The 115,343-nt window shown below is 69.8% G+C and carries 93 protein-coding genes (1 of these 93 running past the window's edge); 48 read left to right on the forward strand and 45 right to left on the reverse strand.

What is annotated here, in order from left to right; all coding sequences use genetic code 11:
* Positions 1-233 precede the first annotated feature (233 nt).
* Complete coding sequence (locus AB0C28_RS42935; RefSeq protein ID WP_357848875.1) at positions 234-1,592, forward strand: hypothetical protein; 1,359 nt, start codon at positions 234-236, stop codon at positions 1,590-1,592.
* A gap of 65 nt (positions 1,593-1,657) precedes the next feature.
* Here AB0C28_RS42935 and AB0C28_RS42940 read toward each other — a convergent pair whose 3' ends face one another.
* From AB0C28_RS42940 to AB0C28_RS42965, 6 genes are all read right to left on the reverse strand, one after another.
* Complete coding sequence (locus tag AB0C28_RS42940) at positions 1,658-3,145, reverse strand: hypothetical protein (protein WP_346110336.1); 1,488 nt, start codon at positions 3,143-3,145, stop codon at positions 1,658-1,660.
* A 176-nt stretch (positions 3,146-3,321) separates the two neighbouring features.
* On the reverse strand, positions 3,322-4,851 hold the full coding sequence (locus AB0C28_RS42945) for a hypothetical protein (protein WP_358081516.1): 1,530 nt from the start codon (positions 4,849-4,851) through the stop codon (positions 3,322-3,324).
* 434 nt (positions 4,852-5,285) lie between these two features.
* On the reverse strand, positions 5,286-6,818 hold the full coding sequence (locus tag AB0C28_RS42950) for a hypothetical protein (RefSeq protein ID WP_357848867.1): 1,533 nt from the start codon (positions 6,816-6,818) through the stop codon (positions 5,286-5,288).
* 497 nt (positions 6,819-7,315) lie between these two features.
* Positions 7,316-8,479: a hypothetical protein gene (locus AB0C28_RS42955; protein ID WP_357848864.1), complete on the reverse strand. Its 1,164-nt coding sequence runs from the start codon at positions 8,477-8,479 to the stop codon at positions 7,316-7,318.
* Positions 8,480-8,676: 197 nt separating this feature from the next.
* On the reverse strand, positions 8,677-9,867 hold the full coding sequence (locus tag AB0C28_RS42960) for a hypothetical protein (RefSeq protein WP_357848862.1): 1,191 nt from the start codon (positions 9,865-9,867) through the stop codon (positions 8,677-8,679).
* Positions 9,868-10,228: 361 nt separating this feature from the next.
* Positions 10,229-11,350, reverse strand: a complete 1,122-nt coding sequence (locus tag AB0C28_RS42965) for a serine protease (protein WP_346110331.1) — start codon at positions 11,348-11,350, stop codon at positions 10,229-10,231.
* A 283-nt stretch (positions 11,351-11,633) separates the two neighbouring features.
* Between AB0C28_RS42965 and AB0C28_RS42970 the strand changes: the two genes are divergently transcribed.
* The 6 genes from AB0C28_RS42970 to AB0C28_RS42995 all read left to right on the forward strand — a co-directional run bounded on the left by AB0C28_RS42970 (position 11,634) and on the right by AB0C28_RS42995 (position 17,501).
* Positions 11,634-13,064 carry an acetyl-CoA synthetase gene (locus AB0C28_RS42970; RefSeq protein ID WP_357848859.1) on the forward strand — a complete coding sequence of 477 codons (1,431 nt, stop codon included), beginning with the start codon at positions 11,634-11,636 and terminating at the stop codon, positions 13,062-13,064.
* Between the two features lie 96 nt (positions 13,065-13,160).
* The gene (locus AB0C28_RS42975) at positions 13,161-13,415 is read left to right on the forward strand and encodes a hypothetical protein (protein ID WP_357848856.1); all 255 of its coding nucleotides are present in this window, start codon (positions 13,161-13,163) and stop codon (positions 13,413-13,415) included.
* The gene (locus tag AB0C28_RS42980) at positions 13,402-13,827 is read left to right on the forward strand and encodes a type II toxin-antitoxin system VapC family toxin (RefSeq protein WP_357848853.1); all 426 of its coding nucleotides are present in this window, start codon (positions 13,402-13,404) and stop codon (positions 13,825-13,827) included. The genes AB0C28_RS42975 and AB0C28_RS42980 overlap by 14 nt, the downstream gene beginning before the upstream one ends.
* Positions 13,828-13,874: 47 nt before the next feature.
* Positions 13,875-14,768, forward strand: a complete 894-nt coding sequence (locus tag AB0C28_RS42985; RefSeq protein ID WP_358081519.1) for a hypothetical protein — start codon at positions 13,875-13,877, stop codon at positions 14,766-14,768.
* 840 nt (positions 14,769-15,608) lie between these two features.
* The gene (locus tag AB0C28_RS42990) at positions 15,609-16,565 is read left to right on the forward strand and encodes a zinc-binding dehydrogenase (protein ID WP_357848847.1); all 957 of its coding nucleotides are present in this window, start codon (positions 15,609-15,611) and stop codon (positions 16,563-16,565) included.
* Positions 16,566-16,637: 72 nt separating this feature from the next.
* Positions 16,638-17,501, forward strand: a complete 864-nt coding sequence (locus AB0C28_RS42995) for an oxygenase MpaB family protein (RefSeq protein WP_357848844.1) — start codon at positions 16,638-16,640, stop codon at positions 17,499-17,501.
* Positions 17,502-17,643: 142 nt separating this feature from the next.
* Here the strand turns inward: AB0C28_RS42995 and AB0C28_RS43000 are convergent, their stop codons facing one another.
* The 5 genes from AB0C28_RS43000 to AB0C28_RS43020 form a co-directional block, all read right to left on the reverse strand.
* A complete protein-coding gene (locus AB0C28_RS43000; RefSeq protein ID WP_358081522.1) occupies positions 17,644-18,396 on the reverse strand; it encodes a PadR family transcriptional regulator in 753 nt (250 codons plus the stop codon).
* Positions 18,393-19,196, reverse strand: coding sequence for a DUF4097 family beta strand repeat-containing protein (locus AB0C28_RS43005; protein ID WP_358081525.1), 804 nt, complete (start codon positions 19,194-19,196; stop codon positions 18,393-18,395). Before AB0C28_RS43005 ends, AB0C28_RS43000 begins: the two co-directional genes overlap by 4 nt.
* Before the next feature lie 196 nt (positions 19,197-19,392).
* A complete protein-coding gene (locus AB0C28_RS43010) occupies positions 19,393-19,572 on the reverse strand; it encodes a DUF6104 family protein (protein ID WP_357848834.1) in 180 nt (59 codons plus the stop codon).
* A 107-nt stretch (positions 19,573-19,679) separates the two neighbouring features.
* Positions 19,680-23,327 (reverse strand): multifunctional oxoglutarate decarboxylase/oxoglutarate dehydrogenase thiamine pyrophosphate-binding subunit/dihydrolipoyllysine-residue succinyltransferase subunit, encoded by a 3,648-nt coding sequence (locus tag AB0C28_RS43015; RefSeq protein ID WP_357848831.1) that lies wholly within the window; start codon positions 23,325-23,327, stop codon positions 19,680-19,682.
* 204 nt (positions 23,328-23,531) lie between these two features.
* On the reverse strand, positions 23,532-24,176 hold the full coding sequence (locus AB0C28_RS43020) for a phenylalanine--tRNA ligase beta subunit-related protein (RefSeq protein WP_358081528.1): 645 nt from the start codon (positions 24,174-24,176) through the stop codon (positions 23,532-23,534).
* 87 nt (positions 24,177-24,263) lie between these two features.
* On the opposite strand from AB0C28_RS43020, the gene AB0C28_RS43025 reads away from it, so the two are divergent.
* Positions 24,264-24,833 carry a helix-turn-helix domain-containing protein gene (locus AB0C28_RS43025; RefSeq protein WP_357848825.1) on the forward strand — a complete coding sequence of 190 codons (570 nt, stop codon included), beginning with the start codon at positions 24,264-24,266 and terminating at the stop codon, positions 24,831-24,833.
* Positions 24,830-26,122 (forward strand): MFS transporter, encoded by a 1,293-nt coding sequence (locus AB0C28_RS43030; protein ID WP_357848822.1) that lies wholly within the window; start codon positions 24,830-24,832, stop codon positions 26,120-26,122. Before AB0C28_RS43025 ends, AB0C28_RS43030 begins: the two co-directional genes overlap by 4 nt.
* On the opposite strand, the gene AB0C28_RS43035 is transcribed toward AB0C28_RS43030, so the two are convergent.
* On the reverse strand, positions 26,070-26,915 hold the full coding sequence (locus AB0C28_RS43035) for a glutathione S-transferase C-terminal domain-containing protein (protein ID WP_358081531.1): 846 nt from the start codon (positions 26,913-26,915) through the stop codon (positions 26,070-26,072). The two genes, AB0C28_RS43030 and AB0C28_RS43035, sit on opposite strands and share 53 nt — an antisense overlap.
* A gap of 45 nt (positions 26,916-26,960) precedes the next feature.
* Between AB0C28_RS43035 and AB0C28_RS43040 the strand changes: the two genes are divergently transcribed.
* From AB0C28_RS43040 to AB0C28_RS43080, 9 genes are all read left to right on the forward strand, one after another.
* Complete coding sequence (locus tag AB0C28_RS43040; protein WP_358081534.1) at positions 26,961-28,019, forward strand: MBL fold metallo-hydrolase; 1,059 nt, start codon at positions 26,961-26,963, stop codon at positions 28,017-28,019.
* 51 nt (positions 28,020-28,070) lie between these two features.
* Positions 28,071-28,943 (forward strand): SDR family NAD(P)-dependent oxidoreductase, encoded by an 873-nt coding sequence (locus AB0C28_RS43045; protein ID WP_357848813.1) that lies wholly within the window; start codon positions 28,071-28,073, stop codon positions 28,941-28,943.
* A gap of 364 nt (positions 28,944-29,307) precedes the next feature.
* A complete protein-coding gene (locus AB0C28_RS43050; protein ID WP_358081536.1) occupies positions 29,308-30,465 on the forward strand; it encodes an ROK family transcriptional regulator in 1,158 nt (385 codons plus the stop codon).
* A gap of 12 nt (positions 30,466-30,477) precedes the next feature.
* On the forward strand, positions 30,478-31,962 hold the full coding sequence (locus tag AB0C28_RS43055) for a sugar ABC transporter ATP-binding protein (RefSeq protein ID WP_357848807.1): 1,485 nt from the start codon (positions 30,478-30,480) through the stop codon (positions 31,960-31,962).
* The gene (locus tag AB0C28_RS43060) at positions 31,962-32,969 is read left to right on the forward strand and encodes an ABC transporter permease (protein WP_357848805.1); all 1,008 of its coding nucleotides are present in this window, start codon (positions 31,962-31,964) and stop codon (positions 32,967-32,969) included. Before AB0C28_RS43055 ends, AB0C28_RS43060 begins: the two co-directional genes overlap by 1 nt.
* Positions 32,966-34,021, forward strand: a complete 1,056-nt coding sequence (locus tag AB0C28_RS43065; RefSeq protein ID WP_357848802.1) for a substrate-binding domain-containing protein — start codon at positions 32,966-32,968, stop codon at positions 34,019-34,021. The genes AB0C28_RS43060 and AB0C28_RS43065 overlap by 4 nt, the downstream gene beginning before the upstream one ends.
* 17 nt (positions 34,022-34,038) lie before the next feature.
* Positions 34,039-35,190 carry a Gfo/Idh/MocA family oxidoreductase gene (locus AB0C28_RS43070; RefSeq protein WP_346111729.1) on the forward strand — a complete coding sequence of 384 codons (1,152 nt, stop codon included), beginning with the start codon at positions 34,039-34,041 and terminating at the stop codon, positions 35,188-35,190.
* Positions 35,187-36,194: a sugar phosphate isomerase/epimerase family protein gene (locus AB0C28_RS43075; RefSeq protein WP_346111742.1), complete on the forward strand. Its 1,008-nt coding sequence runs from the start codon at positions 35,187-35,189 to the stop codon at positions 36,192-36,194. Before AB0C28_RS43070 ends, AB0C28_RS43075 begins: the two co-directional genes overlap by 4 nt.
* Positions 36,195-36,323: 129 nt before the next feature.
* Positions 36,324-37,097: a hypothetical protein gene (locus AB0C28_RS43080; RefSeq protein WP_357848799.1), complete on the forward strand. Its 774-nt coding sequence runs from the start codon at positions 36,324-36,326 to the stop codon at positions 37,095-37,097.
* A gap of 137 nt (positions 37,098-37,234) precedes the next feature.
* On the opposite strand, the gene AB0C28_RS43085 is transcribed toward AB0C28_RS43080, so the two are convergent.
* From AB0C28_RS43085 to AB0C28_RS43095, 3 genes are read right to left on the reverse strand one after another with little or no spacing between them, the layout of a single operon-like run.
* Positions 37,235-38,323 (reverse strand): Zn-dependent alcohol dehydrogenase, encoded by a 1,089-nt coding sequence (locus AB0C28_RS43085; RefSeq protein ID WP_357848796.1) that lies wholly within the window; start codon positions 38,321-38,323, stop codon positions 37,235-37,237.
* A gap of 22 nt (positions 38,324-38,345) precedes the next feature.
* A complete protein-coding gene (locus AB0C28_RS43090) occupies positions 38,346-38,537 on the reverse strand; it encodes a ferredoxin (protein WP_346111726.1) in 192 nt (63 codons plus the stop codon).
* Positions 38,534-38,986: a pyridoxamine 5'-phosphate oxidase family protein gene (locus tag AB0C28_RS43095; RefSeq protein ID WP_346111725.1), complete on the reverse strand. Its 453-nt coding sequence runs from the start codon at positions 38,984-38,986 to the stop codon at positions 38,534-38,536. The genes AB0C28_RS43090 and AB0C28_RS43095 overlap by 4 nt, the downstream gene beginning before the upstream one ends.
* 85 nt (positions 38,987-39,071) lie before the next feature.
* Between AB0C28_RS43095 and AB0C28_RS43100 the strand changes: the two genes are divergently transcribed.
* Positions 39,072-39,701 carry a class I SAM-dependent methyltransferase gene (locus AB0C28_RS43100; protein WP_357848905.1) on the forward strand — a complete coding sequence of 210 codons (630 nt, stop codon included), beginning with the start codon at positions 39,072-39,074 and terminating at the stop codon, positions 39,699-39,701.
* A gap of 15 nt (positions 39,702-39,716) precedes the next feature.
* On the opposite strand, the gene AB0C28_RS43105 is transcribed toward AB0C28_RS43100, so the two are convergent.
* The 4 genes from AB0C28_RS43105 to AB0C28_RS43120 all read right to left on the reverse strand — a co-directional run bounded on the left by AB0C28_RS43105 (position 39,717) and on the right by AB0C28_RS43120 (position 43,862).
* The gene (locus tag AB0C28_RS43105) at positions 39,717-40,697 is read right to left on the reverse strand and encodes a DUF1702 family protein (protein ID WP_357848792.1); all 981 of its coding nucleotides are present in this window, start codon (positions 40,695-40,697) and stop codon (positions 39,717-39,719) included.
* Positions 40,698-40,842: 145 nt separating this feature from the next.
* Positions 40,843-41,904, reverse strand: coding sequence for a prenyltransferase (locus AB0C28_RS43110; protein ID WP_358081539.1), 1,062 nt, complete (start codon positions 41,902-41,904; stop codon positions 40,843-40,845).
* Entirely contained in the window at positions 41,901-42,611 is a 711-nt protein-coding gene (locus tag AB0C28_RS43115) for a methyltransferase domain-containing protein (protein WP_357848786.1), read from the reverse strand. Before AB0C28_RS43115 ends, AB0C28_RS43110 begins: the two co-directional genes overlap by 4 nt.
* A gap of 3 nt (positions 42,612-42,614) precedes the next feature.
* Positions 42,615-43,862, reverse strand: coding sequence for a glycosyltransferase family 4 protein (locus AB0C28_RS43120; RefSeq protein WP_357848783.1), 1,248 nt, complete (start codon positions 43,860-43,862; stop codon positions 42,615-42,617).
* 251 nt (positions 43,863-44,113) lie between these two features.
* On the opposite strand from AB0C28_RS43120, the gene AB0C28_RS43125 reads away from it, so the two are divergent.
* Positions 44,114-45,136, forward strand: a complete 1,023-nt coding sequence (locus AB0C28_RS43125) for a GDP-mannose 4,6-dehydratase (RefSeq protein WP_357848780.1) — start codon at positions 44,114-44,116, stop codon at positions 45,134-45,136.
* Between the two features lie 118 nt (positions 45,137-45,254).
* On the opposite strand, the gene AB0C28_RS43130 is transcribed toward AB0C28_RS43125, so the two are convergent.
* Positions 45,255-46,097 carry an AraC family transcriptional regulator gene (locus AB0C28_RS43130; RefSeq protein ID WP_358081541.1) on the reverse strand — a complete coding sequence of 281 codons (843 nt, stop codon included), beginning with the start codon at positions 46,095-46,097 and terminating at the stop codon, positions 45,255-45,257.
* 53 nt (positions 46,098-46,150) lie between these two features.
* On the opposite strand from AB0C28_RS43130, the gene AB0C28_RS43135 reads away from it, so the two are divergent.
* The 4 genes from AB0C28_RS43135 to AB0C28_RS43150 all read left to right on the forward strand — a co-directional run bounded on the left by AB0C28_RS43135 (position 46,151) and on the right by AB0C28_RS43150 (position 49,637).
* Positions 46,151-46,726 (forward strand): helix-turn-helix domain-containing protein, encoded by a 576-nt coding sequence (locus tag AB0C28_RS43135; RefSeq protein WP_357848774.1) that lies wholly within the window; start codon positions 46,151-46,153, stop codon positions 46,724-46,726.
* Positions 46,719-47,561: an SRPBCC domain-containing protein gene (locus AB0C28_RS43140; protein ID WP_358081544.1), complete on the forward strand. Its 843-nt coding sequence runs from the start codon at positions 46,719-46,721 to the stop codon at positions 47,559-47,561. Before AB0C28_RS43135 ends, AB0C28_RS43140 begins: the two co-directional genes overlap by 8 nt.
* Positions 47,562-47,612: 51 nt before the next feature.
* Positions 47,613-48,023 (forward strand): DUF2000 domain-containing protein, encoded by a 411-nt coding sequence (locus AB0C28_RS43145; RefSeq protein ID WP_357848768.1) that lies wholly within the window; start codon positions 47,613-47,615, stop codon positions 48,021-48,023.
* A 186-nt stretch (positions 48,024-48,209) separates the two neighbouring features.
* Positions 48,210-49,637, forward strand: coding sequence for a DUF559 domain-containing protein (locus tag AB0C28_RS43150; RefSeq protein ID WP_358081546.1), 1,428 nt, complete (start codon positions 48,210-48,212; stop codon positions 49,635-49,637).
* Here the strand turns inward: AB0C28_RS43150 and AB0C28_RS43155 are convergent.
* Positions 49,630-50,814: a cytochrome P450 gene (locus tag AB0C28_RS43155; protein WP_357848763.1), complete on the reverse strand. Its 1,185-nt coding sequence runs from the start codon at positions 50,812-50,814 to the stop codon at positions 49,630-49,632. The genes AB0C28_RS43150 and AB0C28_RS43155 overlap by 8 nt on opposite strands.
* A gap of 572 nt (positions 50,815-51,386) precedes the next feature.
* Here AB0C28_RS43155 and AB0C28_RS43160 point away from each other — a divergent pair.
* From AB0C28_RS43160 to AB0C28_RS43190, 7 genes are read left to right on the forward strand one after another with little or no spacing between them, the layout of a single operon-like run.
* Positions 51,387-52,232, forward strand: coding sequence for a fumarylacetoacetate hydrolase family protein (locus tag AB0C28_RS43160; protein ID WP_357848760.1), 846 nt, complete (start codon positions 51,387-51,389; stop codon positions 52,230-52,232).
* A complete protein-coding gene (locus tag AB0C28_RS43165; protein ID WP_357848757.1) occupies positions 52,229-53,539 on the forward strand; it encodes an L-fuconate dehydratase in 1,311 nt (436 codons plus the stop codon). Before AB0C28_RS43160 ends, AB0C28_RS43165 begins: the two co-directional genes overlap by 4 nt.
* Positions 53,536-54,288: an SDR family oxidoreductase gene (locus AB0C28_RS43170; RefSeq protein ID WP_357848754.1), complete on the forward strand. Its 753-nt coding sequence runs from the start codon at positions 53,536-53,538 to the stop codon at positions 54,286-54,288. Before AB0C28_RS43165 ends, AB0C28_RS43170 begins: the two co-directional genes overlap by 4 nt.
* A gap of 35 nt (positions 54,289-54,323) precedes the next feature.
* Entirely contained in the window at positions 54,324-55,346 is a 1,023-nt protein-coding gene (locus tag AB0C28_RS43175) for a sugar ABC transporter substrate-binding protein (RefSeq protein WP_346111709.1), read from the forward strand.
* Positions 55,346-56,824 carry a sugar ABC transporter ATP-binding protein gene (locus AB0C28_RS43180; protein WP_358081549.1) on the forward strand — a complete coding sequence of 493 codons (1,479 nt, stop codon included), beginning with the start codon at positions 55,346-55,348 and terminating at the stop codon, positions 56,822-56,824. The genes AB0C28_RS43175 and AB0C28_RS43180 overlap by 1 nt, the downstream gene beginning before the upstream one ends.
* Positions 56,821-57,810 carry an ABC transporter permease gene (locus AB0C28_RS43185; RefSeq protein ID WP_358081552.1) on the forward strand — a complete coding sequence of 330 codons (990 nt, stop codon included), beginning with the start codon at positions 56,821-56,823 and terminating at the stop codon, positions 57,808-57,810. Before AB0C28_RS43180 ends, AB0C28_RS43185 begins: the two co-directional genes overlap by 4 nt.
* The gene (locus tag AB0C28_RS43190) at positions 57,810-58,760 is read left to right on the forward strand and encodes an aldo/keto reductase (protein WP_357848748.1); all 951 of its coding nucleotides are present in this window, start codon (positions 57,810-57,812) and stop codon (positions 58,758-58,760) included. Before AB0C28_RS43185 ends, AB0C28_RS43190 begins: the two co-directional genes overlap by 1 nt.
* A 244-nt stretch (positions 58,761-59,004) precedes the next feature.
* Here the strand turns inward: AB0C28_RS43190 and AB0C28_RS43195 are convergent, their stop codons facing one another.
* The 6 genes from AB0C28_RS43195 to AB0C28_RS43220 all read right to left on the reverse strand — a co-directional run bounded on the left by AB0C28_RS43195 (position 59,005) and on the right by AB0C28_RS43220 (position 66,092).
* On the reverse strand, positions 59,005-59,952 hold the full coding sequence (locus tag AB0C28_RS43195) for a DNA polymerase ligase N-terminal domain-containing protein (protein WP_358081555.1): 948 nt from the start codon (positions 59,950-59,952) through the stop codon (positions 59,005-59,007).
* Positions 59,953-60,652: 700 nt separating this feature from the next.
* Positions 60,653-61,351, reverse strand: coding sequence for a FadR/GntR family transcriptional regulator (locus AB0C28_RS43200; RefSeq protein ID WP_358081558.1), 699 nt, complete (start codon positions 61,349-61,351; stop codon positions 60,653-60,655).
* A 7-nt stretch (positions 61,352-61,358) separates the two neighbouring features.
* Positions 61,359-62,381, reverse strand: coding sequence for an MBL fold metallo-hydrolase (locus AB0C28_RS43205; protein ID WP_358081672.1), 1,023 nt, complete (start codon positions 62,379-62,381; stop codon positions 61,359-61,361).
* A gap of 770 nt (positions 62,382-63,151) precedes the next feature.
* Positions 63,152-64,267, reverse strand: coding sequence for a steroid 3-ketoacyl-CoA thiolase (locus AB0C28_RS43210; RefSeq protein WP_358081561.1), 1,116 nt, complete (start codon positions 64,265-64,267; stop codon positions 63,152-63,154).
* A gap of 42 nt (positions 64,268-64,309) precedes the next feature.
* Positions 64,310-65,299, reverse strand: coding sequence for a sigma-70 family RNA polymerase sigma factor (locus tag AB0C28_RS43215; protein ID WP_357848736.1), 990 nt, complete (start codon positions 65,297-65,299; stop codon positions 64,310-64,312).
* 196 nt (positions 65,300-65,495) lie between these two features.
* On the reverse strand, positions 65,496-66,092 hold the full coding sequence (locus AB0C28_RS43220; protein WP_346111739.1) for a TetR family transcriptional regulator: 597 nt from the start codon (positions 66,090-66,092) through the stop codon (positions 65,496-65,498).
* A gap of 241 nt (positions 66,093-66,333) precedes the next feature.
* Here AB0C28_RS43220 and AB0C28_RS43225 point away from each other — a divergent pair, with 241 nt between their 5' ends.
* The 7 genes from AB0C28_RS43225 (at position 66,334) to AB0C28_RS43255 (ending at position 73,826) form a co-directional block, all read left to right on the forward strand.
* Positions 66,334-68,046 (forward strand): AMP-binding protein, encoded by a 1,713-nt coding sequence (locus tag AB0C28_RS43225; protein ID WP_358081564.1) that lies wholly within the window; start codon positions 66,334-66,336, stop codon positions 68,044-68,046.
* Positions 68,046-69,161 carry an acyl-CoA dehydrogenase family protein gene (locus AB0C28_RS43230; protein WP_358081567.1) on the forward strand — a complete coding sequence of 372 codons (1,116 nt, stop codon included), beginning with the start codon at positions 68,046-68,048 and terminating at the stop codon, positions 69,159-69,161. Before AB0C28_RS43225 ends, AB0C28_RS43230 begins: the two co-directional genes overlap by 1 nt.
* Positions 69,161-70,315, forward strand: a complete 1,155-nt coding sequence (locus AB0C28_RS43235; protein ID WP_357848727.1) for an acyl-CoA dehydrogenase family protein — start codon at positions 69,161-69,163, stop codon at positions 70,313-70,315. The genes AB0C28_RS43230 and AB0C28_RS43235 overlap by 1 nt, the downstream gene beginning before the upstream one ends.
* Entirely contained in the window at positions 70,312-71,304 is a 993-nt protein-coding gene (locus AB0C28_RS43240; protein WP_358081570.1) for a bifunctional MaoC family dehydratase N-terminal/OB-fold nucleic acid binding domain-containing protein, read from the forward strand. Before AB0C28_RS43235 ends, AB0C28_RS43240 begins: the two co-directional genes overlap by 4 nt.
* Positions 71,301-71,684, forward strand: coding sequence for a MaoC family dehydratase (locus tag AB0C28_RS43245; protein ID WP_357848720.1), 384 nt, complete (start codon positions 71,301-71,303; stop codon positions 71,682-71,684). Before AB0C28_RS43240 ends, AB0C28_RS43245 begins: the two co-directional genes overlap by 4 nt.
* Positions 71,684-72,847: a lipid-transfer protein gene (locus AB0C28_RS43250; RefSeq protein ID WP_358081573.1), complete on the forward strand. Its 1,164-nt coding sequence runs from the start codon at positions 71,684-71,686 to the stop codon at positions 72,845-72,847. The genes AB0C28_RS43245 and AB0C28_RS43250 overlap by 1 nt, the downstream gene beginning before the upstream one ends.
* 94 nt (positions 72,848-72,941) lie before the next feature.
* Entirely contained in the window at positions 72,942-73,826 is an 885-nt protein-coding gene (locus tag AB0C28_RS43255) for a sigma-70 family RNA polymerase sigma factor (RefSeq protein WP_358081576.1), read from the forward strand.
* A gap of 46 nt (positions 73,827-73,872) precedes the next feature.
* On the opposite strand, the gene AB0C28_RS43260 is transcribed toward AB0C28_RS43255, so the two are convergent.
* Entirely contained in the window at positions 73,873-75,594 is a 1,722-nt protein-coding gene (locus AB0C28_RS43260) for a hypothetical protein (protein ID WP_358081579.1), read from the reverse strand.
* A gap of 300 nt (positions 75,595-75,894) precedes the next feature.
* Between AB0C28_RS43260 and AB0C28_RS43265 the strand changes: the two genes are divergently transcribed.
* From AB0C28_RS43265 to AB0C28_RS43285, 5 genes are all read left to right on the forward strand, one after another.
* Positions 75,895-76,953 carry an ATP-binding cassette domain-containing protein gene (locus AB0C28_RS43265; protein WP_357848708.1) on the forward strand — a complete coding sequence of 353 codons (1,059 nt, stop codon included), beginning with the start codon at positions 75,895-75,897 and terminating at the stop codon, positions 76,951-76,953.
* Positions 76,946-77,626, forward strand: a complete 681-nt coding sequence (locus tag AB0C28_RS43270) for an ABC transporter permease subunit (RefSeq protein WP_358081581.1) — start codon at positions 76,946-76,948, stop codon at positions 77,624-77,626. Before AB0C28_RS43265 ends, AB0C28_RS43270 begins: the two co-directional genes overlap by 8 nt.
* The gene (locus AB0C28_RS43275) at positions 77,623-78,315 is read left to right on the forward strand and encodes an ABC transporter permease (RefSeq protein WP_357848702.1); all 693 of its coding nucleotides are present in this window, start codon (positions 77,623-77,625) and stop codon (positions 78,313-78,315) included. The genes AB0C28_RS43270 and AB0C28_RS43275 overlap by 4 nt, the downstream gene beginning before the upstream one ends.
* 38 nt (positions 78,316-78,353) lie before the next feature.
* Positions 78,354-79,286 (forward strand): ABC transporter substrate-binding protein, encoded by a 933-nt coding sequence (locus tag AB0C28_RS43280; RefSeq protein WP_357848699.1) that lies wholly within the window; start codon positions 78,354-78,356, stop codon positions 79,284-79,286.
* Positions 79,287-79,347: 61 nt separating this feature from the next.
* Entirely contained in the window at positions 79,348-79,848 is a 501-nt protein-coding gene (locus AB0C28_RS43285) for a flavin reductase family protein (protein ID WP_358081584.1), read from the forward strand.
* A gap of 22 nt (positions 79,849-79,870) precedes the next feature.
* Here the strand turns inward: AB0C28_RS43285 and sppA are convergent, their stop codons facing one another.
* A complete protein-coding gene (sppA, locus tag AB0C28_RS43290) occupies positions 79,871-81,571 on the reverse strand; it encodes a signal peptide peptidase SppA (protein WP_357848694.1) in 1,701 nt (566 codons plus the stop codon).
* Between the two features lie 89 nt (positions 81,572-81,660).
* Positions 81,661-82,644 carry an NAD(P)-dependent alcohol dehydrogenase gene (locus AB0C28_RS43295; protein ID WP_358081587.1) on the reverse strand — a complete coding sequence of 328 codons (984 nt, stop codon included), beginning with the start codon at positions 82,642-82,644 and terminating at the stop codon, positions 81,661-81,663.
* 155 nt (positions 82,645-82,799) lie between these two features.
* Here AB0C28_RS43295 and AB0C28_RS43300 point away from each other — a divergent pair, with 155 nt between their 5' ends.
* A complete protein-coding gene (locus tag AB0C28_RS43300) occupies positions 82,800-83,456 on the forward strand; it encodes a DUF2306 domain-containing protein (protein ID WP_358081589.1) in 657 nt (218 codons plus the stop codon).
* Here AB0C28_RS43300 and AB0C28_RS43305 read toward each other — a convergent pair.
* From AB0C28_RS43305 to AB0C28_RS43335, 7 genes are all read right to left on the reverse strand, one after another.
* Positions 83,446-84,129 (reverse strand): response regulator transcription factor, encoded by a 684-nt coding sequence (locus tag AB0C28_RS43305; RefSeq protein WP_358081592.1) that lies wholly within the window; start codon positions 84,127-84,129, stop codon positions 83,446-83,448. The genes AB0C28_RS43300 and AB0C28_RS43305 overlap by 11 nt on opposite strands.
* Before the next feature lie 2 nt (positions 84,130-84,131).
* Positions 84,132-85,328 carry a histidine kinase gene (locus AB0C28_RS43310; RefSeq protein ID WP_358081595.1) on the reverse strand — a complete coding sequence of 399 codons (1,197 nt, stop codon included), beginning with the start codon at positions 85,326-85,328 and terminating at the stop codon, positions 84,132-84,134.
* 66 nt (positions 85,329-85,394) lie between these two features.
* Positions 85,395-86,750 carry a S8 family serine peptidase gene (locus AB0C28_RS43315; RefSeq protein ID WP_358081597.1) on the reverse strand — a complete coding sequence of 452 codons (1,356 nt, stop codon included), beginning with the start codon at positions 86,748-86,750 and terminating at the stop codon, positions 85,395-85,397.
* Between the two features lie 134 nt (positions 86,751-86,884).
* Positions 86,885-88,276: a S8 family serine peptidase gene (locus tag AB0C28_RS43320; RefSeq protein WP_357848676.1), complete on the reverse strand. Its 1,392-nt coding sequence runs from the start codon at positions 88,274-88,276 to the stop codon at positions 86,885-86,887.
* A gap of 195 nt (positions 88,277-88,471) precedes the next feature.
* On the reverse strand, positions 88,472-90,451 hold the full coding sequence (locus tag AB0C28_RS43325; RefSeq protein ID WP_358081599.1) for a S8 family serine peptidase: 1,980 nt from the start codon (positions 90,449-90,451) through the stop codon (positions 88,472-88,474).
* A gap of 187 nt (positions 90,452-90,638) precedes the next feature.
* On the reverse strand, positions 90,639-92,792 hold the full coding sequence (glgB, locus tag AB0C28_RS43330; protein ID WP_358081600.1) for a 1,4-alpha-glucan branching protein GlgB: 2,154 nt from the start codon (positions 92,790-92,792) through the stop codon (positions 90,639-90,641).
* 119 nt (positions 92,793-92,911) lie between these two features.
* Entirely contained in the window at positions 92,912-96,214 is a 3,303-nt protein-coding gene (locus AB0C28_RS43335; RefSeq protein ID WP_358081603.1) for a BTAD domain-containing putative transcriptional regulator, read from the reverse strand.
* A gap of 125 nt (positions 96,215-96,339) precedes the next feature.
* Between AB0C28_RS43335 and AB0C28_RS43340 the strand changes: the two genes are divergently transcribed.
* The gene (locus AB0C28_RS43340; RefSeq protein WP_358081606.1) at positions 96,340-97,191 is read left to right on the forward strand and encodes an NAD(P)-binding domain-containing protein; all 852 of its coding nucleotides are present in this window, start codon (positions 96,340-96,342) and stop codon (positions 97,189-97,191) included.
* A 99-nt stretch (positions 97,192-97,290) separates the two neighbouring features.
* On the opposite strand, the gene AB0C28_RS43345 is transcribed toward AB0C28_RS43340, so the two are convergent.
* From AB0C28_RS43345 to AB0C28_RS43355, 3 genes are all read right to left on the reverse strand, one after another.
* Positions 97,291-98,622, reverse strand: a complete 1,332-nt coding sequence (locus tag AB0C28_RS43345) for a phosphotransferase (protein ID WP_358081609.1) — start codon at positions 98,620-98,622, stop codon at positions 97,291-97,293.
* Between the two features lie 3 nt (positions 98,623-98,625).
* Positions 98,626-100,326, reverse strand: coding sequence for a maltose alpha-D-glucosyltransferase (treS, locus tag AB0C28_RS43350; protein WP_106249444.1), 1,701 nt, complete (start codon positions 100,324-100,326; stop codon positions 98,626-98,628).
* A 72-nt stretch (positions 100,327-100,398) separates the two neighbouring features.
* The gene (locus AB0C28_RS43355) at positions 100,399-102,489 is read right to left on the reverse strand and encodes an alpha-1,4-glucan--maltose-1-phosphate maltosyltransferase (protein ID WP_358081612.1); all 2,091 of its coding nucleotides are present in this window, start codon (positions 102,487-102,489) and stop codon (positions 100,399-100,401) included.
* A 244-nt stretch (positions 102,490-102,733) separates the two neighbouring features.
* On the opposite strand from AB0C28_RS43355, the gene glgP reads away from it, so the two are divergent.
* On the forward strand, positions 102,734-105,316 hold the full coding sequence (glgP, locus tag AB0C28_RS43360; protein ID WP_357848657.1) for an alpha-glucan family phosphorylase: 2,583 nt from the start codon (positions 102,734-102,736) through the stop codon (positions 105,314-105,316).
* A gap of 19 nt (positions 105,317-105,335) precedes the next feature.
* Positions 105,336-106,232 (forward strand): MurR/RpiR family transcriptional regulator, encoded by an 897-nt coding sequence (locus AB0C28_RS43365; protein WP_106249441.1) that lies wholly within the window; start codon positions 105,336-105,338, stop codon positions 106,230-106,232.
* Here AB0C28_RS43365 and AB0C28_RS43370 read toward each other — a convergent pair.
* The 5 genes from AB0C28_RS43370 to AB0C28_RS43390 all read right to left on the reverse strand — a co-directional run bounded on the left by AB0C28_RS43370 (position 106,195) and on the right by AB0C28_RS43390 (position 114,393).
* Complete coding sequence (locus AB0C28_RS43370; RefSeq protein WP_358081615.1) at positions 106,195-108,114, reverse strand: N-acetylmuramoyl-L-alanine amidase; 1,920 nt, start codon at positions 108,112-108,114, stop codon at positions 106,195-106,197. The two genes, AB0C28_RS43365 and AB0C28_RS43370, sit on opposite strands and share 38 nt — an antisense overlap.
* 141 nt (positions 108,115-108,255) lie before the next feature.
* Entirely contained in the window at positions 108,256-110,082 is a 1,827-nt protein-coding gene (locus tag AB0C28_RS43375) for an ABC transporter ATP-binding protein (protein ID WP_358081617.1), read from the reverse strand.
* Positions 110,083-110,270: 188 nt separating this feature from the next.
* On the reverse strand, positions 110,271-112,538 hold the full coding sequence (locus AB0C28_RS43380; RefSeq protein ID WP_358081620.1) for an ABC transporter transmembrane domain-containing protein: 2,268 nt from the start codon (positions 112,536-112,538) through the stop codon (positions 110,271-110,273).
* A gap of 43 nt (positions 112,539-112,581) precedes the next feature.
* Complete coding sequence (locus AB0C28_RS43385) at positions 112,582-113,568, reverse strand: zinc-binding dehydrogenase (protein WP_358081623.1); 987 nt, start codon at positions 113,566-113,568, stop codon at positions 112,582-112,584.
* An 87-nt stretch (positions 113,569-113,655) separates the two neighbouring features.
* On the reverse strand, positions 113,656-114,393 hold the full coding sequence (locus AB0C28_RS43390; RefSeq protein ID WP_358081626.1) for a helix-turn-helix domain-containing protein: 738 nt from the start codon (positions 114,391-114,393) through the stop codon (positions 113,656-113,658).
* Between the two features lie 218 nt (positions 114,394-114,611).
* Between AB0C28_RS43390 and AB0C28_RS43395 the strand changes: the two genes are divergently transcribed.
* A protein-coding gene (locus tag AB0C28_RS43395; RefSeq protein ID WP_358081629.1) for a serine hydrolase domain-containing protein crosses the window boundary here: on the forward strand, positions 114,612-115,343 show its 5' portion. The gene runs 363 nt beyond the window's last position; 732 of the gene's 1,095 nt are visible here — the first part of the coding sequence; the start codon lies at positions 114,612-114,614; its stop codon lies beyond the right edge, outside the window.

Raw genomic sequence — 115,343 nt, forward strand, 5'->3', positions numbered from 1 at the left:
GCGGCAAAGAGGATCGGCGCAAGCAGGAGCAGGGTAGATTGCAAGATAAAAGGGAGCAACTCTCCCGTGCTATCGTAGGCAAGGGCGCGGCGCACGTACGTGCGCCGCGCGGCGGGCGGCTTGGGATGGAGTTGGGGTGGACTTTGAGAACGGGCACAAATCCTTTACGCAAGGTGCTATAACTGTAGCTCTCTGTAATGATGTGGGCGCCGACTCCTGTGCCGAGGAGAGCGATGGAACGCGAGCCGAATCGACTGCTGCAGCACCTCATCGCGGAGGCGAGTTTCTCTCACAAGGGATTGGCCAGGCGCCTCAACGAGCTGGGTGTCGCACGCGGCGCACCAGGCCTCAAATACGACCACAGCTCCGTCCTGCGCTGGATCGGGGGTCAGAGGCCACGCGATCCGGTGCCATGCCTGCTCACCGAGATCTTCGCACTACGGCTCGGCAGGCCGGTCTCCGCCGAGGACCTCGGCATGCCGGCCGTCATCACCCCCCTCGATCTCGGGCAGGAGTTCACGCACACGTGGCAGGAGGGGATCGCGACCGTGACGGCGCTGTGGCGGGCCGATGTAGAGAGACGCAGATTCCTGATCGACTCGACGTTCGCGATAGGAGCAGGCTCCGTCGGAGCCGTACGCTGGCTGACATCGCCCGCTGAAGGGCGCCCGAACGGCATGGGGACACGGCGGGTGGGCCGTGCCGACATCGCCGCCATCCATGAGGTCACCCGATCCTTCGGTGAGCTCGACAATCGTTTCGGCAGCGGGCGCGTCAGGTCGTCCGTCGTCAAATACCTCGACACCGCCGTCTCCCCGCTGCTCAAGAACGGCTCGTACGGGCAGAGCACCGGCAGGCAGCTCGCCTCCGCGGCCGCGGAGCTGACCCGCCTGGCCGGCTGGATGGCCTACGACATGGAGCAGCACGGCCTCGCCCAGCGCTATCTGATCCAGGCCCTGCGCCTGGCCAGGGGCGCCGACGACCAGACCCTGGGCGGCGAGATCCTCGCCGGGATGGCGCACCAGGCCATCTACATCGGCCAGCCGGCCCATGCCCTCGACCTGGCCAGGGCCGCGCAGATGGCGGCCCGCAAGGCGGGGGTACGCACCCTGCTCGCCTCCGCGCACGTCCTGGAGGCCCACGCGCACGCCGGCCTGGGCGACGCCCGCTCCTGCGGGGGGAGCCTGCACGAGGCCGAGCGCGCCTTCGACGTCCGCAGGCCCGACGACGAGCCCAAGTGGCTCAGCTACTTCGACGAGGCCTACCTGTCGGCGAAGTTCGCCCACTGCTTCCGCGACCTGGGGGAGGGCGAGCGGGTGGTGCGCCAGGCGCGGCGCTCGCTCGACATGGACTCCCGTTATGTCCGGGGCCGGATGTTCAACCTGTCGCTGCTGGCCGCCGGGCTGCTGCAGTGCGGGGAGCTGGAGGAGGCGTGCTCGGCCGCGGCCGGTGCGCTGGCTCTGGGGGGTGAGCTGCAGTCGGCCAGGTCGCGGTCCTACGCGGCCGATCTGCGGCGGCGGCTGGAGCCGTACAAGCAGGAGAAGCCCGTGATGGCGCTGCGCGAGCGCGCTCGCCAGCTCAGCCTCGTGTAGCTCGTGCAGGGAACGGAAAGGCCCGGGCCGTCATGGCCCGGGCCTGCCCGCCGATCACGTGGTGCTTACTTGAGCAGCTCGCCGTTCGGGCCCACGACGGACTTGGTCGCCGCGTAGTTGGCCTTGTTGTAGACGTCGGCGGTCTCGCCGTCGAAGATGGCCGAGCTGATGTAGTCGATCCGGCCGTTCTCGTCGTTGTCGTAGTACATGCTGGTCACGCCGTTGACGTAGCCGGTGCGCTTGGCGTTGTTGTACTTGAGCAGCCACGGGCCGCCGTCGGCGCCCGGGGTCATCGAGCACTTGAGCACCTGGTGCGTCTCGACCCTGAACGTGTTGACCTGCCAGCTCTTCGTGCCGGTCTTGCCCGCGCACCACTTCGGCGTGACGCCGCTGAAGGGACGGTCGCCGTCGGGGTGCGAGGCGCTCGGGTAACCGAAGACCGTGACCGGCTGGTTGAGCGGCTGGTTCCAGGAGAAGCCCTGACCGCCGACGACGTCGCCGAGCCGGCCCATGTCCTTGGCGATGCCGAGGATGTAGCGAGCCTCGTAGTACTTACGCTCGGTGCCCGGCTTCACCCACTTCTGGGTGTAGTAGTGGATGACCGTGTAGTTGCCGCGCTTGTCGGGGCCGGTGCCCTTGTCGCCCGGGCCCTTGTAGGCCTGCCACTGCGTCTTGGTGAGGTGCTCCACGACCGGCTCGCCGAACTTGAAGCCCTGGCCTCGTCCGGTCCTGGCGGCGGCGTAGGCCTGCTTGGAGACCTCGACCTTCTCCACGACGGCGTCCGGGTGGTCGGGGCCGGCCAGCTGGGCGTCCTTGGCGCCCACGGACCAGCAGTGGCCCAGGTTGAGCTGGCACTTGCGGAACTCCTCCGCGCTGACCTCGCGCGGCTTGACCCACTTGTCGCCGGCGAACTCCTTGAACTCCTTCCAGGAGACCTCCTTCTCGGCGCCCAGCATGAAGCCGTTGTGCACCGCGACGAAGGCGTAGTCGCCGTCGTAGTCGTCGTAGGTGTCGAGGTCGTACGCGGTGAAGGCGTAGGCACCGACGTAGACGCCCCAGGGGGCCCGGCCCTGGTAGTAGCCGGGGATGAAGATCCACTTCTGGTAGACGTCGTCGCCGTGCTCGTACACGCAGTGGCCGGCGGTGGCCACCAGGTTGCGGTTACGGGACTGGATGGAGGTGGCCGAGCACCAGCGGTACTGGCCCTTGGAGTCGAGGAAGAAGACCTTGCCGATGGTCTTGGGCAGGTTGACGTTCTTCGAGGCGCCGGCCTTGGCGGTGGTGGTGGGGCCGGTCATGCCGGGCTTGCCGTCGGGGGCGCCCTTGCTGCCCGTGCTGACGAGCTTGGGAACCTGCTTGGAGTCCAGGTTGTACTGAGTGGCCTTCTTGAGCGCGGCCCCGTTGGAGTCGAGCCAGAAGGCGGCAGCTCCGTAAGCGTCGGCCGGCTTCGGGAGGAGGTTGTCGGTCGCCCAGTTGGGCGCGGCGTTGGCGGGCGGGGCGAGGACGGCGGCGCTCAGGCCGACAGCGGCGAGGGGGACGAGCAGGCGCTTCACGGAAGGACTCCACAGTTGTCAAAAAGGGTGTAAAAACCCTATCGACCCATTGGTCACTCTAGTAAGGGGTTTCGCGCAATTTCCAGCAGAAAGGCCGAAGGGCCCGGCTGGCAGCCGAGCCCTTCGGGTGAAGCATGCGAACGATGACTAGGTCGTCGTTCTTGTCCTGCTGGGAACTACTTGACGAGCTTGCCGGACCACGACTTGGACGCGGCGCTGTAGATCGCGGCCGTCTCACCGTCGAAGTACGGCGAGGTGATCGTGTCGTAGCGCTTGTTCTTGTCGCTGTCCATGACCAGGCTCGTGACACCGTTGACGTAGCCGAGGCGCTTGGCGTTGCTGTACTTGAGCAGCCACGGGCCACCCGCGTAGCCACCGGTCACGGCGCACTTCAGGGAGATGTGCTCCTCGACCTTGAACTCGGGGGCCTTGGTGACGTTCTTGCCAGTCTTGCCGTAGCACCACTTCGGCGTGACACCGGTGTAGGGCTTGTTGCCGTCCGGGTGCGCACCCTGCGGGTAACCGAAGGTGCGGACGTACTTGCCGGTCGGCTGGTTCCACGCGAAGCCCTGGCCACCGACGTTGTCGCCGAGACGGCCACCGCTCTTCAGCTCGCGACCAACGATGTTGGGCTCGAGGCGGACGAAGCGGGCGACCTTGCCGGGCTTGAACCACTTCTGCACGTAGTAGTGCGTGATGGTCCAGTTGCCACGGGCGTCCTTGCCGACCGTCGCCGGGTACTTGAACCCGTTCTTCTCCTGGGCCTTCTTGTACGCGAGGGCCTCGTTGAAGGTCACGTTCTCGACGACGGGCTCGCCGAACTTCTTGCCGTTACCCTGGCCGACACCAGCGGCGTCGTAGAAGCTCTTGCGGACCTCGAAACGGTCGACCACAGCGCCGGGGTAGTCCGGGCCGGTGGCCTCGTCGGCCTTGCCCGGGTCCACGTCGTAGTAGTCGGTGGTCGCGGGGTCGAGCTTGCCCTTCTTGTACTCGGCCTCGCTGACCTCGACGTCCTTGACGAACTTCTCGCCCTGGTACGCGTCGTAGGTCTTCCAGTCCACAACCTTCGAGGACTTCTCGACACCCGCGAGGGCGTCGTAGACGGTCACGAAGGCGTAGTCGCGGTCGAAGTCCTCGTAGACCTCGAAGTCGTAGTGGGTGAAGGCCTGCTTGCCCACGTAGATGCCGAACGGGGTCTTGCCCTGGTAGTAGCCGGGCACGAAGACCCAGCGGGACACGACTTCCTTGTTCGCCGCGATGTCGTAGACGCAGTGGCCGGCGGTGGCGACCAGGTTGCGGTACTGCGACTGGATCGAGGTGCCGGAGCACCAGTACAGCTTGCCGTCACGGCCCTCGAAGAAGACCTTACCGATGGACTTCGGCAGGTTCACGTTCTGGGTCTTGGCGACGGTCTTCTTCTCCTCGCCGATGGGCGCGGTGACCCCCGGCTTGGTGTCCGCGCTATAGCCACCACCGCGGACGATCTTGTCGACCTCGAGAACGTCGGGGCTGAAAGCCACGGCGCCCTTGAGGGCGGCGTTGTTGGACTTGGTCCAGAACTCCACGACCTCTTCGGCCTGGGCCTGCGTCTTGGCGAGATCGGCGTTCTCGATGACGTTGTCAGCCTGCGCCGTGCCGGCGAGACCGGCAGCGAGGAGACCAGTGGCCAGAATGGCGCCACCGGCCGGGAGGAGGATGCGCTTCAAGGTAACTCCTTGCGCTGTCGTGGAACGCCTCTTGCGTCCCATGCGTCAGTAAAGGGATAGCCAGGAACATACAGTGTCGATCTTGAGCTCGGGTAGCCGATCTGAAAGGAAAAGTCGCGACAAGCCGGGCGTGATCGTTCTGTGATGTTTAAAAGGCTGATGCGCAGGAGCTGTGTGAAGCTTCGGATGTCACCATTTGGCCTGATCAACATAAGGATGTTGTCAAAGTGGCCATGGGTACGGAGACGTCCTCTTGATCCGGTCTTGCGAAGCGATGTGACGCAGATCACATCGACTTGATGGCACCGTCTGGGCGTCTCATGCGTCCAACCGCCTTCACTTCGCCGGAGAAAAGCAGAGGGGCCCGGCAATATGCCGGGCCCCACGCTCGCAACAGTTAGACGTACGGTCAGGGACCGGTCGCTAGCTGCTACTTAGACGATCTTGCCGGACCACGAAGCGGCCGCGGCCTTGTAGACGGTGTTGGTCTCGCCGTCGAAGTACGGCGACGAGATGTAGTCCACGCGGCCATTGTTGTCCTGGTCGTTGAAGGTGCTGGTGACACCGTTCACGTAGCCGAGACGCTTGGCGTTGCTGTACTTGAACAGCCACGGGCCACCGTCGGCGCCCTCGGTCATGGCGCACTTGAGAGCGACGTGCTCCTCGATCTTCTTGGCGGCGGAGCCGACAAGCTTCTTCGAGGTCTTGCCGTAGCACCACTTGGGCGTGATGCCGGTGTAGTTCTTGTTGCCGTCGGGGTGCGCGCCGGCCGGGTAGCCGAACACGCGGACGTCCTTGCCGGTCGGCTGGTTGTACGCGAAGCCCTGGCCGCCGACGTTGTCGCCGAGGCGACCAGCGTCGAGGGTGGAGCCGTCGACGATGAAGAAGACGGTCTTGTAGAACTTCGTGTCCGTGCCGGGCTTGTACCACTGCTGGACGAAGAAGTGCGTGATCGTCCAGTTGCCGCGACGGTCCTGCTGGACCTTCGCCGGGTACTTCTCCGCGTCCTGCGCCTGCTTGGCCTTGTAGGCGGCGGCCTCGTTGTCGGTCACGATCTCGGTGATGGGCTCACCGAACTTGCGGCCGTTGCCCTGACCCACGCGAGCCGTGCGGTAACGGGCCTCGGAGACCTCGACCTTGCCGACGACGGCGCCGGGGTAGTCGGGGCCGGTCGCCTCAGGCGCCGAGCCACGCTTCGCCCAGTAGGCCTCGGTCCGGGTGGGGTCGAGCTTGCCCGCGCGGAACTCCTCGCGGCTGATCTCGACGTCCTTGGCGTCCTTGATGCCCTGGTACTTGTCCCACTCGGCCTTGGAGACCTGCTTGGCCGTGCCACCCTCGACCTTGACGCCGTTGTAGACGGTGACGAACGCGTAGTCGCGGTCGTAGTCCTCGTAGACGTCGAAGTCGTAGTGGGTGAAGGCCTGCTTGCCGACGTAGATGCCCCAAGGAGCACGGCCCTGGTAGTAACCGGGGACGAAGACCCACTTGGACATGACGTCCGAGTTGGTGGCGGTGTCGTAGACGCAGTGCCCGGCCGTGGCGACCAGGTTGCGGTACTGCGACTGGATGGAGGTGGCGGAGCACCAGCGCTTCTCGCCCTTGCTGTTGACGAAGAACACCTTGCCGATGGTCTTCGGCAGGTTGACGTTCTGCGTCTTGGCGGTGCTCTTCTTCTCCTCGCCGATCGGCGCGGTCACGCCGGGCTTGGTGTCGGCGCTGTAGCCGCCCTTGCTCTGCAGGCGGGCGACGTCGGTCTTGCTGTCCCAGACGTTGGACTCCTTGGCGGCCTTGAGGGCAGCGCCGTTGTTCTCCGCCCAGAAGTCCGCGATGGCCTTCGCGTTGGCAGCGGACGTCGCCATGTTGTCCTTGGCGACGTCGGTGTCAGCCGAGGCCGTACCGGCGAGGCCGGCGGCCAGAAGGCCGGTGGCCAGAAGGGCGCCACCGGCGGGGATGAGGATGCGCTTCAAGGGAACTGCTCCTTGCTCTGTCGTGGGTCGCAACATGCGTCCCATGCGTCAGTAAAGGGATAGCAAGGAACATAGCGTGGTGATCTCCGCAGGTGGAACCCGGTTTGGCGGATCGGGTAGACGCCCTTACCGCCGTGACCTTTCCGTTACCAGTCAGAGATCTTCGCGCGCCGTGATGTGAAAGTTACGTTTGCGCAGGGTGTGAGTGGGTTATCGCTTACGGCACGAAAGTTCCGTTAGCAGTCGTCGCAGAGCGTAGTCGGTTATATGTGACTCAGATCACAGGAACCAGATTTGGGCCTGCCCCGTCTAAGTTCGCCCGATCCTCACAGGTGATCTTCAGGATCGGGCCGGAAGCGTTCAGATCCGGGCTCCTGCGGGCGCTTCTCGTCGGCCCGCACGGGCTTCCCAGGGCCTCTGAGATCCCTTGCGCGGGGCCTGGAAACGCGAACGAGGGCCTCGGTGAGAACCGAGACCCTCGTCTGCTCGCGCGTGACTTACTTGTACAGCTCCCCGTTCGGGCCGACGATCTTGCCCGACCAGACGTTCTTGGCCGCGTTGTAGACGCCGGCCGTCTCACCGTCGAAGTACGGCGAGGTGATGTAGTCGATCCGGTCGTTGCCGTCCTGGTCGGCGAACGTGCTGGTGACGCCGTTCACGTAACCGAGGCGCTTGCCGTTGCTGTAGTTGAGCAGCCAGGGCCCACCGTCGAAGCCGGGCGTCACGGCGCACTTGAGGCCGATGTGCTCCTCGATCTTCAGCCAGGACGCGCCCACCGCCTTGGAGGTGGTCTTGCCGTAGCAGTGCTTCGGCGTCACGCCGCTGTACGGCCGGTTGCCGTCAGGGTGCGGCGCCGACGGGTAGCCGAACGCGCGCACCGCCTTGCCCGTGGCCTGGTTCCAGGCGAAGCCCTGACCGCCGACGTTGTCGCCCAGCCGCCCCGCGTCCTTGGACAGCAGGATGTAGTGGTGGCCGCCCCACGACCGCTTCGGGCCGGTGAAACGCTGGTAGTCCTTGCGGTTGACCTGCTTGACACCGTTGAACTGGATGCCGTTGTAGACGGTGACGAACGCGTAGTCGCGGTCGTAGTCCTCGTAGGTGTCGAAGTCGTAGTGGGTGAAGGCCTGCTTGCCGACGTAGATGCCCCACGGCGTCTTGCCCTGGTAGTAGCCGGGGACGAAGACCCACTTGTCCAGCGTGGAGGAGTTGCTGTCGGTGTCGTACACGCAGTGGCCGGCCGTGGCGACCAGGTTGCGGTAGTTCGACTGGATGGAGGTGGCCGAGCACCAGCGGAACTTGCCGTGGGTGTCGACGAAGAAGACCTTGCCGACGGTCTTGGGCAGGTTCACGTTCTGGGACGAGCCGGTGGATCTGGACTCGCCGGTCGGCGCCGTGAGGCCGGGCTTGCCGTCGGGGGTGTAGCCGCCCTTGGAGACGACCTTCCGCACTTCCTTCGAGTCCCACGTGTACTGCGTCGCGGACCGGAGCGCCTTGCCGTTCGAGGCCAGCCAGAAGGAGGCGACGGAGACGGCGTCGGCGGAGTTGCGGGCCATCGGGTCGTGGGCGATGTCGTTGTCGGCCTGCGCCGTGCCGGACAGGCCGGCGGCGAGCAGACCGGTCGCCAGGAGGGCGCCGCCGGCGGGGAGGAGGGTTCGCTTCAAGGTAACTCCAGGTTGCGCTGACATGAGGCGCCTCGTGCACCTCCGAAATTCAGCTAATGGACAGCCCGGAACCTACAGCTTTGACCGTGTTCGTGTGACGCACGGGAAGATCGTGTCAGCGGTGGGAGCGTGGCCCGTGATCTCGCCGGGATGAAGAAGCCGCTGATCACGCCAAGTGACCAGCCGGTAACTATGACTTACGTCACATTTGACACGGTGGACTGTGCCGCCGCCCGGCGGTAGACCTCTCCGGTCGTGGTGTCGAAGTAAGGCGACGACACCGCGTCGTAGCGGTCTCTGGCGTCCCTGTTCCAGGTCAGGCTGTTGACGCCGTTGAGGCTACCGAGCTTGCGGTTCTTGTCGTAGCCGATCACCCAGGGGCCGCCGCTGGCGCCGTGGCTGAAGTCGCACGGCTGAAGCTCGACGCCCTTCTGCAGGTCGAGGCCGGGGGCCACGGTGTAGCGGGTGCTGCGCTCGGGGCACTCCAACAGCGTCTTGCCGTCGAACGGGCGCGAGCCGTCGGGCTGCGCGCCCGCCGGGTAGCCGAAGGGCCTGGCGGTGTACGAGCCGGGCTTCTTGTTCAGCTCGATCCCCAGGCCGCCCACGTTGTCCTGGAGCCGGCCGACGTCCTGCATGACGTAGTCGCCGTTCTTGGCGACCCAGGTGAACCCGCGGTTCACCGTGACGAAGGCGTAGTCGTAGTCGTAGTCGACCTTGCCCATCCAGTCCTCGTGCAGGCTGATCGAGGCGCCCACGTAGATGCCGTCAGGCGTCTCGCCGTTGGTGCCCGGGTTGGGGACGAAGATCCAGTAGTCGGCGGGCTTGGCCTGGCGCGAGTCGTACGCGCAGTGCGCGGCCGTGGCGACGACGCTGCGGTTCTTGGCGGCGATCGAGCTGGCGGAGCACCAGTACTCCTTGTCGCCGAAGCGGAAGAAGACCTTCCCCATGGTCATCGCGGAGCCCTTGCGCGGCAGCGCGGGCGCGACGCTCTGAGCGGCGATCGATCGCCGCACCCCGGCCACGGGGTTGGCGGGGGCGGCCGCGGCGGCGGTCGAGCTCGCCGGGGCGGCGGCGCCGGGGGTGGCCGGGCTGTAGCTGTCGCTCTTCTTCAGGCGGTCGGGCTTCCAGTAGTTCGCGACCCGCTTGACGTCCGCGACCGTCCTGGCCAGCGGGACGGCGTACACCTTGCTGATGGGAGCGGCGGCGGTGCTGCTCGTGACGGCGCTCGTTGTGACGGTGCTCGTGGTGATGGCGCTTCCCGCTGCGGTGTATCCCGTGGCGCTGTGAGCGTTCCACGCGGCGGCGGTGGCGGTCCCCGTGAGGGCGGGCAGCATCAGCAGCGAGCTGCTCAGCGCAGCCGCCGCTAGGTGCCGGGCCCGGGGGATCATGAAATGCGCCTTTCTTGGGGTTGTAAGGGTGGATTTTTCCAGATGTACAGACTGTATTGCAGCTTGGATAGAGATTCGTTACCTGATCAAGGGTGCATCGTGAACTATAAGGACACTGTCAGCCGAACACTCCCGATACACGTTAATGATCATTAGCGAGTTGGCATAGTCGCAGGTCAGGCGGGGTTCGGTTGCGTATGTCCGTGCGCGCTAATGCGCGCATTCCCGGCCATGATCAGGATCGTTCCAGTGGCGCACGCCACGTCGCCGCGGCCCCATTCCCGGCCCAGGGGAAGGCCCCGGATCCACTGGGGAACCGGGGCCCGGGTGCAGGCTCGCTCAGTGCTAGCTCGCTGCTCGATCAGCGCCAGTTGCCGGTCCAGCGGTTGGCGGCGGCCTTGTAGACCTTGTAGGTGTCGGTGTTGAAGTACGGCGACGAGATGTGGTCGTACCGGTCGTTGCCGTCGGTGTCCCACGCGACGCTGTTGACGCCGACGAGGTAGCCGGTGCGCGACGCGCTCTTGTAGTTGTAGATGAACGGCCCGCCGCTCGCGCCGGCGGTGAAGGAGCACTTGAAGCCGATGTGCTCCTGGAGGTTGTACTTCCTGGCCTCGGGCATCGGCTTGGTCTTGCCGTAGCAGTACTTCATGGTGCGGCCGGTGAACGGCTTGTCGCCGTCGGGGTGCTCGCCCGCCGGGTAGCCGAAGGAGAACACGTTCAGCTTGGTGCTCCGGTTCCAGGTGAAGCCCTGGCCACCGACGTTGTCACCGAGCCGGCCGACGTTCTTGACCGTCCACTTCCACTTGCCGCCGACCTTCTCCCACTTGACCTTGATGCCGTTGAAGACGTTGACGAACGCGTAGTCGTAGTCGTAGTCCTCCTTCACCACGAAGTCGTCGTGCGCGTTGAACGTCTTGGCGGCGTAGATGCCGTAGGGCGCCTTGCCCTCCCAGACCTTGTCGCCGTCCCAGTAGGACGGGATGAAGATCCAGTTGTCGTAGAAGGTGTTCTTCTTGGTGTCGTACACGCAGTGGGCGGAGGTCGCCACGAGGTTGCGGTACTTGCTCTGCACCGAGCTGGCCGAGCAGTAGCGCCAGTTCTTCGGGTTGCGCGGGTCGGCCTTGGGCAGCGTGAAGAAGACGCGGCCGACCGTGTTGGGCAGGTTGACGTGCTTGCTCTTCTTGGACTTCGTCTTCTCCGCGCCGATCGGCGGAACGGAGCCTGCGGGACCGTCGGGGGAGTCGTTCCTGCCCTTGACGCCCTTGGTGGACAGGTCGACGCCGTCGTCGTAGTCGGTGGCCAGCTTGATGCGGTCCGGCGTCCAGAACTGGACCGCCTGCTCAGCAGGGGTGGCCGAGTTCCTGGACACGACGTCCGAGGGTGCGGTCGCGCTCGCCGCGCCGCCGCTGACCATTCCCGCCGCCAGCCCGATGGCCACGAGGCCGGCGAGGGGGATCGCGATGCGCCTTGCTCGGGAATTCATGGAGCTCCTCTCAGCTTTCGGCGGCCCAGAGCGGGGTACTGCGCCCCGGTGGGCCAGGAAAACGTTGGGAACGTTAATGAACGGCCCGATCCGGCCGCCAGGAAACGACGCGAAAAAGCATGAGCCGGTTCCATTCCGTTATAGAAATAGCGAGTTCGCATGTATTCTGAATTAGCATTTCCGCAGGTCAACGGCCTGATTTATTTTCTCTGACCACAGCGGTAACGCCAATTATCAAGCGCCACTCCTTATCAACCGAACCTTGTTCTGGTTAGATGGCGGCATGGACCCTCGCACGCCCTGTCTCATTGGCATCGCCCAACTCACCATTCGCGAACAGCCGGGCCCTGAACCGCTGGATCTGTGGGAGTCGGTCGCCCGCGCCGCCGCGGATGACGCGCGGCTGCCCGTCGGGCGGCTCGACTCGATCCAGATCGTCCACACCGACTCGTGGCAGTACGACTCGCCGGTCGGCCGCCTCGCCGAGCGCCTCGGCGCCACTCTGCGCCACCAGGTCTACTCCAAGGTCAGCGGTACGGCTCCGCAGTTGCTCATCGGCGCCGCCGCAGCCGGGATCGCGGCGGGCGAGCTGGAGTCCGCGCTGGTCACGGGGGCCGAGGCGCTGGCCACGCGGCGGGCGTACCGGAAGGCGGGCGAGCACGCGCCGTGGAGTCACCCCGCCGACCCGCGGCCTCCGTACGGGTGGGAGCGGCCGCCGCATCCCTCGGCGCTCGCGCACGGGCTGTTCTTGCCGGTGCACACCTATCCGATCATGGAGACGGCGCGGCGGGCGGCGATCGGGCTCACCATCGAGGAGGAGATGCGCGAACGGGCCCGGATCATGGCCCCGATGACCGAGGTGGCGGCGGCGAACCCGCACGCCTGGCGCCGGGTCGCGCGCTCCCCTGACGAGCTGCTCGACCGCTTCGTCGGCTGGCCGTACACCAGGAGCACCGTGGCCGTGCTGGAGGTGGACCAGGCGGCGGCCGTCGTCCTGGCCAGCTCGCGACTGGCCGACCGGCTCGGGGTGCCCCAGGATCGGCGGGTCTACCTGCGTGGATGGGCGTACGCGGAGGACACCTGGGAGGTGGCGGCGCGGCCCGAGCTCGGCTCCTCGCCAGCCATCGCCGCCGCCGCGCGGGCCGCGTTCGAGCGCGCCGGGCTCGGGCTGGACGACATGCACGCACTCGACCTCTACAGCTGTTTCGCGATCGCGCTGCGGCAGGCGTGCGACGCGATCGGGCTCGACCCGCTGGACCCGCGCGGGCTCACGGTCACCGGCGGGCTGCCGTACGCGGGCGGGCCGGCCAGCGACTACGTGCTGCACTCCACGGCGACGATGGCGGGGCTGCTGCGGGCCCAGTCGGGGCATGGGCTGGTCACCGGGGTGGGGATGCACCTGACCAAGCACACGTACGCGGTGTGGTCGAGCTCGCCGGGCGGGCGGCTGGGCCGTGCCTCGCCGGTGCACACGTCCGAGGAGGTGCCCATCGTGGCGGCGTACGAGGGGGCGGGGAAGGTGGCCGGCTACTCGGTGGCGCACGGGCCAGGGGGTGCGGCCGAGAAGGGGTTCCTGGTGGTGGAGGTGCCAGGAGGGCGGGCTTACGCGGTGGTGGAGGAGGCGGACCTGCTCGCGGAGGCGGAGGGGCGGGAGCTTGTGGGGCAGGAGGTGCGGGTGGCGACCGATGGGAAGGTCAATGTGGCCTCCTGGTGACTTAAACTTGGCATCAAATCTGTGACCGAGTGACTACTATCCGGTGTTGACATTTTTATGTCAGCGGCGGACGCTGGAGTCATGCGGAGGACAACGGTGCGCATCGACGAAACGCTCCTCAACGAGGCGAAGGCGTACGCGGCGAAAAACGGACGAAGTCTCACCTCAGTCATGGAGGATGCCTTGCGACAACTCATCAACCGTTCCACGGAAGTGGCGGAGCGACCCCGCGTCGAGCTCCCGCTCTCCGGACCCGACTCCGGGCCCACACTGGCCTGGGCCGAGGTCAAGGAGCTTCTCGGCCAGGACGACATCCAGAAGGTGCTGGGGGCCGGCCATGCGCATGCTTGACACCAACGTGCTCTTCAACGCGCAACGACGCGACGCACAGCACCATGAGCAGTGCCACGCCGTCCTCCTCGACCTCCTCAACGGTGACGAGGCCTACGCGGTCAGTGACTTCGCGCTCAGTGGCTTCATCCGTACGGTGACGGATCGCCGCATTCCAGGTCACACCTCGTTCGAGGTCGCGCGCGAGTTCGCCGACATCGTTCGCCATCAACCGCATGCGGTCGTCGTGCACGCCGGCCCGCGGCACTGGGAGATCTTCGTCAAGCTCTGCCGCGGCGCCGGTGCGCAAGGCCGCCTCATCCCAGACGCCTACCTCGCCGCACTCGCCATCGAGCACGGTTGTGAATTCGTGACCTGCGATCAGGATTTCGCCAAGTTCGAGGGCTTGCGCTGGAGGTCGCCCCTGAACTGAACTGGAGTTCAAGGGCGCAAGCCGGCACCGACTCGGCTAGGAACGTCGTGGCGGAACAGTTCGACGTCATCGAAGCAGGCGAGCGCGGCCGCCGCCGGTGGACAGGGCTGCTGGTCGTGCTGGCGCTCCTGCTCATCCCCGTTATCGGCCTGCTCGTGAGCCGGGACCCCGAGCCCGAAGCCGAGTCCGAGCCCCCTGCCGCGACCGCGACCCCAGAGCCCATCAGATCCCTGACCCGGCTGGACAACGCACCCAACATCGTCAACCCGCCCGCCGTGCGCAAGCAGGGGGACGAGGTCATCCAGGTGGTGTTCCCGCACGGCGTGCGGGCCGAGGTGCGTTATCCGGCCGATCTGGATCTCGACGACATGGGGTCGCGGCCGTTCCACGGAGCGTGGGTCGAGGGCCGCTTCCGCCAGTTCGTCGCCCCGTACGGCGGTCAGTTGGAGGTCACCCGCGGCGGGCAGCCGATCAGAAACTACGCCTCCAACGTGACCCTCTGGCCACGCCAGGCCGGCAGTGGCTTCTACGGTCAGGTGCTGCTGTTCGAGTTCGGTCCGTGGCGGCTGGCGATGTACGACCGGGGAGAGGGGCTGACGTTCGACCAACGGCTGTCGCTGGCCCGCAACCTGCGCGGGCGGGTGACCAAGGACGGCTTCCTCGTCCTGTCGGCGCGGCGCGACATCCGGCTGACCAGACCGGGGGAGCAGGTCCAGGGCCATCCGGTCGGACCGCAGCTGTGGTTCGGCGGCGGGGCGGGGCAGATGGTGGCCCTCGTACCGACACCCGACTGCGCCGACAACCGCGCCCTACCGGACGTCATCGAAGGCCGGGGCCGCCCGAGCGAGACGGTGTGCCGCGGCGACATGCTGATCGCCGTTACCGGCTCGACGGAGTTCAGGAAGCAGGCGATCGAAGAGATCCGGGTCATGGTCAAGTGACCCTACGCACTGGTCGGGGGCGTCGGGGACCTGCCGGATGCTTACCGGGTAGCGCTGGGGGAGCATCGGGCGGTTGCTGGGTAGTGCCGAGAGCTTGCCGGGCAGTACCAGGCGCGTCGGTCGGGCAGCGCTGCGGGTCTGTCGGGTGTCCGTCGGGTGGTGCTGCGGATTTGGTGGGTGCCCGCTGTCGGGTGGCGTTGGGCGGGGACGGGCTCGGTCGGGTGTTTGGTGGGCAGCGCTGGGTCTGCCGGGTGGCGTTGGGTGGAGCCGGGCTCGGGAGTTGGGGTGTCGGGGCAGTGCCGGGCAGTTGTCGGGTGGCGTTGTGGGGCGTCCGCCGAGCAGTGCAGCGGATTTGGTATCGCGTGGGGTGTGGTGGTGTGCGTGCTGCCTGCGCTGCTGCCGCTTGCTGTTGGCCTGCTGCCCGGGGAGGTGTCGTGCAGTGCCAAGATTTGTCGCCAACCTCAACACCACCCCCCGCCCCCAAAAGCCCCCACTCAACAGTCCCCCAACCGACCCCCACCCCATCAACGCCACCCGCCAAACGCCCGACAGATTCTGCGTCACCCGGCCGCCGCTCTACGATCCCCAGCATCGCCGACCAAGACCCCACGCTGCGCGGCCTCGCCCAGCGGGCACCAAATCCGCACACCATCCGGCGGACACCCAACAGACCCAACTTCGCTCGACAGGAACCCGGCGTAGCACCGCCCGACGAATGCCCACCAGTCAGCGACACCGCCCGACACACCCGGCACTGGTCAGCGAAAAACTGGCCGCCACCCAGCAAGCGCTCTGGGAGGGTGACGGGGTGGGGTGATCGGGTTGAAGTAGGGTGCGGCCATGTTCGCCGTAACCGCCACACAGACCGATCCCGACAACCCGCTCGCCGGCCTGACGCTGGGCGAGCGTCCCGAGCCGAAGGCGCCGGACGGGTGGACGACCGTCTCGGTGCGGGCCGCCGCGCTCAACCACCACGACGTGTGGACGCTCAAGGGCGTCGGCATCCGGCAGGACCGGCTGCCGATCGTGCTCGGCTGCGACGCCGCCGGCGTGGACGAGGACGGCAACGAGGTGATCGTGCACTCCGTGATCGGCACCGGTGCCGATGAGACGCTCGATCCCAAGCGCACGCTGCTGTCCGAGCAGCACGACGGTACGTTCGCCGAGCGTGTGGCGGTGCCGCGCCGCAATCTGGTGCCCAAGCCGGCCTCGCTCAGCTTCGAGCACGCGGCCTGCCTGCCGACGGCGTGGCTGACCGCGTACCGGATGTTGTTCGACAAGGCTGGGCTGGAGCCCGGCTCCACCGTGCTGGTGCAGGGGGCCGGCGGGGGCGTCGCGACCGCGGTGATCGCGCTCGGACGGGCCGCCGGCTACCGGATCTGGGCCACCAGCCGTTCGGAGAGCAAGCGGGAACGGGCTCTGCAACTGGGCGCCGACCAGGTCTTCGAGCCGGGTGCGCGGCTGCCGGAACGGGTGGACGCGGTCATGGAGACCGTCGGCCAGGCCACCTGGGATCACTCGCTCAAGTCGCTCAAGCCCGGCGGGCGCATCGTCGTCTCCGGCGCCACCAGCGGCGCGGTTCCGCCCGCCGACCTGAACCGGGTCTTCTTCCTGCAGTTGTCCGTGATCGGTTCCACGATGGGGACGCGGGAGCAGCTCGGGCGGCTGGCGGTGTTCCTGGAGCAGACGGGGCTGCGGCCGGAGATCGACCGGGTGCTGCCGCTGACCGAAGCGCGCGACGGGTTCGCCGCCATGGCGTCGGGGGAGATCTTCGGAAAGATCGTCTTTACCGTCTGAATAAGTGATGGGTTACTTCTGGCGCTTCCGGGTGATACAAGAGGTAGTGGTTGTGTCACCCGGGAGGTTGTCATGATGCACATCGAGCCCTTCGGCCCAGGTTCGATGCACTGGGACACGACCGGCGAATATCGCAACCTGCTCGTGGCCGGCAGCGCGCTGGTGCTCCAGACCATGCATCCGGCGGTCGGCGCGGCGGTGGCCGAGCACTCCACGTACAAGGACGACCCGTGGGGGCGGCTGGAGCGCACGCTCGTGTCCGTGCAGAAGTGGGTGTACGGCGGCGCCGACGGCCCGGCCGAGGGGCGGCGGCTCAGGGAGCTGCACAAGCCGATCAGCGGAGTGGACGAGAGCGGCCGGCCCTACCACGCGCTGAACGGCGAGGCGTGGGCATGGGTGCATCTGTCGCTGTTCGAGCGGTTCATCGTGCTCAACCGCTATTTCGGCACCCCGTTCACGCGCGACCAGGAGCGGCGCTTCTACGCCGAGTCGCGGCAGCTCGGCGCGATCCTGCGGGTGCCCGAGCGGGAGCTGCCCGAGGACCTGGACGCGTTCTGGCGCTACTTCGACCGGATGGTGGCCGAGCGGCTGGAGGCGCATCCGACCGCGCTCGACGTGCTCTCGGTCATGCGCGGCACCCCGGCGCCACCCGGGCTGCCCGCTCCGCTGCGCCGGTTGTGGACGCCAGTGGGTGCCGGGGCGGGTGAGTTCAACTATTTCCTCACGGTCGGCACCCTGCCGTCCGCCGTACGACGGAAGCTCGGCCTGCGCTGGACGGGCCGCGAGGAGCGGCGGCTGCGGCATCTCGGGCACGCGGTGGCCATGCTGACCCCGCGCCTGCCTGAGCGTCTGCGCTACATGCCCATCGCCTACCACGCCCGCAAGGCGGCCCGCGCCTCCCGCCGCCCCGACCGAAACCACCTCCGCTCCGCGTAAAGGTTGTTTTGAAGGGATTCTCTGCGGGTTGCGGCTTGCCGGACGGGCCTGGGGAACGCCGACTCCCTTTCGTTTCGTCGCCCGTGGGGAGCAATCGGATCCGCGCCCGGTTCGCCTGGACGTGGATGAGGCTTGGGCGGGGTCAGCGGTCGAGGATGTCGTGGATGGTGCGGCTGGTCTCGTGCAGTGTCGTACGCAGTTCGTCCAGCTGCTCCGGGGTGAGCCGGGCCTGTGACGCCTCCTCGCGGACCTGGGCGACGAAGTCGGCCAGCAGTTCGCCCAGCTCGGCGTCCAACGCGGCCCTGTTGGCCGGTGCGCCGGACGGCTGGCCGCCGAGTGTGGCCCAGACCTCCGACCAGATCCGGCGCCACTCCCCGCTGAGCCGCTCGCCCTCGTCCTGCCAGTGGGTGGCGTGTTCCATCCACTGGCGCTTCTGCTGCTCCCTGAGGCGCCTGATGTCCTCTTTCTGCTTCTGGCGCAGTCGCCTGGTGTCCTCGGCAGCGCCCGTACGGACGTCCTTGGCCATCCGGGTCAGCTCGTCGCGCAGCGACTTGACCGTGTCGCGGACGTCCTCCTTGACCTCGCGGGCGATGTCGCGCACCGAGGCGGAGATCTCCTGCTCCAGGTCGTCGAGCTCGTCGAGCCGGGCGTTCAGCTCCTCGCGCCCCTTGTCGGTGATCGAGAACACCTTTTTGCCCTCGACCACCTCGTGCGTCACCAGGCCCTCCTCCTCCAGGCGGGCCAGACGCGGATAGATCGTGCCGGGAGAGGGCGAATAGACGCCGAGGAAGCGGTCCTGGAGCAGCCGGATGACCTCGTAGCCGTGGCGCGGGCTCTCTTCCAGCAGCTTGAGCAGGTACAGCCGGAGCCGGCCGTGACCGAAGACAGGGCTCATTCCTTCTCTCCCTTGAGCAGCGTGACCTCGCCGGAGACCGTGATCGCCGACAGCGAGGCCATGCCGCCACCCAGCCGTCCCGACATCGTCTTGGAGCCGGGGTTGTTCGTGTTGGACAGTCCGTCGAAGGTGCTGACCAGCCGGCCGGAGGTGGATCTGAAGCTGACGTCCGCCTCCACGTTCTTGGGCAGCCTGACCAGGATGTCACCAGAAACACTGTTGAGTGTCACGTGACCCGTGGGACGCAGGAGGAGATCGGCGGTGATGCGGCCGGAGACGCTGTTGGCCTTCAGCCGGCGCGGCGTGCCGTGGGCCACGGTCAGGTCGCCCGAGACGCTGACGAACGACAGGTCGCCGCCCAGCGCCCGGCTCTCCACGGCGCCCGAGACGGTGTTGGCGGCCACGTCGCCGCTGACGCCGTCGAGCACGATGTCGCCGGAGACGCTCTTGATGTTCGTGACCTTCTCGAACCCGGCCACCAGCGCGGGCGCGGTCACCACGCCCGCCTTGACCCGGCAGCGCTTGGGCACGGTGATGGACAGGACCGTTCTGCGCTTGTCCCGGCGCAGCCAGCCGAGCAGGCCGTCCCAGGTGAGGTCGCGATAGGCGATGGTGAGCTCTTTGTTCGCCTCGTCGTAGGTGACCAGGAGCGGGGAGGCGGAGTCGAACTCGGCCACCTCCAGGGTGGGTGGGCCGTCGCTGGCCAGCACGTCGAGGCGGCCGGCGACGATGCGCACGTCGAGTGAGTCCACGTCGCCGAAGGTCAGTTGCCCCGGCTCTTCGATCGTCCACTGCTGCATGCTCCGCCGGCCCTCTCTTGTGGGTACGTTCCTACATAAATCACGATATGTCGCGTTGGCGGCAAACTCAAGATGTATCGCGTTATGGAGTGCGGGTGAGGGCAGCCGACATCGCAGGACCAACCGGTGCGACCCTGTCGGGTGACGGTGGCCGTGCTGTGGCAAAGGCCGTGCTATTTACGGACAAGGGCGGGAATCAGTCGTCGTCCTCGTCGTCCAGGCGGGCCAGCCACGTGGCCAAGCGCTCGATCGGAGTCTCGAACTCCGGGTTGAGGTCGACGAACTCGCGCAGCCGCTCCCCGAGCCACAGCAGGCTGACCTCTTCCTCGCCCCGCCGCTCGACCAGCTCCTCGATCCCCCGATCGGTGAAGTACATCGTTCTCCCCTTTCCAACCGCCGGGCCCGACAAGGGGCCTGGATGTGACGTGACCGGACAAAGCAGCGAGCCCCCGGCGAGTACCGGGGGCTCGCTGGTAAGACGGCTCAGCCGAAGATCTGGTGCTGGATCTCTTCGAGCTCGGTGTCGTGCGAGTTGTGCGAACCCGTCGCCGGCGAGCTGTTGGGCCTGCGCGACACGCGCCGCACGGACCGTCCGCCCAGTGTCCCCGGGTCCTCGGCCAGCTTGAGGGTCAGGTACGGCCACGGCCCCATGTTGGCCGGCTCGTCCTGGGCCCACACCAGCTCGACCTGGTCGCCGTAGCGCCCCAGCTCGGCCGCCAGCTCGTCCGACGGGAACGGGTAGAGCCGCTCCAGCCGCACGAGGGCGACGTCGTCACGGCCCGACTTGTCGCGCGCCGCGGCCAGCTCGTAGTAGAGCTTGCCGGAGGTGAGCACGACCTTGGTCACCTTGCCGGGGTCGACGGTGGTGTCGCCGAGGACCGGCTGGAAGGTGCCCGACGTGAAGTCGGCCGCCTTCGAGGTGGCCGCCTTGTGGCGCAGCAGCCACTTGGGCGTGAAGACCACCATCGGCTTGTGCCGCTCCGACTCCACCTGCCAGCGCAGCAGGTGGAAGTAGTTGGCCGGAGTGGTGGGCTGCGCGACCGTCATGTTGTCGAGCGCGCAGACCTGGAGGAAGCGCTCGATGCGGGCGGAGGAGTGGTCGGGGCCCTGGCCCTCGAAACCGTGCGGCAGCAGCAGCACGACCGAGGACTTCTGACCCCACTTCTGCTCGCCCGACGAGATGAACTCGTCGATGATCGTCTGGGCGCCGTTGACGAAGTCGCCGAACTGCGCCTCCCAGAGGACCAGCGCGTCGGGACGGACCACGCTGTAGCCGTATTCGAAGCCCAGCGCCGCGAACTCGCTGAGCAGCGAGTCGTAGACGTAGAACTTCGTGGTGCCGTGGTTGAACGTCTTGAGCGGCGTGTGGTCGGCGCCGGTCATCCGGTCCACCAGGACGGCGTGGCGCTGGGTGAACGTGCCGCGCCGGGAGTCCTGGCCGACCAGGCGCACCGGGTGGCCGTCGATCAGCAGCGAGCCGAACGCCAGCGTCTCGCCCATCGCCCAGTCGATCGCGTCCTGCTCGACGCTCTGACCGCGGCGCTGCAGCACCGGCGCGAGGCGCGGGTGCGGCGTGAAGCCCTCGGGCAGGTTGAGCTGGGTGTCGACGATGCGCTTGAGCGTCTCGTCGCTGATCGCGGTCGGCGTGTCCTCGTGGGACCACTTGACGACCTCGGTCGGCGGCACCCGCATCGCGCCCGCCTCCAGCGGCTTCTTCGCCGCCTCGCGGGTCTCGGTGAACGCCTGCTCCAGCTTGGCCTGGTAGTCGCGCAGCGCCTGCTCGGCCTCTTCGACCGTGATGTCGCCGCGGCCGATCAGGGCCTCGGTGTAGAGCTTGCGGGTCGAGCGCTTGGCGTCGATGAGGTCGTACATCAGCGGCTGGGTGAAGGCGGGGTTGTCGCCCTCGTTGTGGCCGCGGCGGCGGTAGCAGATGAGGTCGATGACGACGTCCTTGCGGAACGCCTGGCGGTATTCGTAGGCCAGCTCGCCCACGCGTACCACGGCCTCGGGGTCGTCGCCGTTGACGTGGAAGATCGGCGCCTGGATCATCCGCGCCACGTCGGTCGCGTAGACCGAGGAGCGGGAGGAGGCGGGCGAGGTCGTGAAGCCGACCTGGTTGTTGACCACCACGTGCACGGTTCCGCCGGTGCGGTAGCCGCGCAGCTGCGACAGGTTGAGCGTCTCGGCCACGACGCCCTGGCCGGCGAAGGCCGCGTCGCCGTGGATGAGGACCGGCAGGACCGTGAAGCCCTCCTCGCCGCGCTCCAGCAGGTCCTGCTTGGCGCGGACCACGCCTTCGAGCACCGGGTCGACGGCCTCCAGGTGGGAGGGGTTGGCGACCACGGACGCGGTGATGGTCTTGCCGCTCGGCGCGGTGAACTCGCCGCTCGCGCCCAGGTGGTACTTCACGTCGCCCGAGCCGTGCGCGGTGCGCGGGTCGATGTTGCCCTCGAACTCGCCGAAGATCTGGGCGTAGGACTTGCCCACGATGTTGGCCAGCACGTTGAGCCGGCCGCGGTGGGCCATGCCGATGACGACCTCGTCGAGGTCCTCGTCGGCGGCGTCGCTGATCACCGAGTCGAGCAGCGGGATCAGGGACTCGCCGCCCTCCAGCGAGAAGCGCTTCTGGCCGACGAACTTCGTCTGCAGGAACGTCTCGAACGCCTCGGCGGTGTTGAGCCGCGACAGGATGTTGAGCTGCTCGTCGCGCTCGGGCGACTTGTGCGGCTTCTCCACCCGCGCTTGGATCCAGGCACGCTCCTCGGGGTTCTGGATGTGCATGTACTCGATGCCGACGGTGCGGCAGTAGGAGTCACGCAGCACGCCCAGGATCTCGCGCAGCTTCATCAGCGGCCGGCCGCCGAAGCCGCCGGTGGCGAACTCGCGCTCCAGGTCCCACAGCGTCAGGCCGTGTGACTGGATGTCGAGGTCGGGGTGCTTGCGCTGCTTGTATTCGAGCGGGTCGGTCTCGGCCATGAGGTGCCCGCGCACGCGGTAGGCGTGGATGAGCTCGATGACGCGCGCGGACTTGGCCACGTCGTCGTCGTGGGAGGCCGAGATGTCCTGGACCCAGCGGACCGGCTCGTACGGGATCCGCAGCGCCTCGAAGATCTCGTCGTAGAAGCCGTCCTCGCCGAGCAGCAGCCGGTGGATCTGCCGCAGGAAGTCGCCCGACTGGGCGCCCTGGATGATCCGGTGGTCGTAGGTGCTGGTCAGCGTCATGACCTTGGAGACGGCCAGACGCGAGAGCGTGTCGGGGGAGGCCCCCTGGTATTCGGCCGGGTATTCCATCGCGCCGACGCCGATGATCGTGCCCTGGCCGGGCATGAGGCGCGGAACGGAGTGGACCGTGCCGATGGTGCCGGGGTTGGTCAGCGAGATCGTGGTGCCGGCGAAGTCGTCGACGCCCAGCTTGCCGGAGCGAGCCTTGCGGACGACGTCTTCGTAGGCGACCCAGAACTGCCGGAAGTCCATCTCCTCCGCGCCCTTGATGGAGGGCACGAGGAGCTGGCGGTCACCGTTGCTCTTCTGCACGTCGATGGCCAGGCCGAAGCCGACGTGCTCGGGCTTGACCAGGGTCGGCTTGCCGTCGATCTCCGCGTAGGAGTAGTTCATCTCCGGCATGGCGCGCAGCGCCTTGACGATCGCGAAGCCGATCAGATGGGTGAAGGAGATCTTGCCGCCACGGCCCCGCTTCAGGTGATTGTTGATCACGATGCGGTTGTCGATGAGCAGCTTGGCCGGGATGGCCCGCACACTGGTCGCCGTCGGAACCGTCAGTGACAGGTCCATGTTGGCGGCCGTGCGTGCGGCGGCGCCGCGCAGCTTGACCTCTTCGGCGCCCTTGGGCACCGCGGCGGCCGGCTGCTTCGGCTTCTCGGCCACGGGCTGCGCCTTGGGCGCCACCTTGGCCGGTGCCGTTGGAGGCGGCGCGGTGACAGTGCCGTTCGCCGCCTCCCTGACCGGGGTTCGGCCCGGTCCGTAATCAGGGTTGTAGTCAGCGAAGAAGTTCCACCAGGCCTTGTCGACAGACTCGGGATCTTGGAGGTACTTCTGGTACAGCTCGTCGACAAGCCACTCGTTCTGACCAAAGCTTGCCAGCGGGTTTGTCCGCGACGACTCAGACGACACGGCGGAAATCGCCCTCTTCCGCAGATCGGCGTTGATGTTAGAGAACCTGTCCAAGGCTACTCGCCCGGACTGGCAACGCGCGCCGAAGAGCCCGCGCCGCCTCGAACGATCCTCTCAGGACGGCGCGGAGAGGTCACGCTCGCCTAGTCAATCCGGGTAGTGCGCCATTTATTACTCTTTGGTATCAACGTCGATGCCTGAGGTTTATTTCCCGCCAGAAAGCAGCCTGGTGGTGATCCGTACCTCTGGGGACAACTCGGACAGGAGGTCCGCCAGCTCCTCGCCGGCCTGCTTGAGCTCCTCCAGTGACATGGGTTCCAGGCGTTCGAGCAGGAAGATCGCGTTGGTGGTCTCCTCGGTGAGGCGCGTGCGCACCACCTGGCGCCAGTTCCACCGGCGGCAGGTGACGCCGGCGTCGTCGCGCCAGATCACCTCGCCGGGCTCGGGCTGCCCGAGCGCCTCCTCCGACGGCTCGTCGCCGGCGGCCCTGACCAGCCGGGCCGGGCCGACGTAGCGGTCGAGGTCCTCGCCGCCGATGGGCAGCGCGTGCTTGACGCTGATCGAGTTGTACGCGTCGACCGCGCGGTTGATCTCCGGCAGCGGCATGCGGCGGGTGAGCGCGTCGACCGAGGGCCGGGTGCGCTGCGGCTTGGCGCCGAAGGCGCGGTAGGCGCCCTTCCAGGCGTCGATCTTGTCCGTCTGCACCTCCACCTCGGACGCCTCGGCCAGCCAGGCCCGGGTGCGGTCGTCGGTGGGCCCGTTGTTCAGGCCGTGCGCGGTCATGACCAGCACCGCGAAGTCGGGTCGCAGGGCGAGGACGGAGTCGTCCACCCAGATGTCGTCGAGCATCCACACAGTTTAGAAGCCGGGGAACCCGGGAGCGGAAACCGCAAAATTCACTTTGCAAAATTCGCTTTGCGGTTTATCGTCGGTCGTATGCAGGAGTCGTACAAGATCACCGACCCGCAGGTGCTCAGGGCGGTCACCCATCCGCTGCGGGCCCGCCTGCTCGGTCTGCTGCGCGCCGACGGCCCGGCCACCGCGAGCGAGCTCGGCCGCAAGATGGGCGAGAGCTCCGGCTCGACCAGCTACCACCTCCGCGAGCTGTTCAAGTTCGGCTTCATCGAGGAGGACGACGACCGGCGCGACGGCCGCGAGCGCCGCTGGCGGGCCCGCCACCGCTACACCTCGTGGAACAGCAGGGAGATGTCCGACACCCCTGAGGGGCGCGAGGTGATCAAGGTCATGCGGCTGTGGCAGGCCGAGGCGCTCGGGCAGGTCGTGCAGGAGTTCGACGAGGCCGAGTGGTCTCCCGAGTGGGTGGAGACGGCCGGCATGAGCGACCACATCGCCGAGCTGCCGCCGGCCGGGCTGGCGGAGTTCATGGCGCGCACGGAGGAGATCCTGCGCGAGCTGACCGCCCGCCACGCGGGGGCTCCTGACATCGAGCAGGTACGGATCTGGGTGGGGGGCTTCCCCAGAGCCCGGGAGGAGAGATCATCATGACCGCGCGATCGGCGTACCGGCGTTACCTGCTCGTCAGCTTCCTGACCTGGCTGCCCGTGGGGCTCATGGCGGCCGGCATGGTGCTGCTGATGAGCGAGAGGGGGCTCGGCCTGGCCCAGATCGGCCTGGTGATCACCGTCTACTCGCTCGTGGCCGTCTGCCTGGAGCTGCCCACGGGCGGCTTCGCCGACGTCGTGGGGCGGCGCGTGGTGCTGGCCGCCTCGGCCGCGGTCACGGTGGCGGCGCTCGCGCTGATCAGCGTGTCCACGACGTTCTGGATGTTCGTGGCGAGCGGCGTGCTGAAGGGCGTGGCCAGGGCGCTGTCCAGCGGCCCGGCCACCTCCTGGTACGTCGACACGCTGCACGGCATCGAGGGCCGGGACGCCGACCTCAAACCGGGCCTGGCCGGGGGCAGCGCGATGGAGTCCGTGGCCCTGTGCGTGGGCGTGCTGGCGGGTGGCGCCCTGCCGCTCCTGGTGCCGCCCTCGCTGATCTTCCCGCTGGCCGCGCCGTCCATGGTGGGCGCGGTGGCGGCGCTGGTGCTGCTGGTGGTGGTGCTCATCGCGATGCCCGAGCCGGCCCACGAGCGCCGCTCGTTCGGCGGCGTCCTGCGCGAGGTTCCCGCCACGGTGGCGGGTGGCGTCAGGCTCGCGCTGCGGGGCGCGGTGCTGCGCCGGCTCATGCTCGCCGCCGTCGTCTCCGGCGTCGTCCTGACCGGCATCGAGCTGCTCACGCCCGGCCGGCTGGCCGAGCTGGCGGGCACGGCCGAGCGCGGCAGCCTGGCCTACGCGGTGGTGGCGGCGCTCGGGTTCGCCGGCAGCGCGGCGGGCAGTTCGCTCGCGCCCCGCGCGGCGCGGCTGGCGGGCGGCTCCGCGCGGGGCGCCATCGCGGGGACGGTGCTGATGGCGCTCTCGGTCGCCGCGCTGGCCGCCACGGCGGACCTCCGCGGCGCCGCGGGGCTGGTGAGCGCCGGGCTGGCCTACGTCGCGCTCTTCGTGGGCCTCGCGGTGGCGGGCGTGCTGTGCCTGGAGATGACCCACAAAGCGGTCACCGCCGCCGAGCGCACCACGGTCACCTCGACCAGTTCGCTGTCCCTTCAGGGCGGCGGGGCCGCGGCCAACCTCGCGCTCGGCGCCCTGGCCGCCCAGGCCGGCCTGCCGGTGGCGTGGGGGATCACGGCGGCGGTGGCGCTGGTCTCGGTGCTGGTGTTCGTCCGGATGCCCCTGGTCGGGGTGGTCACAAGCTCCAGTCCAGATCAGGTCCTACCGGCACGATCCGGCTCGGGTTGATGCCGGGCTGGGTGAGGTAGTAATGACGCTTGATCTGGTCGAAGTCGGTGGTTTCGCCGAAGGCCGGGATGGCATGCAGCCGGCGCGCGTACGCCCAGAGTGCCGGATAGTCCACCAGCCGGCGGACCGAGCACTTGAAGTGCGTGTGATAGACCGCGTCGAACCTGGCCAGAGTCGTGTAGAGGCGCACATCGCTGTCGGTGAGCGTGTCGAAGAGGTGCTCCGACCCGGCCAGGCGCACCTCCAGGAAGTCGAGGGTGGTGAACACCCGCGCGACCGCCTCCTCGTACACCTGCTGGTCACGGGAGAAGCCGGCCTCGTAGACCGCGTTGTTGAGGCCGTGGTAGAGGCGGTCGTTCATGATGTCGATGTCGGGGCGCAGGCGTTCCGGATAGAGGTCGGGGGAGGTCCCCCATGACGTCTCCAGGTCGAGGGTGATCTGGGGGAAGTCGTTGGTGACGATCCGCTTGTCCTGGGTGTCCCAGATGCAGGGGACGGTGTAGCGGCCCGTGTAGTCGGGGTCGGTGGCGAGGTAGAGCTCCGACAGGTATTCCGGGTCGCCGCCAGGGACGCGCCAGCCCTTCTCGTCCCTGATGGGGTCCACGATCGTGACGTCCAGCAGGTCCTCCAGGCCGAGGAGCGCGCGGACGATCAGCACCCGCTGGGCCCATGGGCAGGCGTAGGAGGCGTAGAGCCGGTAGCGGCCGGGCGCGGGCGGGCCCAGGCGATCGGTGAAACGGTTGGGCTGCCGGACGAAGCGGCCATCGGCGTCGAACTCGCGGCTCGGCTTCATGACCCCAGTAGAACACGATTCGGGCGCAGAACTATATTCGGGCGTGTGGCGAAATTTGTGGTGACACCCTCGAACGCGGCGCAGCGGGAGGCGTGGGTAGGCGGGACGATCCCGGACGTCGAGCGGGTACGGCCGGGAGTGTGGTCGGTCCCGGTGCCGATCCCGATCAACCCCCTCCGGTACGTGCTGGTCTACGTCCTCGAACTGCCCGACGGCGTGGCGATCATCGACGCCGGCTGGAACACCGATGAGGCGTACGACGCGCTCGTCGCGGGCCTGGGCGTGGCCGGGTACGCGATCACCGACGTCAAGGGCGTGCTCGTCACCCACATCCACCCCGACCACTACGGCCTGGCCGGACGGGTCCGCGAGATGTCCGGCGCCTGGATCGCGCTGCATCCCGCGGACGCCCGCCTGGTGCGCGAACGCTACGACGACGCGGCCATCGACTCCCTCGTCCAGCGCGAGCGGGCGCTGCTGCAGCGCTGCGGCGTCCCCGAGCTGACCCTGGACGAGCTGGCGGGGGCGTCCATGATGATCAGGCACATGGTCTCGATGGCCAGGCCCGACCGGCTGGTCGAGGACGGCGAGGAACTCGGCCTGCCCGGCTGGGACCTGCGGGCCGTCTGGACGCCAGGACACTCGCCCGGCCACCTGTGCTTCGTCTCTCCCGAGCGCAAGGTGCTGTTCTCGGGTGACCACGTGCTGGCGAAGATCACGCCCATCGTGGCCGTGCACCCCCAGTCGGGGCCCAACCCGCTGGCCGACTACCTCGACTCACTGGCCGCCGTACGCAAGCTGGACGTGGACGAGGTGCTGCCCGCGCACGAGTTCCGCTTCCTCGAACTGGCCGAACGGGTGGACACCGTGATGGCGCACCACGACGAGCGGCTGGCCGAGATCGAACGGGTGCTCGGCGCGGCGGGGGCGTCGTCGTGCTGGGAGGTGGCCACCCGGTTGACCTGGTCGCGGCCGTGGGAGACGATCCCGCCGTTCATGCGGCGCTCGGCCAACAACGAGACGCTGGCTCACCTGGCGTGGTTGGAGGCGAAGGGACGGGTAGTGCGGCAGGCGGGTGAGCCGGACCTGTGGCTGAAGCCCTGAGGCGGTTATCGTACTCATACTAGAATGTTGTTCTCCTGCGCGGGAGGTTCGATGCTTCGGTTCGATGACAGGGTCGCGATCATCACGGGGGCCGGGCACGGCCTCGGCAAGTCACACGCCCTCCTGCTGGCCGAGCGGGGCGCCAAGGTCGTCGTCAACGACCTCGGCGGCGCGCTCGACGGCACGGGCGCCTCGACGGGGCCGGCCGCCGAGGTCGCCGACCTCATCACGAAGAACGGCGGCCAGGCGGTGGCCAACGCCGACGACATCTCCACGCCCGAAGGGGCCAGGGCCGTCGTCCAGGCGGCGGTGGACGCGTTCGGCAAGGTCGACATCGTCGTCAACAACGCGGGCATCCTGCGCGACAAGTCGTTCGGGAAGATGACGGTCGAGGAGTTCGACGCGGTGCTGGCCGTGCACGTACGCGGCTCGTACCTGGTCAGCCAGGCCGCCTACCCGCTCATGAAGGCGGCCGGTTACGGGCGCGTCGTCAACACCTCCAGCCCGGCAGGGCTCTTCGGCAACTTCGGGCAGGCCAACTACTCCACCGCCAAGATGGGCCTGGTCGGCCTGACCAAGACGATCGGCATCGAGGGCGCGCGCAACGGCATCAAGGCCAACGCGATCGCCCCCGTCGCCTGGACCCGGATGACGGAGGCGCTGCTGCCGGCCGAGTTCGAGGCCAAGTTCACGCCCGAGCGGGTCAGCGCGCTGGTCGCCTATCTCGTGCACGAGTCGTGCGAGGCCAGCGGTGAGGTCTTCACCGTCGGTGGGGGCCGGGTGGCGCGGGTGTTCGTGGCCGAGGGGCCCGGCTGGAAGACCGACGACGTCACGCCCGAGGCGATCGAGGCCAACTGGGGGGCGGTCATGGCCGAGCAGCCGTACGTGCTGACGGCCGGCGACTCGATGAAGGCGATGCTCTGACGACGGTGCTCTGACGGTGCTCTGACGGGGCTAGGGCGGTGTCGTGGCTGTTAACGAGGCGGTAACGGTATCGCGGCCGGTCGCGGCGCTCTGACCGGGCCGTCGCCGTCCGCGACGATCTGACTGCGCCGCGGTCGCGGACCACCTCCACGTGCCGCCGCGTCGGGCTCCGCCCCAGGTGAAGCCGTGTTTTCCGGGCGCCGGTCCCCTGACAGGGGCCGGCGCTTCGCACGTCCGCCCGATGTCGGAAATGTCGATACGAACGGGTTGGAACCCCGCCTTTGTTCGATCTCCGGCGGAAGTTGGGGGAGTTTGGTCGATTATCACTCTTGATTTGCCGCATCGGTGATCTTATTGTCGCGGCATGACCCCCCTGCCGGGCTCCGCCGGCGACGTGCTGACTCTGATCAGTGCGGGCTCCGCGACGACCCGTTCCGATCTGGCGAAGCTGACCGGCCTGGCCAGATCCACGATCTCCCAGCGCGTCGACGCGCTGATCGAACGCGGACTCGTCGAGGAGACCGAGAGCGGCGAGTCCACCGGCGGCCGGCCGCCGCGCCAGCTGCGCCTGCACACCGAGGAGCACGCCTTCGCCGGCGTGGACCTCGGTGCCACGCACTGCCGGGTGGCGCTGATGGACATCTCGGGCGAGGTGCTGGCCGAGTGCGAGGACGGGCTGCTGATCGGGGAGGGCCCTGAGACGGTGCTCGCCCACGTGGACCAGCGGCTCGACCACCTGCTCGACCGGGTCGGACGGCCCCGTTCCGCGCTGCGGGCCATCGGCATCGGCGTGCCGGGGCCGGTGGAGTTCGCCACCGGACGGCCGAACAACCCGCCGATCATGCCGGGCTGGAACGACTACCCCGTCCCCGAGTACTTCGACGGCGTCGAGGTCCTGGTGGACAACGACGTCAACGTGATGGCGCTGGGCGAGCACCGCAACGCCTTCCCCGGCGCCGGCCACCTGCTGTTCGTCAAGGTCGGCACCGGCATCGGCTGCGGCATCATCGCCGAGGGCACGCTCCACCGGGGCGCCCAGGGCTCGGCCGGCGACATCGGGCACATCCGGGTCAGCGGCCACGACGACGCCGGCTGCCGGTGCGGCAACAGCGCCTGCCTCGAAGCCGTGGCCGGTGGGGCCGCGATCGCGCGGAGGCTGAGCGAGCTGGGCCTGTCGGCCGAGTCGGGAGGCGACGTGGTGGCGCTCGTGCAGGCGGGTGACACGCAGGCGCTGCGCCTGGTCAGGGAGGCCGGCCGGCTGATCGGCGAGGTGCTGGCCAGCCTGGTCAACTTCTTCAACCCCGAGGTCATCGTCATCGGCGGCGCGCTGTCGCGGGTGCACGAGCATCTGCTGGCCGGGATCAGGGAGACGGTCTACCGCAGATCGCTGCCGCTGGCCACGCACCATCTGTCCATCACGCCGAGCCGTACCGGCATCAACGCCGCCGCGCTCGGCGCCGGAATCCTAGCGATCGAGCACTATCTGTCACCCGACAACATCAACCGCATCGTCAACGCCTGAAAGGGACTTCCGATGCTGGTCATGCAGGGCATCGTCAAGCAGTTCCCCGGCGTGCGCGCGCTGGACGGGGTCGATCTGGACGTACGCGCGGGCGAGGTGCACTGCCTGCTCGGCCAGAACGGCGCCGGAAAATCCACCCTGATCAAAGTGCTCGCCGGAGTGCACCAGCCGGACGAGGGCACCATTTTGTTCAACGGGAGCGAAGTACGTCCCGGGAGCCCCATCGACGCCATCAAACTCGGCTTCGCCACCATCTACCAGGAACTCGACCTGGTCGACGGGCTCAGCGTGGCCGAGAACATCTTCCTCGGCCACGAGCACGCCCGCCTGGGCTTCGTCAACAGAGGCGAGGGCAGGCGCGCCGCGCGCGAGGTGCTCGAACGCCTGGGCCATCCGGAGATCCGCCCATCGGCCGAGGTCGGCCGGCTGTCGCCGGCGGCCAAGCAGGTCGTCTCGATGGCCCGCGCGCTCTCGCACGACGCGCGCCTGATCATCATGGACGAGCCGTCCGCCGCCCTCGCCCACGACGAGGTGGCCAACCTCTTCCGCATCATCCGCGAGCTCACCGCCCAGGGTGTGGCCGTGGTCTACATCTCCCACCGCCTGGAGGAGATCCGCGAGATCGGCGACCGGGTCACGGTGCTGAAGGACGGCCGTACGGTCGCCGTCGGCCTGTCCGCGAGCGAGACCCCGACCACGCAGATCGTCTCTCTGATGACGGGCAGGAACGTCGAGTACGTCTTCCCGCCCAGGGGCGGCCGCGAGCCGGGCGAGGAGGTGCTGCGCGTGGAGAACCTCACCTCGCCCGGCGTCTTCTCCGACGTCTCGTTCTCGGTGCGGGCGGGCGAGATCGTGGGCCTGGCCGGGCTCGTCGGCTCGGGCCGCTCGGAGATCCTCGAAGCCGTGTACGGCGCCCGCCCCGCCTCGGGCCGCGTCCTGCTCGAAGGCCGCCCGGTGCGCCGCGGCGTCGTCGGCACGGTCAAGCGCGGCATGGGCCTGGCCCCCGAGGAACGCAAGGCCCAGGCCCTGCTCCTCGACCAGAGCGTGACCGCCAACATCACGCTGGGCACCCTGCCGGGCTTCTCCAAGTTCGGCTGGATCGACCGCAAACGTGAGCTGGACGAGGCCAAGCGCCTTTCCGAAATGCTCGACATCCGGCCACCCGACCCGGAACGCCCGATCCGCACCCTGTCGGGCGGCAACCAGCAGAAGGCCGTGCTCGCCCGCTGGCTGCTCGGCGGCACCAAGCTGCTCCTGCTCGACGAACCGACCAGAGGCGTGGACGTGGGCGCCAGGGCCGAGCTGTACGCGGTCATCCACGACCTGGCCGAGCAGGGCATCGGCGTGCTCCTGGTCTCCAGCGAGGTGCCCGAGGTGCTCGGCCTGGCGGACCGGGTGCTGGTGCTGCGCGAAGGGGCCGTCATCCACGAGGGCGAGGCCGAAGGGCTGGACGAGCACCGTGTACTGGACATGATCATGAATGGGAGGGCGGCGTGATGAGCGAGCCCACGACGGACCGGCCCCCGGGGAAGACGGCCGCCCTGTCACTGCCGTCGATCCGCGGCGTCGGAGAGATGCGCCACCTCGGCCTGTTCGGCGCGCTGGCGCTGCTGGTCGTGGTCGGCCTGGTCACCCGGCCGGACAACTTCGCGACCGCCTCCAACCTGATCAGCATCCTGTCGCTGGCGGCCACCATCGGCGTGATCACGGTCGGGGCCACGTTCGTCATCATCGGCGGCGGCATCGACCTGTCGGTGGGCGCGATCATGGCTCTGGCCTCGGTCTGGGCGACGACGCTTGCCACGCAGTCGTACGGGCCGGTGGTGATGTCGATCTGCGCGATCCTCGTCGGCACCGGGGCGGGGCTGGTCAACGGGTGGCTGATCGCCTACGGGCGGCTGGTGCCGTTCATCGCCACGCTGGCCATGCTGGTGGCCGCGCGCGGCCTGGCTCAGCGCATGTCCGACCGCAAGACGCAGCTGATCTCGTCCGACAACGCGGCCATCGTGGATCTGTCGACCACCCGCGTGGCCGGCATCCCGCTGCTCGTCTACGTCTTCGCCCTCGTCGTGATACTCGGGTGGGTGCTGCTCAACCGCACGACGTTCGGGCGGCGTACGTACGCGGTCGGCGGCAACCCCGAGGCGGCCCGCCTGGCCGGCATCGACGTGCGCAGGCACACGATGCTGCTCTACGCCCTGTCCGGGCTGTGCTGCGGCATCGCGGCCATCCTGATCATGGCGCGCACCACCACCGGCTCGTCCACCCACGGCGACCTGTACGAGCTCGACGCGATCGCCGCGGTGATCATCGGCGGCACGCTGCTCACCGGAGGGCGAGGCACGATCATGGGCTCCATCCTGGGCCTGCTGATCTTCACCCTCATCACCAACCTGTTCATCCTCAACGGCCTCAACACCAGCGACCAGCTGATCGCCAAGGGCCTGATCATCGTCGTCGCCGTCCTTCTCCAGCGGCGGAACCTGAAGGAGAGAGCACCATGAGTGACAACGTCGCGCGCAGGGGATTCCTCGTCGGCGGTCTCGGCGGAGCCGTTCTCTTAGCGACCGGCTGCACCAGCAACGAGCCGGCGGCCGCTCCGTCGAGCGCGGCCCCGGCTCCGGCCCAGGCGACCGGTGGCAACGACCAGCCGGGCACCAAGGTCGTGATCGGATTCTCGGCCCCGGCCGCCGACCACGGCTGGATCGCGGCCATCGCCAAGAACGCCGAGAGCGCCGCCAAGCAGTATTCCGACATCGAGTTCAAGCCCGTCGAGCCCACCAACGACATCAACCAGCAGATCTCCGCGGTCGAGTCGCTGATCGCGGCCAAGGTGAACGCGCTGGTGATCCTGCCCAACGACGGCCAGCAGCTCAACCAGGTCGCGCTGCAGGCCACCGAGGCGGGTATCCCGGTGATCAACCTCGACCGCATCTTCCCCGACAAGCTCGCCTACCGGACCTGGATCGGCGGCGACAACTACGGCATGGGCGTGGCCGCCGGCCACTACATCGGCAAGGAGCTCAAGAGCAAGAACGTGACGAACCCCGTGATCGTCGAGATCCAGGGCATCGCCACGCTCCCCCTGACCCAGGACCGCAGCAAGGGCTTCGCCGACGCGCTCAAGACGTACGGGTTCAAGGTCACGGCCCAGCAGGACGCCCAGTTCACCGTCGAGACCGGCAACGAGGTGGCCACCTCGCTGCTCCAGGCGCACAAGAAGATCGACGCGCTCTGGAACCACGACGACGACCAGGGCGTGGGCGTGCTCGCCGCCATCAAGGAGGCGAACCGCAACGAGTTCATCATGGTCGGCGGCGCCGGATCGCTGAACGCGATGAAGGAGATCCAGACGGGCACGTCCGTGCTCAAGGCGACGGTCACCTACAGCCCGACCATGGCCTCCTCGGCGATCAAGCTGGCGCGTCTGATAGCACAGGGGAAGGGCATGAGTGATCTGGTGGAGAACCAGGTTCCCCAGTCGATCACACTCGCGTCCGAGACCATCACCAAGGACAACGTCGAGAAGTACCTGGCGCTCGGCTTCGAGTCCTGATCCTGATCGGGGGTTGCATGTCAGACAGAACCACCATCGGCGTGGGCATGGTCGGCTACGCCTTCATGGGCCGTGTCCACTCCCAAGCCTGGCGAAGCGTGGGCGCCTTCTTCGACCTGCCGCTGGCACCGCGCATGGCGGTGCTCTCCGGCAGGTCCAAGGAGCGCACCGAGGCGGCCGCCGCGCAGCTCGGCTGGGACGCCGTCGAGACGGACTGGAGAGAGCTGGTCAAGCGCGACGACGTGCAGATCGTCGACATCTGCACGCCGGGCGACTCCCACGCCGAGATCGCCATCGCCGCGTTGCAGGCCGGCAAGCACGTACTCTGCGAGAAGCCGCTGGCCAACACCGTGGCCGAGGCCGAGGCCATGGTGGCGGCCGCCGCCGTGGCGCCGGGCAAGAGCATGGTGGCCTTCAACTACCGGCGGGTGCCCGCGATCGCGCTCGCCCGCCGGTACGTCGAGGAGGGCCGGATCGGCGAGATCAGGCACGTACGCGCCGCGTACCTGCAGGATTGGATCGTCGATCCGGAGTTCCCGCTGGTCTGGCGGCTGCAGAAGGACAAGGCGGGCGCCGGCGCGCTGGGTGACATCGGCTCGCACATCGTCGACGCCGCCCAGTTCATCACCGGCCAGAACGTGGTGGGCGTGTCCGCGCTGACGGAGACGTTCATCAAGGAGCGGCCGCTGGCGGCGGAGTCGGCGGGGCTGGGCGCCACCGGCTCCTCCGCCCGCGGCACCGTCACCGTCGACGACGCCGCGCTGTTCATCGGCCGGCTGTCGGGCGGCGCGGTGGCCTCCTTCGAGGCCACCCGCTTCGCCAACGGGCGCAAGAACGCGATGCGCATCGAGATCAACGGCTCGCGCGGCAGCCTGGCCTTCGACTTCGAGGCGATGAACGAGCTCTGGTACAGCGCCGACGGCGGCGGCTTCGAGCGCATCCTGGTCACCGAGCCCGACCACCCGTACGTCGGAGCCTGGTGGCCGCCCGGCCACGGACTCGGCTACGAGCACACCTTCACCCACGAGATCAAGGACTTCCTGGAAGCGGTCGCCACCGGAGCCGACCCGACGCCCTCGTTCGCCGACGGGCTGCGGGTGCAGCGGGTGCTGGAGGCGGTCGAGCGCAGCGCGGCTGAGGGTAGCCGCTACACGGACGTGGAGGACTGATGAGACCAGTCACGCTGTTCACGGGACAGTGGGCCGACCTGCCCTTCGAGGAGGTGTGCAGGCTGGCGGCCGAATGGGGCTACGACGGCCTGGAGATCGCCTGCTCGGGTGACCACTTCGACGTGGCCCAGGCCGTGTCGGACCCGTCGTACGTGGAGCAGAAGCGCGCGCAACTGGACAAGCACGGCCTGAAGGTATGGACGATCTCCAACCACCTCGTGGGCCAGGCCGTGTGCGACCATCCCATCGACGAGCGGCACAAGGCCATCCTCCCGGCGCGCATCTGGGGCTCGGGTGACCCCGAGTCCGTGCGCCAGGCGGCGGCCGAGGACCTGAAGAACACCGCCCGCGCCGCCGCGCTGCTCGGCGTGGACACCGTGGTGGGCTTCACGGGCTCGTCGATCTGGCACACGGTCGCGATGTTCCCGCCGGTGCCCGCCTCCATGGTGGACGCCGGCTACCAGGACTTCGCCGACCGCTGGAACCCGATCCTCGACGTCTTCGACGAGGTCGGGGTGCGTTTCGCGCACGAGGTGCACCCGAGCGAGATCGCCTACGACTACCACACCACCGTGCGCACCCTGGAGGCCATCGGCCACCGGCCCGCGTTCGGCCTCAACTGGGACCCCTCCCACATGGTGTGGCAGGACATCGACCCGGTCGGCTTCATCCTCGACTTCAAGGACCGCATCTACCACGTGGACTGCAAGGACACGCGGGTCCGGGTCGGCGACGGCCGCAAGGGCCGCCTGTCGTCGCACCTGCCGTGGGCGGACATGCGCCGAGGCTGGGACTTCGTCTCGACCGGCCGCGGCGACGTGCCGTGGGAGGACTGCTTCAGGGCGCTGAACTCGATCGGGTACGAAGGTCCGATCTCGATCGAGTGGGAGGACGCGGGGATGGACCGGCTGGACGGGGCCAAGGAGGCACTGTCCTACATCCGCACCCTCAACTCCATCACCCCGCCGACCACGGCCTTCGACGCGGCCTTCTCGACCACGTAACAGCCGCTTTTGAGCGCCCCCCGGCCCTCTGGGCCGGGGGGCGCACGGCTCTCTCCATCGGTAGAGAAGCTCTCAGAGGTGAGCGCCTCTGCTATGCATGTCATGGAGCAATTACCTGGGGAGACAGTGATGGCTGCAGGGTTGACGGATGCGCTGGGATTCCGATGGGACAGAGAGTCGATCAGACAGGACGTCGGCGTTCATTCGGTTGAGCGGGCGGTTTGGAGGTACCAGCGCGCGCTTCCCGAGTTCGTATGGGACGCGGCCGCTCTGGAAGGAAATCCGTTCACCTATCCAGAGGTGCAGACCCTCATGGAGGGCATCACCGTGGGCGGTCGGAAGCTCAGCGATGAACGGCAGGTGATCAATCTAGCCGAGTCGGCCAGAGAACTTGTGCGCGTCGTGAAGGCGGAAAAGTTCAGACTCGACAAGCCCACGTCGGATCACTTCCAGAAGTTGATCGCCGAAGGTGAGGCCCTTGAGGTCGGGCATTTCAGAGGAGAGGGTCCCCTCACCCTGACGCCCGGGGTCAGCCTAGGCTCACACGGCAGGTACATGCCGCCTCCGACGGTGCCAGGGGGCGCGAATCTGCGGCAGATCTTCTCGGACGGGGTGCAGGCCATCTACGCCGAGATACAGTCGCCGTTCGAGCAGGCCATCGCGTACTTCCTGTTCGCGGCCCTGCAGCGGTTCTATTTCGACGGCAACAAGCGAACCGGCCGCACCATGATGAACGGTCACCTCATGTCGAACGGGATGGACGCCATCAGCGTGCCCGCTGTCCGGAGAGCCGAGTTCAACACCACAATGGTCGACTTCTACCGGACCAAGGACGCGACGGCCACGTTCGCCTTCCTCACCTCGTGCCACCCGGACTTCGAGGAGCCTCCGGGAGTCCTGTGACGCGTATCCTTTCACCCCGCTACGGCAATGAAAGGATAGTCGTTATCCTTTCACGCTCGGGGGCGGCGTGAAAGGATAACGACCAGCATTTGGGGGATTCGCCCGGTTTGCTTCGGTTGGGGTTCGGCTTCCTGGCGTCAGTCCATGATGACGATCTGGCGGAGGACCTCGCCGCCGCGCAGGGCCGCTACGGCGTCGTTGAGGTCGGCGAGGCGGATTCTGGCGCTGATCATGGACTCCAGGTCGAGCAGGCCCGTCTTGTGCAGCTTGGCGAAGTACGGGAAGTCGTGGCGGACGTCGGCCTCGCCGTACAGGCTGGACAGCAGGTTCTTGCCTTCGAAGAGGAGGCTGAAGGCGGAGATGGACACCATGTCGTCCATCGCCCCGGCCCCGACCACGATGACGTCGCCGCCCGCACGGGTGAGTTGCCAGGCGCTCTGGATCGTGGCGGCCTTGCCGACCACCTCGAAGCCGTAGTCGAAGCCGCCGCCGCCCGTGAGCTCGTTCAGGGCCTCGGGGACCTGCTCGGGAGTCACCGCGTGCGTCGCCCCGACCTTCTTGGCGAGTGCGTGCTTGGACTCCAGCGGGTCCACCGCGAGGATCGTCCTGGCGCCGGAGACGCGGGCGCCCTGGATGACGGACAGGCCGACGCCGCCGCAGCCGATCACCACGACCGTGGAGCCCGGCCGCACCTTCGCGGTGTTGATCGCGGCGCCCACGCCGGTCGTGATGCCGCAGCCGATCAGGGCCGCGGCCTCCCAGGAGACGTCCTCGTCGATCTTGATCGCGCCCTGCCAGGGCACGATGATCTCCTCCGCCCAAGTGCCGCACCCGGCCATCCCGAAGACCGTCGCGTCGTCGCCGCCGAGGCGGAAGTTGCCCTTGGAGAAGGACTCGATGACGTACTTCATGCACAGGTACGGCTGCCCGCCCACGCACAGCTCGCACTCCTGGCAGGCGGGGCGCCAGGAGATGACCACGTGGTCGCCGGGTTTGACCGAGCTGACGTGCTCGCCCACCTCGACCACCTCGCCGGCGCCCTCGTGGCCCGGGATGAGCGGCACGGGTTGCGGCAGCACGCCGGTCATGGCCGACAGGTCCGAGTGGCAGACACCCGTGGCTCTGATCCGCACGCGTACGTCGGTCGGCCCGACGGGGGCCAGGGTGACGTCGTCCCGGATGTCGAGCTTGTCGTTGCCTACGGCGTGCAGGATCGCGGCGCGCATGGGGTTCCTCCTCGTGCCTGGGCTATTCCTCGAGGGACAGAGCGGCTTTCGGGCAGGACCTGACCGCGTGGCGGACGCGGTCCTGCGTCTCGGGGGGTGGTTGCGGGAGCAGGATGTGCAGCTGGTCGTCGTCGTCCAGCTCGAACACCTCCGGCGCGAGCCCCGTGCACACGGCGTTGGCTTCGCAGACCAGCTCGTCCACCTTGACCTTCATGTGAGCCTCCTGTGATCCCATGAGACCACTTTGGTGCGCTCGACGACGTACGCAACCCGTTTGAGGCCGGTTTTCTCCACGTACGGACGCAGCAGCTCGTCCGGTACGCCGGGCGTCATCCTGCGGGCGATGGTCATGCCGATGTCCATGACGCGGTCGCGGTCGTCGACCCTGCGGGCGGTGCCGTACACCAGGACGCCGCGCAGCTGGTCGTAGTCGTCGCCGGTCTCGACCAGGCAGCTCACCCGGGGGTCGCGGGACAGGTTGCGGGCCTTCTGCGCCTTCGCGTAGGTCCAGAAGGCGATCTCCCCGCCCGCGAGGCCGTAGAACATGGTCACCAGGTGCGGGGTGCCGTCGGCGTTGATGGTGGCCAGCTGCACCTTGCGCGAGCTCTCCAGGAAGGCGGTGACGTCGTCGTCCGACATGGCGATGCGTGCGCGCTGATTCACGTGCCAAGTAGAACAGGTTGCAGAACGGCCCGGCAAGAGCCCGCCGGAATGTTATTCGGTTCGGCTAGGGTGCATGCCTATGTCGATGCCGTCAGAGCTGCTGTACGCGGCCAAGCACGCCAAGGGATTCATGCCGCAGGACGAGGGCCTGGCCTTGTTCGAGGCGGCCTGCCGGTACGGCAAGCTCGGCCCCATCTGCGAGATCGGCACCTACTGCGGCAAGTCGGCGATCTACCTCGGTGCGGGGGCCAGGAAGTCCGGCTCGGTGGTCGTCACCGTCGACCACCACCGCGGCTCCGAGGAGATCCAGCCGGGCTGGGCGCACCACGACCCGACGCTGGTGGACCCGCGCTTCGGCAAGATGGACTCACTGCCGACCTTCAGGACCACGATCGCCGCCGCCGGCCTGGAGGAGGAGGTGATCGCCGTCGTCGGCAGGTCCGAGCGGGTGGCCGCGCTCTGGAGCACGCCGCTGGCCATGCTGTTCATCGACGGCGGCCACTCCGAGGAGCCGGTGACCCGCGACTACGAGGGCTGGGCGCCGCACGTCATGACGGGCGGGGCGCTGGTCTTCCACGACATCTATCCCGATCCGGCCGACGGCGGGCAGGCGCCGTTCCAGGTCTATCGGCGGGCGCTGGCGTCTGGGGCGTTCGAGGAGGTGTCGGTGACGGGGTCGCTGCGGGTGCTGGAGCGGGTAGGCCCGGGAATCTGAGCCTTCACAAGGCGGTCAGCAGCGGTGGCGGCGGTTCCAGGAGCGGCGGATCTGCGACTGCCAGCGCTGGAAGTCCTCGTGCGTGTGCGCCTCGTGCCCGAGCGCGATGAGCGCCTGGTCCGTCCACGAGGCCGCCTCCTCCGGGTCGGTCCCGGCCAGGATCGGCACGGCCCGCGCGACGTGCGCGGGCAGCTCTCCCGAACGCAGCCGCGCGGCGACCGCGAAGGCGCACCCCTGGGCCAGGTACGCGCGGAACCCGTCGGCCCCCGCGTGCTCGGTCAGCCACCACAGCTCGTCGGCCTCGGCCCCGCCCGTGTACGTGGCCGCGAACCCGACCCCGCTCCACAGGTCGGCCCGCCGCGGCGCGGGAAAACCGCCGATCCGCGTGGCCGCGTCGTCGGGGGAGGCGCCGTCGTGGTACCACAGCAGCCGCCCGAGCCCCTGGTCGAAGACCGCGCAGTGCGCCCTGGTGAGCAGGTCGGGCATGGTCCGCTCGCCCACCAGGCGATCGGTCCTGGTCAGCCCCATCTGGAAGCCGAACCCGTCCACCGCCAGCCAGCGCAGCAGCGGATGGGCCCGGCGCGCGCCCCACACCGGGCGCAGCCGTACGAGTGCGTACCCGCGGCCGGCGCCCAGGTAGGCGGCGTGGCGGTGATGCTGGGCGGGGCCGGCCAGTAGCTCGTGAAGGCGCCGGCCCCGGGTCAGGGTGAGCAGGTCGAGTACGGTGCAGGCGGCGGCCGCTCCCTCGTAGCCGAAGGGCCGCTGCTCGTGCGGGATCTCCTCGATCTTCTCTGTCTCGCGTGACATCACCGCGTTGTAGCCGAAGACGTACGAACTCTCGGCCTTCGTGAAGACCATCCGCGAAGGCCCGCCCCTGGACCGGAATCTCCGCCGGCCCAGATCGGACTCCAGCGGATCCTTGGCCAGGAATCTGCGCAACCCTCTGGCCCGCGACACCTGCGGCTCAGCCGCCGGATGGGTCCTGACCTGGTCCAAGAACGATGTTGTGCCCGTGTCGCCCACGCTTCCCCCGAAGACGCCTCGTACGGCCAGACACGAAGCTAGTAACCCCATTGCGCCGTTCGACGGCGGCGCACCGGTTGTCCTCGGCAAAGAACCGGCAAAAGCCCTTGTGCGCGGCTCAGAGACCTTCTTCGGCCGCCTGGGGAGGCACGCGTACGCCGGCGCACCCGCACACGTCAGGATCGAACACGGAGGTCCCCGCGATGTCGCGGAACAGCCCGGCCCCCGCCGAATACCCGGCCAGCGCGTCGGCCGCGAGGACGGTCGCGGCGGCGGTGTAGCCGGAGCGCTCGTGCGGGAAGTGCTTGCGGTTGACGAACTGCCAGCCGGTCCAGTACGAGCCGTCCTCGTGCCGCAGGTGCTGCATGTCCTGGAACAGCGCCAGCGCCCGTTCCCTGTCGCCCAGCGCGTCGAGCGCCAGCACCAGCTCGCAGGTCTCGGCCCCCGTGACCCACGGCTGGTCGGAGACGCACCGGATGCCGAGCCCCGGCACCACGAACGTGGCCCACTCGCGCTCCAGCAGCTGCACCGCCTGCCGCCCGCGTACCGCGCCGCCGAGGACGGGGTAGTACCAGTCCATGGAGAAGCGGCTCTTGTCGGCGAACGCCTCGGGGTGGGCGGCGAGCACGTGCGCCAGCCGGTCGGCGGCCAGCTCCCAGTGCGGCTGCGGGTCGCCCAGGTGGTCGGCGAGCAGCACGCCGCAGCGCAGCCCCTGGTGGATGGAGGAGCAGCCGGTGAGCAGCGCGTACGTCGAGGGCCTGCCGTGCGCGTCACGTTCCCAGACGATCTCGCCGCGCTCGGTCTGCAGCCCCGCCACGTAGTCGAGCGCGGCCTTGACCATCGGCCAGCTCTCCTCTGTGAGGCGCTGGTCGCCGGTGACGAGGTGATGGTGCCACACTCCGGCGGCGACGTAGGCGGCGTGGTTGGTCTCGCCGCCCAGCTCCGTGGGCACGCCGCCGACCAGCTTCATCGGCCACGAGCCGTCGGCGCGCTGGTGGCGGGCCAGCCAGGCGTAGCCGCGGCGTACTGGCTCATCCAGCCCCGCCACGGTCATCGCCATCAGGCACTCGACGTGGTTCCAGGCGTCGACGTGGCCCTCGGGCCACGGCACGCCGCCGTCCTCCTGCTGGATCGCCGCGATGCTGGCCGCGGTCCTGACGACCTCTTCGCGGGAGATCATGGCTTGCGGACGTAGAGGACCACGCTCTTGCCGATGAGCGGGTTGAGCAGGCTCTCGGCGATCCTGGTCGCGGCCGGGCGCTTCATGATGTCCCAGACCAGCAGCTCGTGGTACGCCTTCGCGAGGGGGTGGTCGTCGTTGTTGACGCCCACCGCGCACTTGATCCACCAGTAGGGGGCGTGCAGGCCGTGGGCGTGGTGGTGGGGGCCGATCGTGAACCCGACGGACTTCAGCTTGGCCGACAGCTCGGCCAGCGTGTAGATGCGTACGTGGCCACCGGGGGCGGTGTGGTAGTCCTCGTCCAGCGCCCAGCAGATCCGCTCGGGCAGGAAGCTCGGCACGGTGATCGCGGCCGTGCCGCCCGGCTTGAGCACGCGGAGGATCTCCCGCATGGCCGCCATGTCGTCGGGGATGTGCTCCAGCACCTCGGCCGCGATGACCCGGTCGAAGGAGCCGTCCTCGAACGGCATGTCCAGGGCGGTGCCCTGGACGATCTCGCCGGTGGCGCCCGCGGGCACCTCGCCCGCCTTGTCCATCGCCGCGAACATGGCCGACACGCCGTCCAGCTCTGACTGGTCCATGTCGAACGCGATCACGTCCGCGCCCCTGCGCAGCACCTCGAACGCGTGCCGGCCGCCGCCGCAGCCGAGATCGAGCACGCGAACGCCGGGGCCCACGGGCAGCCGGGCGAAGTCCACGGTCAGCACTGGTCAGCCTCTCCTTTTGTGGTTCTCGATGGCCTCGTGGTACGCCTCGACGGTCTTCTTGGCCACGACATGCCAGGTGTAGCGCTCCATGACCCGGTCGTATCCGGCCTTGCCCACCCGCTCGCGCTCCTCGGGCGAGTCGAGGAGGCGGCGCAGGGCCGCGGCCAGCTCCTCGGGGTCGCCGGGCGGCACCTGGACGGCCGCGTCGCCGACGACCTCGGGCAGCGCGCCCGTACGGCTGGCGACCAGGGGCGTGCCGCAGGCCATGTGCTCGACGGCCGGCAGCGAGAAGCCCTCGTAGAGCGAGGGCACGACCGAGATCTCGGAGGTGGCGATCAGCTCGCCTAGCTCGTCGTCGGAGATGCCGTGCACGAAGCGGACCCGTTCCTGCAGCGACAGCTCCTGCACGAGCTGCTCGGTCGGGCCGCCGGGGGTCGGCCTGCTGACGACGGTGAGGTGCACCTCGCGCTCGGTGGCCAGCTTGGCCATGGCCCGCAGCAGCGTCGCGACGCCCTTCATGGGCGAGTCCGCGCTGGCCACGGCCACGATCGAGCCCTTGCGCTTCGGCTTGTCCGCGCGCGGGTGGAAGTAGCGGGTGTCCACGCCCAGCGGGATCAGGCGCATGTTGGCCTGGGGGACGTTGAAGTCGCGGTGGATGTCGGCCAGCGACGACTCGCTGACGGTCAGGATGGGGCTCAGCCGGGGCGCGACGCGGGACTGCATCTTCACGAAGCCGTACCAGCGGCGCATGGTCAGCTTCTTCGCGCCCTTGGCGGCTTCGAGTTCGATCCGCCGGTCCACGCTGATGGGGTGGTGGATGGTGCCGACCACGGGGAAGAGCTTCTGGATGCCGAGCAGGCCGTAACCGAGGGTCTGGTTGTCCTGGACGACGTCGAAGTCGCCGACCCGCTTCTTCAGCTCGCGGTGGGCGCGCAGGGTGAAGGTCAGTGGCTCGGGGAAGCCGGCCGTCCACATGGTGCCGACTTCCAGCCAGTCGATCCAGTCGCGGTATTCGTGCAGCTTGGGCGTTCTGAACGGGTCTTCGTCGCGGTAGAGGTCGAGACTGGGGACCTCCCGCAGGATGACGCCCTCGTCCAGCTCGGGGTAGGGCTGGCCGGAGAACACCTCGACGTGGTGGCCGAGCGCGACCAGCTCCCTGCTGAGGTGGCGGAGATAAACGCCCTGGCCGCCGCAGGTGGGCTTGCTGCGGTAGGACAGAAGCGCGATCCGCAGCCTTCGCTCCACGGACACCCCTTTCGCCGCCGGTAAGGCCCTGAGGCGGGCGTGTACCGTGAAAGATGACCTTAGTCCGAGAAGGCTACCATTCGGTAGATCGGGTGGAATTGTTCACAACGGCCGCCACAGGCCGTGCGAACTGCGACGTTACTGTAACCGAGCGTGGTTCGGTGGAACGTGTTCTATGTCGGTGGATGTGCTATCTAGGCGCTTAGCTGTACATTCCCGTCCCAAAGGGATGGGGTAGGCGAAAGTTGGAGGACCCCTTGGCCAGGCGCGCTCTGATCACCGGCATCACCGGCCAGGACGGTTCCTATCTGGCGGAGCACCTACTGGAGCAGGGGTATGAGGTGTGGGGCCTGGTCAGAGGCCAGGCGAACCCGCGCGTGTCGCGGATGCGCAAGCTGCTCACCGAGGTGCGGGTGGTGCGTGGTGACCTGCTGGACCAGGGGTCGCTGATCTCGGCCGTCGAGCGGGTGCAGCCCGACGAGGTCTACAACCTCGGCGCTATCTCGTTCGTGCCCATGTCGTGGGAGCAGGCCGAGCTCACGGCCGAGGTGACCGGGATGGGCGTGCTGCGGATGCTCGAAGCCATCCGGGTGTGCTCGGGCGTGTCGCGGGGCGGGAGCACATCCGAACAGATCCGCTTTTATCAGGCTTCGTCCTCTGAGATGTTCGGCCAGGTCAGCGAGACCCCGCAGACCGAGGCCACCGCCTTTCACCCGCGCTCGCCGTACGGGGTGGCCAAGGCGTACGGGCACTTCCTGACGCAGAACTACCGCGAGTCGTACGGGATGTACGCCGTGTCCGGGATCCTGTTCAACCACGAGTCGCCGCGGCGCGGGGCCGAGTTCGTCACCAGGAAGGTCTCGCTCGGGGTGGCCCGCATCAAGCTGGGACTGGCCACCGAGCTGCGCCTGGGGAACCTGGAGGCGCGGCGCGACTGGGGGTACGCCGGCGACTACGTCAAGGCCATGCACCTCATGCTGCGGGCCGGCAAGCCCGAGGACTACGTGATCGGCACCGGGCGGATGAAGTCGGTCAGGGAGCTGGTGGAGGCGGCCTTCACCGCCGCCGGGCTGGACTGGGAGCGGTACGTGGTGACCGACCAGGCGCTGCACCGGCCGGCCGAGGTGGACCTGCTGTGCGCCGACCCCAAGAAGGCGCGGACGCAGCTGGGGTGGGAGCCGCAGGTGCCGTTCGACGAGCTGGTGGCGACGATGGTCGAGTCCGATCTGCGGCTGCTCGCCGACGGCGGCGACCCGCACGACGAAGGCTCCTGGCCCTGATCGCCATGTCGCGTCGGCAGCGCTACGCCTGGGCAGCGCTACGCCTGGGCAGCGCTACGCCTGGGCAGCGCTACGCCTGGGCGGTGCTGCTTCTGGGCGGTGCTGCTTCTGGGCGGTGCTACGCCTGGGCGGCGCGGCGGTAGGCGCCAGGGGTCAGGCCGAAGCAACGGGTGAACCAGCGCGTCAGGTGGCTCTGGTCGGCGAAGCCCGTGGCCGCCGCCACCTCGCCGATCGGTTCGCCCGCGGCGATCAGCGCGCGGGCCCTCCTGAGGCGGAGCTGGCGCTGGTAGTCGCTGGGCGGCAGGTCGTACTCGGCGTGGAAGGCGCGGTAGACGGCGTAACGGCTGGCGCCGCTCTCGCGCGCCAGGTCGTCGATCGTCAGGTCGTCCATCGGACGGTCGTGCAGGACCTGCCTGGCCCGCCCGGCCACCTTCGACGCGGCCCGCTTCCCGGCGTCTCCGGCGTTCTTGCCGGTTTTTCCGCTGGCCGCTCGTCTGGCGATGCCCGCGACCGCAGCCGTTAGCAGCTCCTCGCGACGCAGTGCCGTCGCCGTCGTGCCGCCGTCGAGCAGGGCCGCGTGCAGGGCGCGTAGTGCGTACGCCGGCGCCGGATCGTCCACCACGGGGGAGTCGAAGAGCGGCAGGCCCGTACGGCGGCCGGTCGCGTCCGCCAGCGCGTCGGCCACCAGCTCCGGACCGAGGTGGACGATCCGGTAGGTGAAGCCGAGCGCGTCGGCGGCGTGGCCGTCGTGGGGATCGTCCGGGTTGAAGGCCATGACCATGCCCGCCGCGCTCGTGTGCGCGGCGCCCCGGCAGCTGAACGACTGCGCGCCGGTCTCGGTCAGCCCGAAGGAGTAGGTCTCGTGGCTGTGCCGGTGGTAGACGTGCCGCTCGAAGTGGGCGTGCATGGCCTCGATCGGCCGGTCGGGCGACCGCCAGTAGCGGGACCAGTCGTGCGTCATGCCTCCATTCTCTATTGACAAGCAGAATTTTTACGTAAAAGATTGTTTTTGCGATGAGAGATGTCCTGTATCTGGAAGAGATCGAGCAGGCCGAGGCGCTGCTCAAGCCGCAGCGCGTGGAGGTGCTGCGGCAGCTGGCCGAGCCGCGCACCTGCTCCGAGGTCGCCGAGCGGCTCGGCCAGACGCCGCAGCGGGTCTACTACCACGTCAAACGGCTGGTCGAGGCCGGGCTGGTGGACCAGGTGTCCGAGCGCAGGGTGCGCGGCATCCACGAGGGCATCTACCAGGCGGGCGCGCGGTCGTACTGGCTGTCGCCGCGCCTGGTCGGCCGGATCGGGCTGCGCAAGGTTCGCGACGAGCTGAGCCTCGGCTACCTGCTCGACCTCATGGAGGAGGTCCAGGCCGACATCGCGGCCCTGGACAGGACCGCGCCCGAGCTGCCGTCCATCGGACTGTCCGGAGAGATCCGCGTACGTCCGGACCAGCGGCAGGACTTCCTGAACGACCTGCAGAACACGTTGCGGGACCTTTTCACCCGGTACGGCGGCGCCGAGGGCGACGCCTTCAAACTGGCCGTCGCCTGCTACCCCCAGGCCGAGCCCACACAAGGAGAGCGAGACGATGACTGAGCCCCTGATCGTGCGTGCCAACATCCCGGCGCCTGTCGAAGAGGTGCGCCGGGCGCTGACCGACCCCGACGTCCTGCGGATCTGGCTGGCCGAGCACGTGGAGGTGGAGCTGCCCGAGCGGTTCGCGTTCTGGGGGCGTACGACGCCGGAGGGCGACGCGCCGCACCAGCGGCTGCTGCACGCCGACGAGAACACGCTGCGCTTCGCGTGGCTGCTCGACGGCGAGGAGACCACCTCGGAGATCACGCTGGCGCCGGACGAGACGGACGAACGGCGCACGGTGCTGACCCTGTCGCAGACGCACTTCGACTTCCAGGACGTCATCACCGGCAAGAGCATCCGGGGCGTGCTGCAGACGTACTGGTGCCAGGTGCTGACCATCCTCGGCGAGCACCTGGAGGGCCGCGAGCCCACGCCCATGCAGGACTTCACCTCGCCGGAGATGCGGGTCGAGGTCTCGATCGACGCCTCGCCCGAGGCGGTGTTCGAGTCGATCACCTCGTCGGAGGTGGTGACGAAGTGGTTCGGCTATCCCATCGAGATCGAGCCGTTCGTGGGCGGGCGGTACGCCATGGGCGGCCTGGAGAACAACCCCGACCCCGCGAAGGTGCTGGAGCTCGAACCCGGCCGCAAGCTCTCCGTCGACTGGGGCGAGACCGGGGTCGGCACGTGGGAGCTGGAGGGGTCGGCGGGGAAGACGCGGCTGACGCTGGTGCAGAGCGGGTTCGACCAGTCGAATCCGCCGTACGCGGCGTGGGGCGGGTTCCTGTCGGGCCTCGCCGAGCTGCGGCGCTACCACGAGGTGGCCGACTGGCGGCCGATCCTCCAGGCGTAGGCGCACGAGCGTTCAAGACCCGGTCGGGGGAGGTGGGGGAGGGTGGTGGCCATGCGTTTCGATACCAAGATCGCCATCGTGGTGCGCGAGGACCTGGCCCCCTGGCAGCGCCTCAACGTCACCGCCTTCCTCGCCGGCGGCCTGGCCGGCGGCGTCCCCGGGGCCATCGGCGAGCCTTACCAGGACGCGTCGGGGAACGCGTACCTGGCGCTGTTCCGGCAGCCTGTGCTCGTGTACGAGGGGGGCCTGGGGGCGTTGCGCGGGGTCAGGGAGAAGGCGGTGGGGCGGGGGATGGACGTGGCCGTGTACATCGAGGAGATGTTCAAGACCGGTCATGATGCGGACAATCGGGCGGTTGTGGCGGGGGTGCGGGGTGAGGAGCTGGATCTGGTGGGGGTGGCGGTGCATGGGGGGAAGAACGGGGTGGACAAGGCCCTGAAGGGCCTCCGCCTACATCCCTGACCGACCCGTCCCAACCAATGGGCCGCCCAGCCCCGCAACCAACTCCCCAAACCCCCAGACTGACCCAACCCCCAGAAAAGCGCAGAACACCCTCACCCTCAACCCCTGATCTCGAACAAGCCTTCGTTATCCACAGAATCCCGTTCGGCTCCACCACACCCACCCCCGCCAACGCATCCTTGCGCCATGAACCAGCCGCCAAGCCCCGGGCACCCGCACGAGACCCCACCTTCGAGCACCGGCCCCAGACCACCGTCCCTGACCCAACGCGCCGGCCGCATCACCCGCGCCGTACCCCAGGTCGTAGCCTGCCGCCAGACGGCGGCGCACATCTGGGGCTTGCAAGTTCTTCCCGCCCCGGAGGCCGACTGGCCAGTCGAGCTCACCGCCCCCGGCCACCTCGTGATCCCCGGTTGCGTCACCTACCTGGCGTCCCTCCCCGACGAAGACATCACCGAGCACAACGGCGTGCGGATCACCACCATGGAACGCACCGCCCTCGACTGCGCCCGCTGCCTGCCCCGCATGGAGGCCGTCGCCATCGTCGACCAGTTCGCCCGCAAGGGTGTCGATCTGGAAGCCCTGTGGCATCGCCCGCTCAACAGCTGGCGCCTGCGCGACACGCTCAGTCTCGCCGACCGGGGAGCCGCCTCGCCGAGGGAGAGCTGGCTCAGGGTCCTCCTCGTCGACGGGGGCCTCCCCAGACCCACCACACAGATCCGGGTAGCCCTGGCCGAAGACCGGTTCGCCTACCTCGACATGGGCTGGGAGGAGTTCAAGGTCGCCGTGGAATACGACGGCCGGCAACACCACACCTCGGCCGCCGACCAGCAACGCGACACGGACCGCCGGGAGGGGCTGCGCCGGCGGGGCTGGCGGGTGATCGCCGTCCGGCGCGACGTCATCCCCGGCCAGATCGCCGACCTGCTGCACCACGTGGCCGACGCCCTGATCGAACGCGGCTGGCGCCCGGGCCCACACGGCACCAACCGCATCCTGAGCCGCATCCGCGCAGCCCGCCGCAGCTCCCGCTTCCGCTTACCCACCCATCCCACCCCGGGGCACGCCACCTTCCAACCCACCAACCCCCAACCCCACCACCGAGCGCCCATGACCACCGCCCCGACCCCCATCTCGACCGAACACCGCCAGGGAGGGCAGCAGGACGACACTGACCCCGTGTGCAGCCCCGCATCCAGTACGTCGGGCACTTGGCTCGTGTCCGGCAAAACCGGCGCGGGGCCTGCATCGAGCATGACAAGCGCGGCGTCGGCGTCCGATACGACCGTGTGGTTCCCGCATCCCTTATGCCCGGTGCGCGGCCCGCGTCCGGTACAGCGGTGTGGAAACCGCGCCCGCTACGACCGGTGCGCGGCCCGCGCCGAGCACGACCGGTGCGATCCCACGTCCGGCATGACGAGCACAATGCCCGCCACCGGTGCGGGGGCCGGTGCGCTGGGGACGTCCGGCATCACGGGCGCAATGCCCGCCCCCAACGCAACGGATGCGACGCCGGCGTCCGGTCGGCGGGTGCGGAGTCCGCGCCCGAGCAGCAATCGTGGCGTGAGGAGATCAGCGTCGCCGTGTTGCCGTGTCGCCGTGACCATCAGCTGATGGTCACGGGGAGCTCCTTGATGCCGTTGATGAAGTTCGAGCGCAGTCGCCGTGCCTCGCCCGTCTGCCGCAGGCGGGGGCGGCGGCGGGCCAGTTGCTCGAACAGGATGCGGAGTTCCAGCTTGGCCAGGTGGTTGCCCAGGCAGAAGTGGGCGCCGCCACCACCGAAGCCGATGTGGGGGTTGGGGTCGCGGCCGATGTCGAAGGTCTCCCCGTCGGGGAAGACGGAGGCGTCGCGGTTGGCGGAGGCGTAGAAGACGACGACCTTGTCGTTCTCCTTGATCTCCTGCCCGCCCAGCACCTGGTCGGCCGTGGAGGTACGGCGGAAGAGGTTCACGGGGGAGACCCAGCGGACGATCTCGTCGGCGGCGGTCTTCGCGAGCGTGGGATCGGCGAGGAGGCGGTCCCACTGGTCGGGGTGCTCGAAGAGGGCGAGCATGCCGCCGGAGGCCGCGTTGCGGGTGGTCTCGTTGCCGGCGACCACCAGAAGGAGGATGAAAAGGTCGAACTCGTCCTCGCCGAGGGTCTCGCCGTTCTCGTTGGGCTGGAGGAGCTTGGTGACGATGTCGTTCTTCGGGTTGGCTCTGCGCTGCGCGGCCAGCTGGTTGGCGTACGCGTAGACCTCCATGGCGGCCCCCGACCCCTCCTCGGGGTTGGCGGCGTAGTCGGGGTCCTGGGCGCCGATCATGCGGTTCGACCAGTTGAACAGCTTGTCGCGGTCCGCCACGGGAGCGCCGAGGAGCTCGCAGATCACGTAGAGGGGCAGGGGCGCGGCGACTTCGGTGACGAAGTCGATCTCGCCGGTCAGCTTGTCGAGGAGGTCGTCACAGATGTCGCGGATGTGCTGTTCGAGCGCGCCGATCGTACGCGGAGTGAAGCCCCGGTTGACCAGGGAGCGCCGCCTCGTGTGCTCGGGCGGGTCCTGGTTGAGCATCATGAGGCGCTGCAGTGCGATCTGGTCCTCTTCCAGGTCGTCGAAGAGGGCGAGCTTACGGTGGGAGGAGAAGAGTTCGGAGTGCCGCGACACGTGTACGACGTCGTCGTAGCGGGTCACGGCCCAGAACCCCGGCTCGCCCTCGTGCCAGTGGACGGGGGAGTTCGCGCGAAGCCAGGCCAGCTGGGCGTGGGGCGGTCCTGAAGTCGCGTAAAGGTCCCTGTCGACGAGGTCTATGTGCACGCGGGTTCACCTCTTGATCAAGCGCTTGGTTTCGCGGTACTGAAACGTGTTCTATTACGGGACTATAAGTGCGTCAAGGAGTGCCATGGATCGTTCCTGGTCACCGCTGGTGCAGAGCACTCTCGGCAACCCATCCACCCATCCGCGCCATCCCATCCGCGCCATCGCCTTCACTCGCCCCACACCGCACCCCGCCGCTACGTCCCTACGCCTCAACCCGTGCCTAACTCAATGCCGAATTTCTCCGCCGCCCGCCGCCCGCCACGCCCCGCTTCCGGTTTCGGCTGGTCGTCATCGGTGGGCTCGGTCCTGGGTGGGGCCCGTCCGCTGTCGGTCCAGGTGTTGCCTGTGGCTGTTCTAGCTGTCGTCCGATGTATTCGAGGGTCACGTTTCGAGTCTGTGAAGTCAGCGATCGGAGCGGTTAAGTGGGTTCACAGGGAACCAATCCCCCGAAGGGGTGTATTTCGAGGTCACGGATCGGAGGTATCCAGCTTGACGCCCTTGACATGCTCCACCCCATCGCAGCAGCATCAGGAAACAAGACATCCGATGTATATGCGAAGGAACGCGGTGTGAAGCTGCTGCGAGTGGGACCCGTCGGCCAGGAGCGGCCGGTGGTCATGGACGGTGCCGGGAAACTGCGCGACATCGGGGAGCCCGAGATCGACGGGGCTTTCTTCGCCTCAGGCGGAGTGGCCCGGGTTCGTGCGGCCCTTGAGCGTGGTGACCTGCCCGTGGTCGAGGAGGAAGGGGTGAGGGTCGGTGCGCCGGTCGCCCGGCCGGGGAAGATCGTCTGCATCGGGCTCAACTACAGCGACCACGCGGCCGAGTCGGGCGCGGCGGTGCCGGAGGAGCCGGTCGTGTTCATGAAGGCGAGCAACACCATGGTGGGCCCGTACGACGAGGTGCTCGTGCCCCGGGCCAGCGTCAAGACCGACTGGGAGGTGGAGCTGGCCGTCGTCATCGGGCGGGAGGCGCGATATCTGCGCAGCCGCGAGGAGGCGCTCGATGTGATCGCCGGCTACGCGATCTCCAACGACGTCTCCGAGCGCGAGTTCCAGCTGGAGCGCGGCGGCCAGTGGGACAAGGGCAAGTCGTGCGAGACGTTCAACCCGCTCGGCCCCTGGCTGGTGACGGCCGACGAGGTGAGCGACCCGCAGCGGCTGGGCATGCGCCTGTGGGTGAACGGCGAGCTGCGGCAGGACGGCGACACCAAGAACATGATCTTCGACGTGGCGGAGGTCGTGCGGTATCTGAGCCAGTTCATGGTGCTGGAGCCGGGCGACGTGATCAACACGGGTACGCCGGCGGGTGTCGCCATGGGGATGCCGGGGCAGCCGTACCTGCGGGCCGGTGACGTGATGGAGCTGGAGATCGAGGGATTGGGCCGGCAGCGGCAGACGGTGGGGCAGGCATGACGGTGACGGCGGGCGGGAGCTCGTACCGGATCGTGGCGATGGAGACGCACGACGTGCGGTTTCCGACGTCCCGCGAGCTCGACGGCTCCGACGCGATGAATCCCGACCCCGACTACTCGGCCGCCTACGTGGTGCTGAAGACCGACGACGGCTACGAGGGGCACGGGTTCGCGTTCACGATCGGGCGCGGCAACGACATCCAGACCACGGCGATCGGCGCGCTGGAGCCGTACGTGGTGGGCAAGGACGCCGAAGACCTCGGCACGCTCTACAAGGACATGATCAACGACTCGCAGCTGCGCTGGCTGGGTCCGGAGAAGGGCGTCATGCACATGGCGATCTCCGCTGTGGTCAACGCCCTGTGGGACCTCAAGGCGAAGCGGGAGGGCAAGCCGCTGTGGCGGTTGTTGTCCGAGATGTCGCCCGAGGAGATTGTCGAGCTCATCGACTTCCGCTACCTGAGCGACGCGCTGACCGGGGACGAGGCGCTGGAAATCCTGAAAAAGCAGGAGAAGGGGAAGGCGGAGCGCATACAGCGGCTCGTCGAGACCGGATATCCCGCCTACACGACCTCCCCCGGCTGGCTCGGCTACGGCGACGAGAAGTTGCGCCGGCTCTGCAAGGAGGCGATCGAGCAGGGGTTCGGGCAGATCAAGCTCAAGGTCGGCGCCGACCTCGAGGACGACCGGCGGCGGTTCAGGGTGGCCCGCGAGGTGTGCGGCGACGGCTTCCCGATCGCGATCGACGCCAACCAGCGCTGGGACGTCGGCTCGGCGATCGAGTGGGTCAACGCGCTGGGCGAGTTCGACCCGCACTGGGTCGAGGAGCCGACCAGCCCCGACGACGTGCTCGGCCACGCCGCCATCGCCAGGGGCATCGCGCCCATCAGGGTGGCCACCGGCGAGCACGTCCAGAACCGCATCGTCTTCAAGCAGCTGCTGCAGGCCGAGGCCATCTCGTTCCTGCAGATCGACTCCGCCCGCGTCGGCGGGGTCAACGAGAACCTGGCGATCCTGCTGCTGGCGGCCAAGTTCGGCGTGCCGGTCTGCCCGCACGCGGGCGGGGTCGGGCTGTGCGAGCTGGTGCAGCACCTGTCGATGTTCGACTACGTGGCGGTCACGGGCACCATGGATGGCCGCGTCATCGAATACGTCGACCACCTGCACGAGCACTTCGTGGACCCCGTGGTGATCCGTGACGGTCGCTACGTGGCCCCGTCCAGGCCGGGGTTCAGCGCGGAGATGCGTCAGGAGTCGATCGCCGCCCACACCTTCCCCGGCGGCGAGGTTTGGAGGGACGAAGCGTGAGCCGTACGACGAGTGAGGGCCTGAAAGCGGTCGTGACCGGCGGCGGGTCCGGGATCGGGCTGGCCGCGGCCACCGCGCTGGCCGAGCGCGGGATGAAGGTCGCCTGCCTCGACCTCAACCCGCCCGGTGAGCCGTTCATCGGGATCAAGGCCGACGTCACCGACGACGCGGGCGTGCGGGCCGCGGTGGCAGAGGCCGCCGAACGGCTCGGCGGGATCGACGTGCTCGTCAACAACGCGGGCATCGGGGCACAGGGCACGATCGAGGACAACCCCGACAGCGAGTGGCACAAGGTGTTCGACGTCAACGTGCTCGGCATGGTCCGCGTGGCGCGGGCCGCGTTGCCGTACCTGAGGAGGTCGGAGCACGCGTCGATCGTGAACACGTGCTCGATCGCGGCCACCGCCGGGCTGCCGCAGCGCGCGCTCTACAGCGCCACCAAGGGCGCGGTGCTGTCGCTGACGCTGGCCATGGCCGCGGACCACATCAGAGAGGGCATCCGGGTCAACTGCGTCAACCCGGGCACAGCTGACACGCCGTGGGTCGCCAGGCTGCTGGACGCGGCCGGCGATCCGGAGGCGGAGCGGGTCGCGCTCAACGCCAGGCAGCCGATGGGCCGCCTGGTCACCGCCGAGGAGGTCGCCTCGGCGATCGCCTACCTGGCCGGCCCCGAGGCCGGCGCCACCACCGGCACCACGCTCGCGGTCGACGGTGGCATGCAGGGGTTGCGACTGAGGCCGGCCAACTAGGCCAACGCCAACCAACAAGGAAGGTACCCCCCAAAATGAAGCTCGGTCGGGTGGTCGCGGGAGCGGCCCTCTTGGCGGTCGTGACCGCGTGTGGCGCAGGCACGACGACGGAAGCAGGAGGCGGCGGCGGGAAGGTCGGCATCGACCACCCCCGGGCCGACTCCGACTTCTGGAACTCCTACATCAAGTACGTCCCCCAGATGGCCGGCGAGCTCAAGGTGGACCTGATGCCCGCCACGAACTCGCAGAACGACGTGGCCAAGCTGGTCAACAACGTGCAGGCGCTGATCGGTCAGGGCGCCAAGGTCATCGTCATGGCCCCGCAGGACACGGGCGCCATCGCCAACACGCTCCAGCAGCTGGAGAACAAGAAGATCCCCGTCGTGACCGTCGACACCCGGCCGGACAAGGGCAACGTCTTCATGGTCGTACGCGCCGACAACCGCGCGTACGGCACGAAGGCGTGCGAGTTCCTCGGCGAGAAGCTCGGCGGCAAGGGCAAGGTCGTGCAGCTCCAGGGCGCGCTCAGCTCGATCAACGGCCGTGACAGGTCGGAGGCGTTCCTGGAGTGCATGAAGAGCAAGTTCCCCGGGATCACGGTGTTCAGCGAGCCGACCGAGTGGGAGGGCAGCAAGGCGGCCTCCATGCTGCAGACCCGCCTGGAGCAGAACCCGGATATCAAGGGCATCTACATGCACGCCGGGGGCGTTCACCTGGCCCCCACGCTGCAGGTGCTCAAGCAGAAGGGCCTGCTGGTCCCGCCGAGCGACCCCAAGCACGTCTTCGTGATCTCCAACGACGGGATCCCGCAGGAGTTCGAGTCGATCAGGAAGGGTGACATCGACGCCACGGTGTCGCAGCCGGCCGACCTGTACGCCAAATACGCCCTCTTCTACGCCAAGGCGGCGGCGGACGGCAAGACGTTCAAACCCGGCCCGACCGACCACGGCAGCACGATCATCCAGCTCCCCAACGGCCTGGAGGACCAGCTTCCCGCGCCGCTGGTGACCAAGGAGAACGTGGACGACCAGGCCCTCTGGGGCAACCAGGTCAAGTGATGAACGTCCACGTCGAAGCCCGGGACGTCGTCAAACGCTTCGGACCGACCACGGCCCTGGCCGGCGCGCGGATCGCGATCGCGGAGGGCGAGACGCACGCGCTCGTCGGCAGGAACGGCGCGGGGAAGTCCACCCTCGTGTCGATCCTCACCGGGCTTCAGCGGCCGGACGAGGGCGAGGTGCTGTTCTCGGGACAGCCGGCGCCCGCTCTCGCCGACCGCGACGCCTGGCGCCGGCGGGTGGCCTGCGTGTACCAGAAGTCCACGATCATCCCGGCGCTGACGGTCGCCGAGAACCTGTTCCTCAACCGCCAGTCCGACAAGGGACTGATCAACTGGCGGGCGCTGGCGGCCAGGGCGCGCGAGGTGCTCGACACGTACGAGGTGGACGTGGACGCGCAGGCGCTGGCCGGCGACCTGAGCGTCGAGCAGCGCCAGCTCGTCGAGATCGCCCGCGCGCTCTCGTTCGGGGCCAGGTTCATCATCCTCGACGAGCCGACCGCCCGGCTCGACGGCCCGGCCATCGAGCGGCTGTTCACCCGCATGAGGTCGCTGCGCGAGCAGGGCGTCACGATGATGTACATCTCCCACCACCTCGACGAGGTCTACGAGATCTGCCAGAGCGTCACCGTCTTCCGCGACGCCCGGCACGTCACGACCAGGCCGGTCGCCGACCTGCCGCACGACGAGCTGGTCGCCGCGATGACGGGGGAGGCCACGGCGGTGTACGAGGCCCGCTCCCGCACCCCCGGCGAGACCGTGGTGCTCTCGGGCGAGAACCTCGGCCTGGTCGGCCGCTACTCCGGCATCGACATCTCCGTACGGTCCGGCGAGGTCGTCGGCCTGGCCGGCTCCGCGAGCAGCGGCAAGGTCGGCCTGGCCGAGACACTGGTAGGGCTGCGCAGGGCCGACACCGGCACGGTCACGATCAACGGCACCAAGGTCAGGCCGGGCGACGTGCCCGCAGCCATGAAGGCGGGGCTCGGGTTCGTCCCCGAGGACCGTCACCACGAGGGGTTCGTCCCGCTGCTGTCGGTCGGGGAGAACGCCACCTTCCCGATCGCCCGCAAGCTGGGGCGTTACGGACTGATCAGTCCCTCCAGGCGGCGTGACACGGCGGAGCGGATGATCGGGGCCCTCGACATCAAGACCGAGGGCCCCGATCAGCCCGTCGCCGACCTGTCCGGAGGAAACGCGCAGAAGGTCGTGTTCGCCCGCGCGCTCGTGGACGACCCGACCGTCCTCGTCGTGATCAACCCGACCGCCGGCGTCGACGTCAAGGCCAAGCAGGCCCTGCTCGGCGCCGTCGAGGACGCGGTCGAGCGGGGAGCGGGGGCCGTCCTGGTCTCCGACGAGCTCGACGACCTGCGGATCTGCGACAGGGTGCTGGTGATGTTCCACGGCAGGGTCGTCAAGGACGTGCCACGTGGCTGGACCGACCACGAGCTAGTGGCCGTGATGGAAGGCATGGAAGAGTGACCACTTTGACTGCACCGGCCCCCCGGGTGCGGCTGGCCAGGTTCCGCGACCTGACTCTCGTACCGGTGATCGTGATCCTGCTGGTCGTGGGCGCGGTCCTGGACCCGACGTTCCTGACGGCGGGCAATCTGACGAACGTGCTGCAGCAGCAGGCGGCGATCTCGCTGCTCGTGCTGGCCGAGGCGATGATCCTGATCGCCGGCAAGTTCGACCTCTCGCTGGAGTCCACGGTGGGCACCGCGCCGGCCATCGCGGTGATGCTGGTCGTCCCCGTGGCGGCGGGCGGATTCGGCATCGGCCTGCCAGGCGCGCTGGTCATCCCGCTGGCGCTGCTCATCGGGGCGGCGATCGGGGCGTTCAACGGGTTTCTGATCATCAGGTTCCAGCTGTCGGCGTTCATCGTCACGCTGGCCATGCTGATCATCGTGCACGGCTTCCTCCAGGGGCCGAGCGAGGGCAAGACCCTCTTCCAGTTGCCCGACTCGATCCTCTACCTGGGCAGCGCGCTGTGGCTCGGCCTGCCGGCGGCCATCTGGATCGCCGGCGCGTTGTTCGCGGCGGGCATCTTCGGGCTCGGCTACCTCCGGCTCGGCCGTTCCCTCTACGCGATCGGCGGCAACGTCGACGCGGCCCGCGCGGCCGGCATCCGCGTGGACAGGGTGCTGTACGGCGTCTTCATCCTGGGCGGCACACTCGCCGCCCTGGCCGGCATCCTGGAGACCGGACGACTCGGGGCGATCGGTAACAACCAGGGCGTCGGCTGGATCTTCATGGTGTTCGCCGCGGCCGTCATCGGCGGTGTCAGCATGGACGGAGGCAAGGGCACGATCCTCGGCGCGCTCACCGGCGTCCTGGTGATCGGCCTCGTCCAGAACATCCTCACCCTCATCGGCGTCTCGGGCTTCTGGCAGCCGGTCATCTACGGTGCGATCATCCTGATCGCCCTGATGATCAGCCGGATCGCGGGAGGAAAGGCACAAGATTGATGGAACGCGGGATCGACCTGCCCCGCCACGGCTTCGGCGGCGCTCCGATCGGCAACCTGTACGACGCGGTCGCCGGCGAGACGGCCCGCGCCACGATCGACGCGGCGTGGGAGAGCGGGGTACGTCTGTACGACACCGCGCCCCACTACGGCCTGGGCCTGTCGGAACAGCGGGTGGGCGCGGCACTGGCCGGCCGCTCCGGCTACCTCCTGTCCACGAAGGTCGGCCGCCTCCTCCGGACGTCCGGCGGGCGTGCGGGGGGCCCGGATCGGGACGAACAGGGCTTCGACGTGCCGGCCGAGCTGGAACGGGTGTGGGACTTCAGCCGGGACGGGGTGCGTACGTCGCTGGCGGAGTCCCTGGCCCGGCTCCAGCTCCCGGCCGTGGACATCGCCCTCATCCACGACCCCGACGACCACGTGGACCAGGCCCTCGCCGAGGCGTACCCTGCGCTGGCCGAACTGCGGGCGGAGGGGCGGATCCGGGCGATCGGCGTCGGGATGAACCAGTGGCAGGCGCCGCTGCGCTTCGTCCAGGAGACCGACGTCGACGTCGTCATGCTCGCCGGCCGCTACACCCTGCTCGACCAGTCGGGCCTGCCACTGCTGGAGGAGTGCGTACGGAGGGGCGTCAAGGTGCTCGCGGCCGGGGTGTTCAACAGCGGCATCCTGGCTACCGACGAGCCGTCGGGAACCTACGACTACGTACCCGCGCCGGCGGAACTGCTGGACAAGGCGAAGCGCATCGCCCACATCTGCCACCGCCACGGGGTCTCCCTGCCTCAGGCGGCCATGGCCTTCCCGCTGCGGCATCCGGCGGTGGCGACGATCGTCGTGGGGGCGCGGGCGCCGGAGGAGGTCGTACGGAACGCCGAGTTGTGGTCACGGCCGGTGCCTGAGGAACTGTGGGAGGACCTGCGAGCTGAAGGTCTCCTGACCGTCGACGGCTGAAGGAGGAACGACCAGGCTCGGCGACCGGCGGTCGCATCGATCGGAACGAGCTCAGTGTCGAGCAAACGCATGCTCGGTTTGCCGAAGAGAAGCCGCCGGACATGCGCTGACCGTTTCCCCAGGTCGACGCGGGTTGATGGTTGATTGGTCGCTACGTGCGTGGGCGATTGGTCGCTGGGTTCGTGGGTGATTGGTCGCTGGGTGCATGGTGAGTGGTGGGTGGTCGCTGGGTGCTGGTGGGCGGTCAGGGTGGGAGGAGGAGCCAGGATTTTGAGGGGCCCGGCTCGTACGGTGAGTCGAGGCGCTTGGCGACCACCCCCGGCAGGCCCTGCTCCCGCGCCGCCTGCCGTACCGGCTCCGCCTCCCCTGGCCATGCCGGTGCGGTCTGCCAGTGGGCGCCTGTCAGGTTCAGCGCCTCCAGGGCCGCCCGTCGTTCCGTGTACGGGCGTGCCGTGAGGGAGTGGCCGTCGTCGTACAGGAGGTCGTAGAAGACGAGCAGTTCCGCGCCGCCCAGCGTGGCGAGCTCGCCGTCCAGCACCGCGGTGCGGCTGCCGAACGACTCGGCCAGGCCGCGCAGCCACGGGTGTTCCCTGGCGGCGTCCGTGCGGCCCCCGTCGATGGGCACCAGGAGGCGCCGGCCGCCCCAGGCGAACTCGAAGGCGTAGGCCTCGGCGTCCTTCGGAAGTCTGGTGCGGGGCGTGGGCAGCATGGGCTCCAGTGGCGGGAACGGGTCGCGGACGGGGGCGTCCATGCGGTGGATCATCCAGTTCTTGCCCCGCGTCTGGAACAGCACGAACCGGCCCGACGCCCGCTTTCCGTGCAGGACGAACTTGACCTCGCGATCCGACCACTTCTCCACGTCGTACGTGCCGGTGTCCCAGACGGTCATGGTGCCGCCGCCGTACTCGCCCTGCGGGATCTCGCCGTGGAAGGTGAGGTACTCCATCGGATGGTCCTCGGTGTGCACCGCCAGGTGGTTGGTGCCGGGGTCGGCGGGCAGGCCCTTGGGGACGGCCCAGGAGACCAGCACGCCGTCACGCTCCAGGCGCAGGTCCCAGTGCAGGGATCGGGCGTGGTGCTCCTGGATGACGAAGGCGTTCCCGCCAGGGGCGGGAGAGGGGGCTTCGGGGACGGGCTCGGGGGTGCGGGCTGGGTCGCGTTTGCTCCGGTATCGCTCCAGTTTGTCGGCCACAGAAGCGGTACTACCCGTTGTCATTGCCGCCGATCGGGGTTCCAACACGGGTCCAGTACGGGGTATGCACGGGTCCGCCACAGGTCCGGCACGAGGGCGTCCCGCTCGCCCAGCGTCCACATCGATCGCGGCGGTAGATTCCTCCGATGTGTGACTCAAGGCTGAGGTCTGCGAGGCGCGCTCGAGCCTGCGGGCTTGTCGGTCGTGGTCAAGGCTTCGGTGTCCGGCACGCGCTCAGGACCTTGGGTGAGTGCTGTGGCTGTGGATCTCGCGTCCCGATGACCTATGCCAGGGTGCTGGGGACGTTGGGCGCGCTTGCGGGGGATTGGGGTGAGAAGCGGCGGAGGGGTGCCGTGCGGGAGTGGGCGACCGTGTCGAGTGCGCGGCCGGACGGGTGGTACCTGTCGATCTGATCAGCCGCCTAAGCGGGCTGAGTGCCGACGAGGGCGGTCAGTGAGCCGATGGTCACCTTGCCGGACGCGCCCGCAGGGACTTTCCTCGACGAAACGGACGGGTCCTGCTCTGGTGACCGGATGCCTGGCGATGGCGTTTCCGACGATCATGGAGCGAGCTCGCATCGCTTCTTGCCACGATCGTGGGGTGAGCCCGTACCGCCTCCCGCCGGTCATCGGATGGGCCCCTACGGCGTTCTGCCGCAGGAGCCAGTTGAGCGACCTCGTACGGCGTACTGTCGCAGGAGTCAGTCGAGTTCGAGGGCTCGGCGTAGCCATGACTCCACGCCGGCCACGTGGACGGTCGCCCACGAGCGGGCCACGTCGGCTTGGCGGGCGGCGATGGCGTCGTAGATGGCGGTGTGCTGCTCGCGCGTCTTCTCCATCGCGCCCCCCTGCGTGAGACCCCGCCAGATGCGCGCCCGGGTGGTCGGGCCCGACAGGCTCTCGATGAACGAGCAGAGCACGCTGTTGCCCGAACCCTGCGCGATCCGCAGGTGGAACTGCAGGTCGTTGGCGACCAGTTCCTCGATCGTGGGCCGGGCGGGCAGGGATTCGAGGATCACGCGCAGCTCCTCGATGTCGGTCTCGGTCATCTGCTCCGTCGCCATCGCCGTGGCGGCCGGTTCGAGGATGCGCCGGACCTCGAAGAACTGCAGCACCGTGTCGTCCCGGTGCAGGTCGAGCACGAACGACATCGTGTCCAGCAGCAGGCGGGGCTCCAGGCTGGTGACGTACGTGCCGTCGCCCTGGCGTACGTCCAGGACGTTGATGAGCGACAGCGCGCGGACCGCCTCGCGCAGCGAGTTGCGTGACAGGCCGAGCCGCTCGGCGAGGTCGGCCTCCTTCGGCAGCCGGTCGCCGGGGGCCAGCTCCCCTGAGAGGATCATCTGCTTGATCTTGTCGATGGCCGCGTCGGTGACCGCCACGCTCTTCTCCCTAGACATCGGATGTCTAGGAGTCTAGAGCGTGGAAGCGGACAGGTTCGACACCGGTGACGCGCGAAATCAGGCCCCGGGCCTCCAATGTGCGCAAGTGGGCGGCTGCCTCGCCGGCCGCCATGCCTTTCAGCACAGGGGCCAGATCCTCCCACGGCCTGTTCCACGTCATCATCGAGGCGACCTCCCAGATGGTCAGCGGTTGCGGCCGCTGAGCCAGGAGGGCGCGCAGCCGTTCGAGCTTCTCCTCGTGATGGTGTCGGATCTGGACGGCTCGTGCGGCCACATCGGGAAATATCCACTCATGGGCGGGGAGGGCGTCGAGTGGGCCGAGATCGCCCACACGGTCGAGCGAGTCCAGGAAGTCGCCCAGTGGGTCGATGTCATCACGATCGTACGGATAAATCCCGACGTGGGGTGTGATGTCGGGTAGGACGTGGTCGCCGGTGAACAGGCGGTCGGCGTCCTCAAGGTGCAGGCAGATGTGGCCCGGTGTGTGGCCGGGGGTGTGCAGGGCGCGCAGCTTGCGGCCCGGCAGGTCGACCAGGTCGCCGTCACACAGGACGCGGTCGGGCTGGGCCGGCGGCGCGGGACGCTCGCCCACGGCCTGCGCGGCCTCGGCGGGGTCGGCGCCGGCCCGCCTGAGCATGTCGGCCTGCATCTCGGCCTGCGCGCCGGCCTCGTACTCGTTGATGAGCCGGACGAGTGCGGCGTCGGCCTCGTGCATGGCGATCCACGCGCCGGACACCTGCCTGACCTGTCCGGCCAGGCCCGCGTGGTCGGGGTGGAAATGGGTGACGACTACTCCGCTGACCGCGCTCACGTCCAGCCCCAGCGCCGCGAGCCCGCCGCTGAGCGCCTCCCAGGCGTCGGGGTGGTTCCAGCCCGCGTCGATCAGTACGGGGCCCTTGGGCGACTCGACGGCGTAGACGAGGGTGTAGCCGAGCGGATTGCCGGGAATCGGCACCGGCACGCTCCACACCCCGCCACCGAGATCCTGCGGCCGCTGCTCGGCGTACGGCCTGCGCCTGGTCTTCATAAATCCCCCGATGTCGGTACGTGCTCCGGCGAGTATGCGCGCCACCGGCCCCGATTGTGAAATGGGTGGTAAGTCGGATGGTTCGCGGTCGTGAGTGGGTCAGTGGGTCGGGTGGGTGGTCTGTCGGTCCGCGGTCGGTCGTCACTGGGCCGTGAGTGGGTCGTGATGGGCTGAGCGGGTGGTTAGCCGGTCCGCGGTCGGTTGTGAGTGGGGCGGGCGTGTGGTCAGCCGGTCTGCGGTGAATGGGCTGGGTGGGTAGTCCGTCGGTCTGTGGTCGAAGGTGAATGGGCTGGGCATGTGGGGGGTTGGGTGGTGTTGATCGTGGCATGGGTCGGTGCGCGGTCATTCGGCGGTGGTCGGTGGTGGAAGGGGGCGCGCACGTGGTCGCCCGGCCGTGATCGTGAATCGGCCTGACCCGTGGTTGCCTGGCCGTGAGCGGTTGTAGGAGGGGCCGGGCACGTGGCAGGCCGGGCGTGATGAAACGTGGAAGGGGCGAGCGGTCGGGCGTGCGGTCGGCGGGGCATGGTCGATCGTGGGAGGGGCCGCGCATGTGGTCGGCTTGGAGGCGATGGAACGTGGCAGGCGCTGAGCGGTCGATCCGGCGTGCGGTCGGCCGGGCATGCACGATCGTGAATGGGGCCGGCCGGGCGTGATCGGGCAGGCAAGGGGTCAGGTACGCCGTTGGTCGGGTGTGGGCCGTCGTGAAGAGGACCGGTCGGGCGCGGGGCGTCGCGGAAAGGGTGGGGCGGTGGGGCGGGGTGGGCACGTGGTCAGCCGACTCGTTCCAGGATGGTGGCCGTGGCCAGGGCTCCGCCCGCGCACATCGTGACCAGCGCCGTCGCCGAGTCCGATCGTTCCAGCTCGTGCAACGCCGTCGTGATCAGGCGCGCCCCCGTGGCGCCCACCGGGTGGCCGAGGGCGATGGCGCCGCCGTTGACGTTGACGCGGTCGAGGTCGGGTTCGTGCACGCCGGCCCAGGACAGTACGACCGCGGCGAACGCCTCGTTCACCTCGAACAGGTCGAGGTCGCCCATCGTCATGCCGGCCGAGGAAAGCACCTTGGCCGTGGCGTCGACGGGGCCGTCGAGGTGGTAGTACGGCTCGGCCCCGACCAGGGCCTGCGCCAGGATGCGGGCGCGGGGGCGCAGGCCGTGGCGGCGGGCTGCCTGCTCGCTCATGACCAGCACGGCCGACGCGCCGTCGGAGATCTGGGAGGAGGTGCCGGCCGTGTGCAGGCCGTCCTCGATCACCGGCTTCAGCCCGGCCAGGCTCTCGACGGTGGTCTCACGCAGGCCCTGGTCCCTGCGAACGTCGCCGATCGGGACGATCTCGCGCTCGAACCGCCCGTCGGCCCACGCCTTGGCGGCCAGGCGCTGGGAACGCGCGCCGAACCAGTCGAGCCGCTCCCGGGTGAGCCCCCGCCGCTTGGCGATGCGTTCGGCGGCGGTGAACTGGTCGGGCAGGTCGATGGCCCAGTCGTCGGGCCTGGGGCGCGCGGGCCGGACGTTGCTGCCCAGCGGCGCCCGGCTCATGACCTCGATGCCGCACCCGATGCCCGCCTCGATCACGCCCGCGCGGATCAGCGCCGCCACCAGGTGCACGGCCTGCTGCGACGAGCCGCACTGGGCGTCGACGGTGGTGACACCGGTCTGGTACGGCAGCCCCGCGTAGAGCCACGCGTGCCGGCCGACATGACCGCCCTGCTCGCCGGCCTGGGTGACGCAGCCGGTGAACACCTGGTCCACGATCGCGGGGTCGATGCCCGAGCGCTGGACGAGCCCGTTGAGCGTCCCGGCCAGAACCTGTTGCGGTTTGAGCTCGGAGAGCCAGCCGGCCCGCCTGCCGATCGGGGAACGTACGGCCTCGACGATCACAGGGGTGCTCATAGCCGCCTCCAGAACGATACTCTGGCGCGACTGTAACGCGTTCTACTTTGTTTCGGAACCCTCCCACTTGGCCGGCATCCCGAACGTCTCGAACAGCGACTCCTCGAAGAACATGCCGACATGCCCGACCCGGTCGCCCCTGAACGTGATCACCATGATCGCGAACTGGCCGTAGACGCCGTCGGCGCGGTGGTAGACGGCGAAGGCCGGCTGCCCGTTGGCCTCGATCGGCACCAGCTTGAGATCGCCGGGACCCTGCGCGGGGCAGTGGATCCTGGTGAGCTCGGCGATCGCCTCCGGCCCCTGATACCACCCGACGAACGGCGGCATCTCCCAGATCGCGTCTTCGGTGAACAGGTGGACGAGCCCGTCGACGTCGTAGTTTTCGAACGCGGCGACATAGCGCTCCAGATGGGCCCGCTGCTCCGCCGTGAGCGGCCCCACCGGATCGTCGAGGCTGGGCGAGGCTTCGCTGAGCTGGGCGCGGGCCCGCTGGAGGATGCTGTTGACGGCCGCGGTCGAGATGCCGACCGCCTCGGCCACCTCGGCGGCCTTCCACCTGAGCACGTCACGCAGGACCAGCACCGCCCGCTGTCGCGGCGGCAGGTGCTGCAGCGCCGCGACCAGGGCAAGCCTGACGCTCTCGCGCGAGGTCACGACGGCGGCCGGATCGTCGGCGCCGACGCCCGTCATGGCGTCGGGCGCGGGCTCCAGCCACGGCACCTCGCCGTCCTGCGCCAGCGGAGCGACGGCGTCGGCGCTCGGCGCGCCCAGGCCCGTCGGCAGCGGGCGCCGGGAGCGGTTGTCGAGCGCGGTCAGACACGTGGTGGTGGCGATGCGGTAGAGCCACGTGCGCAGCGAGGAACGCCCCTCGAAGCCCTCGTACGCCCGCCACGCGCGCAGATAGGTCTCCTGCACCTGGTCTTCCGCGTCGTGCACCGAGCCCATCATGCGGTAACAGTGGGCCAGCAGCTCGCGCCGCATCGGGTCGGCCAGCCGGAGGAAGTCCTCGTTCGTCGGCTTGTCGGTCATGCAACCCTGTATAGACGGTGGCACCGACAGAAAGGCTTCATTTCGTCCTCGCCCGCGAAAACCGGCGCGTGGACTTTCCGGTCCGGCCGGCTGCCGATGCCGGCGGGTGCTCCCGTTCGCGGGGTTGTCCGGTGTCGGTGGGTGCTCCCGTTCGCGGGGTTGTCCGATGCCGGTGGGTGCTCCCGTGCGCAGGGTGTCAGATGTCCGCGAGCAGGCGGCCGGCGGCGGTCTCGATGCGGCGCTGGATCTGGTCGTACGTGCGCCGCCCCCGCAACATCTCCAGCAGCTCCTGCACCCACACGCTGGCCAGCGACCCGGCGAGGTCGGTCTGCTCCTCGCTGGCCTCCTCCAGCGACAGCCCGTCGGCCGAGACGCGCAGCAGCAGCCCGGTCATGCGGTCGCCGAACGGGGTCTGCACCTCGGCCATGATCAGCGACCGGATGAGCGCGTCGGCCAGCTCGGGCTCGCGCATCAGCCCCCGCGTGGCCCGCATGAGCACGTCGACCGCCCGGCTCGACGGCGTGGCCGCTCCCGGCGGGCGGCGCTCGATGCTGCTCTCCAGCAGGTCGAGCTCCTCGCCCACCACGGCGACGACGAGGTCCATCTTGGAGGGAAAGTATCGATAGAGCGTGCCAAGCGCCACGCCCGCGCGCTCGGCGACCGTGCGCATCTGCATGGCCTCGACGCCGCCCCTCGACGCCAGCGCCGCGGCGGCCTGCACGATGCGCTTGCGGCGTTGGTGCTGGCTGCGCGTACGGACGCTGTGCCCGCCCGGTGCTGGGTGGCTCTCCATGGTCCCCTCGGTGTCGCTGGCGGGCGGCGGCACGGGCACGTGCGTGGTACGCATGAGAACACGTTATCTGATTTCTCGATAACGCGGCTTGTTACTCGCGGGTCACAAACGAGCCCTATTGCCCCATGTCTACGGCGTTACACGGATATATCCCCACCTATCGACACGTACTCGTGCTGGACAGCTTTTAGAATCTGTTCTAGTTTGCGGGGTGGCTTACCAAGCGCTTGCTGGAGGAGCGATGACCGCGGACACGCTCGCCTCCCTGCTGCTCGCGCGGGCCGGGGACGACAGGCCCGGGCTCGTGTTCGAAGAGCGGGTGTGGTCGTGGCGCGAGCACGTCGCCGCCTGCCGGGCGGCCGGCGCCCGGCTGTCCGGGCACGGGCCCGGCACGCACGTGGGGGTGCTCAGCGAGAACGTTCCCGGCATGGTGGTCCTCATCGGGGGCGCGGCGCTGGCCGGGCACGTGGTGGTCGCGCTCAACCCCACGCGGTCGGACGCCGAGCTGGCCCGCGACGCCCGCGCGACGGACGTGACCCTGCTGCTCGCCGACGACCCCTACCGCGACGTGGCGCGGCGGCTGTCGCACGAGCTGGGCGTTCCCGAGTTGCCCCTCACCACGCTCGCCGACGCCGACGCCGACGCCGACCCGGACGCCGAGCCGGTCGGCCAGGGCCCGGGAACGACCGCATTGGACGCCCGGCCGGCCGCCCGGACCTCAGGCACCGCAGGCCAGGACGCCGAGCCCGCGGGTCCGGGCAGTGGGGTGCCGGAGGCGGGGGAGCTGGTGATGCTGATCTTCACCTCGGGGACCTCGGGCCGGCCCCGCGCCGTCCGCATCACCCAGCGCAAGCTCGCCGTCCCCGGGGTCAGCCTGGCGGCGATGCTCACGCCGGCGGACGTCGTCTACTGCTCGATGCCGCTGTTCCACTCGGGAGCCCTCATGGCCGCCTACGCCCCGGCGGTCGCCTCGGGGGCCTCGCTGGTGCTGCGGCGGCGCTTCTCGGCCTCAGGGCTGCTGCCCGACCTGCGGCGGTACGGCGGCACGTACCTCCACTACGTCGGCAAGGCGCTCTCGTACGTGCTGGCGACCCCCGAGCGCCCCGACGACGCGGACAACCCGCTCAAGATCGCCTTCGGGAACGAGGGCAGCGCGGTGGCGATCAGGAGGTTCGGGCAGCGGTTCGGCTGCCTGGTCATCGACGCCTTCGGCTCCACGGAGACCGCCATCTCGCTCACCCCCGACCCGTCGGGGCCGCCGGGCTGCCTCGGCCGCCTGCCCGACGGCGTACGGATCCTCGACCCCTTCACCGGCCGTCCCTGCCCGCCGGGACGGATCGAGGACGGCCGCCTGCTCAACCCGGAGGAGGCCGTCGGCGAGCTGGTCAACACGGCGGGGCTCGGGCTGTTCGACGGCTACTACAACGATCCTGCGGCGGACGCGGAGCGGATCAGGGACGGCGCGTTCTGGTCCGGCGACCTGGCCTACCAGGACGCCGACGGCTACGTGTTCTTCGCGGGCCGGGGCACCGAGCGGCTGCGCGTGGACGGCGAGAACCTGGCCGTGGCCCCCATCGAGGCCGCGCTGCGGGAGTTCGCCGGGGTGGTGGAGGCGGCGGTGTACCCGGTGCCCGACGCGGCGGCCGGCGATCAGGTCATGGCGGCGCTCGTGCTGGAGGAGGGTTTCGACCCCGGCGCCTTCGCCGCGTTCCTGGCCGCCCGCCGCGACCTGGGCGCCAAGTCGATGCCCCGGTACGTCCGCGTCTGCGGGGAGTTGCCGCAGACGGCCTCGCACAAGGTCGTCAAGCGCCGGCTCGCCCGCGAGGCGTGGCGCACGGACGACCCCGTCTGGTGGCGCGGCCCCGGAGGCTTCCAGCCGCTGGGCGGCGCGGACGTGAAGGCGATCGAGGAGGAGTTCGTACGGCACGGCAGGCAACACCTCTTGGAGACGTAGTGGATTTCAACCTGGACGAAACCCAGCAGGATCTGAAGAAACTGGCCATCGAGGTCCTTGCTAAGGAGGGGGCCAAGGGAGGAGCCAAGGAAGGGGACGGCGAAGGGCGCGAGGAACGGCTCCGCCAGGCCGGGCTGATGGGCGTGTGCGTGCCGGAGGAGGCGGGCGGCGCGGGGCTCGGGCCGGTGGAGATGGGTGTGGTGCTGCGTGAGGTGGGGGCGCGGGCGGTCGCCGTGCCCGCGCTGGCGACGCTGGCCGGCACGTTGACCCTGGCCCGTCATGGCAGCATTGACCAGCAGCGGCGCTGCGCCGACCAGATCACGCTGGCCCTGCGCGAACCCGGCCGCGCCCTGTCCGACCCGCCTCCGCCAGGCTCACCCCCGCAGGGCCCGTCCGCGCAGGGCCCGTCCGCGCAGAGCCCGTCCGCGCAGGGCCCGTCCTCGCAAGGCCCGCCCCTGGCTGGCTCGCCCCGGACCACCGCGACTCCCGACGGCGACGGGTGGCGGCTGACCGGGCGGAAGGTGTCGGTGCCGTACCCAGGATCGGCGGTCCTGGTCTCCGCCGACCAGGGACTCTTCCTGCTGGACTCCCCGCCCACGACCCCCGAGTTCACCTCCACGGGCGAGCCCGCAGGCACGATCGTGCTGGACGGCGCCCCGGCCGAGCGGGTGGCGGGGCCCGAGGCGGTGCGCGATGCCCGGCTGATCCTCACCGGCGCGGTGGCGGCCCAGGCCAGCGGCGTGCTGGCCGGGGCGCTGGAGCTGACCACGTCCTACATCAGGACCCGCAAGCAGTTCGGGCGGGCGCTGGCCGAGTTCCAGGCCGTCACGATGCAGATCGCCGACGTCTACATCGCCGGCCGGGCCCTGGACGTGGCCATGTGGTCGGGGCTGTGGCGGCTGGGGGAGGGGCTGCCGGCCGAGCAGGACCTGGCGCTGGCCGCGTACCACGTGAGCGAGGCCGTCACGGCCCTGCACACCTGTCAGCACCTGCACGGCGGGCTCGGGCTCGACGTGACCTACCCGCTGCACCGCTACTTCGCCCAGGCCAAGCACCTGTCCCACCTGCTCGGCGGCGCCGACGCCCAGCTCGACCTGATCGGAGCGCTCGTCTGATGCTCATCGACCTGACCCCCGAGCAGCGAGCGCTCCGCGACGAGCTGCGCGAGTACTTCCAGAACTGCCTCACCGCCGACGACCGCGCGAAGATCGCCACTGACCCGTTCGGCGAGGCGTACATGGAGCACTGCCGCCGCCTCGGCCGGGACGGCAAGCTGGGCCTGGGCTGGCCCAAGGAGTACGGCGGAGGCGGCCACGGCCCCCTGGAGCAGCAGATCTTCGCCAACGAGATCGCCCGCGCCGGGGTGCCGTACCCGATCATCACGGTGCAGACCGTCGGCCCCACGATCATGCAGTACGGGACGCCGGCGCAGAAGGAGTTCTTCCTGCCGCGCATCCTGGCCGGCGAGTGCCACTTCGCGATCGGCTACAGCGAGCCGGAGGCCGGCACCGACCTGGCCTCGCTGCGGACGACGGCGGTGCTGGACGGCGACCACTACGTCGTCAACGGCCAGAAGATCTTCACCAGCGGCGCCCACTACGCCCAGTACATCTGGCTCGCCGCCCGCACCGATCCGGCCGCCAAGAAGCACAAGGGCATCACCATGATGATCGCCTCCACGGACGATCCCGGCTACTCGTGGACCCCGATCGTGACCATGGACGGCCGCCACCACACCAACGCGACCTACTACTCCGACGTCCGCGTCCCGGTGGACATGGTGGTCGGGGAGGTCAACAGGGGCTGGGACCTGATCGTCAACCAGCTCAACCACGAACGCGTGACGCTCGGCCCGGCCGGCAACCTGGCCCAGACCTACGACCGCTTCCGCGCCTGGGCCCGCCGCACGGGGCTGGACGCCGAGCCGGACGTACGCAGGGCGCTGGCCAGGGTGTGGAGCGCCTTCCGGACGAACGAGCTGCTCAACTGGCAGGTGGCGGCCAACATGGACCTCGGCTGGCTGGGCGCGCCCGACGCGTCGGCCACCAAGATCTACGGCTCGGAGCGCATGCAGGAGGCCGGCCGGATCGTCGGGGACATCCTGGCCAGGTACGCCGACCCGTCCGACCCCGAGACCGCCGAGCTGCTCGACCGGGTGGACCACGGCGCGAAGGGCGCGGTGGTGCTGACGTTCGGCGGCGGCGTGAACGAGGTGCAGCGGGAGCTGATCGCCATGCTCGGCCTGAACCTCCCGAGGCCGCCCAGATGACGGGCCCGCAGACCGGCCCGCAGACCGGCGCGAAGAGCGGCCAGAAGGCCGGCCCGGTGATCGGCCCGATGACGGACGAGGAGCTGCACGAGCTGGCGGGCAAGCAGGTGGCGCTGGGCGAGATGCGCGGTGCCCCCGCCCCCGACCCGGTGAACATCCCCATGATCAGGCACTGGCTGACCGCCATGGGCGACACCAACCCGGCCTACTTCGACCAGGGCCTCGCCCCGCCCGCGATGGCCCAGGTGTGGACCATGCAGGCCGCCGGGCATGGCCGTTCGCCGGTGGACGACCTGCTGGCCGCGCTCGACGCCAACGGTTACACGGGCGTGGTGGCGACGAACTGCGAGCAGACCTACCACCGCTACGCCCGCGTCGGCGAGCGGCTGACCCCGGCCACCCGCCTCAGCGGCCTGGCCGGCCCGAAGCGCACCGCGCTCGGCGTCGGCTTCTTCGCCACCTGGAACGTCACCTGGTACGGCGACGGCGACGAGCCGGTTGCCGAGATGATGTTCCGCGTCCTGAAGTTCCGCCCCCGCGAACGAGAGCCGAAGCAGGCGGAGACACAACCTGAGCCCGAGCGGCTGCGGCCGTATCCGCTCCAGCCCGCCGTCAACCAGGACACGGCGTTCTTCTGGGAGGGCGCCAAGCAGGGGGAGCTGCGCATCCAGCGCTGCGCCGACTGCGGCGAGCTGCGCCACCCGCCGGGCCCGATGTGCCCGCGCTGCCGCTCGGCCAACCGCTCGCACACGCTCGCGAGCGGCACGGGAACCCTCTACAGCTACGTCGTGCACCACCATCCGCCCGTGCCGGGACGCGAGACGCCGTTCGTGGTGGGCGTGGTGGAGCTGCCGGAGGGCGTACGGATCGTGGGCAACGTCGTGGACTGCCCCATCGGGGAAGTGGAGATCGGGATGCGGCTGAAGGTGACGTACCGTGCCATGGACGACCGGCTCGTCCTGCCCGTGTGGGCGCCGGAGGAGTCATGATCGGCGCCGCGCTGCCCGAGCTGTCGATCGAGCTCACGCCCACCGTGGTCATCTCCACCGCCCTGGCCACCAGGGACTTCACGCCGGTGCACCACGACACGGCGATCGCCCGCGCCCAGGGCTCGAAGGACATCTTCCTCAACATCCTGACCACCATGGGGCTGGTCGAGCGTTACGTCACCGACTGGGCCGGCCCCCGGGCCGTGATCAGGAGCATCGACGTCAAGCTCGGCGTCCCGGCGTACGCGGGCGACCGGCTCACCTTCACCGGGACGGTCGTGGCGGGCGCGGACGACCGGCTCACGGTCGAGGTGCGCGGCCGGGTGAGCCTCGGCGACCACGCCACCGCAACTGTCACCTTGACGTCCGAGGAGGTCTAGTGCGGGCAAGCACCGCCATCGCGGGCATCGGCGCCACCGAGTTCAGCAAGGAGTCAGGACGTACGGAGCTGCGCCTCGCCGCGGAGGCCGTGCTCGCCGCGCTGGACGACGCGGGCCTGTCGCCCGGCGACGTGGACGGCCTGGTCACCTACAGCCAGGACGCCAACCAGGAGATCGCCGTGGCCAGGGAGACGGGCATCGGCGACCTGACCTTCTTCTCCCGGGTCGAGTACGGCGGCGGCGCGGCCTGCGGCACCGTCGCGCACGCGGCCATGGCCGTGGCCACCGGCATGGCGGAGACGGTGGTCTGCTACCGGGCCTTCAACGAGCGCTCGGGCCGCCGCTTCGGCCAGCCGAACGCCGGGCTGACCGGCCAGCCGACCTCGCAGGGGCTGGAGATGAGCTGGCACGTGCCGTACGGGCTGATGACCCCCGCGGCCTGGGTGGCCATGTTCGCACGCCGATACATGCATACCTACGACGCCACCTCCGAGGACTTCGGCCGGGTCGCCGTGGCCATGCGCAGGCACGCCGCCACCAATCCCGCGGCCTGGTTCCACGGGCGGCCCATCACGCTGGCGGAGCACCAGGAGTCGCGGTGGATCGCCGAGCCGCTGCACCTGCTCGACTGCTGCCAGGAGAGCGACGGGGCGGTGGCCCTGGTCGTGACCTCGACCGAACGCGCCCGCGACCTGCGCAGGTCCCCGGCCGTGATCACGGCCGCGGCGCAGGGGGCGGGCGCGGGGCAGATGATGATGACCAGCTACTACCGCGATGACATGAGCGGGTTGCCGGAGATGTCCGTGGTCGGCCGGCGCCTGTGGGAGACGTCGGGGCTGTCGCCCGCCGACATCCGCACTGCCATCCTGTACGACCACTTCACCCCGTTCGTCCTGACCCAGCTGGAGGAGCTCGGCTTCTGCGGGCGCGGCGAGGCGGCGGGCTTCGTCAAGGACGGCGGCATCGAGCTGGACGGTCCCCTGCCGGTCAACCCGCACGGAGGGCAGCTCGGGGAGGCGTACATCCACGGCATGAACGGCATCGCCGAGGCCGTCCGCCAGATCAGGGGCACCGCCGCCAACCAGCTGCAGAACGTCACGAACGTCCTCGTGACGGCCGGTACCGGCGTCCCGACGAGCGGCCTGATCCTGTCCTCCGACTGAGCTCGGGAGCCCGCCCCCCGGGTGAGCCGATGTCACATCGGTCCGGTTTCATGGGTCGAAGCGATGAGACCGGGCCGACCGAGGAATGTGACAGATGCACGACAACGAATCCCTGACCGGCGTCTTCGAGGCGCACCGCGGTCAGCTGCGGGCCGTCGCGTACCGGATGCTCGGCTCGGTGAGCGAGGCCGACGACGCCGTGCAGGAGGCGTGGATCAGGCTCAACCGGGCCGACACCGCCGACGTCCAGAACATGGGCGGCTGGCTCACCACGGTCGTGGCCCGCATCTGCCTCAATCTGCTGCGCTCCCGCGAGACCCGCCGCGAGGAGCCGCTGGCGGAGCGCCTGCCGGATCCGGTGGTGAGCCGGGCCGACGGCATGGACCCGGAGCAGGAGGCGCTGCTGGCCGACTCGGTGGGACTCGCGCTGCTCGTCGTGCTGCAGCGGCTGGAGCCGACCGAGCGGCTGGCGTTCGTGCTGCACGACATGTTCGCGGTGCCGTTCGACGAGATCGCCGCCGTCATCGGCCGCAGCTCCGCCGCCACCCGGCAACTGGCCAGCCGGGCCCGCCGCCGCGTGCGCGGGGCCGCCGCCGGGCGGCCCGACCCGGACCTGGCGCGGCAGCGGGCGGCGGTGGACGCGTTCCTGGCGGCGGCGCGGGACGGCGACTTCGAGGCGCTTGTCGCGGTGCTGCATCCCGACGTGGAGCTGCGCGCCGACTCCGGCCCGGCGGCGGCGATGCCGTGGAGCGAGCTGCGCGGTGCGATCACCGTGGCCGAGCAGGCCGTCATGTTCAGCAATATGTCCGACTACGCGTTCCCCGTGCTGGTGAACGGGGCCGCGGGCGTGCTGCTCGCCAGGAACGGCACGGCGTTCACCGTCGGGGTGCTCACGGTCGTGGACGGCCGGATCAGGTCCATCGACATCCTGGCCGACCCGGCCCGGGTGGGCCGGCTCGACGTGGCCGCCCTGACATGACCGTGCTGACGTGAGCAGTGCCGGGCCCCTGGCCCCCGCGAGGGGGTCAGGGGCTGGTGAAGATCGGCATGGAGAAGAAGACGATCATCGCGATGGCGACGCAGAGCAGGAAGCCGACGGCCTCCCAGATCCAGTCGTGGTGGTGATCCTTCTTGCGGCGGACCATCTTCGGCGGGCGGCCGTTGTCGGGTCGCCGCTTGGGGACGGGACGGGCCCGCACCGGGCGCGGGGCCAGCAGCGAATCCGGCCGCTTGGGGGTCTCGCGCCTGGGCTCGTCCCGCCGGCCGGGCAGCCGGTAGACGGGCTCGTCCGCGGGCCTGGTACCGGGTTTGCCGCCGGACGTGGCACCAGATCTGGTGGCGGGCTTGGCAGCGGGGCGGGCGTCAGGCTTGGCGACGGGCCTGAGGCCGGGTCCGGCGGCAGAACGTGCGGCGGGCCCGTCGGCAGACCTGGAGGCGGGCTTATCGGCGGGCTTGGCGGCAGGCCCCCGGGCGAACCCCAGAGGGGGCTCGTCGGAGAGCACGTCGCCGGGCCACTCGGCGGGTCCGGAAGCAGGCCGGATGGCGGGTCCGGTGGCCGGCTTCGGCCGTGGCTGGAACAGCGGCGCCGCCTCATCGGGCGGTGACGTCCGCTGGAGCACCGGCGCCGGCGGCTGCCGGAACTCCGCCGGCTGAGGCGCGAGCCGCTCGCTGTGCACGAGGACGTCGCCGGTCATGTACGGATCGGGCGCGTCCTTGGGCAGGATCACGTCCCCGGTCGCGAACGGATCGGCCGCCGACGCCTCCGGCGGCGCCATGAAGAACGGCCGCTCCGGCACAGGAGTCCCGGCACCCGGTGCCGACGGCCGGTTCCCCGACGCCCGATTTCCCGGCGGCCGGTTCTCCGACAGGGCGTCCCCGAAGATGCCGGGCGAGTCCAGCACGTCCCGGAAGGGCCGGGTGGAGCCCAGCGGGTCGCGCAGCGTCAGGTCGCCGCCAGGCGTGCGCCGCCCGTAGAGCTTGGGCATCGGGGTCGTGGTCTCTTCGAGCGGCGAGACCCGCGACGAGGCGGGAGGCGTCAGCAGCTCCTGGGGGAAGATCACCGTGCTGGTCGCCGGGTCCGCCTCGGCCAGCGGCTGCGGCCAGACGGGCGGGCTGGGCCAGCGCGGCTTGACGAACATGGGTCCTGGCGCCGCCGTACGCGAGCCGGCGAAGTGGATGCGTACGGCGCCGGGCGGCTGCGGCCAGGGGAGCCGGCCGAGCACGTCGTTGAGCGGCGCGACCTTCAGCGCGCCGAAGACGTCGGCCACCGGCTTGGGCAGCCGGGCCCCGGCCGAGGCGAGCGCCGCTCCCAGCGCCCGCCTGAACCGGTGCCCCGCGCCCACGGCCAGTTCCTCGGCGGTGTCGGGGGCCACGTCCAGCACCCAGGCCAGCTCGGACTTGCTCAGCCCGCACACGGCGCACAGGACGAGCACCTCGCGGTGGTGGGGGCGCAGCTCGCGCAGGGATCGCTCGACGAGCGCGGTGGCCGGGTCGATGAGCGGATCGACGGCGGGCGGGGAGTAGGTGATGTTGCGCCGGTGGATCTCGCGGCGGGCGAAGGCGTAGATGGCGGCACGGGGAGGCACGGTGGCCGGAACGCTGGTGAGCACGGTGACCAGGACGTCGGACGCAGAGCCGAGGTCGCCGAGCTGGTCCGCGCAGTACGCGAACAGCCCGGCGGCGTAGCGGTCGTAGAGCTCTGCGATCAACTCTGCGCGCTGGCGCTGATCGGTGAGCGGCTGAGACACGGGGCCGGTCCTCTTGCAGTGTGCGGACTCTGGGGGTGAGGGGGCGCGTCAGCGTCTTGTGGACTGATGCGTCAGGAATGGTCAGGGTAATCATGCCAACCCTCGTGGTCCGGCGCACTACCAGATCCGGATTTAGTGTGAATATCCCAGGTCATTGGCAGCCCCAAGTGAAGCGTTTAAGGAATACCCGGGGGGACAGAGGCCTGCATATCGCCGTAGGGTGTGGGGTCAAGAGATCATGCGGCGGTCGTGGCAGGGGGCTGCGGCCCTGCCACCGAAGCCCGAAGCGAGAGTTCGCGCGTGATCACATTCGACTCTGTCACCAAACGTTATCCGGACGGAACGGTCGCCGTGGACCACCTCAGCCTTGAGGCGCCCACTGGCGAGATCACCGTGTTCGTCGGCCCGTCCGGGTGCGGCAAGACCACGTCCCTGCGGATGATCAACCGCATGATCGACGCCACCGAGGGCCGGATCCTCCTCGACGGCGAGCCGGTCCAGAGCATCGACCCGCCGACGCTGCGGCGCGGCATCGGCTACGTCATCCAGCAGGCCGGCCTCTTCCCCCACCGGAAGATCGTCGACAACGTCGCCACCGTCCCCTACCTGCTCGGCTGGGACCGCAAGAAGGCCCGCGCAAGGGCCATGGAGCTGCTGGAGCGCGTCGGGCTCGACCCGGCCTTCGCCGGCCGTTACCCGTTCCAGCTCTCGGGCGGCCAGCAGCAGCGCGTGGGCGTGGCCAGGGCCCTGGCCGCCGACCCGCCCGTGCTGCTCATGGACGAGCCGTTCAGCGCGGTCGACCCCATCGTGCGCACGAGCCTCCAGGACGAGCTGCTGCGGCTGCAGAGCGAGCTGAACAAGACGATCGTCTTCGTCACCCACGACATCGACGAGGCGATCAAGCTCGGTGACCGCGTGGCGGTGCTGCGGGTGGGCGGCAAGCTGGCGCAGCTGGCCGATCCCAAGACGCTGCTGTCCGAGCCGGCCGACGACTTCGTCCGCGAGTTCCTGGGGCACGACCGGGGGATCAGGCGGCTGCAGTTCGTCTCCACCGAGGGGCTGCGGATCCGTACCGACCTGACCGTGACGGAGGGTTCAAACGATGGCGCCGGCGAGCCCTGGCTGCTGGTCGTGACCGGCGACGGGCGGCCGGTGGGCTGGCGGTCCGGCGCGCGGCCGTCCGAGCTGGAGCCGTACGGGACCTATGTGCACGGCCGCGACAGCATGCGCGCGGCTCTCGACGCCGCGCTGCTGTCGCCGTCCGGCTGCGCCGTCGCCGTGAACGGCGACGGCAAGGTCGTCGGCGTGGCCACCAGAGAGGCGCTGGACGCGGCGCTGGCGGAGGCCGCAGATGGGTGACGGCCCTCCTTCCATCTGGGAGTGGATCGGGCGCAACTGGGACACCGGGCGGGTCGACAGCATCAGCAACCTGCTGACCGACCACCTCACGATGTCACTCGTGCCGATCGTGCTCGCGCTCGTCCTGGCGCTGCCGCTGGGCCTGGCCTGCGTGCGCTGGCGCTGGCTCTACCAGCCCACCTCGGGCTTCATGAACATCGTGTACGCGCTCCCGTCGCTGCCCGTCTTCATGCTGCTGATCTCGGTGACCGGGCTCTCGCAGACCACGGTGATCATCCCGCTGACCTTCTACGGCATGGCGGTGCTGATCCCCGCCGTGGTGGACGGGCTCAACTCGGTGCCCGACCACGTCCGCCAGTCGGCCGCGGCCATGGGCTTCACGCCGCTGCGCCGGCTGCTCCAGGTCGAGTTGCCGATCGCGGTGCCGGTGGTGCTGGCCGGGATGCGGGTGGTCGCGGTCTCCAGCATCAGCCTGGTCAGCGTGGGGGCGCTGATCGGGCAGGGCGGGCTCGGCGGGCTGTTCACCCGGGCCTACCAGAATCCGTTCATGCCGCCGGTGATCGTCGGCATCGTGCTCATCGTGGCGCTGGCGCTGGTCGCGGACGGGCTGCTGGTCCTGGCCCAGCGGCTGCTCACGCCCTGGGTGCGGGCCAGGAAGGGAACGGCGTCATGAACTGGCTGACCTCCTTCTTCGCCTGGCTCGTCGAGTTCTTCGGCAACGGGGACAACTGGGCGGGCCCGGGCGGCATCCCCGCGCGGCTGCTTGAGCACCTGGAGTTCTCGGCCCTGGCGCTGCTGCTGGCCGTGCTGATCGCCGTGCCGCTGGGCCTGGTGATCGGGCACACGGGCCGGGGCGAGGTGCTCGTGGTCGTCTCTGCGAACCTGGCCAGGGCGCTGCCCACGCTGGGGCTGCTGGTGATGTTCGTGCTGCTGCTGGGCACGGCCTCGATCTGGCCGGTGATCATTCCGCTGGTGCTGCTGTCGGTGCCGCCGATCCTGGTCAACACCTATGAGGGCGTCAAGGGGGTCGATCCCGAGCTGCGTGACGCCGCGTACGGGATGGGGCTGCGCGGCGGCCAGGTCCTCGGCCGGGTGCTGGTGCCGGTGGCGCTGCCGCTGATCCTGCTCGGCTGCCGCCTGTCGGCGATCCAGGTCGTGGCCACCACCACCGTCGCCTCCTACACGGGCCTGGGCGGTCTCGGCCGGTATGTCATCGACGGTTTCGCGACCAAGGATTACGCGAGCGTCGTCGGGGGTTCAGTACTGATTGTGCTGTTCGCACTGGTGGTGCAGCTCTTGTTCGCGCTCGCGCAGAGGGTGGCGGTCTCACCGGGGGTGAGCCAGCGGCTGAAGGTCCGATAATCTCCCGTATTACCTCCCGCTTAGAAGGGAAATGCAACATGAGACGCAAGTACGGCATCGCGGGGGTGCTCCTCTCGGCGATGCTCGCGCTGTCCGCCTGTGGTGGCGGCAGCGGCGGCAGCACCGGGGGCAATCCGCTCGACACGACGAGCGCGGCCCCCACCGGCTCGGCTTCGGGCGCTGGAGGTAAGGCCGTCATCGGCTCCTTCGACTTCGACGAGAGCGTGCTGCTGGCCTCGATCTACGCCCAGGCGCTGGAGGCCAAGGGCGTGCAGGTGGAGGAGAAGCCGCGCATCGGCAGCCGCGAGGTCGTCTACGACCAGGTCAAGGGCGGCGGCTTGACCGTGGTGCCGGAGTACAACGGCAACCTGCTCGCCTTCGTGGACCAGAAGGACACCGCCGTGACCACCGACGAGGTGAACGCGGCGCTGAAGTCGAAGCTGCCGGCCGAGCTGGAGGTGCTCGACTCCTCGCCCGCCGAGGACAAGGACAGCCTCACGATCACCAAGGACACCCAGACCAAGCAGTCGCTGAACACCATCGAGGACCTGGCCAAGGTCTCGAAGGACATGATCGTCGGCGCTCCGCCCGAGTTCAAGAAGCGCTGGGAGGCCCGCTTCAAGGACGTCTACGGCCTGGAGTTCAAGGAGTGGAAGCCCACCGGGCCGACCACGGCCGACGCCCTCAAGGACGGCTCCATCCAGGTCGGCAACATCTTCACCACCGACCCCAAGATGACGGCGAACAACCTGGTCCCCCTCCAGGACACCAAGAACATCTTCGCCGCCCAGAACGTGACCCCGCTGCTGCACAAGGCCTCCGCCGACGACACGATCAGGACGACCCTGAACGGTATCTCGGCCAAGCTGACGACCGAGTCCCTGCTGGAGATGATGCAGAAGATCTCCGTCAACAAGGACGAGCCCGCGACCGTGGCCAAGGAATGGCTGACCTCCAACGGCCTGGGCTGACCCCCGCCGCGCGCGTGAGGGCCCGCACGGGCCCTCACGCCCCGTCGCCGGGAGCCGTCCGATGAGTTCCGCCGAGAACTTCACCGGGAGCTTCACCGAGGCGATGGCGCAGCTCGCCGCCGGGGTGGCGGTCGTGACCGCGCGCGACGGGCGCGACGACATCGGCACCACCGTGACCGCGCTGATGTCGGTCTCGCTGGAGCCTCCCCTGGTGCTGGTCAGCCTGGCCTCCGCGGGCTACCTCACCGAGGTCCTGCTCAGGCAGGACCGCTGGGTCGCCTCCCTGCTGTCGTCGGGGCAGGCGGCCGTGGCCAGCCGTTTCGCCACCGCCGGACGGCCCAGCGCCCGGCTGCTGGTGGCCGGCACGCCGCACCATCGGGGGGAGTACACGGAGGCGCTGGTGATCGAGGGCGGAGTGGCCGCGATCGAGGCCGAGACCACCAGGGTGGTCCCGGCCGGGGATCACACGGTCTTCGTCGCCGCCGTCCTGGACGTCGCCTACGTCGATCCGTCACTTCAGCCGCTGGTACGCGTACGCGGCCGCTACCGCTCGACCACCTGACGCCCACCGGGCTCAGCGGATGTCAGCGGATGACGTACCAGGACGGCAGGAGCAGCGGGCCGCCGGCGGCGGGCAGGCCCAGCTCGGCCGACAGGCGGGCCAGCGGCCCCCAGGCGTCCAGCCGGATCCTGGCCAGCGCGGCCGACTTGTCCTCGCTGGAGTCGGGCCCGCGCAGCCGCTCGATCACGTTGAGCCTGGGGTAGGAGCGCACGGGGGCGTCGTCGGCCAGCCCGGCCCGCTTGCGCGCCAGGGCCAGCGCGTCCTCCAGCCCGCCCAGCTCGTCCACCAGGCCGTTGGCCCGCGCGTCCGCGCCTGTCCACACCCGGCCCCTGGCCAGCTCGTGGGTGCGCTCGCGGCTCAGGTTGCGGCTCGTGGCCACCTTGCCGGTGAAGTCGTCGTAGATGCGGTCGAGCCAGGCGTTGATCCGTTCCCACTGCTCGGTGGAGAAGCCGCGCGTGGTGGAGAACATGCCGGCGTTGGCGCCCTCTGCCACCATCTCCGAGGTGACGCCCAGCTTCTCCAGCAGCTCCGACAGGACGGGCTTGCCGCCGTAGACGCCGATCGAGCCGGTCAGCGTGCCCGGCTGGGCGATGATCACGTCGGCGGCCATCGAGATGAAGTAGCCGCCGGAGGCCGCCAGGTCGCCCATCGACACGATGACCGGTTTGACCTCGCGCAGCAGCGTGACCTCGCGCCAGACCGTGTCGCTGGCCACGTAGGAGCCGCCGGGGCTGTCGACCCGGAACACCACGGCCTTGACGTGCTCGTCGCGCCTGGCGGCGCGCAGCGCGGCGCTGATCGTGTCGGAACCCATGGCCCCGCCCCCGCCGAGCGGGCTGCGCCCGCTGCGACCGGTCCTGATCATGCCGGTGGCGTGCACGAGCGCGACCCCGTCGGCCGTCGGGTTGGGCAGCTTGCGTACGGCCGCGCCACGGGCGTAGCGGGCGACGTACAGCAGGTGGGCCTCGTCGCCCGCGGCCCGCTTGACCTCGTCGTAGACCTCGTCCCGGTAGGCCAGCCCGTCGACCAGCCCGGCCTCGTGCGCCTCGGTGGCCGTGAACGGGCCCCGGTCGATCAGCTCGCGCACCTTGCCAGGGTCGAGCCTGCGGCTGTCGGCGATGCCCGCGACGAGGCTCTCGGTGATCGACTCCACGATGCGGCCCATGGACTCGCGGTGCGGCTCGGTCATGCGGTCCTGGGTGAAGGTGTTGGCGGCGGTCTTGTACTCGTGCCGCTGGCCGACCTCGTAGCCGATGCCCAGCTTGCCCAGCGCGCCCTTGACGAAGCGCTGCTCCACGGCCACGCCGGTCAGCCCGACGTCGCCGCTGGGCTGCAGGTAGAGGCGCTCGAAGGCGCTGGCCAGGTAGTAGGGGACGGTGCCGCCGCCGAACTCGCCGAACGTCTCGCCGAAGGCGACGGTCAGCTTGCCCGAGGCGCGGAAGTGGATCACGGCCTGGCGCAGCTCCTGCACCATGGCCAGGCCCAGCGGGTTGCCGCCGATCTTCACCACGAGCGCCTTGACGCGTGGGTCCTGCCTGGCCCGGCGCAGGCCCGACAGGACGTCGGCCAGGCGGGGCTTGCGCATGGACAGCAACGCGGCGACCGGGTCCGCCGGCGGGCCTTCCGTGAGGCCCTCTGTGAGGTCGAGTTCCAGCACCAGCGGGGCCGTGCGCCGCTGGCGAAGCTTGCCGACGGTTTCGAAGATCGCCTTGCCTGCGTCCATAAAAGCCACCCTAAGCGACACATTTCGAAAACGGTCCGCCCGACGAACCGAGGTCGTCCGGCGGGCGGGAAGTCCCCCGCCCGCACCTGTCATATCGTGATGACGACCTTCCCGGAGGCATGTCCCTCCTCCTGGTACCTGACCGCCTCCACGGTGTCCGCGAACGCGTACGCGCGATCGACGACCGGCGTGACCTGCCCGCTCTCGATGAGCTCGGTCAGCTCGCGCAGGTTCCGCCGGTTCTCGGCGTTGCCGATCACTTGGGTCACCATCGCCTTCTGCGAGGCGAACATCGACGCCGCGACCATCGTGAACATGCGCCCGGCCGGCTGCACCCACCGGCCCGCCGCCGCGCCCAGCATGACGCAGACGCCCTTGCGCTTGAGCACCCGCCGGCACTCGGCGAACGAGCGGTTGCCCGCCACGTAGAGGATCGCGTCGTAGGGCGGCCCCATCCGGGTGAAGTCCTCCTTGGTGTAGTCGATCACCTCGTCCGCCCCGATCGACCTGACCAGGTCCACGTGGCGGGTGCTGCACACGCCGGTGACGTGCGCCCCGTACGCCTTGGCGAGCTGCACCGCGAACGTGCCGACGCCGCCCGAGGCCCCGTTGACCAGGACGCGGTGGCCCGGCCCGACCTTGGCGTCGTCGCGCACGGCGAGCAGGGCCGTGCAGGCGGCCAGGGGCACCGCCGCGGCCTGCTCGAACGACAGGTTCCGCGGCTTGGGCGCCACCTGGCGCTCAGGGACGCTGACGTACTCGGCGAACCCGCCGCCCTCGGGCAGGGCGAACACCTCGTCGCCGGGGACGTACTCGGTCACCCGCTCGCCGACCGCCTCCACCACCCCGGCCACGTCCGCACCCAGGATGGGCTTCTTCGGCCGCAGCCCGAGGCCGCCGGGCATGACGCGGGCGACGTACGGCTCGCCGCGCATGCCGTGCCAGTCCCAGGGCTGCACCGAGGTGGCGCGGATCCGGATCAGGACCTCGTGCGGGCCGGGGGCGGGGGTGTCGACGTCGGTGAGCCGGAGGACGTCGGGGGAGCCGTATGAGCGGAGAACGAACGCCTTCATGATGCCTTCCCTTCGTTGGCGGGCCCTCAGTGTGTGCGCCGGTCGCGGGCCGGCGGAACGGCCGAAAGTACGAGCTCTCGACCGGCTGATCGGCCCATGGGGAAGGGGTCTCAGGGCCGATGAGCGGGGGCGGGTCCGGCGGTCACCATCGAGGCATGCACAGGAAACGGAGAGCCGGATGGCTCGCGCCCACGGGGTTGATCGCACTCAGCGCCGTCCCCGTGCTGGCCGGCGCCGTCCGCATGAACGAGATCGTGAGCGGCGCCCCGATCACCCCGGCCAACGCCCGCTTTCTCACCTTTCCCGCCCCCGTGACCGTGCACATCGTGGCCGTCACCCTCTACACCGTGCTCGGCGCCTTCCAGTTCGTCCCCGGCCTGCGGGCGCGCAGGCCCCGCCGGCACCGCGCGGCGGGGCGGCTCCTGGTGGTGGCCGGGCTGCTGGCGGCGCTGTCGGGGCTGTGGATGACGCTGTTCTCCGAGGTGCCGCCGGCGGACGAAGGACTGCTCGCCTGGTTCCGGCTGGTGTTCGGCTCGGGCATGCTCGCCGCCCTCGTGCTCGGCTTCCGCGCCATCCGGCGGCGCGACGTGCGCCGCCACCGCGCCTGGATGACCCGCGCGTACGCGATCGGCCTCGGCGCCGGCACGCAGGCGCTGACCCAGGGCCTGTGGCTGGGCTTCGCCGGCCCGCCGGACGACGTCACCAGGGCGCTGCTCCTCGGGGCGAGCTGGGTGATCAACCTCGCGGTGGCCGAGTGGATCATCCGCCGCCGCCGTGGATCCAGGCGGCTCCCGTCGCCGGTCAGCCCTTGACGCGGTCGGTCTCGTACGCCCACATGGCGATCTCGACCCGGTTGCGCACCCCGAGCTTGGTCATCAGGCTCGCGACGTGGCTCTTGACCGTGCTCAGCGAGATGTGCAGCTCTTCGGCGATCTCGCTGTTGGTCCGCCCGCGCGCCACCGTCACCAGGATCTGCTCCTCCCGGTCGGTGAGCGGCTCGATCGGCTGCACGCGCGGCCCGGAGGGAGCGGCGCCGGCGAAGGCCGACAGCAGCCGGGCGGTGATGCTCGGGGCGATGAGCGCGTCACCCCTGGCGGCGGCGCGGATCGCCTGGCCGAGCAGGTCGGGGCCGGCGTCCTTGAGCAGGAACCCGCGGGCGCCCGCCTGGAGCGCCGCGTAGACGTACTCGTCCAGGTCGAACGTGGTGATGACGACGACGGCCATCGGGTTGGCCACGTCGGGCCCGGCCAGGAGGCGGGTGGCCTCGATGCCGTCGCAGCGGGGCATGCGGATGTCGAACAGGCACACGTCAGGACGTAGCCGCCTGGCCAGCTCGACGGCCCGGCGGCCGTCGCCCGCCTCGGCGACGACCTCGATGTCCGGCTGGGCGTCCAGGATCATCCTGAGCCCGGTGCGGGCGATCTCCTGGTCGTCGGCGACGATCACCCGGATGGGGGCGTCCGCGGGGTCGCCGGTCGCGCTCATGCTCATGTGCTCCTCGGGGAGACGTCGTGCTTGGGGGTCCTGGGCAGGACGGCGGTGACGGTCCAGCCGCGCCCCGGGTTGGGACCGGCCTCGCAGGTGCCGCCGAGCAGGTCGGCGCGTTCGATCATGCCGAGCAGCCCGTACCCGGGCGAGGGCGTGGGCCTGGTGGCGGTGCTGTCGCCGTCGTCGCTCACCCGCAGCCGTACGGAGGCGTCGTCGGCGGCGACCCTGACCTCGATCCTCGTGGCGTGCCGGGCATGGCGGCGGGCGTTGGTGACCGACTCCTGGGCGATGCGGTAGACGGCGGCGCCCACCGAAGGGGGCACGCCGTCGAGGTCGCCGTCGATCAGCACCTCCACGGCGGGACCGACCTTGGGCCGCCCGGCCAGCTGCTGGAGGTCGGCGAGGTGGGGGTTGGGGGCCAGCTCGGGCATGTCCCCGCCTCCCGGCGCCCGGTCGTGGCGCAGGACGCGCACCATGGCCCGCATCTCGGCGAGCGTGCGCGACGCCTCGGCCTCGATCACGCGCAGCGCGTCAACGGCGGCGTCCGGATGGGTGGCGGCGGTCGCGATGCCGGCCTGGGCGCGGATGGCCATGGCCGAGACGTGATGGGCGACGGTGTCGTGCAGGTCGCGGGCCAGTTGCTCGCGTTCGAGCAGTTTGACCTGGTCGAGCTCGCGCGCCCTGGCCCTGGCGCGATAACGGAAGGCGCCGCCCAGGGCGAACGCGGCGAACACGACGGTGAAGGCGCCGATGATGTCGGAGGCGGCGAGCTGCCCGGGGACCGTGGCGACCTGCCCGGTGAGCGTGGACGTGGTCACCGCGGCGGTGATCAGCCCCAGCCCGAGCGTCATCTCCCGGCCGGACCCCCACCGGGCCAGCGCGTAGAGCAGGATCACCATGTACGCCACCGAGCTCATCTCGGCCGGGTCGGCGCCGGTGACGTTCTGGATCAGGCCCGTGACGACGACGGGGATCGCCAGGCAGGCCAGCGGGTGGGTGCGCCGCCATAACAGGGTCGGCAGCATGACCAGCGGATAGACGATCGAGAGCGGCCGCCACAGCAGGTCCGTCCGCAGGATGCCTTCGAGCACGATGGCCAGCGCGAACAGCCCGACGAGCGCCCAGTCGCGCCACACCCTGCGCGGGGCGCCGGGCGGACGGGGCTCGTCCCACACGGAGCGGAGGAGGCCGTGCACGCCCTCATCGTACGAGAGCGGGCCCCGGCCCGGCGCGGGGGAGCGCCCGCGCCGGGCCGGCGGTGACTACCTGTCGCGCAGTGCCGCCCAGACGTCGATCCGCGGCGTGGTGACCTCCGTGCCGGCGCTGGTGTAGGCGATCGGCTTGCCCGTGCGCCGCAGCGCGGACACGAGCTGGTCCACCGAGGCGGTGCGCCGCTTCTGGCGCAGCACCGCCAGCGCGCCCGTGACGTGCGGGGTGGCCATCGAGGTGCCGTTCAGCGACGCGTACGTGTTCCCGGCGATGGCCGCGGTGATCGCGACGCCCGGCGCGAACACGTCCAGCAGCGCGCCCCTGTTGGAGAAGGCCGCCACCGCGTCCTGCTTGTCCGTGGCGCCCACCGCGACCGTGTTCGAGACGCACGCGGGCCACGACACCGAGTCGTCGAAGCCGTCGTTGCCCGAGGCCACGACCGTCGCGGCGCCCTTGGCCATGAGCTTGTCCACCTCGGCCTTGAAGTCGGCCCCGTCGCCCTCGTCGCAGGCCACGTCGTACTTGCCGCCGCCCAGGCTCAGGTTGACCGCGGCGATCTTGTACTGGTCGGCCAGCAGGTCGGCGTAGGCCATGCCGGTCAGGATGGAGGAGTCGTAGGCCAGGATGCAGACGGGGCGTCCGGCGCAGTAGGGGGAGCTGTCGAAGCGGCTGAACACCTGGACCGGCACGATCCTGGCCTTGGGGGCGACGCCGTCGGCGGCGAACTCGGCCGTCCGCTGACCGGCCGCGATGCCGGCCACGTGGGTGCCGTGGTAGCACAGGCCGTACTGCGGCTGCGGGGCGCCCGTCGTGCACGCGGTGCTCTCCGCGTCGGCCGCGCCGTCGCCGATCTGGAACTGGCTGCCGTTCGGGCACAGCGGGGTGGAGCCGTCGACGGGGTCGGCGGCCGAGAAGCACGCCTGGGCCACGATGCGGTCGCCGAAGGCGGGGTGGTCGTTGTCGATGCCGGAGTCCAGGATGGCCACGGCGGTGCCCTTGCCGGTGAAACCGGAGCGCCGCGCCCGGTCCGCGCCGATCAGCGGGATGCTCTGCACCAGCGTGGGCTCGTTGAGCTTGTCCCTGCGGATCGAGACGACGTCCGACTGCCCGGCGATCTGCTCCAGCTCGGCGCGGGTGCCGCGGTAGACGAAGAAGTCGAGCTTGGCGGCGATCTCGGAGGGTGGCTGGGCCTCCACGTTCTTCCTGTCCCGCTTGACCGCCTCGGCGCTGGACTGCACCGCCTGCACCTGGGCGGCCCGGTTCACGTGCACGATGGCGCGGTGCTCGCCGCTCGCGGTGATCGCGGGGTCGATCTTGGACTCGGGGTCGGCCAGGGCGGGCGTCGCGATGAGCGTCGCCGAGGTGGCGGCCAGCGCGATGGCGCCGGCCAGCAGAGACGAGAGTCTCAACCGTTCCTCCGGAGGGGGTTCGGGGGGAGTTGTCGGGAGAAGTGTAGTAATTCGACTTGTGGGGTCAGAGGGAAAGGTGGGTTTTCACGCGAAAGGCCGGACGGTCGTCCCGCCCGGCCCAGGAAGGCGCGTGATCAGGCCTGCGGGTTGGTGGCGGGGGTGGCGCCGGCGGTGGCCCGCTCCACGTCGATGCGCGCCGTGGTCACCTGGGTGCCCGCGGCGTTGAACCGGATCTGGGCGCCGGTGTCGCGCAGCCGCTGCAGGCTCTGCTCGACCGTGTTGTTCGGGAACGCCTGCCGCATCAGCGCGAACGCCCCCGCCACGTGCGGCGCGGCCATCGAGGTGCCGTTCTTGTCGCCGTACGCGTCGTCGGGCACCGAGGAGCGGATGGCCACCCCGGGCGCGAACAGGTCGAGCAGCGGCCCCCGGTTGGTGAACGAGGCGAGCGCGTCGGAGTCGTCCGTGGCGCCGACCGTGATCGCGGTCGAGACGCAGGCGGGCGCGGAGACGCCGTTCTCCCAGCCGCTGTTGCCCGCCGCCACCACCGGGGCCACGCCCAGGCCCACCAGCGCGTCGAACTCCGGCTTGACCGCCCCCGCGCTCGGATCGGTGTCGCACGCCTCCGCGTACGCCCGCCCGCCCCCGAGGCTCATGTTCACCGCCGCGACGTTGTGCGTCCGCGCCACCCTGGCCACGTATTCGAGCGCCAGCTTCTGGTCCGAGGTGTAGCTGAGGAAGCACGGCGTGGGGCCGCCGCCGACGCCGCAGGTCAGCGGGTCGTCCACGCGGCTGAAGACCTGGATGGGCAGCAGGCGGGCCTCGGGGGCGACGCCGTTGGCCGGCGCTCCCGTGGTCAGCCGGCCGGCCGCGATGCCCGCCACGTGCGTCCCGTGCGAGCAGACGTTCGCGCCGTCCACGGTGCACTGCGGCGTCTCGACGTCGGCCGCGCCAGGCCCGGTCTGGCTGGGCTGGTTGTTCGGGCAGAGCGAGACCGTGCCGTCACTCGCGTCGGAGGAGGAGAAGCACGCCTCGTCCGCGATCCGGCCGGCGAAGAACGGGTGGTCGCGGTCGATCCCGGTGTCGAGCACCGCGACCGTGGTGCCGGTGCCGTTCCAGCCGGCCTGGTTGGCCCGGTCCGAGCGGATCACGGTGGTGCTCACGTCGAGGTTGGGCGCGCTCAGCTCGTCCTTGTAGACGGCCTTGACCCGGTTGTCCTTCTTCAGCTTGGCCAGCGTCCTGTCGTCCACCTCGGCCACGAAGAAGTGCGGCGACTGCGCCGCCTCCAGCACCCGGCCGCCCTCGGAGGCCATCTCCAGGTCATTGGCCACAGCCTGGACGCTCTGGCCTGGTTTGAGCTGGATGATGGAGCGGACCTTGTTCTTCTTCTGGATCTCCGAGACGAGCGCAGGGCTGATGATCGGGTCGCCGGTGTCGGCGGAGTCGGCTTGCAGGGCCGGAGCGGTCCAGAGCACGGCTGATGTCACGGACAGCGTCAGGACGCCAGTGAGCAGAGACCGTAGCCTCACTTTTTCCTCCCGGGGCTGGAGCCGTGAAGCATTTTTCCGGCTTCCGGCTGCGTACAGCCGTTTACATCCCCCCGTGTGACAAGTGTGATGTCAGTGACGTATGTAGCCCAGAGAAACGTTGGAGGCTTTTTTGCCTTAAAGAGCGAGACGAGAGAGGGCCGGTCAGATTCGACCGGCCCTCTCCGGAGTTATCGCTTATTTCACTGATTTGAGGACGTTCTTCGTCGCCTTCTTCAGCGCCGCCGCGGACGGCTTGGCGCTGAGCCGCACCTTCTCGCCGGCCGTCAGCGACGTGGTGCCGTTCGTGCCGTGTGCCCAGTTCAGCCAGGCTGTCAGCAGCGCGCCGTCGAGCTTGGCCTTGCCGGTCTTGCCGCTCTTCAGTACGCGGTACGCCTTGCCCAGCGACGACGCCTTCGTCAGCTCGGGGAAGACCTTGCTGGACTTGGCGATCAGCTTCAGGTAGCAGGTGAGCGTGGCGTCGGGGATGGAGCCGGTGCTGCGGTGCAGTTCGATCGCCCATTTCTGGGCCGTCAGCTTCTTGGCCGCCGTGCCGCGCGTGCACACCGCGGACACCGGTGACGCCGTGTGGGTGACGGTCACCGTGACCGTGACCGTCGGCAGCGGGACCGGGCTGACCGACGACGTGGGCTCGGGCTCAGGCTCGGTGCCCGGGTCGGGGTTCGACGAGTCATCCGGCTCGGGGCTGGGGCCGCTGGTGTCGCCGGGGCCCGGTTGCGTCGGGGACTGCGTGATGGGCGGCTGCTGCGCCGTCCCGGCCAGGGCCGCCGCCAGGTCCAGGCGCGGCGTGGTGACCTGGGCGCCGTTGGAGTCGTACACGTACGGGCGGCCCGTGCTCTTCAGCTTCTCGATCAGCTCGGCCATCGGGACGTCCGGCGTGGCCGCCTTCATCAGCGCCAGCGCGCCGGCCACGTGCGGGGTCGCCATCGAGGTGCCGCTGTAGACGGTCGTGGCGTTGTCCGGCACCGACGACTCGATGTCCACGCCGGGCGCGAACAGGTCGAGCAGCGGGCCCCGGTTGGAGAAGTCGGCGACGGCGTCGGAGTTGTCGTTGGCGCCGACGGCCACCGCCGAGGAGACGCAGGCCGGGTGGGAGACGCCGTCGAAGAACTCGTTGCCCGCGGCCACCACGGTCGCGATGTTCTTGGCCAGCAGCGCGTCGATCTTCTCCTTGAAGACCGCGCCCTCCTCGGTCCCGTCGCAGTTCGACTCGTACAGCATGCCGCCCAGGCTGAGGTTGACCGCGGCGATCGGCCGGTTCAGCGTCCCGACGTAGTCCAGCGCCTCGCGCAGCGACGACTCGTACGCCATCAGGCACGACGGCTCGCCGCAGAGCTCCTCGTCGTTGATCCGGCTGAACACCTGCACCGCCACGATGTTCGCGCCGGGCGCCACGCCGCCGGTGCCGGCCGCGATGCCCGCCACGTGGGAGCCGTGGTCGCACATGTTCACCGTTCCGGCCAGGCACTTCGGCGTGGTGGCGTCGGCCGCCGCGCCGTCGGTCTGCTTGTTCTGCCCGTTCGGACAGAGCGACTCGACACCGGCCTCCTCGGTGGCGGAGAAACACGCCTGCGCCACGATGCGGCCGGCGAACCACGGGTGGTCCGGGTCGATGCCGGTGTCCAGCACGGCCACCGCCTGGCCGGCGCCGGTGAAGCTCTTCGCGTGCGCCTGGTCGGCGCCGATCAGCGACAGGTTGGGAGTGACGTCGGCCGGCAGGTACGTACGGTCGCGGTGGATGGAGGAGACCCGGGGGTCCTCGGCCAGCTTGGCCAGCTCCTCCGCCGTGCCCTCGACGACCATGAACGACTGGCTCAGCGGCTGCAGCACCACGTCCACGTTCTCGGCCGCGGCCTGGGTGGCGACGGGGGCGTTCTCGGCGGGGTCGGTGAGCTCGACGATGGCCCGTTCGGTGCCGCCGTCCACGCCTAAGCCCGCCTCCACCTTGCTCTCGGGACCGGACGGCTCCTCGGTCGGCGTCGTCTCGGCCGGCGGCTCCTCGGCCGGTGGGGTCTCCGCCGGCGTCGTCTCGGCCGGAGGGGGCTCCTCGGCCGGTGGCGTCGGCGTCTGGGACGTGCCCGGCGTGGGGATGAGCGTCGGGTCCTCCGCGTAGGCCGGAGCCGACAGCGGCAGCAGGGCCAGGACGATCGAACTCACGATCAAGGGGCGGAATCGCACGCGTCCTCCGAGGGGGATGATCTCGGAGTTTAGGGCGATTTGCCCGACACGCACAGGCCCCTAGGCCGGTTTCTCACGGAACTTTCAGCCGCCGCACCTCAAACGTTCAGCCCGAAACCGCCCAGCCCGAAACCGCCCAGCCCGCAGACGTTCAGCCCGCAAACGCTCAGCCCGGCCCCTCGTGGGTGAGCCACACCGCGCCCAGCGGAGGCACCCGCAGCGTGGCGGAGCAGGGCAGGCCGTGCCACGGCTCCTCCGTGGCCTCGACCGTCCCCATGTTGCCGACGCCGCTGCCCCAGTAGTCGTAGGCGTCGGTATTGACCGCCTCCGACCACCGCCCGCCGTACGGGAGCCCGAGCTTGTAGTTCTCGTGCGGCCCGCCGCTGAAGTTCACCACGCACGCCACCGCCGAGCCGTCGTTCGCATAACGGACGAATGAGAACGTGTTGCCCGAGGCGTCGTCGGCGTCGATCCACCGGAACCCCTCAGGCCTGGAGTCCTGCTCCCACAGGGCGGGCGTCTCGCGGTAGAGCCGGTTGAGGTCGCGGACCAGCCGCTGCACCCCCTGGTGCCCGTCGAACTCCAGCACCCACCAGTCCAGCCCGCGCTCCTCCGACCACTCCGAGCCCTGGCCGAACTCGCCGCCCATGAACAGCAGCTGCTTGCCCGGATGCGCCCACATGAACGCCAGCAGCGCCCGCAACTGCGCGAACCGCTGCCATTCGTCGCCCGGCATCTTGCCCAGCAGCGAGCCCTTGCCGTGGACGACCTCGTCGTGCGACAGCGGCAGCACGTAGTTCTCGGAGTAGGCGTACAGCAGCGAGAACGTCAGCTGATGGTGGTGGTACTGGCGGAAGACCGGCTCGTGGCGCAGGTATTCGAGCGTGTCGTGCATCCAGCCCATGTTCCACTTGAAGCCGAACCCGAGCCCGCCCAGGTGCACCGGCCGCGAGACTCCCGGCCAGGCCGTCGACTCCTCGGCCACGGTCGAGATGCCCGGAGCCTCCCGGTAGCAGACCGAGTTCATCTCCTTGAGGAACTCGACCGCGTCGAGGTTCTCCCTGCCGCCGTACACGTTGGGCGTCCACTCGCCCTCGCGCCGCGAGTAGTCCAGGTAGAGCATCGAGGCCACCGCGTCCACCCGCAGCCCGTCGACGTGGAACTCCTTCAGCCAGAACAGGGCGTTGGCGACCAGGAAGTTGCGTACCTCCCTGCGGCCGAAGTCGAACACGTAGGTGCCCCAGTCGGGGTGCTCGCCCCTGGCCGGGTCGGCGTGCTCGTAGAGCGGGGTGCCGTCGAAACGGGCCAGCGCCCATTCGTCCATCGGGAAGTGGGCCGGCACCCAGTCCAGCAGCACGCCGATGCCGCGCTGGTGCAGGCGGTCCACGAAGTGGCGGAACTCGTCAGGCGTGCCGAACCTGGCCGTCGGCGCGTAATAGGACGTCACCTGGTAGCCCCACGACCCGCCGAACGGGTGCTCGGCCACCGGCAGCAGCTCCACGTGGGTGAAGCCCAGGTCGGCGACGTACTCGGACAACTGGTCGGCCAGCTCCACGTACGACAGCCCGGGCCGCCACGAGCCCAGGTGCACCTCGTAGACGCTCATCGGCCCCGTCTGCGGCTGCGCCTGACGCCGCTCGACCATCCAGGCGTCGTCCTGCCAGCTGTAGTCCGACTTGTCGATCACCGAGGCCGTCAGCGGCGGCACCTCGGTCCGCCTGGCCATCGGGTCGGCCTTGTCCCGCCATACGCCGTCGGCGCCCAGGACCTGGTACTTGTACCGCTGACCCGCGCCCAGCCCCGGCACGAACAGCTCCCACACCCCCGACCGGCCCAGCGAGCGCATGGGGTAGGCGGTGCCGTCCCAGTGGTTGAAGTCGCCGACGATCCTGATGCCGCGCGCGTTCGGCGCCCAGACGGCGAACGCGGTGCCGTCGACGTCCTGGTGCTCCATCACCCGCGCGCCGAGCGCCTCCCACAGCCGCTCGTGCCGCCCCTCACCGATGAGGTGCAGGTCCACCTCGCCCAGCGTGGGCCAGTGCCGATAGGGATCGAGCACCTCGTACGGCTGCCCGCCGGCGTACTGGACGCTGAACCGGTAGTCGGGCACCTTGTCCAGCCCCGGGACCGTCACCTCGAACACGCCGTGGGCCTGGTGCTTCATGTCATGGGCAGAGCCGTCGTCCAGCACCACCCGTACGCGTTCCGCCAGTGGCCGCAGCGTACGGAAGACCACCCCGCCGGACACGGGGTGCGCTCCGAGCACGGAGTGCGGATCGTGGTGCGCCCCGCCCGCCAGGCGGTCGAGCTCTGTCCTCATCGGCATGCTCCCAACCCTGCCCTAAGATGACCGTCCATCCCAGGCACTGCCCGCTTTCACCGCGACAATCACCGGAAGTGCGAAATCGCGGGTTTATTACAGGACGATGCCGAAGCGGTCTATAGATCCTTTCCCCGCTCTTTGCCCGGCCCATCGCCGAGCAGAGTGTGAGGCTCTATGTCTGCGTCCATCGCGCGTTGGTGAAGGCGTTCGCTCCGGGAAGCCTGCTCCACCGCCGCCGTGATGCGCTCCACGTCGCCCCGCTCACCGGGCGGCAGCGGCGCTCCGACCGACTCCCTCATGGCAGCCGCCTCGCCCAGCAACCGCCCGGCCTCCTCGTGTTGCCCGCCGAGTACCAGTGCGCCCGCCATGCCCTCCAGAGCCAGGGCGATGGCCCGCGGATCGCCCACCCTGCGGGCCACCGCCAGACCCTGGCGTTGCAGGTCCAGTGCGCCCGCCGCGTCGCCGCGCTGTTCGGCGACGAACCCCAGCTCGGCCAGGATCAGCGCAGCGCCGGGATCGCCGTTCACGTCCTCGACCCAGCCCAGCCAGGCACGCAGCCGCCGCTCCGCCTCGTCCAGCCGTCCCTGCCTGCGCGCCCCCAGCGCCAGGCCCAGCTCGGCGAACTCCTCGGCCGGCCGGTTCGACTGCGCCACGGCCAGCAGCCGCGCCCGTTCGTGGTAGTCGTCGGCCCGCGCGTGGTCGCCGGTCAGCATCGCTATGCGGCCCAGCCGGGACAGCGCGTCCGACACCGAGCTCCACAGCTCCAGCTCTTCTGCTATGCCCAGGATCTCCCGGCGCAGCGCCATGGCCCGGTCGTAGTCGCCGGTGATCTCGGCCAGCATCGCCAGGTTCTCCGCCGCCCGCAGCTCGCCCCACCGGTCACCGGCCCGCCTGAACAGCGTCAGCCCCTGCTCTGCGTGCTCGCGCAGCCCGGTCAGATCGCCGCGCAACGCGGAGTGACGGGCCAGCACGGTCAGCGCGGCGGCCATGCCCCAGGTGTCGTCCAGCTCGCGAAACTCCGCCAGCGCCGCCGCCAGCAGCGCCTCGCTGGCCGCCGCGTCCTCGTAACCGAGCAGCGCGAACCCCGCGAACCACCGCGCGGCGGCCCGCCTGCGCGGGTCGTCGATCGCCGCGAACCCCTCCCGATCCAGGGACACGAGCCGCCCCGCCAACAGCTGAAACCCAGTAAGCCACACCTCGGCCTCAGCCGCTCCCGCTCCCTGATCACCGGGACGCGCCACGGACAGGGCCGACTCCAAGGCCCTACGACCTTCACCCAGTCTGCCGCGCAGCACCCAGTACCAGGCCATGGAGTTCACCAGCCGGAGCGCTTCGCCGGGGATGCCCTCGCGTACCGCCGTCTCCAGTGCCGTCCTGAGATTCGCGGCCTCGGCGTCCAGCCGTACGAGTGCGCCGCACTGCTCGGGTCCGCGCAGGCGCGGCTCCAGCCGGACGGCCAGGGCGGTGTAGTAGCGGAGGTGCCTGAGTCGTACGGCGGTCAGCTCACCGGCCTTTTCCAGCCGCTCCTGGCAGTAGGCGGCCACCGACTCCAGCAGCCGGTAGCGAGGCTCCGCCCCCTCACCCGCCGGCCCGTGCCCCGGCTGCTGGGCGGGGACGCGGGTCACCAGCGAGCGATCGACCAGGCGGGCCAGCAGACCGAGCACGTCCAGGCCCGGCTCGGCGCAGACCTCCTCGGCCGCCTCCAGCGTGCAGCCGTCGGCGTGCACGGACAGCCGCCGCAGCACCACCCGCTCGCCGTCCGACAGCAGCTCCCAGCTCCAGTCGATCATCGCCCGCAACGTCTGCTGCCTGGCCGGAGCGCCGCGCAGTCCGGAGGCGAGCAGGCGGAAGCGGTCGTCGAGCCGCTCGGCGAGCTGCTGTGGGGTCAGCGCCCGCATCCTGGTGGCGGCCAGCTCCAGAGCCAGCGGAATACCATCCAACCGCGCACAAATCTCCGCCACATAAGCATCGACCCCCGCAACGGTCCTTGTGGGGGTTGTGGTGGGGGTCTTGAGGCCGGCTCGGGTGGTGAAGAGTTCGATGGCGGCCGCGCGGTCGAGTGGCGGCACGCTCCACAGGGCCTCGCCCTCGATCCGCAGTGACTCCTGGCTGGTGGCGAGGATGCGCAGTCCGGGGGCGGCCCGCAGGAGGCGGTCGGCCAGCGCCGCCACCTGTTCGACCACGTGCTCGCAGTTGTCCAGCACCAGCAGCGTCCTTCCGGACCGCAGGGTGCCGGGGAGGCGGTCGAGGATGCCGCCGGGGGCGTCGTCACGCACGCCCAGCACGTCGGCGATCGCCTCGGCCACCTCGACGACCCCCGCCCCGGCCCCGAGCGAGGCCAGCTCCACCAGCCACACCCCACCGTCGAAGCCCCCGCTGTTGAAGACCGTGCCATCGGAGCCCTCGCCGTCGGAGTCGCCGCCGTCCAAGCGCTTGGCCGCCATGGTGAAGCGGGAGCCGGCGCTGGGCCCGGTACCGGGCCCGACGCGGGGATCGATGCCGGGATCGATGCCGGGATCGGCGGCGGCCAGGGCGAGGCGGGTTTTGCCGACGCCTCCTGGGCCGGTGAGGGTGACGAGGCGGTTGGTCCGTAGCAGTGCTCGTACCTCGGTCACCGCCTCGTCGCGTCCCACCAGGCGGGTCAGTGGCGCGGGGAGGTTCGTGCGGGGCCGGGCGGAGGGCGCTGCGAGGGCCGGGTTTCGCGACAGGATCGACTGGTGCAGCGCGGTCAGCTCAGGCCCGGGGTCGAGCCCCAGCTCATCCGCCAGCAGCCGCCGCAACTCCCGGTGGCTCGCCAGGGCCTCGCTCTGCCGTCCGGCCAGGTAGAGCGCCCGTACGTGGGCGGCGCGGAGCCGTTCCCGCAGTGGATGGGCGGCGACGAGGGCGGCCAGGTCGGCGGCGAGCAGGCCGTGTTCGCCGAGCGCCAGCCGGGTCTCGGCCAGCTCTTCCTCGGCCACCAGTCGTTGTTCGTCCAGCCGGGCGACGGCCGCGCGGGCGAACGGCTCGTCGGCGAACTCCGCGTACGCCCCGCCGCGCCACAGCCCGAGGGCCTTGCGCAGCAGCGAGGCGCGTACCTCCAGGTCGTTCGTGCGCTGGGCGCGCCCGAGCAGCGACTCGAAGCGACCGGCGTCCACGGACTCGGGCTCGGCACGCAGCACGTAACCAGGCGCCCGGTACGCCACCAGCTCCCGTTCGCCCAGAGCCCGGCGCAGTTGCGAGACCTTGACCCGCAGCGCGGCGGCGGCCCCGGCGGGCGGGCGGCCGTTCCAGAGGTCCTCGATCAGCCGGTCGGCGGAGACGGGCCGGCCGGCGTGGATGAGGAGCACGGCCAGCAGCGCCCGGACCTTGACCTCCGGCACGTGGACCGGCCGCCCGTCCGGGGTCCGCACCACGAGCGGCCCCAGCACCCCGAACCGCATCCGCCGCCTCTCCACAACCGACATAACCAAGCCAGAACCCGACCATAACCGCCCACCACCAGAGTGGGACGCATCTCCCAATCCGCAGGGGGATCCGTCTCTCCCCTTCCATAAGGAACGCTGAAATGTCGGAAAATATCTCCTTTCTCGGTCTCGGACTCATGGGTACCGCCCTCGCCAGCAGCCTCCTGGCCGCCGGCCACCACGTCACCGTCTGGAACCGCACCCCCTCCAAGGCCGAGCCCCTGGTCGCCGAGGGCGCCGTCTACGCGGACACCCCGGACAAGGCCGTGGGGGCGAGCACTCTGGTGATCGTCTGCCTGCTCGACCACGCGTCGGTCACGCAGACCCTGGACGGCACGCCGCTGGCGGGCCGGGCCGTGGTGAACCTCACCACCGGCCGCCCCGTCGAGGCCAGGCAGACCGCGGAGTGGGTGGCCGAGCGCGGCGGCGACTATCTGGGCGGCGCCATCATGGCCGTCCCCCCGATGATCGCCAAGCCGGGCGCGCTCATCCTCTACAGCGGCTCCCGTACGATCTACGACCGGTACGAGCCGGTGCTGTCGGTCGTGGCCGAGCCTCGGTTCACGGGTACGGACCCCGAGTCGGCGCTGCTGCTCGACATGGCCATGCTGACCGGCATGTACGGCCAGATCGCCGGTTTCCTGGAGGCCGCCGCCCTGGTGAGGTCCGCCGGGCTGCCGCTGCGCGACTTCGTCACCACGCTGCTGACCCCGTGGCTGAACGCGATGGTCGCCCAGCAGGCCACCTGGGTCGACAGCTTCGAGTCGGGCGACCACAGCACGGAGGTGTCCAACCTGGAGATCAACCGGGCGGGCCTGGAGAACCTGGTCCGCGCCTTCCGCGAGCAGGGCGTCAAGCCGGACCTGCTGCTGCCGCTGAAGACCGTCATCGACCAGCGCACCGCCCGGGGGCTGGGGAACGAGGGCCTGTCCGGCCTGATCGAAGAGCTCTGAAGAGAAGAGCTCTGAAGAGAAGAGCTCTGATCGCGCACGCGGCGCACCACTCCAGGTGCCGGGCCTGACCTGGGCGTCAAATCGTCAAGGCCCGGGGCCTCAGAACGTGCGGGGGCGGAAGGCGGCGAGCGGGATCGGCAGCCACGAGGGGCGGTTGCGGGCCTCGTACACGACCTCGTACACCGCCTTGGACAGCTCGAACGCCCGCAACAACGCGGCGTCCGCATGGTTGATCACACCGCCACCCTCGACGTACCCGTCCAGGAAGGCGGCCCGGTTGCGGTCGGCCCACTCCTGGGCCCGGGGCTCCAGCTCCGCGGCCTGGGAGTGCCCGGCCAGCAGGTGCCTGGCCGCGTAGTCGAACGAGCGCAGCATCCCCGCCACGTCACGCAGCGGCGAGTACAGCGCCCGGCGCTCGTTCAGCGGCTGGCCCGGTTCGCCCTCGAAGTCCAGGATCACCCAGTCGGTGGGCGTGCGCATGACCTGGCCGAGGTGGTAGTCGCCGTGAACCCGCTGCACGGGCACCGCGCTGGTGAGCAGCTCCACCTGGTGGTAGACCTGCTCGATGAAGCTCACGTGCTCGCGCAACTGGGGCACCTCGGCCACGGACAGTCCGAGCCGCCGCCGGAACGACTCGGCCATCCGCTTGACCTCGTGCACCTCGATCACGTCCGTGGGGAAGGCCTCGGCCAGCTCGTGGTGCACGCGCGCGGTGGCCGTGCCGAGCCGGCGCGACTCCGCGGCGAAGTTCCCGCCCGCCTCGTTGGCCGGCACCTGGGGCAGGCTGGCGTACAGGTCGCGGACGCTGGTCAGGGCCAGGTCCCAGCCGTCGTTGGCGGGGGAGAGGAACTCCTGCATGATCGCCAGCGTGGTGCCCGTGCCGTCGAGGTCGGTCTCGATCCAGCCGTACGGGCGCGCGATGTGCGGGGCGTTCCTGGCGGCCAGGGCGGTGATGATCTCCAGCTCCGGGTTGACCCCGGGGATGAGCCGGCGGAAGAGCTTGCAGATGTAGGCGTCCCCGTACACGAGCGAGGTGTTGGACTGCTCGGCCCCCAGCACCACGCTGCGCGGGGAGATGTCGATGGTGACGCCGGGCACGGGGCGCATGCGCAGGCCGCCGCGCGTCTCGTCGTGGGCCATGCCGTCGAGGAGCAGGCCCATGCGGTCGGAGTCGTGAACGGCGTCGTAGAGGTAGGACTCGCCGATGGTGCCGATGAGGGCGTGGTTGAGGCGGTCGGGCATCTCGTTCCGCTCGCCCAGCAGCACCTGGTAGCGGTCGCGCGAGCCCTCCTGCCACACGGCGATGATCAGATGTCGCAGCCCGGGCGACAGCTCGACGTCGGAGTCGATCGACAACTGGTCGATCGGGCGCCCCTTGCCGCCGAACCAACGCTGGCGGCCGATCCATGCGGCAAGGAGCTCCTCAAGCACGTCCTACTCCTCCTGGGTGATGGCCGGCGGGAGTGTGAACCAATAGAACCCATGCCCGGGAAGCGTCAAAAGATACGGAAGTTCGCCAATTGCCGGAAATGGTACGCCCCCCATGGTTTCCACAGGGGATACGCCCACAAACCTCCGCAGGTCGAGTTCGACGGGTTGCGGGAATCGTGACAGGTTGTTCACGCAGAGCATCCGGTCGTCGCCCAGCTCCCTGACGAAGGCGAGCACGCTCGGGTTGGAGGAGTTGAGCTCTGCGTAACCGCCCAGCCCGAAGACGGGGTGGCGCTTGCGGATCTCGATCATGCGCCGGGTCCAGTGCAGCAGCGAGCCCGCGTTCTTCTGCTGGGCCTCGACGTTGATGCCCTGGTAGCCGTAGATCGGGTCCATGATGACCGGCAGATAGAGCCGACCGGGGTCGCAGTCGGAGAAGCCCGCGTTGCGGTCGGGGTCCCACTGCATGGGCGTACGCACGCCGTCGCGGTCGCCGAGCCAGATGTTGTCGCCCATGCCGATCTCGTCGCCGTAGTAGAGCACGGGGGATCCGGGCAGCGACAGGAGCAGGGCGGTGAAGAGCTCGATCTGGTTGCGGTCGTTCTCCAGCAGGGGCGCGAGGCGGCGGCGGATGCCGACATTGGCCCGCATGCGGGGGTCTTTGGCGTATTCGGTGTACATGTAGTCGCGTTCTTCGTCCGTGACCATTTCGAGCGTCAGCTCATCGTGGTTACGGAGGAAGATCCCCCACTGGCAGTTTTCCGGAATTTTCGGCGTTTGTGCCAAAATTTCGGAAATGGGGTAGCGCGATTCCCGGCGGACGGCCATGAAGATGCGAGGCATAAGCGGGAAATGGAAGGCCATGTGGCATTCGTCCCCGCCGCCGACCGGATCGCCGAAATACTCCACCACGTCCGACGGCCACTGGTTCGCCTCGGCCAGCAGCACGCGGTCGGGGAACAGCCGGTCGACCTCCGACCGGATCGACTTGAGGTATTCGTGCGTGCGCGGCAGGTTCTCGCAGTTGGTGCCCTCCTCCTCGAAGAGGTAGGGGACCGCGTCCAGCCGGAACCCGTCGATGCCCAGGTCCAGCCAGAAGCGCAGCACCTCCAGCATGGCCTCCTGCACGTCCGGGTTCTCGTAGTTGAGGTCCGGCTGGTGGTGGAAGAAGCGGTGCCAGTAGTACTGGCCGCGGACGGGGTCGTAGGTCCAGTTGGACGTCTCGGTGTCGATGAAGATGATCCGGGCGTCCTGGTACTTCTCATCCGTGGACGACCAGACGTAGAAGTCGCCGTACGGGCCTTCGGGGTCGTGCCGGGACGCCTGGAACCAGGGATGGGCGTCGCTGGTGTGGTTCATGACGAGGTCGGCGATGACGCGCATGCCGCGCTTGTGGGCCTCGTCGACCAGTTTCACGAAGTCCCCGAGGTCGCCGAACTCGGGCAGGATCTTCATGAAGTCGGCGATGTCGTATCCGCCGTCGCGCAGCGGCGACTCGTAGAGCGGCAGCAGCCAGAGGCAGTCCACGCCCAGCCACTGCAGATAGTCGAGCTTGCTGATGAGACCTCTGATGTCGCCGGTCCCGTCGCCGTTGGAGTCGGCGAAACCCCTGATCAGGACCTCGTAGAAAACCGCCCGCTTGTACCAGTAGGGGTCGCGCGGCTTTTCCTCGTCAAAGGTGTTGGGAATGGGTGTGGAGCTCATGAGCCGCCCCGCAGGTGGCTCATGACGGAGGCGCTATCACACACGTTGAAGACTCCCCGCTGAATTCAGTTCTTACCGTGGCGCGGCTCGTACGGTGAGAATGTGGGCAGGCTGGATATGGGGGTCGAGGCGTACATAGTTACGCTGCCTCCAGCGGTAGGACTCTCCGGAGAGTTCGTCGTCGACGACGAACTCCACGTTCCAGTCGAGACCTATGGCGGGCAGGTCCAGATCCACCGTCGCCTCGTGGGTGTGGTGCGGATCCAGATTGATGACCGCCAGAACGACGTCGCCCAGGCCGTGCCTTCGTGTGGCCGGATCATAGGCGCCGGGAAGTCGTTTCGAGAAGCAGACGATGTCCGGTTGGTCGACCCTGTGGAACCGTAGGTTACGCAATTCTTGCAGCGCCGGATGCGCTCTTCGGAACAAATTCAGATGGGTGATGAAGGGGGCGAGGCTCCATCCTTCGCGCTCAGCTGTCACCCAATCGCGGGGTTTGTATTGATACTTCTCGCTATCCAGATATTCCTCGCTTCCCGGGCGCACCGGTACGTGCTCCCCGAGCTCGTACCCGGAATAGACGCCCCAGGCGGGCGAGGCGAGCGCGGCCAGCACCGCTCTGATCTTGAACGCCGGGACGCCGCCGTGTTGCAGGTATTCGTGGAGAATGTCCGGAGTGTTGACGAACAGGTTGGGCCGCAGGTAACTCGACGTCTCCTGGGCGAGCTCCGTGAGGTAGCTCTCTACGTCGTGCTTGGTGTTTTTCCAGGTAAAATATGTATATGACTGGTGATAGCCGGTCTTGGCGAGCATGCGCATCATCGCCGGCCGGGTGAACGCCTCCGACAGGAAGATCACGTCGGGGTCGGTGCGGTGGACGTCCGCCAGCAGCCGCTCCCAGAAGGCCACGGGCTTGGTGTGCGGGTTGTCCACCCGGAAGATGCGCACCCCGTGGTCCATCCAGTGCCGCAGCACCCGCTTGACCTCGTTGTAGATCCCCTCGGGGTCCTTGTCGAAGTTGATCGGGTAGATGTCCTGATATTTCTTCGGCGGGTTCTCGGCGTACGCGATCGAGCCGTCCGCCCTGACCGTGAACCACTCGGGGTGCTCCTTGACCCACGGGTGGTCGGGAGAGCACTGCAGGGCGAAGTCGAGCGCGATCTCCATGCCCAGCTCACGGGTGCGGGCGACGAACACGTCGAAGTCGTCGAGCGTGCCCAGATCGGGATGCACGGCGTCGTGCCCGCCGTCCTCGGAGCCGATCGCCCAGGGAGAGCCGGGCTCGTCGGGCTCGGGGCTGAGCGTGTTGTTGCGCCCCTTGCGGTACGTCGTGCCGATCGGGTGGATGGGCGGCAGGTAGACGACGTCGAAGCCCATCTTGGCGATGGCGGGCAGCCGCTTGGCAGCTGTCTGGAAATTTCCGGACTTGGAGATACCGTGCTCGTTCACCACCGCCCCTTCTGACCTGGGGAAGAACTCGTACCAGGAGCCGTAGAGCGCCCTGCGCCGGTCCACCCTGATCTTGTGGGACTTCGACCTGGTCACCAGCTCGCGGAACGGATGCGCCTCCAGCAACGCCGCGGTCTCGGGCAACTGGACGATCGACAGCCGTGCCCGGGGGTCCAGGTCCTCGTCACGCAGCGTCGCGGAGATCGACAGCAGCGCCGCACGGTGGCCGCAGTTGGTGGCGCCGTTGCCGTTCTGCCTGCTCCGGCCGTCACGCGCGGCCTTGCCGGCCGGGGCGACCTGCCCGCCCGCGCAGTCGGCGGGCCGCACGGCCTTGGCCGCCCGCTCGAACAGCCGGGCGCCCTCCTCGCACATGAGATCGACGTCCATGCCGCGCGGGATCTTGATCTCGGCGTCATGCAGCCACGTGCCGATCGGATCACTCCAAGCCTCCACGCGGAACAGCCAGTCGCCCTCGGCCGGCAGGCACACGTCGACACCCCAGCGATCGGTGCCCGGCGCGAGCTCGCGCATGGGTCTCAGGCGCCCGCGCTGCCCGTCGGGCGAGGTCAGCACCACGCCCGACGCCACGGCGTCGTGGCCCTCTCTGAACACGGTCGCCGAGACCTGGAAGGTCTCGCCGGCGACCGCCTTCGCGGGCCATTGCCCGCAGTCGACGACGGGGGAGATGTCCGTGATGGGAATTCGTCCGATCATCGCATTCAAGGGTTTGCGGCGGCACTCCCGGTACCGCCGGAGGCTTTCCCTGGCAGGAACGATCCTTGCAGATAAATTGTGGACAGCAGCGGATAGACCTCCCTTGTGTGTCTGCGGGAAGGTCCAACAACCTGGAAAGTTGCCCCAATAGTCCCTCTTCATGCTTGTTCCCGGAAGGGGTTTGAAGGGGCTTGATGGGGGTGAAGGACTCAGAGGTCCCTCCTAGCCCGTAGGGTGCAGAAACGTGAGAGCTATCCGCCGGTTTACCGTCCGCACCGTCCTGCCCGCGGAGCTGGCCGCCCTCGGCGAGCTTGTCCAGAATCTGCGGTGGTCATGGCACCCCGAGACGATGGACCTCTTCGCGGAGGTCGACGCCGACCTGTGGGAACAGGTCGGCCACGATCCCGTGGCCCTGCTCGGCGCCGTCAGCCCGGCCAGGCTGAGCGAGCTCGCGGCCGATCGGCGCTTCCTGCGCCGCCTCGCCGACGCCGCGGACGATCTGCGCGAATACATGACCTCTCCGCGCTGGTACCAGACGCTGCCCGACAGCGCGCGGGCCATCGCCTACTTCTCTCCCGAGTACGGCATCGCCGCCGCGCTGCCGCAGTACTCCGGGGGCCTCGGCATCCTGGCCGGAGACCACCTCAAGGCCGCCAGCGACCTCGGCGTGCCGATCCTCGCGGTGGGCCTGCTCTACCGCCACGGCTACTTCACCCAGTCCCTGTCGCCCGAGGGCTGGCAGCTGGAGCACTACCCGTCGCTCGACGCGGGCGGCCTGCCGCTGACCCTGCTGAAGGACGCCGAGGGCACGCCGGTCAAGATCCGCCTGGGCCTGCCCGACGAGCGCGATCTGCACGCCCAGGTGTGGGTGGCCCAGGTCGGCCGGGTGCCGCTGCTGCTGCTCGACTCCGACGTGGCCGAGAACGACGCGGCGGCCAGAGACATCACCGACCGCCTCTACGGCGGCGGCACCGACCACCGGCTCATGCAGGAGCTGCTGCTCGGGGTCGGCGGCGTACGCGCGATCAGGGCCTACTGCAAGATCACCGGCCACGCCGAGCCCGAGGTCTTCCACACCAACGAGGGCCACGCCGGCTTCCTCGGCCTGGAGCGCATCCGCGAGCTCACCGAGGCGCGGATGTCGTTCGACGAGGCGCTTGAGGCGGTGCGCGCCGGCACGGTGTTCACCACCCACACCCCGGTCCCCGCGGGCATCGACCGCTTCCCGATCGACATGATCGAGCGGCACTTCGGCGGGGCGGGCGCCTGGCCGACCGTGCCGGTCGAGCGGATCCTGGCGCTGGGCAAGGAGCCCGACCCCAGCCGGTTCAACATGGCGGTCATGGGCATGCGGCTGGCCCAGCGCGTCAACGGCGTCTCCGTGCTGCACGGCGAGGTCAGCCGTGACATGTTCAAAGATCTTTGGCCGGGATTCGACCTGGACGAAGTGCCGATCGGCTCGATCACCAACGGCGTGCACGCGCCGACCTGGGTCGGCAGGGAGTTCATGGAGCTGGCCGGGCGCGAGCTGCCCTCCCTGCTGGAGCGGGCGCGCGGCTGGGAGCACATCCAGAAGATCTCCGACGCCGACATCTGGCAGATCCGCGGCACGCTGCGCAAGCGGCTGGTCGAGGGCGCCCGGGTACGCCTGCGCAGGTCGTGGCGCGAGCGCGGGGCCTCCGACGCCGAGCTCGGCTGGATCGACGACACGCTCGACCCCGACGTGCTGACGATCGGGTTCGCCCGGCGGGTGCCCTCGTACAAGCGGCTCACGCTCATGCTGCGCGATCCCGCACGGCTCACCGAGCTGCTGCTCGATCCCGACAAACCCGTGCAGATCGTGATCGCCGGCAAGGCTCACCCGGCCGACGAGGGCGGCAAGAAGCTGATCCAGCAGATCATCAAGTTCGCCGACCGGCAGGATGTCCGCCACCGCATCGTCTTCCTGCCCGACTACGACATGACCCTCGGCCAGCTCATGGTGCAGGGCTGCGACGTCTGGCTGAACAACCCGCTGCGCCCGCTGGAGGCCTCCGGCACGTCGGGGATGAAGTCCGCGCTGAACGGCGGGCTCAACCTGTCGATCCGCGACGGCTGGTGGGACGAGTGGTACGACGGCACCAACGGCTGGGCCATCCCCACCGCCGACGGGGTGGCCAACCCCGACCGGCGTGACGAGCTGGAGGCTTCCGCCCTCTACGACCTGATCGAGCACGAGGTGTCCGACCGCTTCTACGACCGCGGCCCCGACGGCCTGCCGCGCCGGTGGATGGAGATGGTCAAGCACACGCTGGCCTCGCTCGGGCCCAAGGTGCTGGCCGGGCGGATGCTGCGCGACTACGTGGTGACGCTCTACAACCCGGCCGCCGCCTCCGCCCGCGCGCTCAGCGCCGACTCCTACGCGCCGGCCAAGGCGTTCGCCGCCTGGCGGGTCCGGGTGAACCGGGCCTGGCCGGGCGTGCGGGTCGAGCACGTCGAGGCGGCCGGCGTGGGCGACACCCCGGAGGTCGGAGCCTCGATCGAGCTGCACGCCACCATCGCGCTCGGCGACCTGGAGCCCAGTGACGTGCTGGTCCAGGCCGCTTACGGCAAGGTCGGGCCGCACGACGAGCTGGTGCACCCGGTCTACTCCACGCTGTCGGTCTCGTCGGTCGAGGACGACGGGCGGGCCCACTACACCGGCGCGGTGCCGCTCGACCGTACGGGCGCGTTCGGTTACACCGTGCGAGTCGTCCCGCACCACCCGCTGCTGGCCACACCGGCCGAGCTGGGCCTGATCACCGTGCCCGAGGAACCGGCGGGCATGACGAACGGAACATTGCGCTGACAAGCGGCATAATCACAGGGTGGACGACAGCGGGAACGGCCTGCGGGCCGACACTCTGGTGGCCACGGTTCGCGGTGTGCTGCCGTCGCTGACGCCAGCCGCCCAGACCGTGGCCCGCCTCATTCTGGAAGACCCCGCGACGGTGGCGAGGAGCACCATCACCGAGCTCTCCGCCGCCTCCGGCACGAGTGAGGCGACGATCGTGCGCACCGCCCGGTTGCTCGGCTTCGCCGGATATCCGCAGCTCAGGCTGGCCTTAGCCGCAGCCGCCGCGCAGCCGGACCGGCTGGTGCCCGGCGACCTCGCGCCCGACGACCCGCTGTCGGAGGTCATCCAGAAGGTGGCCAGGGCCGAGTCCGAGGCGATCAACGACACCGTCGCCCAGCTCACCTCCGAACGGCTCGGCCTGGTCGTCGACGCCATCGTCGGCGCCCGGCGGATCGACGCCTACGGGGTCGGCGCCTCCGGGCTGGTGGCCGAGGACGTCGCCCAGAAGCTGCTGCGCATCGGCCTGTCCAGCCACGCCTTCCAGGACGCGCACCTGGCGCTGACCAGCGCCGTGCTGCTCAAGGACGGCGACGTGGCCATCGGCATCAGCACCTCAGGCGAGACCCCCGACGTGATCGAGCCGCTGAGCCGGGCCAAGGAGGCCGGGGCCACCACGGTCGCGATCACCAACAACCCCCGCTCGTCCATCGCGGAGCTGGCCGAACACGTGCTGATCTCGGCCGGGCGCGAGACGGAGTTCCGTCCCGGCGCCCTGGCCAGCAGGATCAGCCAGCTCCTCGTCGTCGACTGCGTGTTCGTCGGTGTCGCCCAGCGTACGTTCGACTCCTCTCAGGAGGCGCTCGCCAGCACCAGGCGCGCCGTCAAGGAGTTCACCCGGAGAACGTCACCCGCACGTCGTCAGCCTTGACGAACATCACGCGGTGGCCGAACTGAATCTGCAGGTACTTCGTCTTGCCCCGCACCACCTTGTGGTCCTCCAGGTTGAAGGTGACCGCGCGGTAGTACTCGGTGGCCGCCTGGCCGGCGAGCGTGTACTTCTCGCCCGCCGAGAACGTGTACTGCAGCGGCGTCACCGCCTGGTACGGGATGCCCTCCGGATAGGCCGACTCCTCCGGGTAGGCCCGGCCGAACACCGGCACCGTCGCCTTGCCCGGCTTCGGCGTGACCACCAGCCCCATCGACGGGACGGCGGTCGGAGCGCTCCTCGGGTTGTGGAACCACGCCTTCTGCCCGAGGTACCAGATGGCTGTCCAGTCGCCCTGGCGCTCAGCCACGGCGAAGCGCTGGCCGGTGCTGGCGCGGGCACTGTGGTCGTAGACGCTGTAGAGGGAGTCGCCGGTCGGGTGCTTGCCGATGTCCTTGATCAGCGGCGCGTCCTCGCGCGGCTCGGTACGCAGCCAGACGGTGTGGGCGCTGGTCGGCGGGCAGTCCGCCTCCGGGTTCTGGCGGTCACAGCCGTAGAAGTGCGGCTTGTTCGTGGCGAAGTCCGGCTTGATCATGACCGAGCTGGCCCTGGGGCCGCCGAACGCGTGCAGCGGCGCGCCCATGAGCTGGAAGTAGTGCGCCCAGTCCCAGAACGGGCCCGGGTCCTCGTGCATGCCGCGCACGGTCGTCGGCAGGGTGCCGGGGACGTTGTCGTGGCCCAGGATGTGGGCGCGGTCCAGCGGCACGCCGTGCCGCAGCGCCAGGTAGCGGACCAGACGGGCGGACGAGCGGTACATCGCCTCGGTGAACCAGGTGCTGCCCTCGGCCAGGAAGCCCTCGTGCTCGATGCCGATGGACTTGGCGTTGACGTACCAGTTGCCGGCCTGCCAGGCGACGTCCTTGGTCTTGATGTGCTGGGCGATGTGGCCGTCGGACGAGCGGACGGAGTAGTGCCAGCTGGCGCCGTAGTTGGGGTCCTGGTTGAGGCGGATGGAGGGCAGGAAATATCCCTCCATGTCGTGGATGATGATGTATTCGACCTTCTGGCTGGACGGCCGGTTCGCCAGGTCGTAGTGCCCGTAGTCGTCGTTCGGCAGCTCCTGGTACGCGGACGGGATCCACTCACAGGAGATCGAGGCCGGGCACTCGATGCCGTCGGGGCGCACCGGCGGGCGCAGGCCGAGCTTCTCCAGCCACTTCTCGATCTTCTTCAGGCCCGGCACGGCCGGAAGGGCGACCTGCTGGCCGTCGTCGGTCGTCCGCGCGGCCCCTTCCTTGATCGTGGCGAAGACCTCGTCGGCGAAGAACTTGGCCGCCCCCGACTCCTCGGCGCCCGAGTACTTCGCCACGGCGCCGTACCACTGGCCGGGGTCGGCGCTCAGCGGCGCGCCGAGCGCCTTCTGGTAGTCGGCAAGCAGCGCGGCGCCGCCGCGGATGTTGGCGGCGTCGTGGGTACGCAGCCGCTCGTGGCTCTCGCCGGTCAGCGCGGCGGCGCGTTCCATGGTCCGCAGCGAGGCCGGGATCTCGGCCGGCGCCGGTCGCTCGGCCGGGGGCGCGAGGGGGCGGGTGTCGTCGCCGCGGGCGTCCTCCTCGCCCTCGTCATGATGGTTGGACGAGGTGAAGGCGGCGGCGTCGGTCAGGTGCATGGGCCCGAACCCGGCGTCGCTGGAGGGCCGGCCGGCGTGGGCGTCCCACCGGGACTCAAGGTAGGAGACGCCCAGCAGCACGCTCTCGGGCACCTGGAACTCCTTGGCGGCGGCCGCGAAGGCCTGCTGCCGGTCCGGGGGCTGCTGGGCGTGAGCCGTGCTCATGTTGACTAAGGGCAGCAGGGCGACGAGTGAGGCCGCCATCAGTATTCTGCGCATGAACCACTCCTCGGGAGCTGGGGGGCGCGTCGTGCAGTTCAGCGTCTCAACATTTTCCTTCGCAGGCGAGATCTTTGCGAAGATATTTTTCATCCCTTAACAGGCGTGACCGCCGGGCCGGGTGGTTGAACCGGGGGTCGCTCAATTGGCGTGATCACCGTGCCAGGAGCGCCACAGGGACGCGTACGCGCCGCCCGCCGCGACCAGCTCCTCGTGCGTGCCCAGCTCGGTCAGCCGCCCGTCCCGCATGACCGCCACTCGGTCCGCGTCGTGAGCCGTCTGGAGGCGGTGGGCGATGGCGATGACCGTACGGCCCTCCAGCACCGCGGCCAGGGCGCGCTCCGTGTGGCGGGCCGTACGCGGATCCAGCAGCGCGGTCGCCTCGTCGAGGATCAGCGTGTGCGGGTCGGCCAGCACCACGCGGGCCAGGGCCAGCTGCTGGGCCCGCGCGCCGTCCGGGCGGTGCGGCCTGTGGCGCAGGTCGGTGTCCAGCCCGTCGGGCAGCTCGTCGAACCAGTCGGCGCCCACGGCGGCCAGCGCCGCGCGCAGGTCGGCGTCGGTGGCCTCGGGGGCGGCGATCTGGAGGTTGTCCCGTACGGTGCCCAGGAACACGTGGTGCTCCTGGGTGACCAGGATGACCCGCTCACGGAGCAGCCCAGGGGCCAGGTCGGCCACGGGGACGCCGCCGACCGTGACGGAGCCCGTACGAGGGGCGTCCATGCCGGCCAGAAGTCGGCCCAGCGTCGTCTTGCCCGCCCCCGACGGGCCGACGATGGCCAGCCGCTCGCCGGGTCGCACGCTCAGCTCCACCTCGTGCAGCACGTCGGGCCCGCCGTCGTAGGCGTAGGACGCACGGGAGACCTCCAGCCGATCATCCACGGGCACCGAGGACCCACCGGCCGCCGCGTCCCCCGAAATCCGGCCCTGCCCCTCGGACGCCTGCCCCTCGGACGCCTGCCCCTCGGACACCGGATCCTTGGACGCCGAATTCTCGGATGTCGGGCCCTTGGACGCCGGGCCCGCGGGTGTGGTCCCTGGAGGGGCGGCCAGGCCCTCGACGCGGGCGAAGGCGGCGCCGCTGCTCTGCAGCTCCTCCAGCCGTTGCAGGACGGTGTTCAGCGGCTCGGAGAGCTGGCGCAGGTAGAGGGCGGAGGCGACCACCGTGCCCAGCGTCATCGCGGACGGGTCCCGCATCGTGAGCGCGCCCCCGACCAGCAGCACGGCCGCCACCGGGATCGCGTACGAGACGTCCACCACCGGGAAGAGCACACTGCGCAGGAACAACGTCCTGGTCCTGGCCCGCCGGGACTCCTCGACCGTCCGCCGGCAGGCCATGAGGCGGCGGTGTTCGAGCCTGAGCGCCTGCACGGTGCGGGCGCCGGTCGTGGTGGCGGCCAGCTCCTCGGCCAGCGCCGAGCTGGCGGCGCCCTCCTCCAGGTACGCGCCGAGCGCCCGGCGCAGGTACCAGCGGGAGGCGAACCAGATGCCCGACAGCCCGATCACCCCGCACGCGCCGAGCAGCGGGTCCAGCACGAAGACGGCGGCCAGGATGAACAGTGCCTGGACGGAGGCGATGGCGACGTCAGGCCCGGCGTCACGCAGCGTGGTCCCGACCGCCGCCACGTCGGTGGTGCCCCGGGTGGTCAGGTCGCCGGTGCCCGCCCGCTCGACCACCGAGGCGGGCATGGCCAGCGCGCGCTCGGTGAACTGCTCGCGGATCCTGGCCAGCGTACGTTCGCCGAACCGATGGCCGACGTAGCTCGCGTAACGCGCCAGCAGCAACTGCACCACGGCGCAGCCGAGAATGGCCAGCGCCAGCCGGTCCACCGTGCTGACTGCGGCGCCGGCCTTGACCTCGTCCACGATGCGGCCGAGCAGCCACGGCGCGCCCAACCCCGCGACGGCGGCCAGCCCGTTGAGCACGAGCATGGCGACGAACGCCCGCCCGTCCAAGCGAACGAGCCGCACCGCCGCCTTACGCGTCTGCGCGGACCCGGCAACAGGCAACCCACCGCGCACGCCCTGCGCCCCACCGCTTCCCGACCGGCTTGGTGCGCTGCTTGCCGGCCGGCCTTCTGCACGGCTTCCCGGGCGGCCTCCTGCCCTACTTCTCGGGACGTCTTCTGCACTGCTTCCCGACTGGTCTCCAGCGTCGTTCACCGGCCGGCCTCCTGAGGTGTGATGCCGGCTCGGCCGCCCGCGCCAGGGCCGGCGGGCACTCCGGCCGGGCCTCCTGTGCTGGGTATGCCGGTCGGACCTCCTGTGCGGGGCCCGCTGGGTGCTCCGGAAGGGTGGTCGGAAGGGTGGCCGGAGGTGGGTGGGCCGTTGGTTCGGCCGTTGGTGGTCGTGTCGTCCGGGTTGTCGTCTTCTGTGCCGCGTGAGACCAGCGCCCGGTAGCCGGACTCCTCGCGCAGCAGGTCGTGATGGGTTCCCGCGGCCACGGCCGTTCCGTCGACCAGGTAGTACACCCGGTCGGCCCGGTCCAGGACGAGTGGGGAGGTGCTGGTGACGACCGTGGTGCGGCCGGCTCGTACCGTACGCAGGCGGGCGGCGACCGTGGCCTCGGTGTGGGCGTCCAGGGCCGAGGTGGGCTCGGCGGCGAGCAGGATCTCCGGGTCGGCCAGGAGCGCGCGGGCCAGCCGCACCCGCTGCCGCTGGCCCCCGGACAGGTTGCGGCCCTGGGTGGAGATGGGGGAGTCCAGGCCGTGCGGAAGCGCCTGCACGATGTCCTCGGCCATGGCCGCGTGCACGGCTCGCTCGACGGCCGCGTCGTCGGGCTCCCGGCTGCCCGCGATGACCTCGCGTAACGTGCCGGCGAACAGGTGGGCCTCGTTGTCCGCCACCAGGATCCGCTCCCGCAGCGCCTCGCGATCGATGTCGCGAAGACGAACCCCACCCCAGGTCACACCCGAGCCGGTGGTCGCGCCCGGGGTGGTGGTCGTGCCCGAGTCCGTGGTTGCGCCGGAGCCCGTGGTCGTGGTCGCGCCTGGGGTGGTCTCGGCGTCGAGCCTGCCCGAGAGGTCGAACCCGCCCAGGCGGTCGAGCACCGCCGCCGAGTCCGCCGCTCGCGCACTGACCAGCGCCGTGACCAGCCCGGGAACGATCTCCACCCCGGACGCCGGATCGCGCAGGGCAGCCGGTGCGTCGGGCGGCGGCAGGTCGGCACCGCCCGGCGACCTGGGCCTCTCGCCACCGGGCAGCGCGGGTTTCCGGCCGCTCGGCGGCGTGCGCTTGCCGTCACCGGTCGGCGCGGGCTCCCCTCCACCCGGCGACGCACCCCTGCCGCCGGTGGGCGCAGCGGTCTCGCGCGAGGCCTCGCGCGAGGTCTCGGGCGGCGCGTCGCCGGCGGGCCCGTCGGGCTTGTGCCGAAGCTCGGGCGATGCGTCTCCGGTAGGCCTGTCGGGCTCGTGCCGAAGCCCGGGTGGCGTGTCGCCCTCGGGGCGGAGGCTGAGGAAGTGGATGACGCGGCGGGCCGCGACCAGGCCGCGGCTGAGGTCGTAGCCGCCCTCCACGAAGAACGAGACCGGCACCACCAGCACGGCCGCGTACCCGTACAGTGCCACCAGTTCCCCGACCGTGATCTCCCCCTGCGCGGCCATCCGGGCGGCCAGCCACGTCACGCCCCCGAGGAAGAGCGTCGGCAGCCCCACCCCCAGCGCGTGGATCCAGCTCGTCACCGCCCCCACCCGGTACCCCTGCTCCCGCAGTTCCCGCGAGCCGCGCCGGTAGCGGTCGGCGTAGACGTCCTTGCCGCCGATGCCGTTGAGCACCCGCAGCCCGCCGGCGAGGTCGGCGAAGCGGGCGGCGAGTTCGCCCTGCCGACCCCGGTAGGCGGTCTCGGCGCCGCGCAGCCGTCCCAGCAGCGGCCCGAGCACGCCGACCAGCAGCGGCACCCCCAGCAGCACCACGGCGGCGAGCAGCGGCGAGACCGACAGCAGCAGCCCGGCCACCACGATGTAGGCCAGCACCGCCCCGACCCCAGGCCCGGTGATGGTGAGTGTCTGGGCCATCACGGCGGCGTCGGCGGCGCCGATCGTGACGACCTCCCCGGCCGTCACCCGGCCGGGGAGTGACGCGCCGAGCCGGGTCGCGTGCAGGGTCACCGCCTCCACGGTCCGGTAGGAGGCGTCCAGCCGCACCCTCGTCATCGTCCGGTGGCGCATGATCGCCAGCCAGGCGTTCAGCAGCCCCGCGCCGAAGACGGCGGCCACCCACCAGGCCAGTACGGGATAGCGCCCTGTGGACAGCCCGTCGTCGATGGCCCGCGACAGCAGGTAGGGAGGCAGCGTCAGGCCGACCATCCAGGCGGTCCCCAGCGACGCCCCGGCCAGGATCCGCGCCCGCTGGCTCGTGACCAGCCACCACAGATAGCGCCCTGGGCCGCGGACGTCGGGGGTTCCCGGATTGATGGGGTCTTCCGCCATGCATCGCACAGTAGCCGGGAGGACCGACGGTCTCGTGGCCAGGTCAGGGCACCAGTACGACCTTGCCCGTGGTCCGCCTCGACTCCAGCGCCGCGTGCGCCGCCGCGGCCTCGGCGAGCGGGAACGTCTGCACGGCCGGCACCAGCGTGCCCTCGGCCACGGCCGCCAGCGCCCTGACCTCGTACGCCGGACGCTCGTCCTGCTGACCGAGCAGGAGCAGCAGGGCGTTGGTCACGCTCAGCCCGCGCGAGGCGACCAGCCCCGGATCCGGCTCGATGGGCCGCTGGGAGGCGGTGCCGATGGTGAGGCACCGGCCGCCGTCGGCGAGCAGCTCGAACGCCGCCCGCGCCCGGTCCCCGCCCACCCCGTCGAGCAGCGCGGTGACCTTCCTGCCGCCGAGCAGGTCGGCGACCCGCTGCTCCCAGCCGGGCTCGTCGTAGTCGACGGCGAGGTCCGCGCCCAGTTCGCGCACGGCGGCCACCTTGGCGGGCCCGCCCGCCGCGCCGATCACCTGGGCGCCCAGGCGGCGGGCGTACTGGACGAGGAGCCGGCCGACGCCGCCGGCCGCCGAGGTCACGAGGACCACGTCGGCGGAGGTCAGCTCGGCCACGTCGAGGAAGTGCAGCGCGGTGACCCCTGTGACGATCATGGCGACGGCCGACGCGTGATCGACGCCGTCGGGGATGCGGTGCACGGCGGCCAGGTCGGCGACCGCCAGCTCGGCGTACCCGCCAGGCTGCCCGCCCGAGGTCACGACGTCACGCCCGATCCAGGCGGGGTCCACGTCCGGTCCCACGGCGTCCACGGTGCCCGCCACCTCGCCGCCGAAGATCGTCGGCAGGTCGGGCAGCGGCGGCAGCGGTGTCTCCGGGTCGCTGATCCCGCCCTTGCGCAACATCGTCTCGACCAGGTGCACGCCGGCCGCCTTGACGGCGATGCGCACCTGGCCGGGGCCGGGCTCCGGGTCGGGGACGACCTCGTAGCCGAGGTTCTCGGCCGGGCCGAAGGAGTGCAGGACGACGGCGTGCATGGGGTGCTCCGTGAGGTCGGGGTAGGTTCGCGTTCCCAGGCTGCAACCTCAACTAAAGTTGATGTCAAGCGAAAGTCCAGGGTGACCTCACGCCGGCGGCGAGTCCCCGGGCGCGAACAGGTGCCGCCAGTGCTCGGCGGCCCGGATCATGTCCTCGTTGGTGTGGCGCAGGAACTTGGTCACGTTCTCCAGGCGTCCCCCGACCGGGGTTGCCGTGCCGAAGAGCTTGGCGCCCTCGGCGGTCACCTCCGCGAGCATGGCGTTGCGCTGCACGCTGGTCAGGTAGGACCGATACCAGATGTCGTCGTCCACCACGTAGCGGTCGCGGCGGCTCCGGGGGTCGCGCTCGCGCCTGATCAGCCGCTGCTCCTCCAGGTACGCGACCGCGGTGGACACCGAGGCCGGGCTGACCCGCAGCCGCTCGGTCAGCTCCCGGGCCGTGAGCGCGCCGGTGCCGGTGGTGGCCAGGCACGTGAGGATCCTGGCCGTCATCCTGGGCATGCCGATCTGGACGAGGACCTCGGCCATCCGATCCGCGAACGCGCCCACCGCCCTGAGATCGCGCCCGTGGCCCGGCTCGGGGGTCCGCCTGGCGGGTTTGTGGGCAGGTGGCGGGGCCGGCTTGCGGCGGCGGGCGCGCTGTCCGGCCAGCTGCTGGGCGCGGTCGGCCCGGTAGCCCTTGGGGCCGCCGTTGCGCTGGACCTCCCGGCTGACCGTGGAGGTCGGCCGGTCCAGGCGACGGGCGATCTCGGCGTAGCCCAGCCCTTCCGACAGCCCCGCCGCTATCCGCCGCCGGTCCTCGTAGGTGAGCCTGCCTCCGGGCATCCCGCCTCCTCATCCGTTTCGCCGCCAGTATTGCGTTCGAATGCATCTCATTGCAACTTCCCCATTGCGTTCGAGGTCAGGATCATTGCAATCTCTACCGTCAATGAGCTGCTTAAATGCAGTTCAAGCCGTCGAACGGCATTGACTGGACACTGAAACGCAACGTAGCTTTTGGCATTCACCGAACACGTACTATCGCGAACAGGGGAGTGCCACGAATGAACGGCAAGCTTCAGCGGATGCTCGAACGGGTCGTGGACGACGGCGGTGTACCGGGGATCCTCGCCGACGTGCGCGACGGGACCCAGAGCTGGTTCGGCACGGCGGGCGTGGCCGACCTGGAGAGCGGTCGGGCGCGCGGAAGGCAGGACCGGTTCAGGATCGGCAGCTTCACCAAGGCGTTCACCTCGACCGTGGTGCTGTTGCTCGACGCCGAGGGCCGGCTGAGCCTCGACGACACCGTGGAGACCTGGCTGCCCGGCGCGATCCGCGACGGCGACAAGATCACTGTCCGGCGGCTGCTCAACCAGACCAGCGGCATCTTCAACTACACCATGGACGAGAAGATGCAGGGGCAGTACGCCGGGCCGAGCGTCCTGGAGCGCCGCTTCGACCGCTCCAGCCCCGAGGAGCTCGTACGGATCGCCATGCGCCATGAGCCCGCCTTCGCGCCGGGCGAGGGCTGGGGCTACTCCAACACCAACTTCGTGCTCGCCGGGATGATCATCGAGCGAGTCACCGGCAGACTGTACGCCGAGGAGGTCCGGCGGCGCATCGCCGACCCGCTCGGGCTGGAGGGGACGTACGTGCCCGGCGACGACACCGAGCTGCGCGGTCCCCACGCCCGCCACTACTCCAAGCTCATGCTCCCGGACCCCGACGCCGAGATCCACGACGTCACCGAGCTGAACGCCTCCGGCGCCTGGGCGGCCGGCGGCATGGTCTCGACG

This window comes from Nonomuraea sp. NPDC048892, from assembly GCF_040649735.1.
Taxonomy (GTDB): domain Bacteria; phylum Actinomycetota; class Actinomycetes; order Streptosporangiales; family Streptosporangiaceae; genus Nonomuraea; species Nonomuraea maheshkhaliensis.

Bases quoted from the DNA above. Each gene is read 5' to 3' on its own strand.
- AB0C28_RS42935 (WP_357848875.1), top strand. From the start codon at position 234: ATGGAACGCGAGCCGAATCGACTGCTGCAGCACCTCATCGCGGAGGCG.
- AB0C28_RS42960 (WP_357848862.1), bottom strand. From the start codon at position 9,867: ATGATCCCCCGGGCCCGGCACCTAGCGGCGGCTGCGCTGAGCAGCTCG.
- AB0C28_RS42965 (WP_346110331.1), bottom strand. From the start codon at position 11,350: ATGAATTCCCGAGCAAGGCGCATCGCGATCCCCCTCGCCGGCCTCGTG.
- AB0C28_RS42970 (WP_357848859.1), top strand. From the start codon at position 11,634: ATGGACCCTCGCACGCCCTGTCTCATTGGCATCGCCCAACTCACCATT.
- AB0C28_RS42980 (WP_357848853.1), top strand. From the start codon at position 13,402: ATGCGCATGCTTGACACCAACGTGCTCTTCAACGCGCAACGACGCGAC.
- AB0C28_RS42990 (WP_357848847.1), top strand. From the start codon at position 15,609: ATGTTCGCCGTAACCGCCACACAGACCGATCCCGACAACCCGCTCGCC.
- AB0C28_RS42995 (WP_357848844.1), top strand. From the start codon at position 16,638: ATGATGCACATCGAGCCCTTCGGCCCAGGTTCGATGCACTGGGACACG.
- AB0C28_RS43000 (WP_358081522.1), bottom strand. From the start codon at position 18,396: ATGAGCCCTGTCTTCGGTCACGGCCGGCTCCGGCTGTACCTGCTCAAG.
- AB0C28_RS43005 (WP_358081525.1), bottom strand. From the start codon at position 19,196: ATGCAGCAGTGGACGATCGAAGAGCCGGGGCAACTGACCTTCGGCGAC.
- AB0C28_RS43010 (WP_357848834.1), bottom strand. From the start codon at position 19,572: ATGTACTTCACCGATCGGGGGATCGAGGAGCTGGTCGAGCGGCGGGGC.
- AB0C28_RS43020 (WP_358081528.1), bottom strand. From the start codon at position 24,176: ATGCTCGACGACATCTGGGTGGACGACTCCGTCCTCGCCCTGCGACCC.
- AB0C28_RS43025 (WP_357848825.1), top strand. From the start codon at position 24,264: ATGCAGGAGTCGTACAAGATCACCGACCCGCAGGTGCTCAGGGCGGTC.
- AB0C28_RS43030 (WP_357848822.1), top strand. From the start codon at position 24,830: ATGACCGCGCGATCGGCGTACCGGCGTTACCTGCTCGTCAGCTTCCTG.
- AB0C28_RS43035 (WP_358081531.1), bottom strand. From the start codon at position 26,915: ATGAAGCCGAGCCGCGAGTTCGACGCCGATGGCCGCTTCGTCCGGCAG.
- AB0C28_RS43045 (WP_357848813.1), top strand. From the start codon at position 28,071: ATGCTTCGGTTCGATGACAGGGTCGCGATCATCACGGGGGCCGGGCAC.
- AB0C28_RS43050 (WP_358081536.1), top strand. From the start codon at position 29,308: ATGACCCCCCTGCCGGGCTCCGCCGGCGACGTGCTGACTCTGATCAGT.
- AB0C28_RS43055 (WP_357848807.1), top strand. From the start codon at position 30,478: ATGCTGGTCATGCAGGGCATCGTCAAGCAGTTCCCCGGCGTGCGCGCG.
- AB0C28_RS43060 (WP_357848805.1), top strand. From the start codon at position 31,962: ATGAGCGAGCCCACGACGGACCGGCCCCCGGGGAAGACGGCCGCCCTG.
- AB0C28_RS43065 (WP_357848802.1), top strand. From the start codon at position 32,966: ATGAGTGACAACGTCGCGCGCAGGGGATTCCTCGTCGGCGGTCTCGGC.
- AB0C28_RS43070 (WP_346111729.1), top strand. From the start codon at position 34,039: ATGTCAGACAGAACCACCATCGGCGTGGGCATGGTCGGCTACGCCTTC.
- AB0C28_RS43080 (WP_357848799.1), top strand. From the start codon at position 36,324: ATGGCTGCAGGGTTGACGGATGCGCTGGGATTCCGATGGGACAGAGAG.
- AB0C28_RS43085 (WP_357848796.1), bottom strand. From the start codon at position 38,323: ATGCGCGCCGCGATCCTGCACGCCGTAGGCAACGACAAGCTCGACATC.
- AB0C28_RS43090 (WP_346111726.1), bottom strand. From the start codon at position 38,537: ATGAAGGTCAAGGTGGACGAGCTGGTCTGCGAAGCCAACGCCGTGTGC.
- AB0C28_RS43100 (WP_357848905.1), top strand. From the start codon at position 39,072: ATGCCGTCAGAGCTGCTGTACGCGGCCAAGCACGCCAAGGGATTCATG.
- AB0C28_RS43110 (WP_358081539.1), bottom strand. From the start codon at position 41,904: ATGATCTCCCGCGAAGAGGTCGTCAGGACCGCGGCCAGCATCGCGGCG.
- AB0C28_RS43130 (WP_358081541.1), bottom strand. From the start codon at position 46,097: ATGACGCACGACTGGTCCCGCTACTGGCGGTCGCCCGACCGGCCGATC.
- AB0C28_RS43135 (WP_357848774.1), top strand. From the start codon at position 46,151: ATGAGAGATGTCCTGTATCTGGAAGAGATCGAGCAGGCCGAGGCGCTG.
- AB0C28_RS43140 (WP_358081544.1), top strand. From the start codon at position 46,719: ATGACTGAGCCCCTGATCGTGCGTGCCAACATCCCGGCGCCTGTCGAA.
- AB0C28_RS43145 (WP_357848768.1), top strand. From the start codon at position 47,613: ATGCGTTTCGATACCAAGATCGCCATCGTGGTGCGCGAGGACCTGGCC.
- AB0C28_RS43150 (WP_358081546.1), top strand. From the start codon at position 48,210: ATGAACCAGCCGCCAAGCCCCGGGCACCCGCACGAGACCCCACCTTCG.
- AB0C28_RS43165 (WP_357848757.1), top strand. From the start codon at position 52,229: ATGACGGTGACGGCGGGCGGGAGCTCGTACCGGATCGTGGCGATGGAG.
- AB0C28_RS43175 (WP_346111709.1), top strand. From the start codon at position 54,324: ATGAAGCTCGGTCGGGTGGTCGCGGGAGCGGCCCTCTTGGCGGTCGTG.
- AB0C28_RS43180 (WP_358081549.1), top strand. From the start codon at position 55,346: ATGAACGTCCACGTCGAAGCCCGGGACGTCGTCAAACGCTTCGGACCG.
- AB0C28_RS43190 (WP_357848748.1), top strand. From the start codon at position 57,810: ATGGAACGCGGGATCGACCTGCCCCGCCACGGCTTCGGCGGCGCTCCG.
- AB0C28_RS43200 (WP_358081558.1), bottom strand. From the start codon at position 61,351: ATGTCTAGGGAGAAGAGCGTGGCGGTCACCGACGCGGCCATCGACAAG.
- AB0C28_RS43205 (WP_358081672.1), bottom strand. From the start codon at position 62,381: ATGAAGACCAGGCGCAGGCCGTACGCCGAGCAGCGGCCGCAGGATCTC.
- AB0C28_RS43210 (WP_358081561.1), bottom strand. From the start codon at position 64,267: ATGAGCACCCCTGTGATCGTCGAGGCCGTACGTTCCCCGATCGGCAGG.
- AB0C28_RS43215 (WP_357848736.1), bottom strand. From the start codon at position 65,299: ATGACCGACAAGCCGACGAACGAGGACTTCCTCCGGCTGGCCGACCCG.
- AB0C28_RS43220 (WP_346111739.1), bottom strand. From the start codon at position 66,092: ATGGAGAGCCACCCAGCACCGGGCGGGCACAGCGTCCGTACGCGCAGC.
- AB0C28_RS43225 (WP_358081564.1), top strand. From the start codon at position 66,334: ATGACCGCGGACACGCTCGCCTCCCTGCTGCTCGCGCGGGCCGGGGAC.
- AB0C28_RS43235 (WP_357848727.1), top strand. From the start codon at position 69,161: ATGCTCATCGACCTGACCCCCGAGCAGCGAGCGCTCCGCGACGAGCTG.
- AB0C28_RS43240 (WP_358081570.1), top strand. From the start codon at position 70,312: ATGACGGGCCCGCAGACCGGCCCGCAGACCGGCGCGAAGAGCGGCCAG.
- AB0C28_RS43245 (WP_357848720.1), top strand. From the start codon at position 71,301: ATGATCGGCGCCGCGCTGCCCGAGCTGTCGATCGAGCTCACGCCCACC.
- AB0C28_RS43255 (WP_358081576.1), top strand. From the start codon at position 72,942: ATGCACGACAACGAATCCCTGACCGGCGTCTTCGAGGCGCACCGCGGT.
- AB0C28_RS43270 (WP_358081581.1), top strand. From the start codon at position 76,946: ATGGGTGACGGCCCTCCTTCCATCTGGGAGTGGATCGGGCGCAACTGG.
- AB0C28_RS43275 (WP_357848702.1), top strand. From the start codon at position 77,623: ATGAACTGGCTGACCTCCTTCTTCGCCTGGCTCGTCGAGTTCTTCGGC.
- AB0C28_RS43280 (WP_357848699.1), top strand. From the start codon at position 78,354: ATGAGACGCAAGTACGGCATCGCGGGGGTGCTCCTCTCGGCGATGCTC.
- AB0C28_RS43285 (WP_358081584.1), top strand. From the start codon at position 79,348: ATGAGTTCCGCCGAGAACTTCACCGGGAGCTTCACCGAGGCGATGGCG.
- sppA (WP_357848694.1), bottom strand. From the start codon at position 81,571: ATGGACGCAGGCAAGGCGATCTTCGAAACCGTCGGCAAGCTTCGCCAG.
- AB0C28_RS43295 (WP_358081587.1), bottom strand. From the start codon at position 82,644: ATGAAGGCGTTCGTTCTCCGCTCATACGGCTCCCCCGACGTCCTCCGG.
- AB0C28_RS43300 (WP_358081589.1), top strand. From the start codon at position 82,800: ATGCACAGGAAACGGAGAGCCGGATGGCTCGCGCCCACGGGGTTGATC.
- AB0C28_RS43305 (WP_358081592.1), bottom strand. From the start codon at position 84,129: ATGAGCGCGACCGGCGACCCCGCGGACGCCCCCATCCGGGTGATCGTC.
- glgB (WP_358081600.1), bottom strand. From the start codon at position 92,792: ATGAGGACAGAGCTCGACCGCCTGGCGGGCGGGGCGCACCACGATCCG.
- AB0C28_RS43335 (WP_358081603.1), bottom strand. From the start codon at position 96,214: ATGCGGTTCGGGGTGCTGGGGCCGCTCGTGGTGCGGACCCCGGACGGG.
- AB0C28_RS43340 (WP_358081606.1), top strand. From the start codon at position 96,340: ATGTCGGAAAATATCTCCTTTCTCGGTCTCGGACTCATGGGTACCGCC.
- treS (WP_106249444.1), bottom strand. From the start codon at position 100,326: ATGAGCTCCACACCCATTCCCAACACCTTTGACGAGGAAAAGCCGCGC.
- AB0C28_RS43355 (WP_358081612.1), bottom strand. From the start codon at position 102,489: ATGATCGGACGAATTCCCATCACGGACATCTCCCCCGTCGTCGACTGC.
- AB0C28_RS43370 (WP_358081615.1), bottom strand. From the start codon at position 108,114: ATGCGCAGAATACTGATGGCGGCCTCACTCGTCGCCCTGCTGCCCTTA.
- AB0C28_RS43380 (WP_358081620.1), bottom strand. From the start codon at position 112,538: ATGGCGGAAGACCCCATCAATCCGGGAACCCCCGACGTCCGCGGCCCA.
- AB0C28_RS43385 (WP_358081623.1), bottom strand. From the start codon at position 113,568: ATGCACGCCGTCGTCCTGCACTCCTTCGGCCCGGCCGAGAACCTCGGC.
- AB0C28_RS43390 (WP_358081626.1), bottom strand. From the start codon at position 114,393: ATGCCCGGAGGCAGGCTCACCTACGAGGACCGGCGGCGGATAGCGGCG.